Consider the following 115,343-nt stretch of genomic DNA (forward strand, 5'->3'; position numbering starts at 1 on the left):
TGGAATTGGAGATCCGCAAAACTGCGGCCCCAACCAGCGGCGGCCTGATCATGCAGCGCAATAAGGTGCATCACGTCTACACCGTGAACGTGTCGCCAGGGACCTCGGCGTCAGCGAAGCGCTCATCCAGGAACTGACCCTCGGTCTCGAGCCCGAGGACGGCGTCATCTGGGTGTACGGCGCCAATGATGACGACGGGATCTTGGCATTCACCGATGAAGGCATCGAGGAGGTCAAACTCCTCCTCGAAGAATATCATCGCGTCTCCCCATCGAAAGCTTGACCCCAGCACCGCTGTGCTCAGGTGCTCATGGCCGCCGGATACGCACGTCTGCGATCTTCACCGGATGCGTACGTCCAATGCGACATCCTTATCTCGCAGTTTCGGCAAAAAGCCTCATTGGATGGACACGATATTGGTCGCCAGCATACCGGCAGGTTCATGAGAAATCTTATAGCATCGGTTTGGCGCCGCACAATTGAGATTGTCTTTGCAGCGCTGGTGATACCCAGCTCGGATGCTCTCTCTGATCAGGACTTGTGAGAGCATCCAGTGTCCGAATGGGACCTGTTGCAGACTGCGGTTACAAGCGTTGTTCCTTGAACAACCATAAAGTCTGATTTAACGTTAAACATTTCGACGATCGCCGGATGACGTCCTTTTCCAACGTGGACAGGGACGTCCTGTGATTCCTTAGTGTCAACAGAGGACAGCGACCACTATGAAATGGAAGTTAGGTCCTTTCACCGAGGAAGATATCGCGCGATCGGAATTGCGTGAGGCTCTCGGGAGAAAACGCGATATAGACGCCGAGGTCGCGGAAATAACATGCAGACTAGAGTCCATCTGGTCCAAGCCCAGTGCAGCCAGTAGGCCGCATACAAACAACAGCTGGAGATGGCTGCCGTCGTTCTATCCGCCGCGTTACTAGTTCGTCAAGATGCATCTCGAATTTGCCCCTTGCTGAGGGCCGCAGCGGTTAATTCAAGGACGACACATCGGTCCGTGGCAACCATTCGCATCAACGGCGCTAATCGTCAGACCAGTTTCTTCGACAACCCCAACCGCCCGACCAACTTCTTGAGCGCGGCTGATATGCGGATGGTGGAACCGCTGTTCCTAATCGCTGCGCTTATAGCGCGTCGTCCAACTCCTCTTGCGAGCACTGGCACGGCCATGCTTGAGCAGCACTCACTTGCTGGCGACTCGCAGTGTCTCGACTGCAGCTGCAAGCGTGCCGGACGACCCCGCATCGCTTCGTGCCTCATGGGAACCCGAACCGCCCTTTAGCTTCGACCGCGCAGCAAGCGCGGCAAAAGATAAGGTGTCTCGGCGGTTCGTCTTCACGCGATGCTTCACCCCCCGGCCCGCGCCTTCTACCCATCGACGAGCTTCCCTGCACGGTTCACTGGCTGCAGACGTGGAATCCTGGCAATTACTCCAGCCTTCGGCCAGTTATCGCAACTTCGAAATTTGTTGTTGCGAAAGCCACCATTGAGTTAAGTACCTCTAAGCCTCACCCGGCGAAATGACTTTACAAATACGACCAAGCGTAATCGCAGCCTGGTTTCGCCTGCGGAAACCGAATCCACGCAGGTCGCCGCCTTGTAGTGCATAAATCAGTTCTCGGACGTCTGACGAGAGCAGTTCCACTTCTTCTCCCCAATCAAGTTTCGGGACGCAGCTCAGCCATATTCTACCAATCTCACAGTAGAGGTTTTCTGTGACTTCCCGAGCCCGTGCGTTAGAAATTGCCCCTGAAAGAGCTTTTTCGACATCGCGGTGTATGCGGCCAAGCAGATGGATGTCTTTTTTGTGTTTCAGCTGCTCCGCCTCTTCAGCCAAGCTCTGCAGGGTTTCAATTGTGCGGGCCGGTATCGGTAAATCAATGAACCTGTAAAGGTTCTCAGCCAGAACCATTCTTACCTCATATATCTGGCTGAGAGTTTTTGCGTCCACCTCCGTTACGGTCGTATAGGAACCCTGGGACCTGACCAAAAGGTGTTCAAATTCGAGGCGATGAAGGACCTTCCGAAGGGGTGTTCGGCTGATCCCAAACTCAGCTGCTAGTGTGTTCTCGGACAACTTTGTTCCCGGAGAATACTCTAACAGAGCAATGCGGTTCCGCAGAATCTCATAAATGTCTGATACTGAATTGGGGGATTGGAAAGTCTCTACAACGTTCACTGTTTCCACGGCTCCTGTATGCAAGGCGGCGAGCGCAATCTGCGCTCGCCGACGCTGTTAGACCTCCGCCAGATCGCGTGACATATTTGTCAGGAACACCCCACCGGACTTTCCGACCAACACACAGTCCGACAGGAAATTATCATTGCCAACGTCATCCGTGATCCATGTGATGAGATGGAATACCATTCCCTCTCGTATTTGAACATTACTCGCCCCGTGCAGGCTGTTTATGCCGGGGCCACCAGTCCATGTCGGTGGAAATGATATCCCGACCGTGTAACCGCAGTGCTTGAGTCGTGCAAACACTTTAGACGCATTAAGATGAGCCTGCCACGCAGTATGCACATCCGACGCAAGAACACCTGGCTTGAGCGCATTCAAAGCCTTGATGTGTGCCTGGTTGCTGATTTCAGCAAGCTTCCTTGCTGGCGCCGAAGCTGGACCGATAGAGCCTGTCCGAGCCATCGGAGCGTGATATCTGTCGATACACCCCGAGAGCTCCAGCAGGAACGAGTCGCCCGTCTTGAGTTCCCGTGAGGTCCAAGTGGTGTGGGGCTCGCAAATCCTATCCACGGACCTGATGAATGGCGGGAAACCAGGGGACTGTCCTCCCGCGGAGATCATGGCTCTGTAGACTTCGGCTGCGACAGTGTTTTCGGTCACGCCATGGCCAGCGGCGTCAGCTCCCGCCGCAACCATGATCTCGGAGATCCGCGCCGCGCGTTTAATCTGTTCGATTTCTAAGGGGGACTTGATCATGCGCATTTCTTCGACAATGCCCGATGAGTCAAGAAACTCCGCGTTGGGCAAAGCTGCCCGAAGAGGAGCGTCAATTGCGGCATTGAAGGCGCTGCTCCTTTGCAACGCCAAACGCGGGCTCTCTCCGGCCATCGCGACCAGTTGTGTCGCGATTGCCGCTGCGACATCGTCATTGTCCCCATAGCCAACATAGCGGACATCTTTCGCCTGCCGTAGGATGGTTGGCGCTTCGAGGCTCCTCGCGAAGAGCACTGGCTCGCCGTCAGCGGGGACCAGGAGCGCGTGAAGGCAGAAGTATCCTTCATAATCGAGACCGGCCAAGTAATAAATGTTCTCTGGACTGGTAAAGATCGCCACGTCCACATTGCGCTCGCGGCATCGTTCTTGTACTGCCATGACGCGCTCACGTCGTTGAGCGCGACCTCCGTCGATTACTTGATCCATTTCCATTTCCTTTACAGGTGCTAGCGAGGTTCTATCCAAGTTGATACCTATGAGGGGCGGCGAAGGCTTCCGGTGAGCTCGACGCCCAGTGCTGTCGGAAGCTAATGCGACGCGTTCTTGAAACGCGCGCTACGTCTGTTCAGTTGATCAACCAGCAACATCAAAATGATTGCCATGACGATCAACAGTGTGGCCACCGCTGTGATCGTAGGATTAAAGCTTTCCCTTACACCACTCCACATCCTGATGGGGACAGTATGTTGCGGCGGAGCAGCGAGAAAAAGCGTTACGACGACTTCGTCCCATGACCAGACAAAAGCGAAGATTGCACCTGAGATCACCCCGGGTGAAATCAATGGCAAAGTCACTTCAAAGAAGGCGCGGCCAGGAGATGCTCCGTGTACCGCCGCCGCTCGAAGGAGTGTTTGGTTGAATCCCTTAAGGGTTGCGGAGACCGTTATGACAACAAAGGGAGCGCCGAGCGCCGCGTGGGCCAATATTATGCTCCAGAACGTGCCAACGAGTTTCAATTTTGCGAAGACATAAAAGAAGCCGAGTCCGGCTACGATTACCGGCACCACCAAGGGCGACACAAGGACAGCGAATATGAAGTTCTTATGTCGCCAATTGCTCTGACTAAGACCCAATGCGGCCAACGTCCCTAGAATGGTCGCTAAGACAGTTGACGACATGCCGATTATGAAGCTGTTTTGAATCCCCCTTTGCCACATAAGCGAAGCGGATGAGCCACCAAAAATCTCAGCGTACCATCGCAGTGAAACCCCTGGCATCGGATATGTGAAATAGGGCGCCGAATTAAATGACAGGGGTACAACTACAACGATCGGCACAATGAGGAACCCCATTATAAGGGAACAGACAACCCACAGTGCTATCCTGTCAAAGCGGAATAAGCGTTTCGAAAACAATGAAGCCACTTTACGCCTCCCGCCTGTTGGCAATTAAGCCAAGTCTGCCGCACACAAAGATGACAACTCCAACGATGGCAAGCAGGAGCACGCTAAGTGCCGCCGCAAGCCCCACATTTCCGAGGTTGCTAGCGTTCTGAGCGATGTAGTAGCTCAACATTTGGTCAGCCGGCCCACCAAGAAGAGCAGGCGTGATATAGAATCCGAGACTAACGATAAAGACAAGCAATATACCCGCACCAAGCCCTGGAAAGCTAAGTGGGAGGTACACTTCCCTGAAGGCTCGGAACGGGGGTGCTCCGAGAGTGGCTGCAGCGTTCATGTAAGTTTTCGGTATCTTAAGCATGACGCTGTACAACGGAAGCACCATGAATGGAAGCATTACGTGGGTCATAGCTACGTATACCGAAAATCTGTTGTAGATCAGGTCCAGCGGCTTAGACCATAGTCCTAAGTAAATTCCGACGTCATTTACAACTCCATGCTTCTGCAACAATACGAACCAGGCTACGGTCCGGACGAGTAGAGACGTCCAGAACGGGAGGAGGACGAACAGGATCAATATATTCCGCCAAGCCGGCGAAATAGTCGCTAGGAAATAAGCCAACGGATATCCCAAGACGACGCAACCAGTCGTGACTACCAGCGTCATCCAGAGCGTTCGGAAGAGAACATCGAGGTAAAACCCCTGCCCGTCGCCAGCCGGGCCCTGTTTGGATAACCCGAAGGCAGAGTTGAAGTAGAACAGTGAATATTTATTGGCGGCATCGCGAATTGCCAACCAATAGCGATTCTCTGTCCAGCGTTGATCGATCTCGCTCAACGCCACGAGAGCACCGCCTGGCTGGGACTCTGGTAGCTTTTCTGCCGTCTTCATCAGCAACGATTGGAAGCCGGGTATCGCGTAGTTCAAGCGCATGCCCGCCTGGCCGAGCGTCCTATCCGTCGCTGCGTGCTTGATGTCGATAGCGAGGGCTGCGATTACCTCCTCGCTTGGCAGGCCGGCCCCGTCCCAGCGCTGGATTAGATTTGCCGTATTCGGCAGAGCAGCGGATACTTCAGGATCTTCGATGCCCCTGAGCAACATCCACCCAATAGGGATGACAAATATTAGAGAGAGGAATACCAAAAGAGGTGCGACAAGTGCGAACAGTCGCACCTCCTTCCTAAGAGAAGCACGAAGAAAGCTGCTGGCGGCCAACTCATCCAGTTCGGTAGATATAGCTTTCGCGCTCATTTCATTACTCCAGCAACGTTCCAAGCCGGTACTGTCAATGCTTCGTTGGCAGCTCGGAGATTGATATAGCTATTGCTGAGCAACCCAGTAATTAAAACGTTGCGTTAGATCGTCCTGATGATCAGCCCAGAATTGAACGTCCATTGGAAAGCCATTTTTGATGTTCTCCGAACTTGTCGGCAACTCGGACCTGAGTTCAGGTTTTATGTATTTTTCCGCCGCAGCAATCGCCGGGCTATAAGTCAGATGTTTTGTGATTGCCGCGTTCACTTCTGGCTGACTAGAAAACTTAAGGAACTCGTAGGCAGCATCAGCATTCGGAGCGCCTTTTGGCATAATCCACATTGATGTCTCCCAACGAAACTGATTCCAAACGGTCTTGATCTGTTTCTGCCCTTCAGTGTGCGCGGCGCCATACAGTCGGCCATTCCAGCCGACGGTCATCGCTACCTCTTTGTCCGCGAGTAGCTGAATCGATTGAGCGCCGGTCTCCCACCAGACGATGTTGGGCTTCAGCTTCGATAAGCTGGCGAATGCCCGGTCGACACCCTCCGGTGTCCCCAGAACTTCGTAGACCTTACCCATTGGCACGCCATCAGCTAGCAAAGCAAACTCAAGGGTTCCGTTGGGCGACTTCCGCATTGCGCGTTTGCCGGGCCACTTTTCCACATTCCAGAAGTCGGCCCAGGACTTGGGACCAGGTTCTGCCACTTGGTTTGTGTCGTATGCAAAATTGACTGAGTAGATGACGTCTGGGATCCCGCAGTCGAGCAAGCTTCCAGGAACAAAATCATCTTTCGTCAGTTTGAGCCGGCTGAGATCGAACCGTTCCAGGAAATCCTGCTGGCAGCCGATTGCGGCAATTACTGACTCACTATCGGCTAGTTGCCAATTGTATGTCCCTGTGGTCGACATCGCTCGGACCTTTCCGACGTCGCCCGTGAACGCATCGGTCAGGATATTGATCCCTGTGGCCTTGGTGAAGGGCTCGTACCACTCTTTACGATAAGCGTCTTCGGTTGCGCCGCCGTACGACGCGATGGTGAGATCCTCAGCTTTAGCCGCGGCGGTGGCTCCCGCAAGCAATCCCATTGCAGTGACAGCCACGTAAAGCTTTTCTGACATGTTGATCATGCACTTCCCCTTTTCTGCTGGTTTAGTATGTTGACACTGGCTTCTTGTTACCCCGCAGCGCCATCGATCCAGCAAGAGCTAGGGCCGATAGGCAGTCTGCTTTGTGACTTACTGCTATACCTCCAGAATCCTGCAGTCCTTGGCCTTCCATCCGACGACTAGTTCTTGCCCGATTTGAAACCCGGGTATGCCGCTGATCCTGGGGACTTTGACGAGAATTTCGTTATCACCGGCGATGTCCAGCCTGAGCCTGGTCTGGTCGCCTAGTTCGATAACCTCCTTTATCTTGGCCCCATATCTGTTGCTGCAATCGTCCGTCGGAGACACTACCACCCGCTCGGGACGAACGACCAAAACAGCGCCCGCGCCTGGCAACAGGCGGCTTGGGCTGACTCCTTCAGCTTTGGTGCCATCACAAAGCGCCACCTCACAGAGTTCGCCTTGGGATCGGACAACTTTGGCTTGAAATTTGTTATTCTCGCCAACGAATGAGGCGACAAAAGCTGTCTCCGGCTCGTCGTAGAGTCGCATGGGCGAGGCAATTTGCTGGATCCTACCCTTGTCAAACACCGCCACGCGGTCGGCCATCGTGAGCGCTTCGCTTTGATCATGCGTGACGAAGATCATTGTGACGCCGAGACGCTTATGAAGCTGGCGCAGTTCAAGTTGCATTTGCTCGCGTAGCCTTTTGTCTAGGGCACCGAGCGGTTCATCAAATAAAATGACAAGCGGCTTGAAGACGAGTGCGCGGGCGAGAGCGATGCGCTGCTGTTGCCCTCCCGAAAGCTGATCAGGTCGTCTTTTTCCCATCCCGGGATCTCGCAGATCGACCAACTCAAGCGCTGATTGCCCAAGCTTGTAGGCATCCGCCCTCGACATTCCCTGCATTCGAAGGGGGAAAATGATGTTCTCCATGACCGTCATGTGAGGGAAAAGCGAATAATTCTGGAAGACCATTCCAAACTTGCGCTTATGGGTTGGCGTGTCTTCAAGCGATCTACCACCCAAGGTGATACTGCCGCTAGATGGATGCTCGAAGCCAGCGAGCATTCCAAGAGTTGTACTTTTTCCCGATCCTGATGGGCCCAGCAACGCAAGAAACTCGCCCTTGTAAATTTCTAGGCAGAGGTCGCTCACAACAAAAGTCTTTCCATCGTAGGTCTTGTTAACCTTATGGAATTTGATGAGCGGATTTTGAACGTTGTCGTACCCAGGCATGCAATTCCCCTTCGAGAGCTTATTACTCTCGGATCTATCTTGAGATCAGTTATTGTTGTCTTGAGTAGCCAAGCCGTGCCCAGTGCTTGCCCCTCTCTCCTCACATAGCACGGTTTACAGCTTGTGTACAAGATAATTTTGCTGCTTGCGTATCCCCTTTCAGCTGTCTCTTCGATTGGGCTGTTCTGAATGGATAAGCGACGCGTTCTGGCCGGAATGCGACAACCGCGCCGACGGACGAAGAACCCTTGGACACAAGTTATTTTTGGCTGCTCAACCCATTCTCATTGGGGGTGGAGTACTCCACCCCCTGCTGGCGCCTAAGGCGCGGCAGGGAAGCGCATCAGACTCGGGACCGTGATTGGCAGCGATGCGTCCTTGAACCCGCAGATCACCGGGCACGATTGAGATGCTCAACCAGGAAGCCAGACACGGATCCACCAAACGTGGTCGGAATTAGAACATCGAACTCATCGCCTCCAAATCGGTCAACGAGCACGCTAACATGGTGAATCGCAGTTTGCGCGAACGTTCCCACGGGAAAGCCCACCTCTGACAGATCAATTGCGATAACGCGACTTAGCAGGCTTGCCGCACCAGGGCCCTCGAGTCGCACGCACACCCGCGAATGCGATAGTTCCAACGCCACGAGTGGCTCTACTGCTTCAAAGCTCATAGCTGTGTCGGAGCGCACTAGCACGCGATCGGGCGCAATGCGCCATACCGTGGTCAATCCTCGTCGAAACGAAAAGCGGCAGTCTTGGGGAAGTGAAAGGGATTTCTTTCGAAGTATGCCACCAGCTAGCTTGTCAAAGTTATCCCATCCGGCAAGTTGCGTCAGGCTCCCCAGCTCCACTTCGCTGATTGTGACTGGTTGGCCATCGCTCGTCATGCCGCGGATAGGCATCGGATGTTTCTTAGCCATTCTGACGATGTCCTTCCGGATCGAAGAAATGATGCGAGACGACTTTTGCCTGCCATGATTGATTGCCGACAAAGTCCACCACCTGGATTGTCTCACCAAATCGCTGGGGGCCACGCGACAGAAGTGCCAGCGCAATATTCTTCTTCAGCGCCGGAGAGTACGTCGTGGCAGATACCCATCCTTCACCATGGCCCTTGGTGGGAGCATTCAGGGCGTATAGAAGGGACCCCGCTCTCGCGCCAGCATCGCCCATAATCTCCAGCCCTACCAAACAAGGCCGTAGCGGGTCTTCAAGTAGTGACCGCTTGCGCAGCACGGAGCCGACAAACGGTTTCTTGCTCGAAGCAAAACCTTCCAGACCCAGATCCTTCATGGTTGTGCGACCTTCGATTTCCGAGCCGGCAATATGCCCTTTCTCGATGCGAAGGGCGCCCATTGCCTCAAGGCCGTACGGCTTGAGATTATATGGGACACCGATTGCAATTAGAGCTTCCCAAATCTCGCGGCCCCGTTTGGCCGGAACGTAAAGCTCATAGGCAAGTTCACCCGAAAAGCTCATGCGATGGAGGCGGCAAGGCACATCGTCGATCGTGACGAGGGTGAAGTGGTTGTTGGGCAGAGCCTCCCTGCTCAGGTCTGCACCCGTAATATCCATCAATACGCGCCCGGATTTCGGCCCGGCAATTGCGATCGCAGCCCACTGGTCGGTGACGGACGTGACATGCACCTTGAGATCGCGCCAGGCGGTCTGAAGGAGGTGTTCGGCCCATGCGAGCACCTTGGCGGCATTGGCCGTGGTGGTCGACATAAAAAACTCGTTCTCGCCGATCCTGGCGGTCGCGCCATCGTCGAAGACAAAGCCGTCTTCTCGTAGCATAATGCCATAGCGCAGCCGGCCGACAGGAAGGGTCTTGAAGCCATTCACATAGACCCGATTTAGGAATTCGGCGGCGTCAGGTCCCTGCACCGCGATCTTGCCGAGCGTAGAGACATCGACGATGCCGGCATGTTCGCGAACATGGGCAGCCTCGCGAACATAGGCCTCGTTGAGGCTTTCACCGTTCACTGGATAATACCAGGGTCGCAGCCAAACGCCGGCGTCCATCATTTCGGCACCGTTTTCCTTGTGCCAATCGTGGATGGTGGAAAGCCGGGTCGGGCGAAGATGAAGGCCGTGGTCGTGGCCGACAATGGCGCCGATCGCCACCGGGGTATAGGGTGGACGAAACGTCGTCGTACCAACGTTGGGAATTGTCAGGCCGCGCAATTCGGCCATCCGGGCAAGCGCATTTAGATTCGAAGTCTTGCCCTGGTCGGCTGCCATGCCGGAGGTTGTATAGCGCTTGAGATGTTCGACCGATACGTAGCCTTCAAGATGGGCCTGATCAATATCGGCAAGCTTCACGTCGTGCTGGAAATCCACGAATGCCTTGCCGGGAGTACTGCCATCGGCCCTGGTGATGACTGCCACCGGCAGAAGGTTGCGGCCCCAGAAATCAGCGTGCCCAAATAGCGCTGGTTCTTTCCCGGTGCCTCCACCAGCTTTGTGGCCCTGCAAGAGAGAATCCCTGAGCGATGGGGAGCCGACAAGCGAGCCAACGCATGTGAAGGCTCCTTTTTCCACCGACGGCAGAAAGGTGTCCAATTCCTTGTCATAATGTGGCTTTCCAAATCGCTGGCTCCACAAATGCAGCGTCGGAACCCAACCACCGGATGCGGCGACAAGATCGCAAGAAATCCGGACCCTTCTGCCCATCGCTTTACCTTCTGGGGTAACGGGAACAAGGTATGCAGCCTTTACGCTTTTGCCACCCACCACTTTCAGGACTGCTTGGCCGGGCCGCAAGTCAATGCCCGCATTCTTAGCATTTGCGCCGAGGTGTGCCGGGATTTCCCTACGCAGGTCGCAGATTGTCACCTTGGCACCCGAATTTGCGAGTTCGATGGCCGCGGTGTAGGCGCTGTCATTGTTTGTTGCCACGACGATCCGCTCGCCGGCAAGGACAGCATATCGGTTCAGATAACTACGAACAGCTGAGATGAGCATAACCCCGGGCACGTCATTGCCGGCGAATACCATGGGTCGTTCGATCGCTCCGGTCGCCAGGACGGCCCGTTTGGTCCGCACAACCCAATAGCGCTGCCTCGGTTTTCCCTCGTCAGGCGCAAGGACGTGGTCCTGCACCCGCTCCACGAGGCCGAACACCTCACAGTCATATGCACCAAAAGCCGTGGTACGCGTCAGAACACGAACATTGGGGAGATCGTCAAGCTCCGCAAGGGCCTGGGTAAGCCAACCATCGGAGGTCGAACCGAAGGGTTCGCTGAGGAGCGATCCGCCAAGATCACGGTCCTGCTCCACTAGTATGACGTTGTCGCCCCTGCGGCCTGCCGCGAGGGCTGCGGCAATCCCCGCCGGACCAGCGCCAACGATCAGGACATCACAGAATGCATTGATCTTCTCATAGTGATCGGGATCAGGGAAAGTCGTTGCCCGGCCCATGCCGGCCGCCCTACGGATGAAACCCTCGCAGAACATCCAGAACTTCGTCCCGCTGAAGGGGCCGATGAACGTTTTGTAGTAAAAGCCAGCTCCGAAGAAGCGGGACAGCAGCCCGTTAATCGCTCCAACATCGAATTGGAGACTCGGCCAGACGTTTTGGGACGTCGACGTCAGACCGTCGAAGACCTCGACCATTGTGGCCTGCGCATTGGGTTCGTGGCGATCACCCTCACGAAGATGGACGAGAGCGTTTGTCTCTTCGACACCAGCCGCCACCAGACCACGCGGTCGGTGATATTTAAAGCTGCGCCCAACAATCTGCTGACCGTTAGCAAGGAGCGCGGATGCTAAAGTGTCCCCGGGATGTGCCCGATATGGCCGCCCGTCGAATTGAACGGTGAAGCTCAGAGAGCGATTAATCCGTCCGCCGGTCGCGAGCCGCCGCGCGGTCATACTGCCGCCTCACGCGCCAGGACGGAGCCAAACATTTCGTGGGTCAATGTATCGCGTTCAACGACGATCCACTGCCTGCATCCGACGACGTGATGCCAGTATTCTTTATGCGGACCGCGAGGGTTCTCGCGGATGAACACGTAGTCGTGCCAAATCTTGGGATCGGTTTCGTTCATATCGGGCCGGCGAATGGTTGCATCTTCGCCGTACGTGAACTCAGTTTCGTCCCGCAGTCCGCAGACCGGGCAATGAATTCTTAGCATGATTGAACCTCAATGCGCCTTGGGATACGGGCCGGAGCCCGACTCGTCGATCTGGTATCCGCGTTCGAAACGGTCCAGGGTAAATTTTGCATTGTCTGGGTGAGGCTCGCCCTTTGCGATAGTCCACGCAAAGCAGTAGCCGGATGCGGGTGTCGCCTTGAAGCCGCCGTAGCACCAGCCGCCGTTCAGCCAGAGCCCCTCGATAGGCATTTTTGCAATGATCGGCGAGCCGTCCATCGTCATATCCATTGCCCCAGCCCAATGGCGAAGCAGACGCAGACGCGACAGCGAGGGCATGAGGGCTATGGCGCTTTGGAGCGTGTGTTCGACGACTGGCAGTCCGCCGCGCTGGGCATATGAGTTAAACCCATCGAGATCGCCGCCGAGCACCAAGCCGCCTTTATCGGACTGGCTGATATAGAAATGCGCTCCCCCGTAGACGATCACATGGTCAACGAGTGGTTTCACCGGCTCCGTAACAAACGCCTGGAGAACGTGGGTTTCGATGGGCAAACGAAGTCCCGCCTTGGACGCCAAATGGCTGGTATGGCCGGCAACCGCCAGCGCTACCTTGTTCGCCCGGATCGGACCACGTGTTGTCTCGACTCCGATTATTTTGTCCTTGTCCCAGATGTAGCCCACCACCTCGCACTGCTGGATGATGTCGACCCCTTGCTGGTTGGCCCCACGCGCGAACCCCCATGCGACCGCGTCGTGGCGCGCTGTACCGGCGCGGCCTTGTAAGAATGCTCCGTGGATCGGAAACCGCGCAGTCGCTGAGTAGTCGAGGTGAGGGAGCCGCTTCATGATCTCCACTCGATCGAAGAATTCTGCATCGATACCGTTAGATCGCATCACGTTGGCGCGGCGCCGTAGGGCTTCCCCTTGTCCCGGCGAATGGAAAACATAGTAGTAACCACGCTGTGACATCATCACATTGTAGTTGAGTTCCTGGCTGAGGTTTTCCCAAAGCTGCAACGAGCGCTCATAGAACTGTGTATTGCCGGGCATCATGTAGGTCGAGCGGACAATGGTCGTGTTGCGTCCCGTATTGCCACCCCCAAGCCAGCCCTTCTCAAGAACTGCGACGTTTCGTATCCCATGCTCTTTGGCAAGGTAGTATGCGGTAGCAAGACCATGACCACCACCACCCACGATGACTACGTCGTAACTTGGCTTTGGAGCAGGGTCGCGCCATGCACGAGACCACTCTTTGTTCCCCGACAGTCCATTGCGTAAAATCGACAAGGCAGAATAGTGGCTCATGCAAATTCCTCGCGACAATCAGTAGTCTCATCGGCTCTAGAAAAGTCCGCCGTAGCTTTGGACTGGTGGTTCAATGTTGTGCCAAGATAGAGTTGTGCCAAGATAGATACTTCCGAGATAAAGCGTGGGACCGAGGCGACAGCCGTCGAGGTTCATCTTGCTCGCGCCCTCCCTTTCGGGATGGCACCAGGATGGAGTTGCCCTGAGCCCTGTATCCGACAGAACCTGCTTCTTAACGAGGTCCAGTTGGTCTGCGGAGAGAGCTTACGACCAGCCAGTCCGAAGAGATTCAACGTAGGGTGTCAGCATTCATGTCCTCCCAAACCGCTATTGTGATGATCATAACGTTGCGCGGCGCGTAACGTAAAGCTAACTTTCGTCCACTAAATGCTAGGAAATTCGATCATTTTGCTATACATCAAGGGACACTCTGTTAGGCGATGGATACAAATGGACGATTTTGACAGGCGGCTCATTGCCCTCCTAAGGCTAGATGGACGAATGCCAGTGGCGGTACTTGCGGATAAGCTGCAGGTCTCAAGAGGGACGATACAGAAGCGCCTTGACCGTTTGATCTCGTCCGGCGCGATACGAGGGTTTACCGTTCGCACTCGACAAGAGGCTGATGAAACGGTTTTGCGGGCTGTGATGGGTGTGAAGACGTCCGGTAAGAGACCCACAGTGTTCATCGAAGCCCTTAATGGGATTCCTGAAGTCGCCGCGCTTTATACGACAAACGGAGTGTGGGATTATATAGCCGAGCTTCGTGCCAAAAACCTCGTAGATCTTGATCGCGCACTACGCGCAATTCGAACCATCGATGGCGTTACCTCAACAGAAACCAGCATTTTGCTTAACGTGGCGTGATGCCCGGCTCGAAGCGCGGCAGTCCTAACAGTCGCGGGCGCACGGCATCGCTGAAGCCTGCGCGCGCCCATGCCCTCGCCGACGAAACTGCTGCGTCCGCCCGCCGTGCGGCGGAGCCCTAAGTCGTCAAGCGGAGCCCCGCCGTCGATCTCGGGTCCGGCGATGTGCCTCGTTCACACCGGCGTTCCACCTCACTACTAGGGCGAGAATCAGGCGAGTCCGAACGCGAATTTTCATCGCGGCGCGCCGAGGAACTTGATCAGCTGATTGAACGTCTCGCCCGGACAATGTCGGCGAAAAGGTCTCCCGAAGGTCGTGAGCCTGACCGATCGTTCAAATGCGGGATCGGGCTGTCAAACGAATCCAGGAATTGACCCCCTTTGAGTGAGGCGAACGAGATGCAGAGACTATTAAGTGGTTGATCAGCGCCGTCCGCGATGCCGGCGAGCCAGCCTCGATCGACATACCCCGCCAAGTGCGATTCATCGTGAAGCTGCCGGGACCACCGGTGGTCTACCATTCCTCGCCAGAGGTGGCGAACGGCCGCATGTGCGCCGTATCCACCGAACGCTTGCTATTTCGATCCCACCTCTAATGCTGCAGCATGGCCCGTCCCACCTCTGTCTCGCCTTGGGAAATCAGCTTTTCCCCCGCACCGCGAATGTCCCGCGGTTCCTTGTTCTGGTTGAGCTTGGTCTTGCCGAACAGGCGGGTGATTTCGATCCCCAGGGCGACGATGGCCTTGACCATGGAGTCGATGGAATCTCTCGGCGCGTCACCCATCTTCCAGCGGTCAAGCTGGCCCGCTTCGTGTTTGTGCGTCGCCTTCGCGACGTTGCGGCGGACGTATCGCTGCGTCGTCGTGGATTGTGATCCGCCCATGGACATGGGCGACACGGTAGTTCCAGGTCGGAACTGTGCTGTGGAAACTCGTATTTGCTGTGTCGAAGGCCGGCAATCCGCGATTGCGAACGACGATGATCCAGCTTGCCTGGCTGTGGCTGCGTCACCAGCCACACTCGGCGCTCGCCCGCTGGTTCCACGAGCGCGTCGAGTGCAATGGTGGCCGCCAGCGCAAGACGACGATCATGGCGCTTGCCCGCAAATTGCTGGTCGCGCTGTGGAAATATGTGCACCGGCGTCGTGATCGAAGGCACCATTCTGAGCAACGTCGGAGGGAAAGCCGCCTGACGATACCCATTGAACCAATCCTGTAATCCGTCAGGACCCGATCAGTCCTGACCGATCCAGGTGGACGAACCTACCAGAACCATGGCTTGAAAAATGCCGTTCGAGAGAATGGTCTCGTCTTCCTGAGCCCTCACCCGCCTCGATACGCCGCTCTCCTCAAACCGTCATCACCCAGTTTCCGCCATAGCTCCTTTAAAGGAACATGCGATGCTAAATGCCCCACCAATTGCCCGCAGACTGGGAGTGCGTTGAGGTAATATTGCACGTCACCAAATTGCACGGCCGGCTCATCCCAGCCTGTATGAAGGCCACGCGGATCTTGGCGGAGACCAAGACCCGCGCATTTCAGTACGGCCTCTTTTCTGGTCCACAGCTTCAAGAACTTTCGCACAGTCAGCTCGCTCGGAATGTCTTCAAAAACCCTTGCCTCTTGGTCGGTCATGACTTGGCAAGCCAACTGCCGGCAATTTGCCAGGGGGCGCCAAACCTCAATATCTATCCCAACGAAGCCCAAGGTTGATATGGCGACGGCCGACCAATCGTGGCTATGAGCTTGGCTCACTTCAATATCGTGCGCCGGCAATCGGGGCTTGCCGAAGCGCGAAACGGTCATCTGGAGATCTCTCAGCGGAACATGCAAGTGCGCAGAAAGGATGATCCGAAAAGCGCACTTTGCCTGAAGATACGAAAGGCGCATATCCATGTGACGAATTTTCTCAGCCCGTCTCCGCTCAGTTGGGCTCAGAATTTCGCGCATACGCAACGTAGGGATCGTCAGCCGAGAATGCCGAAAAACCCAAACGTCGATGGTGCCCGTCTGCCTATTCGAATGCATGCATCAAAGCTTGCTCCACCACACGCTGTTGCCTGATCAGCACAAACGGTTTTCTCGCTTTGGCCGTTCAGATCCTTCAGCTGCTTTAGGTGGCTCGGTTGCTGTCTAGGAGACGCTTCTACATTGCCGAAGGCCCGCGATGTGTAAAGATATATGAAGCCTTTTAACGATCGTGAAACAACTTTATACCTCTCGATCTTTCTTTTTATCTTTCTTTTTATCTTTCTTTAAAACTTATATCTCCGGGCATCGGCAATTCAAATTATTAAGATATGTATTTTTTAATACAATAGGTTCACATGAATGAAATAATAATTCTCTAAAAATTCAGACCGCCCCCAAGAGAAGACGGGTAGTGTTCTCCGCACAACTATGTGGCTGGAGAAAGCAATGGATCATGTTACGCGCCCGCTGTCGCATGGTCAGATGGGCCTTTGGATACATCATCAAAAACGACCGACCGGTAGCGAATACAATCTGCCAGTCGAGCTGCGCATAAAGGCACCGTTCGACATTGATGCCTTGCGGCGCGCGCTCCAGTCTTTGATTGACCGCCATGAAATGCTGCGCACGACCTTTCACCAGGAAGGCGAGCAGATCCATCAGCGCATTCATGAGACTGCCCTTCTGAGTTTTCATGTCGTTCGGCTACAAGGTCTCGAAGAGGCGGACTTCGATCATTCCATCGCAGCGGAAGCTCGCTCGCCTTTCAAGCTGGAACATGGGCCATTGTTTCGCGCTCACCTTTTCGTCAGCAGTGCCACGGAAGAGGTTCTCCTCCTCAATTTCCACCACATCATATCCGACGCCTACAGCATTCGCACCTTCCTGCACGAGTTCGGCAGGCTCTACCAAGCGTTTTGCGGCGACACGGATATGGCGGACCTGACCACGGCGGCTCCTTACGGGGACTTCGTAGCCTGGCAGGACCGACTCCTTGCCGGCGACGACGGGGAGCGTATGTGGGCGTACTGGCGCACCCAATTTGTCGATCATGAGCCCGACCTGGCCTTTCCGACCGACAAACCACGGACTGCGCCCGCAACGCACACAGGGTCAGTGTTCTCCCTGGATATCGACAAGCCCGTGGTCGAGCGCTTGGAACGACTGGCGCACCAGGAAAAAGTGACGCTCGCCACCGTACTGCTTGCTTCGTATTACGTCCTGCTCCATCGGTATTGCGACCAGGACGACATCACACTTTACGTGCCACGCCTCGGTCGCCCGGCAGCAGATTTTTCGGGGACCCTCGGCTACTTTGTGACCCTGGCCGCCCTGCGGCAGAATTTTTCCGGAAATCCCACCTTCCTCGACCATTTGCAGCGGGTGCGTCAGCTCATGCGCTGCGCGCGCAGCCACGAGTATTTTCCTCTTCCCCTGCTGCTGGAGAAGCTCAAGCTCCCTCCTGCTGCTGATCGGAATCCGCTTGCGCAAGCAGTTTTCAACTTCATACCGGCGGCGGTGAGTTCTCTTGGCTTCACGCCATGCGACGTCAACCTCTCCGGCTTGCCTGCGCAAATCCGACTTTGCGAGACCGACATCTGGATCGATCTTGATTTTCGAATCCTGGCCGGCAAGGAAAGTGTCCGCCTTGACGTCGTGTATAAAGCGGATTTGTGGGATGCTACCACCATAGAGCGGCTTGCGAAGCACTATCATTTGTTGCTTGAGGCGATTGCAGATGCGCCAGCGCGACGGATAGGCGATTATAGTCTTCTGATGTCAGAAGAGGAACACCAGCTCCTTCACGATTTTAACGAGACAGCTGAACCGTTTCCGTCCACTATTTGCTTACACAACCTGATCGAAGCGCAGGCTGCCACTTACCCAGACAATATCGCTGTCAGCTGCCCAGTGGAGGCACTCAGCTATGCTGTACTTGAGCAAAGGGCAAACAAGCTTGCGCGTCATCTGATTTCAAAAGGAGTCCGTCTTGGAGACGTGGTCGGCATTCTCGTTGAGCGCTCTTGCGATCTCATTGTCGGGTTTTTAGCGGTCCTGAAGGCGGGGGCCGTCTATCTTCCTCTCGATCCGCGACTGCCACCCCAGCGCCTGCGTTTCATGTTACGGGATGCTGGTGCCACTGCGCTCATCAGCAAATCGGAGCTCAGAGAACAGACTTTCGGGGATGCCCTGTCAGGGCGAAACATTGAAGGTGCGAATGAATGCGCAGTCGTTCTCCTAGATAAAGACCACACCGAAATTGCTCTGCATGAAATCACGCCTCCGCACTGCCCCGCCGGCCCCTCCGACTTGGCTTACGTTATTTATACGTCCGGCTCCACAGGTCAGCCGAAAGGCGTGATGATCGAACATCGCAGCGCCTGCAACATGGCGGAGGATCTAAGACGCACTTATCAGCTGGGGCCGGATAGCCGAGTATTGCAGTTCGCTTCCTGCGGATTTGATGCATCGCTATTCGATTTTATCCTGGCTTTGTCCTCGGGTGGCCGATTGTGCCTTGCGCCCCCATCAGCATCGCTGCCCGGAGCAGAGCTTGTCGAGTTCATGCGGCGTGAGCGCATCACCGCTGCCGGTCTTACACCGACAGCTTGGACCTCCTTGCCGTCGACTGATCTTCCTGATCTCACCGTGATCAAGTCGGGTGGAGAGCCCTTACCATCGAGCCTCATCGAGCGATGGGGTGAGAAGCGCCGCATCTTCAATTCCTATGGGCCCACCGAAACGACCGTCTATTGCATAAGGACCGAGGTGAAAGCCGACGGGCGGAAGCCACCCATTGGGCGCCCCGCAATCAATAGCAAGGCTTACATCCTCGATCGCTATGGTAATCCGACACCGGTCGGCGCAATCGGTGAACTCTACATCGGGGGCGTCGGCATAGCCCGAGGATACATCAATCGCGATGACCTCACGCGCGAGGTTTTCCGGCCTAACCCGTTCGATGATGATCCGCAATCCAGGCTCTACAGAACTGGGGATCTGGCCCGGTATCGGTCAGATGGCACGATTGAGTTCTTGGGCCGAAAGGACGAACAGGTCAAAATCCGCGGCATGCGGGTTGAACTTGCCGAAATCGAGCAGTGTCTGATGGAGCACGAAAACGTCAAAGCATGCTGTGTCACGCTGACAGATCGTCTCGGCGAAAATGCGAGCCTGACAGCTTATGTGGTGAGTCGGGAAGGTTCGGAGGACACCGATGGACTGCAGTCTTTTCTGCGCGCCGCGCTGCCTGGCTACATGATTCCCTCACAGTTCGTGTTCCTTCCACAGCTACCGACCAATCGCAGCGGCAAGATCGATCGGTGCGCTCTTCCCGAGACGAGGAGAAGCGCCTCGACATTAAAGGCCGCAACTTTTCCGACCGGCAGGTTGCAGACGGAAGTGGCTGACATCTGGAAGGACGTGCTCAAATTGGACTCCGTTGGCGGTGAAGACAGTTTCTTCGATGTTGGCGGACATTCCCTGGCCATTGTTCAGGTGCAAGCGCGTATTCACGACCGTCTGGGCATTGATTGCAAGATTCTGGATTTGTTCGAGCACCCCACTATAAGAACGCTCGCTGCGCACTTGGCCACAATTTCAGACGCCCCTCGCCTCACTCAGTATCTTAAGAAACCAATTGGCCTGGCCGCAGGCGAAAGGAAGGTCGAACAGAACGGCAATGCAGTCGCGATCATCGGCATGGCAGGCAGGTTCCCGGGAGCGGAAAACGTTGATCAATTCTGGAGCAATCTGGTCGATGGCATTGAGTCCATCGCAGACTTGGATGAACAGACATTGCGAGAAGCTGGCGTTGATCCTGGCACGTTTGGCAAGCCTAATTATGTGAGGCGCGAAGCCGTTATCAGCGGAGTTGATCTGTTTGACGCAGCGTTCTTCGGCATCTCGCCTAAGGAAGCAGCGTGGATGGACCCGCAACAGCGGATCCTGCTGGAAACGGCGTATCAGGCGCTCGACCATGCGGGATACGGATCGCGCGAGAACGGAGAAGGCCGAGTCGGTGTCTTTGCCGGCGTGGGGGCCAACCACTATCTCGCTGAACGGGAAGCAGGCCGCGACCTGCTGGATTCAGAGAAGTTGCAGATCCGCATTCTTAACGGCCAGGATTTCACGGCGACGCGCATTGCCTACAAGCTCAATTTGACCGGGCCCTGCGTGTCAGTTCAGACGGCATGCTCTACTTCGCTGGTTGCTGTCCATCTCGCTTGCCAGGGCTTGCGCAGTAACGAGTGCGATATGGCACTGGCGGGCGGTGCGTCGATTTCCCTGCCCCATGGGAAAGGCTATCTCCATCAACAAGGCCATATCTTGTCCCCTGACGGCCACTGCCGTGCGTTCGATGCTAAAGCACAAGGGACGGTGAGAGGCAGCGGAGCAGCGGTGGTCGTGCTCAAACGGCTGAGTGATGCCTGTAGAGATGGCGACTATATCTGGGCAGTCATAAAGGGAACCGCCATCAACAATGATGGCGCCGCCAAGGTAGGGTTCACTGCCCCCAGTGCTGATGGGCAGGCTGCCGTGGTCCAAGCTGCCCTAACCGATGCTGAGGTCTCTGCGGACACCATTGGTTATGTGGAGGCTCATGGTACGGGAACCTATCTTGGAGACCCGATCGAAATCGCCGGCCTGACCAAGGCTTTCGGTTCCCACACAGCAAAGAAACAATTCTGCGCAATAGGTTCGGTCAAGACAAATATCGGCCATCTCGACGCAGCAGCGGGTGTAACGGGATTGATAAAGCTCGCAACAATGCTGAACAGGGGCGTCATTGCCGCAAGCCTGCATTTCGAAAAACCAAACCCAAATATAGACTTTCAGGAGAGCCCGTTGTTCGTAAACAAGACCTGCACCGCTTGGCCCAACGGTAGTCGGCCGCGGCGCGGCGGGGTCAGCTCATTTGGCATTGGTGGCACGAACGCGCACGCGATCCTCGAGGAGGCTCCGCCGCGAACTGGTGCGCAGGCCAGTCGCAGGCCGCACGTCTTTCCGGTATCGGCGGCGAGCAGATCGGCAATGACCGAGATACTCCGGCAACTGGCCGGCTTTATGCGCCGAAGCGATATTCAGCACAGCGCAGCCAATATCGCATACACCCTGCAAACCGGTCGAGCAGCTCTCAGCCATCGCACAAGTTTCGTGGGATCCGATTTGGTGGAACTAGCCGACCAATTCGATCAGGCGGCACTGAATGCGGGCACGTCTCGAGAGGCGTCAGGCAGTGAACACCGCATCGTGTTCATGTTCTCCGGCCAGGGCGGGCAGCAAATCGGAATGGGTCGGGAGCTTTATGAAGAAGAGCCGGTATTCCGCAACGCCATCGACGAATGCGCAAACTGGCTTGACGAGCTCGCACATATTGATTTCCGCCCCCTGCTCTACTGCGAAGGCAAATCTGATGGCGAGCTTGAGCCTCAGCTGGAAGCCGTCATACAGCCTGTCATCTTTGCTACGCAATATGCAATGACGAAGCTCTTCATGTCGTGGGGCATTATCCCTGCAGCTGTGATCGGCCACAGCATCGGCGAATATGCAGCCGCTCATTTTGCGGGCATTATCTCGTTACCTGATGCTATTCGACTGACGCTGATAAGAGGACAGTTAACGTCGCGTGTGCCTGCCGGCGGGATTGTTGCAGTCAGCCTGTCGCCGGAAGAGCTCCAGCCCTATTGGAACGAACGCCTTTCATTGGCGGCAATAAATGACCCACGTCAGTGCGTCGTTTCGGGGGCCGCATCCGAGATCGAAGCGTTTCATGAGCGACTGCAGGCGAAATCTATTGCGAGCAAACGAATACGTGGAAGCCATGCCGTGCATTCATCTCTACTCGATCCGATCTTGTCGGAGTTTAGGATTTATGCAGGACAAGTCGAGTTGCACGCGCCGCAAGTACCTTTCATGTCAACGGTACTCGGTGACTGGCTGGAGGCAGACGTGCCGCCTGATGGCAGCTACTGGGTCCGCAATCTGCGAGAGACGGTGCAGTTCCATAAGGCCATCGATCGGCTGGTGCAATCGGGCCACGAATTGTTCATTGAGATGGGGCCTGGCGCTGCCCTGACAGGACATTCCAAGCGGTTCAACTCAAAGATCAACCCTCGCAGTCCCCTCGCCTTTTCGGCCTTGCCGCGCGGCGATCACGAGCAAGGCGATCGCCTGAGACTGTTACAGACACTGGGCAAGCTTTGGACCTGCGGCGTTCGCATTGATTGGTCTGGCCTGCACGATCATAAGCCCCCGCTGCGAACTCCCCTCCCGCCTTATCCTTTTGATCGCAAGCGTTACTGGCTCGATGCGGTCGCCACTAGGGAGCAGGTACAAAATGCCAATTTGAACCAGCCTAACACTGGCGCAGCATCCGTCGATCATCCGACTGGGAGCGAATGGGTGCGCAGTCCGATTGTGGTTGAGGTGTCTGCTGAGGGAGCTTTGGACCGTCAAATAGCGGCGGTCTATCGGGACATTTTGGGCTTGGATGACGTTGGCCTGACCGACAGCTTCTTTGATGTTGGTGGCGATTCGTTGAGCGCCTTAAGCGTGATCGATCGCATCGAGCAGCTAACGGGAGAGAGATTGGCTGTCTCCCTGCTGCTGGAACATCAGACACCAAGCGGGCTCGCGGTAGCCCTCTCGAAGACCCCCGCAAGCGCGCGTCCGAGCGCATTGGTGCCGATACAAACCGGCGGATCGCGAGTGCCTCTGTTTTGCCCCCACCCCTTTGGCGGACATGTACTCTTATACACGCCTCTTGCTAAAGCATTAGGTGCAGACCAGCCGCTCTTCGGGTTACAGGCGCGAGGCCTGAATGGTGAGGCAAAACCTCACCTGAGCATTGCCGAGATGGCAGGGGAATATGTTGAGGCCATCATGAGCGTACAACCACGCGGCCCTTATCAGCTCGCCGGCTTGTCTATGGGCGGTAGCATTGCTTGGGAAATGGGCTGCCAATTGCGCGATGCTGGTGACGAGGTAGCAATAGTTGGGCTGCTCGATGCCAAAGCGCTTCACAAGGATGAAGAGCACACAAGCAGCCGGTACCACCGCTTGCTCGGCACCCGCCGTATTCCTGACTGGCTTAGCGAGCAAGCGGTCACATTGAGTGTCCTTTTTCCAGCGCTGAAGAAACATTGGCGAAGCCTGAACTCCATCAAACGTGAGTGTCAGGTCACGGCATTGCTGGATTTCGGAATGCAAGCAGGCAACGTACCCGACATGGGCGAAACGCAGCTCAATAATATCCTGGCAGTCGCCGAGGCAAATAGAATTGCGCTGCGCGAATATACGCCTCGGCCCAACGACAGCCGGTCCGTTCTTTTTGCAGCCAAGAAGGGGCTGCGCACATCCACTAATGAACCTGATGGCGATCTTGGGTGGAAGCAATTCGCACGGGGAGGCCTGGATATTCACGAGGTGCCAGGTAACCATTACACGATGGTCGCTCCGCCTCATGTACGTGTCCTAGCAACGAAGCTCAAAGAGTATCTCAATCGAAACGACTAAGCGACGGCACCAGCAGCGAATCGCAAAAGCCGGACACGGGCCGGTGACTAACCTGTTGCAACAAATCCTTAAAGTAAGTTTACAGAATCTTTGCGACCGCAAATCGCTGACAATGGTACGTTCACTACAAGGTCTGAGATCAGGCACGGCTGAAAAAGATTTTGCCGATGTACGCTCGGACCGCCGCACAGCACGCAACGTCGGAGACAACGGCCAATGGCAAGAAGAGCGCTCATCCTGCTTGAAGGTTCAAGGTATAATGGTCCGCTTTACGTCCAAGCGGCTCGGCATCTTGGTCTTCATCCAATTGTCCTGTCGGCTGATCCAGCTCAATACGACTATCTTGGGGTCGAAGGAATTGAGGCAATCCGTGTCGATACAGCCGATCTCGATGCGCTGATCCGCGAATGCTCCCGGCTGCATGCAACCTATGACATTGCTGGCATTACGTCCGTCGGGGACTCGTTCTATGCGACAGTTGGCAAGCTCTGCCGCCATTTCGATCTGCCGGGACCAAACCCCACATCCATCGAACAATGCTGCGACAAATTCAAGCAACGTCAGCTTCTCGAGGAAGCCGGCGTTCCGATACCTGCCTATCGCTTGGCAACGAATGCGACGGACGTAGAAACCGCTGCCGAGGAGATCGGCCTGCCGGTGATTCTTAAACCAGCCGTAGGTGCCGGCAGCAAAGGTGTCCGATTATGCCGCAACGTCGATGAGTTAGCCGAACATACTGCGTATCTGTTGGGCGGCAAGCACATATGGCAGCCCCCGCCGAAAATACTGGTCGAAGAATTCGCACAAGGTCCCCATTATTGCTCTGATATAATGGGAAACGAGGTCATCGGTATTGCCTCCGCGTACTTCGGCCCCCAACCTCATTTCGTCTTTCGTGAATTCATCTATCCGGCCCCGCTGACTGATGACAAGCATGAGCGTATCGCCCATGTTTCGCTGAGTTGTTTGCGAGCTCTCGGCCTTGGCTGGGGGCCAACAGGCGTTGAATTCCGGTGGACGAAGCGTGGCCCAGTCGTCATTGAAGTCAATCCGCGGCTTCATGGCGCGCCCACTCCCCAACTGACTCAGCTGGCCTACGGTGTCGATCTCGTCACTGAGCACGTCAAGCTTGTCATCGGCGACGAATGGGATTTGCGCAGAAGCCATTCGCACACTGCGGCCGCGCGGTTCCTGGTTCCTGATCGCGAAGGTACCCTTGATTGGATCGGAGGCGACAGGCGGGCGGCTGCCATACCGGGTGTAGCCGAGGTCAAATTCTATGTTGAAGCCAAGATGCCAATCGTCAGGAAAGGCGATCTCCGAGACTGGATCGGGTATGTCATCGCCGCTTCCCCCAGCCGTGCTCAGACAGAGGCGATACTTCAGCGTGCCGTCGACTTAATCGATTGGTCGATTACACCATTTTCGACCCCCGGCGAACAGGAGCGGCCTGCGGCCCCTTAAGAACTCACGCACTTGTCCCCCGGCGCACCCTGTTCCGGGTCACCACCCGCCGGTCCATCCGCACCGTGAACTTGAAACCCCAGAATAAAACGCAGCAATACGTCGGCGCACGCTGCCCCAGTAGGTAGCCGCGAAGTCCCTGGCGATCAAACCCTGACATTCAGGAGACAATTTAATATTATGCGCATAGCAGTCGGACGCCTGTTTCATGAATCGCACGGATATGCACCTGCGACAGCGGCGGCAGATATCACGGTCGTTCGCGGCGAGACTTTGATCGAGGCGGCCAAGGGAAATGGCACGACGCTCGGCGGGATTGTCGACGCTTTGATTGGACGCGCTGATATTGAAATCCTTCCCGTTTCAGATTCGATGGTCGCCCCGAGCGGCGCCATCGATCACGGTTTCTACATTGAGCAACGCCAGTTCTGGGGCGAGGAACTCAAGAAGCTCGCGCCCGATGCGGTTGTGCTCGACCTGCATGGGTCGATGTCCACGACTGAGTTCGAAGACGCGGAAGGTGATTTCCTCTCCAACATTCGCGGCGCCGTCGGCGGAAACACAGTCATCGGAGTAGGCCTCGACCTTCATGCCAATATCACGCCACAGATGTTGAAGGCAGCCGACATCTGCATCGCCTGCAAGAACAATCCCCATGACGATTACTACGACAATGGCAAGAAGGTCATCAGGTTGGTTTTCGATGTCCTGGAAGGCCGTCTGCGCCCGGTCTATACCTTCGCGAAAACCCGAATGATTGCCCCAGGCAGGCTCGAAACTCATCTCAGCCCACTTAGGGAAATGCACGCACGTGCCCGTGCGCTCGAGGACTCAGAAGCGCCAGTGGTGGACCTTAGCATCTACAACGCTTATCGCTTTGCGGATCTAACGGACATGGGTCAGGCCACTGTGATACTGAGCAATGGGCCATATGCGCAAGCCAAGGCGATCGTGGAGGATTACGCGCAGGAGTTCTGGGATCTGCGCGAGTGCTTCAAGGATGAAACCGTGACGATCGCACAGGCCCTGGATGCCACTGCGAAGGACAAGAGCGGCATCACCAAGGCGCTTGCCGATCTTGGTGACCGGACGCTGGCCGGCGCGCCAGGCGACAGCACCTTGATCCTGCAGGCCGCACTGAAGCACACTGTGAAGCTCCAGGGCGCGATGACGGTCAATGATCCGGAAACCGTCGCTCAGGCACATGCAGCCGGCGTCGGCGCAAAAATTAAGATGCGTCTCGGCGGCAAGGTGACCCCGCTTTATCTGCCCTTCGAGGTCGAAGGCGTGGTTAGGCTTCTCAACAACATGGATATCAAACTCATCGGACCCAATTTTGCCAACGAATCCGCTGCCATGGGAAAGACGGCCCTCATCGAGATTTACAACCGTTTCCTTGTGATTGCCACTTCAAAGCCAGGGTTCATCGTTGATCGCGCCATTTTCGAATCCCACGGCGTCAATATCAGGGAGCAGGACTTTATCGTGATGAAGTCGCAGTTTCACTTCAATCGCAATTTCGAGGGCGTTGCAGCGACTATCTATGTTGCAAGCGCGGGCCTCTCCTATTTCTTCCCAGGTGCTTTTCCCAAAAAGCGCGCACGGGTCTGGCCGGACACCAATGTGGGCGACGCGCCCATTGTCGCGGCTCAAGTCGTGGAGCGTCTAACCATATAACACCGGCATTCTCGCCGTACGCGGGCCCCGCTTACCTTGGTCTTCTGCGACTCGCCTAGTTCCTAGAGACCAGCTCTACCTTTGTCGCGCAGGTCTCTTCCAGATCGACGCGCTGTAGCTGGCCCCGCCATGGGGGAACGGGCGCGTAACCTCGATCGCTGTTCGCGCACGAACCTGCCTCACAAGCTGCAGTTCTGAAATTGAAAGAAAGCGAACGTCGAGGCGGCGGTGCGGGTAGTCGAGCGGTGGCTGGTACCGACGAAGGACAGGTACAGCAACCCTTGTCGAGCTCCGCATCCGTGTTTCAGTTTCTCCGCCTTAAGAAAACTTTCGATCTCCCTGGTATCTCCGAGGTCATCAGATTTTCGATATGACGAAACTCAGCCGTTCTCGGAATTCTCCACAATCCTGACCTGTTGGCCCTCACAGCTATTGATCGATCGCTCAGTAAATGTCCGAGTTGCGTACGGCCTTTATAACGTTTCCTCTCAAGCATCTTGAGGGATCAGGACGACGACATTTGGGCTTGCGACCTGACCGGGACAACTTTGAGCCCGAAGCGCAGCAGTTTGCTGAGCATCACTGAGGCGGACGACGCAATTCCAAGAACTGATAGTTTATTCCATCAAAGACAACCGGCCCAAGGCAAGTAAAGCCCTGTCGGGTTCTCGCTCTGAGAGATCGTATGTTCGTCGGGCGTATGAAAGAGACCAAACGATCGATAGGTTGGGTTGCGAAGGCAAATTCGATCACTGGCTTAGCGCTTTCCGGCCCAATCCCCTGACCGCACCGGGCTCCGAACAAGTAGCATCCGACCTCAATCGCGGTGTCATCGAAGCGGCGCAGCCCGGACCGCCCCACGAAGCGCAAGTCGCCATTGTCCTCTCGTTCATAGACCGTCCAGAATCCATACCCGTAGGTTTCCCACTCATGAAGATAGAGGGACAGCCGCGCATCAGACATTTCCCGCGTTGGCGGAATTCCCCCCATCGTCGATTCGACTACTAGCGGATCACAGTGCAGGCGATGCATGGCATCGGCGTCCCAAGGACGTATCGGGCGCATGAATAAACGTTCTGTTTCCAGATTCATGTGAAATTCCATTCTTCGTTTCATCATAGGGGTTACTGGCGACATGAGTTCGGTCGGCAGCTCTCGCGGCCTCACACCGAAGGATTTCAAAACCCATGCCAACTTGGCTGATTGGACCGAGAAAAATATTGTGATTTCTTTTTAGCTATTTAGCCTTAAACACTTAGACAAGCCTTTGCCGCGAACGCGACAAACCCGACCCGAAGCCATCGCCATCGCCTCGATTCCGTTCGCATCAGGCCGTGAAGCGGCGCAGTACGTTGGCGGTGATGCGAGAGACGACGTCGTCGACGGGGAGCGCGGCCGGATAGGTAATGGAGCCCACTGAGAAAACCTGCCCGCCGCTCATATCTGCGCCCGTGTTGCCGGGGTTTGTGCCCTTGGCAAGGAGCGTGGTCCCCGCTGGCGAGCTCTTGGTCATTTCGTCCATCTCGTGACCGGACGCACCCCCGGTGCCCGGGTGGAAAGGGTGCGCTCGACCGAAGAGGTCGCCGTTTGCTATGGCCTCCTTGATGAGGGGAACGGCTGACCCTCCTGCACCAGGCGTGGTGAACTGGATGCCATTGCCGGTAAGCACGGTATGGATCTTGTAGGGGACGGCCGCGATCAGGCGCAGCAGAAAGTCTCTGGAGACGGCGGTGGTAGCCTTCTCGTGCAGTTCGACGAAGGCGAACTTCGAGGTGCGGTCGATAGCGACGAACATGTGCAGCTTGCCTTGCTCGTGCGTACCTCGGCAACGTCGATGTGGACGAAGCCGATCGGGTAGCTCCTGAACTTCTTCTTCGCCGGCCTGTCGCCCTCGACATCGGGCAGACGGCCAATGCCATGGCGCTGCAGGCAGCGGTGCAATGAAGATCGCGTCAGGTTCGGAATCGTCGGCTGCAGAGCATAGGGGCAGTGTCGAGCGGCAGCAGCGTGTGGCGCCGGAACGCGACGATGACCGCCTCCTCCTCGACCGAAAGAACCGTCGACCGCGGCTCTTTCGGCCCCGTCGGAAGGTCAGCCGTTGAGGTCCGCTCCCGCCACTTCGCGACCGTCTTCTGGTTGATCCGTAGCGCTTGGCCAGGGCTCTCAGGCTCTCTTAATGCTCGCTCGACGGACCGCCTCTGTCGTCGTGGCGCTCCCATGAAGAACCTGGCCCATAGCGCATTCTTTGATTCGGAAGGTAAGGATGCCCCATCAAAGATCCCATGACCGGTGGTGGATAGCGACCTGCGCTCTGGCAGAGTGGGGTTGCTGACCCACACCTCTGTGGAGGCCAATCATGCGTGTTGTAGCCGATCGATCTGCGGCGCGCCTGCCGCTATCCGCACCGATCTTGGCGCGATCTTCGTTTCTTTGGAACCAGTAAATCGACCTGGTTGATCACTTCGGGTTCCACGAACGCGTGATGCGCAATCAGGGGCGCCTCAAAAAGACAACCATCGTCGCCCTTGCAAGGAAGCTGCTCGTGGCGCTGTGGAAATACGTGACCGCGGGCGTCGTCATCGAAGGTGCCGTCATGAAGGCCGTCTGACGAGATCACACTCATCCCTCGAGGCCTGATCAGTCTCGGCGGATCCACGAGGCGAACCGAGATCAGCTGGCTAGAATGCCGTATCAAAGACGGGTCTCGCCTTCAGGGCCCCTGCCGCCGCAAGCGGGATATTGGTGCAGCCGTCTCAAGCGGCGACCGTATGTGAGTTTGATTAGGCTCGATTGACCAAGCCGTGTCACGCAATCGGGCCCAGCTCTGGATTCCGCCACCAATTGGAGCAACACGATGCCGCCCTAACACACCTCTTGACCTCGGCATCACATGTGTGTTCGCCACGCGTCGCGGCCGGATACCCGAGGAAGTCGAACACGACATTCGGGTATTCCCCCCTGCGCCTTTGGTCTTTGCAATAGACGATCTTGGTCTTTGTCGGATGCATTTGAAGCCCGCATGCTGCCAGTCGAGCACGAAGCTCCGCCTGGAGGGCTTCTGCCTGCTGCTCGTTCCGGCAATACACATGACCATCGTCCGCATATCGACACCATGGAAGGTCAGGATGCGTCCGGGTCATCCACAGATCAAATGCATAGTGCATGAAGAGATTCGACAAGATCGGGCTGACAACGCCACCTTGCGGGGTACCGCGTGTGCGCTCGACGACTTCCCCGTTCTTCTCCATCGGCGCAGAGCCCACTTGCACGTGACGTGCTTTCCTGACCGCCTTCAGCAGGAGATCGTGCGGAAGATTGTCAAACAGCCCTTTGACGTCGAATTCCAGAACCCAGTCATGTTTCCAGCATCGCTGACGCGTGACGCCAACTGCATCCAGAGCCGATTTCCCGGCCTGTAGCCGTAGGAGTCTGGAAGAAAGAGGGTATCCAAATCCGGCTCAACCATCTGCTCGACCACCATCTGTGCGATCCGATCGCTGACGGTGGGCACACCCAAAATCCTTTCGCCCCCACTCTTCTTCGGAATGGAGACAGCGCGAACCGGCGGCGGGAAATACGTCCCTGAGGACATCCGATTCCAGACCTTGTAGAGGTTTCCTGCAAGGTCCTTCTCGAACAGGCTTGTCTGTCGTATCTTCCGTCCTGTTTCCAGTTGTTCCAAACAATACGACCACCTGATCCGGCCCCTTTGCTCCGGCCCCATTACAGGGCTTTCAACGCTCATACGGGCCGGTCTGCGCATTTCGCAAAAGGCGGACAGGGGTTCCGCTAATTCCCGGACAGTGGTTTCGCTAATGTCGGGACAGTTTGGCGGCGACGGTCCTCGGGTGCCTTGTTGCGTTCATGGATGATTGATTTCGCCGTTTTCGGTGCCGGTCAAGAGGGGCGCGGCCCCTTTCTTTCGCATGCTGTCGCCCTGGGGCACTATGCGGTGGGCGTTGTGCACGATCCGGTCGAGAATGGCGTCGGCGACGGGTCTGCGATCAGTTCATGCCATCTGGCCACCGGTACCTGGGCGGTGATTAGGGTGGATTTGCGGCGATAGCGTTCCTCGACGATTTCGAACAGATGGAAGCGCTGGTGATCGGTGAGGCTGTGGGTTCCGAAGTCATCGAGGATGAGCAGTTGCGCGCGGGTGAGTTTGTCGATGACGCGTGGGAAGCGGCCATCGAGACGGGCGAGCGCCAGACGCTCGAACAGGCGCGGCACGCGCACATACAGCACGGAATGATCGAGCCGTGCCGCTTGCCGGCCGAAGGCGCAGGCCAACCACGACTTGCCGGTGCCGGTCTGGCCGGTGACGATCAGGTTGTCATGCGCCTTCAGCCATTCGCCCTGGGCGAGCGTCATGGTGCTGCGCCGGTCGAGCCCGCGCGGCGCGGCAAAGTTGATGTCCTCGACGCAGGCTTCGGGAAAGCGCAGCTTGGCTGAGGCGAGCCGGTTCCTGACGCGCTTGTCGGCCCGTATGGCGACCTCGCGGTCGAGCATCAGGCCGAGCCACTCGTCACGGCTGAGCTCGTTGGCGTTGTTCCGTTCGGCCAGTTCGCTGCAGGCGGCAGCCATGCCGGCCAGACCGAGGGCCTGCATCTGGTCGAGGGTGGGGTTCGTCAGCATTCTTTCTTCCTTTCCTTCACTGGTAATAGGTGGAGCCGCGGATGTTGGCGTGCTGGGGTGCCGGCTTTGCCGGTTCTGCGGAGCTGGCTCGGCCGAGGCCGGCTTTGAGGATCGCGGTGACGGAGGAGTAGGCGATCGCGTTGATCAGCAGCGCCCGCTCGCAGGCGGCATCGAGACGCTCCGGCCATAGCGCGGCGCCAGCGATAGGATGCCCATGGCCGAGCGGTATCCCTGCTCCGGATGTGGCCGGTCGCGCATCATGCGCTCGTGGTGGCGTTGCGGCCGATCCTGGCCGCCCGGCTGATCAGGCTGGCCGGCGTGGTGTTGGCGTAGCGCTGGTGGGCCTTGGGCATGTGTTCGTTGACGGTGACATGGCCGGAACGCTGCGAGCGGCGGACATGGCTGGCGACACGCTGGTGATCGTGGAAGATCTCGACCACTCGATGAGTGAGCCGCACCTCGACGGTGCGCCCGATCAGCCGGTGCGGCACCGAGTAGAAGGTCTTGTCGACCTCGACATGGTAGTCAGGATGGACCTTCGCCGACTTCCACTCGGCGTATTCGAAGGGTGCCGCCGGCAGCGGCTTCAAGGCAGCCCGCTCGCTCTCCTCGAACAGTTCGCGGCGGCTTTGGCCGACATGGCGCATCGGCCGATTGTTCAGCTCCTCGAGCAGTTCGGCGATCGCCGCGTTGAGCTCGGCGATCGAGAAGAAGGACCGATTCCTGAGCCGTGCCAGAATCCAACGCTCGACGATCAGCACCGCGCCCTCGACCTTGCCCTTGTCGCGCGGCTTGCGGCTGCGGGCCGGCAGGATGGTGGTGTCGTAATGCTCGGCCATAGCGGCATAGGTCGCGTTCAGCATCGGCTCGAACCACAGCGCCTTGACGACACCGGCCTTCAAATTGTCGCAGACGATCGCCTTGGTGATCCCGCCGAAGAAGGCGAGCGCTCGCACCTGGCCCTCGATCCAGTCCGGCAGCTTTTGGCTGGAGCTGGCAAAGGAGATTGGAGGCGCCCAGCACCGCGACAAAAATCTGCGCCGGGTAAAATGGCGCCGGTCGCCGGATCGATCGCCGGCACCGTCTGCCCAGCACAGTCCGTCTGCATCACCGCGCCCACCGCATGCCGGTTGCGGAATGTCGCGCTCGTCCGGCGCTCGAAAGCGGCGAAGTGCTCGCAGAACCAGGTGTAGCCGTAGCCGTCGGGATGGGCGGCGCCATACTCCTGGACAGGAGCGTCAGCGTCACCCCCTTGCGCTTCAACTCCCTGGCGATCAGCGCAAAGTCCGGTTCGCTCAGGTCTTGCAGCGGACGACCGGCACGGCCGAACAGTAGCCGCTCAAGCGTCGCGTCGTCCTGGCCCGGCGGCAGCGGCCAGCATGACAGCCCGGCCTCCGCGCCCGCAGCAAATAGGTCGATACTGTCGTCTTACTGATCTTCAGCCATTCCGACACCTCACGCACCGAAAGACCCTGCTCAAGGGTTCAAGCGCAAGATCGCTTGGATATCCCTCACGCTCGTTCGTCTCGCTTGCTTCCGTCTCGGCATGGCCCCTCTCAACATCATCGTGAGAGGCCGAACTGCCAGAACGGCGCAGCCGAGAACCGACCGCTAAATCCGCTCCCGAAAACTGTCCGGGATTTAGCGGAATCGCTGTCCGCGAATTACTGAAATCACTGTCCGGGATTTAGCGAAAAGGGTGTCCAGGAATTACCGAAACACGCACCGGTCCGCCCCAGTCTCCTGCATCGGTACTCTCGCCTTGCGGTTTGGCCCGCTTGAGCTTCTCCCTTTGCATCAGGAGCCTGGTTCCTGCAGTTCCGCGCGAATGCCTGTGTCCGACTCACGCCCCATCAACGCCGGTCGCCGCCCGCCCAGTCATCAGGTACCAGGCGGGCTTGTCCCAGGATGACGAGACGGTCCTGGTTTCGGCGACACTTACGTTCATAACGACGCGTCTTCGAAGGGTTCACTTTCGTTCGTCTTTCGGACACCCACCTGCTCGGATCTCGTCCGAACTTTTCATCCAACGCTCACCACCACGGCTCTTTACCGCAGCAGCTTGGACTGGTTTGAGACCTGATCCTGAAAGCCCATCCCGGAGGGCCGTCCCCCATCATTCACGCAGCTTTACGCTACGGGTCTTAGTTCATGTTGAACTCCTTCCGCTGCTCTGCAGTACACTCTCATCGATGAACACGAGCTTCGCCGGATCGAGATCGAGCTGGCCGTCGAACCAGTCCCGGCGCCGCTTCAGGATGTCGGGGCGATCCTGCTCCAGTCCGTGCGCGGACTTATAGAATGGCCCGCCCTTTTCCCCCAGCATCCAGAAAGAGGAACGAGCCAATGTCTATTGTGATCCTCGGGGTTGATCTGGGCGAGAACTCTTGCAGCATAGTTGGCGTCGATGCGGTCGGTGCGGTGGTCGTTCGTCGAACAATGCGCCGGCAGACGCTGATCGACTATGTTACGAAGCTTCCGGCCTGTGTGGTCGCAATGGAAGCGTGCTGCGGCGCGCATCATCTGGGGCGCCTGTTTGCGGCGCAAGGTCACCAGATCCGGTTGCTGTCACCGGAATACGTTCGCCCATATATCAAGGCGCAGAAGAACGATGGCCGCGATGCCGAGGGGATCGCCGAGGCCGCCTCACGACCGACAATGCGCCAGACGCTGCATCGAGTGCGTTCGCGCCTCGTAGCCGAACGAACCAACCTCCTCAACCAGTTGCGAGCGATCTTGCTGGAACGTGGGGTGATCTACCCGGCTGGCAGGCGAAAGTTCGAGCTTGATTTGGATGGCATGCTTGCCGAGGGCAATGAGACCTTGTCGCCCCGCATACGTCAGCTGATTGACGGGCTGCGAGCCGAATAGAAGGAGCTCGACGCGAAGATTGGGGCGCTGAACGACGAGTTTGTCCAACTGGCGCGCAACGATGCCGCCACACGCAGGTTGACCTCGATCCCCGGCATTGGGGTGCCCAACGCGACGGCTTGGTGGCGGCAGTAGGTAATGCAAGCAACTTTGCCAAGGCCCGAGACCTTGGCTCCTGGCTCGGGTTGGTTCCGAGACAATGCAGAACGGGCGGCAAGTCTCGGCTGCTTGGGATATCCAAGCTCGGCAACACCGATCTGCGCACTTTGCTCATCCATGGCAGCCGCGCGGCATTGCCATCGCTTTCAAAGAGCGACACGCCTAGGGACGATGGCTGAAGGCAATGATCGAGAGAGGTGTGCATAGCCGTGGTAGTGGCTTTGGCCAGCAAGCTGGCGCGTATCGCCTGGGCCGCTTTACACAGGAGACACGCTTTGAACCCGGCTACTTGGTAGGCGGCAGAATCGGGTCGCCTACGTGCCAATCGCGCACGTAGTCCAATGAGGTTTGCAGGAAGGATCGTGAGGATGGCCTGACAGTTGACCGGCGTTTGGAAAGCCCGATCAAAAAAATGGCACGTGGTGCCGACGGACTTATTGGGCTCTGAACGCGCGGATATCCATCTTGGCCATGGGGCTAACCCATGAGACCGTATACGTTGACGCAGACTGATCAGAACACCGTAAAATCCTCTTGCAGACGGGCGGGCCATACGTTTTTTTTGAATGTCCAGCCGTGACCGCGAAGCCAGGCGCTCAAGGCGCTGCGGCTGATCCGCACCGACTGCTCGGCGATGAGCCGCTCCACCATTTCGTTCAGCGTGATGTCCTTGCGCTCCTCGATCAGCCCGACGATGAAGGCTTCATGGGGACGGGCATTCGCTTCTCGCCGAGGTCGGACGCTTACAGGCAATCGCCTCCTCCTGTGCAATCAGTGTGTGCGGCCGAGGATCTCCGGATCGGCGCTCTTCTTCTCGAGGAGCTCAGATATTTCTGCAATATAACCTTAAAACAAACTTAAAGAATATTTATGCACCTAGCTCCCTGTAGACTGTATGGTGCCTCTCGTCCTTGGACTATCTGGCGGCAACGGGATTGAGGCGATCCGTGTCAACAAACAAAGACGATGAGCTCGATGTCTTGGTGGTCGGGCCGGCCACGACCCATCCGCGCTCGCCAGAAGGAGCGCTCCGCCGTCGCCAAATCACGGTGCCCAGCGAGCTAGAACTTGCCCCTCTCGGCGGGTTCGAGAGCGCCGCCCAGCAGCTCGCCAGTCGTGCCGTCGGCGCCCATAATCAGCCGGCGTTCTTGCGTGCCCTCAGGCTGACCGCGGGCGGGGGATTCTCGCTTGCGGGATTCGCAAGCGTCCTCGCCTTGGGCGTTCGGGGAACAACTCGTGGGCGTCGTAACAAGTGCACGGGCCGTGCGTGCGGAGGCGGTTGTCTATCTTCCTTGGGCGGCTTTCGCGGCACCGAGCGGCGTGCTGGTCTTCCAGATGAACGGGGTCTTCATCGGCGCCAATTGGTCGCGCGACATGCGCAACGTGATGCTCATATCTTTCGCGGTCTTTATCGCCGCGTTGTTCGCCTTCGGACAGATGTTCGGCAAGCAGGGGCTCTGGGCCGCCTTTCACATTTTTCTGCTCGTGCGGGGGGTAAGCCTGCTGTCGATCATGGGTCGCGGTGTTCGCACCGCCCTTCGTGGAATGATCGTCGATTGGCTAACTCTCCAGTCAGGGCTAAAGGGGAGCAACTGCTTGGAGCGAGTGTGTAAAGCAGCGGATTGGCTGGTGCTGCACAGGGCCGTCAGCATTCTCATGCAGCTTTTAAACTCGGGTGAAATGGAAGGGTCAACGATGCAGCAGTCCGCTGAAACCAGGCTTACGATCGACGACGCTGTTACGCATGAGCAGCGCGTCTATGAGAGCTCAAACCCGACGAGCAGACAGAAATTTGAGGCCGCCAAAGAGGTCTTGCCTGGCGGCAACACTCGCGGTTCGCTGTATTTCGATCCCTTCCCGCTCTTCTTCGAATCTGCACGATCCAGCAAGGTGATCGATGCGGACGGCCACGAATATTCGGATTTCGGAAATGACCTGACCGCCGCCTTCTTCGGCCATTCGAATGAAGCGATCGTGTCAGCGCTCAAGGCGGGGCTGGACAACGGAGTGAGTTATGGGGGCACACACGATCATGAGGTGGCGTTTGCCCGCGAGATCTGCCGTCGCTTTCTATCTATCGAGAGGGTCCGCTTCCTGACGTCGGGGACGGAAGCAAATCTAGCGGCCATTCAACTTGCCAAGGCCGGAACAGGACGACGATTGGTGCTGGGCTTCTTCGGCGGCTACCACGGCAATATCTTGAACTGGCTTGAGCCCGAGAGTGAGATGAATGTCGATCGTGCGGACGTCCGCCTCGCGCGATTCAATCACATCGACACCGTCGAGCAGATCGTCCGGAAGGAGGGCAAGGACATCGCGGCCATTCTTGTCGAGCCGATCATGGGCAGCGCTGGCGGCTTTATGGCCGACACGGCTTTCCTGAGCCGACTGCGTTCGATTTGCGATGAGTTCGGCGCGATGCTGATATTTGACGAGGTGCAAACCGCAAGGTTCGCCGTCGGCGGTTATCAATCGGTAATCGGTGTCTATCCAGACCTGACCACGCTCGGCAAGTTCTTCGGCGGCGGTCTCAACTTCGGGGCTTTGTGCGGGCCCGCGCGACATATGGACAGGCTGGGACCCGGTCATGAAAGAACGCTCTCGTACGGCGGCACTTTTAGCAACAACGTTCTGACCATGATCGCGGGGCATGCTGCTCTGAAAAAGGTCTTTGTTCAGGAAAACGTCGACCGGTTGAATGCCCGCTCCAACGAACTGCGGTTTGCTTTACTACGTCAAGCGAATAGCCGAGGAGTGCCACTGCAATTAGGCAGTTTTGGTTCCCTCATCTCGACACATTTCCAAGCGGACATGCCGCGCGGCCCTGAGGACGTCAAGACCCCGCCGATCTTTCGAAAGCTGTTACAGCTTTTCATGATCAACAACGGCATCTTTATCACGAGGCGTGGCCAGTTTACCGTATCCATGGCCAATACCGACGACGAGTTCTCGGCGTTGGAGAATGCTTTTGCCATCTTTTTGGACCGATATGGCGAACTGACCGATCACTTCGACTGACGGCCCGCACGCCAATATCGAGGCGGCTGTCAGCCGGTCAAGGCGAGGACATTGGTGTGAATGCGCGAACAATTCTGCCTTTTAGTCATGTCTCGTAAAAGATCAGGTCGAACATCCACAGACGACGACCCTATCCGACCGGGTATACGGCGTGGTGCGTGAAAGCCTCAGATGTGGCGTGTATAAGGCCGGCGAGAAGATCACGCATCGCTCCATAGACTCTCAGCTGGGGGTCAGCGTGACGCCCGTCCGTGATTCGATCACGCGCCTCGTGTCCGAGAAAAGCCTGTCAATGCCAGGTCCAAAGACCATTATCGCCCCAAGCCTCGGGCAGTCAGATTTGGAGGAAATCACGAAGATCCGCGTCAACCTTGAAGGATGGGCAGCGCAACTTGCGGCGGAAAATGCCTCGGCGACCTTCATTCGCGAGTTGGAGCATCATCATCGGGTCTATTGCACGCATCGGAGGTCTCACGACACCAAAGCGAAGATTGCGGCAAACGCCAAGTTCCATTTCGCTCTATATGCCCAATCGGAAAGCGCCCAGGCTCTGGCGATCATCGACAATCTTTGGGTGACGATCGGCCCCACGTTGGGTCTTCTCGCAAATCGGAGATTCGAAGGCAACGACGGCGAGAGATTTCACGACGCCGATCGACGTCGGCATGGAGCTCACGAGGTACGTGTCGAGCCAGTCGATCAACGCGGCGCTCGACGTCCTCGTTGTGAAGATCGAAACCGATGGCGGTCTCGTCGGCTGGGGCGAAGTTTCCTCAGCGCCCCTTACTATCTGCCGGAACTCTCGACAGGCGCCCGCGAGGGCATCCGAAATTTCCCCGGTGATGCTGGGGCGCGATCCGCGACAGGTCGCGGCCATCCTGAGGGACGTGTCCGCAGCCCTCAGAGGGCATGGCAACGCCAAGACAGCGCTGGAGATGGTGCGTGGGATCTCGCGGCGAAGGCACACGGCCTGCCGCTCATCGACCTATGGGGCGGACGTGTATCGGATTCCGTGCCGGTGCTAACCGTGATCCAATCGGAACACGCGACCGGACGCTTGCCGCCTTCCACAACGAGCGTAAGAGGGGGATACTCGCGCTCCAGATCAAAGTCGGGGCAGGCGAGGTACATGAAGATATCGAGACCATCCGGATGGTTGAAGAGATGGCGCTCCTCATGGTCGCATCTGGTACGACCCAACCGCGGCTGGCTCGTCGATGACGCGATCCGCGTGATCAAGGCGCTGCGCGAAACCGATGATCGAGAATCCCTGCGACACCTACGAGGAGTGCCGGACGGTCGCCCAGCGCACCGGTGTGCGGACCATGCTCGACAAGGTGCTCGACAGACCGCGGCGCTTCCTCGAGGCGGTCGAGAACCGGTTCTTGACGTCGCCTCGCTGAAGACCTCCTGCATCGACGGCATCGAGGCCACCCGGCAGGCGATGTCGCTTGCCAGAATCCTCGGCGTGCCTGTCCGGATCGAGGACTACTATGGGTCGGGAATCCTGCTCGCTGCAGTGAGGCACCGGGCACACACGCTGCCACGCAATCTCGTCTTCGGCCTGTATGACTACGCCAACGAGGACCTTCCCCTCGTGAAGAACCCGCTTCGTGTCATCAACGGAGAAATCCGGCTTCCCAACTACTGCGGACCGGGGCTTGGCGTCGAAGTGGACGAGGCGATCCTTGGTGATCCCGTCGCAGTCCTGGGGCCAGCCTGACTGCGAGGCATCACGGGACGGCTGTCGGGAGGGGATCATCCGGCAGCTGTCCAATCCGATTCCGGGAGTCATTCATGATCCTACTGTCGATACCAGTTCAAAACCCCCCAGAAGCATCTTGGGGAGATGAGGACGACAACATTTTGGCTTGGCGGCCTGATACTTACAACTTTGAGCCCGAAGTGCAGCAGTTTGCTGAGAGCATCACTGAGGCGGACGGCGTAATTCAAAGACCTCATAGTTCGTTCCATCAACCGGCCCAAGGCAGGTAAAGCCCAGTTTGGTTGTCACTCTCTGAGATCGTATATTCGTCGGGCGTATCAAAGAGACCAACCGATCGACAGGTTGGGTTGCGAAGGCAAATTCGATCACGGGGCGTAGGCTTTCCGGCGCAATCCCTTGACCGCACCGGTTTCCGAACAAGGCATATCCGATTTCGATGTCGTTGTCATCGACGCGGCGCAGCCCGGACCGCCCCACGAAGCGCAAGTCGCCATTGTCCTCTCGTTCATAGACCATCCAGAATCCATACCCGTAGGTTTCCCACTCATGAAGATAGAGGGACAGCCGCGCATCAGACATTTCCCGCGTTGGCGGAATTCCCCCCATCGTCGATTCGACTACTAGCGGATCACAGTGCAGGCGATGCATGGCATCGGCGTCCCAAGGACGTATCGGGCGCATGAATAAACGTTCTGTTTCCAGATTCATGTGAAATTCCATTCTTCGTTCCATCATAGGGGTTACCGGCGACATGAGTTCGGTCGGCAGCTCTCGCGGCCTCACACCGAAGGGTTTCAAAACCCATGCCAACTTGGCTGATTGGACCGAGAAAAATATTGTGATTTCTTTTTAGCTATTTAGCCTTAAACACTTAGACAAGCCTTTGCCGCGAACGCGACAAACCCGACCCGAAGCCATCGCCATCGCCTCGATTCCGTTCGCATCAGGCCGTGAAGCGGCGCAGTACGTTGGCGGTGATGCGAGAGACGGCGTCGTCGACGGGGAGCGCGGCCGGATAGGTAATGGATCCCACTGAGAAGACCTGTCCGCCGCTCGCTGTCTGATGGTAGACCATATCTGCGCCCGCGTTGCCGGGGTTTGTGCCCTTGGCAAGGAGCGTGGTCCCCGCTGGCGAGCTCTTGGTCATTTCGTCCATCTCGTGACCGGACGCACCCCCCGGTGCCCGGGTGGAAAGGGTGCGCTGGCCGAAAAGGGCGCCGTCGGCCAGCCCGGTGCCCTCAAAGACCCAGTGCGCTGCGTTCATGACTCGATACGGCGCGCCGGTGAGGAAGGCGTCCAGACACGTCCTGACGCCCAGCAAGCTCTCCTCCCGGATTTGACTGACGCCGAAGAACCGACTCGACTGTGCGTCTTTGGTCTCGAACGTCCGGCTATCGCCGTTCCGCACGATCATCGTGTGCTCGTCTGTGAGTTCGACCTCACACTCGACACCGTTGCCTCCGAGATAGACGAGGCGGCCGCCGCGTTCGGTGACCCAAGCCAGCACCCGATCGTACATCTTTCTGGACCAGTATTCCGGATGCGTGTTGAGCACGAGAACACGGTAAGCGTCGAGGTCGAGCACACCAGTGTGCAGTTGCACGTCGGAATACGTGTCGGCGGCGAAGCCCTCGCGCTCCAGCCAACCCAGCAGCCGCCACTCAGCGGCACCAAGCCCGCTCGAGTCACGTCCCACGATCGGATCGGTGATGTGTGCATCGACGGGCACGATGTTGGCCGGCTCCGGTCGATCAAACGACAGGGGCGGGTAGTCGTTCACAATCCATTCGCGAGCGATCGTCCCGAACGCGGCGTCGTCGTAGCCGCCGGTCGTCTTTTCCTTCATTGGGCTGTGGTACCGCACGAGGTCCTGGCGCCGGTTGACCGACGGGCGAGCGGGTAGTGCGACGGGGTGCATGTAGTTGCTGCGGCCGCCGAAATGGTTGTAGGCGTTCCAGGTCAATGACGACGTCAGTACTGCAATCGGTGCGGTGGGGACGGCGGGCGCGACGACGAGCGGGAACGTTGTTGTCTCGCCTGATCCCGTGTGCACATGAAAGAAATACAGGCCTGACTCCGACGGCGCGGTGGTGCGCATCGGGTCGCGCCAGCCGACGCCGGTTCGCACGTAGTCGCCGTCCGGGACGATATTGCGGGATGAGTCAAGGAAGTGGCGACCGTAGCCGAGCTCCCGGACGAGCTGCTTCTCCCAACCGTATCGCCACAGTTCGACACGGTATTCGGACCGGGAGTGCACTCGCACCTCGACCTCTTCGCCCGCGCGAACCCACTTTGGCCACGCGTAGCCGAGAACAGTGTCCCGCAGTAATCGAAGCTGGACCGGACGGTCGGGTGCTACGTCGATCTCGCTGTGTTTGCTGCCGTATCCAGGACAGCTCAGGTACACCGTGTAACGCCCAGGCGGGACGTCCGCGTGGACGGCGCCAGACGCTCGCGATCGCGTCGCGACCGACTCACCGGCGCCGACTAGTTCCACAGTTACGTCACTGAGCGCGACGAAATTCTCGTCGCTCACGTACGAGATCAGCATTTTTGTCATCCCTTGGATTCAAGCACGGCCATCACCCGCTAAGCAGCCAGATGGTTCACCAGGAGTAGATATCACATGTAGAGAATTTTACAATCACAAATTATCACTTATGTGCTGATAACAAATAGAAACTGCATCACGAGTTCATGGATACTGTAGAGCGGTCGGCGAATGCGCTCAACGGTCGCCAGGCTGGTCCCCTCTGCCCGGCCAGTTGGCGGCCGATTATCCAGGGACGAAACGCGGGGTGCGGTAATGTCTGCGCAGGCGGAGGCGTGGAAGTGAGGGTAACCGCTCGCTGCGCGTGGCCGCGCATGACGATCCGGGAGCTATGCACTGCGGTGGAAGGCGCCGCGAATTGGCTCAAGCCGTTCGTTGAGAAGCTTGGTCACAAGAAGCGGCGGCAGCCCGGACTACATTTCGGGGCTCATACCATCCCGTTTGGCTCGGGCCGCAATACGCGTCGATGCTTGGCAAACACGCCAATTGCTAGACACTCAAAGAGCAGTTCGAAGCAATCGCACCTGAAATCCGTCATGAGGTAAGGAAGTGCGTTCGCTTAAACATTTGCAACACAACCGTCTACCGTTCCCTCGGCACCGTCCTTCTTGATTTGGCGGCAGGTATCACGCACGCTTCGTTCCCCGCAAGACTGGACATTCGAAGGTGCCACCTAAAGGCTATAATTCAACCGGACGAGGTGATCCGCCATGTGCCGTCGAACAAGTTCGACTGAGGCACGGCCCGTATGTGATATGCCGGCAACTCCGGGTCAAAGAGTGGATTCAACTGCGAGATAACGCTCGAAGACCAGAGCGACTTTTTCCAAGTCGCCCTCAGACATCGCTGTGGAAAGACATGCGGTTCCGGCTGCGGGAAAAATGATGCCCTCGCCGGCAAAGAAACGGCCCATCGCTCTGATCGATGCCGCTTCGCCAGGCTGCGTATATGCCTCACGATAGTCGCGCGGCATTCGACGTTTAGGATGAATCCGGAAGAGTGAAGCCGCGCCAGTGACGACATAAGGAGCCTGGCGCATCTCGATGGACGCGGTGAGCTTTCCGCGGAGCCAGTCTCCCATGCGTTCGAGGCGCTCGAATGCAGCTTCTGTCAAATTCTCCATGCTGACCCGGCCTGCAACCATGGAAACCGGATTGGCGGAGAAAGTACCTCCCTGCTGCACCTTGGCCGGGCCGCTGGAGCCATCGAACACTTCCATCACGTGGCGCGATCCGCCGATGGCACCTATAGGAAATCCGCCGCCTATGATTTTGCCGGCGACAAGGAGGTCGGGCTGGATGCCATAGCGGACGGAAGCCCCCCGATAGCCTTGGCGAAGGTTCAGAACTTCGTCGCTGACGACAAGAATGCCGTACCGGCGAGCGGTCGTAACGACGGCCTCGATAAAGTCGGCCTCCGGCGTTATCAGACCGCCTCGGCTTGGCATCGGATCGAGGAGGATGCACGCAAGACGGCGCGCGGAGGCCGCGATCTGCTCGCGGGCGCCACGGGCGTCGTTGAAACGAAGAACAATAACGTCTTCCGCCACTGTCTCGGGCGTACCCGTATACGACGGCAAGGCTATAGGAGCGCTGGCTAGACCCCATGTGGCGGGGGTCCCCACCTGGCCGGCCTCGGCCCAGTCGTAGGCACCATGATAGGCGCCTTCAATCTTTGCAATTGCGGGACGTCCGGTGAACGCGCGGGCCGCCTTGATCGCGAACATCACGGCTTCAGTACCGGTGTTGACGAAACGGATCTGTTCGATCGCCGGAATACGGCCGACCAACAGCTCTGCAAGGTCAATTTCGTGGGCGGTGGGGTTGGCGAAGCAAGTCCCGTCGTGAAGCTGACGCGCGACGGCCTCAGTTACGGGCCCAAATCCGTGTCCGTGAATGAGGGTGGTGAAATTGTTGTGCAGGTCCAGGAAACGTTGTCCATCGACATCGATGAGATATGCACCCTCACCCTTCACGACGTATCGCGGCATGGGGTCTCTTTCGACGGTCGCGCGCGTCGTGCCGTCTGGAAACACTTTTCGGGCACGTGAAAATAGTTCATGGGAACGTATCCCGAGCTGCTTCGGGGCCGACACAGATTCCTTCCTCATGTTTATTCTCTTACCTCTAAAGGCTCGCGAAGCCATAATTTACATTGATACATTAGTCGTCACCTCTCCGTTGCCACGGAATTGGTCGGCTCACCAGAGTTCGACATAGAAATCAGACGCTCCATTGCCGGGCTCCGAGGAGGGGCTTGTAGGCGGCGCATGCGGTGAGCGAGTTGAACATTGCTCCCGATGTCGTCGGGCGCTGTTATTGGAAATCATCTAGGGGCCAGATTGGCCGTCGGACCCGTTCATACGGAATGGAAGCATAGTTTGCGGTGCAGCTTTTGCCGCTGTCGACGAAAACCAAGGCCTGGGAGAGGGGTTCAAGGTCTGCGCGGAAATGGTTCATTCCCTTACAAACCACCAGTTTCTCGCTTTCAAAATGCACGCCGAACAACTTAAACTGCTCTCGTTCCTCGGTCTGAGTTGCTAAAGAAGTCAACGCTACCTTGATCCCCTGAATCAAGACGAGACAGCTTGCCCCCAAGTTTCCGATAGTATTGCGAAAATACGCACCCCTGCGCAAATAGTCGCCTGGCGTCAGCGCCTTAACATGGCCGGTCACCTTTAGGTCACGATCGCACCCCAGCGTGAGCGTAACCTCCCTATTGAGACCGGCTGAGAAACACGATTCGACAGCCTCAGGTGCCCATAAGCTGAAGAAGAAGGCGTCACGGGTGCCTCGTTCAAGCATGGCCTTGAGAATCGAGACATCGTCGCCTGCCGCACCGCCTCCCGGATTATCCGCGTAATCCACCACAACGACAGGCCGTTCGCAGCGCGCGAGGCTTTCCGCGATCTGCAATCCTTCGCCGACAGAGTGAAACGTCACGGTGCGTTCGGCGCGCGTTCTCCACATCTCCCGCGCCAATGCATTGCTTTCCTTGTGGTAATCATCCGTGGCCCTACAGCACGTGATTGCCGCGCTGGGCCCGATGTCGGCAACGTCCCCGTACGAGAACCCGGCTTGGACACTGATATGTCGGACGGCCGGATTTTCCACGGTCAAGCGCTCGGCAAGAGCCAGAATCCGCGGCATTGGACCGTCGTTGCTGGTTGTTCTAGCGCTATCAAGGCCGGCCAGCAGAGGGGGCTTTACCAACTTCACCTGCGTTATGCTCCCCCCCTCAATCATTTCACTTAGCAACTGACACGCGAGCTGTGTGGTTTGGACCTGATCCACGTGTGGCGTCGTCTTGTATGCGACAATGGCGTTCGCCATATCGGCCATACGGTGGGAAACGTTCGCATGGGGATCCAAGGTCAGGACAACAGGCACATCCCATCCGACCAGCTTCCGGACACGCCACAGGATCTCCCCTTCACAGTCCTGAATCCTCTCCGAGACCATGGAGCCGTGCAGCATCAGCAGGATACCATCGACCGAGCACGGTTCACGAAGCGGCTCAAGCAGGATGTTAGCCAGTTCCTCGAAAGTTGACTCCGTCAGCGCACCGCTCGGTCCGGCATTTGCATGGAGCGGCGTCACAAGCTCCCAGTTCTTGCTCTGGGCAGTTTCGAGCAGCGCTCCCCAGTCTGTGTCGGTGCCACGGAAGCGGTGAGCGATGTCTTCTCCGAACATGAGCGCGCCGTGCCGGAACCGCTGCAGAGTTGTAAGGTGCGGATTGAACGTGTTGGTCTCTTGCTGCCAAAACGCCGCCATCACACGCATTGCTGTTTCCTATTGCCCGTCGCGGATCCCGAAACTATGCGTTCGAACATGTGATGTCAATCGACAATAACTGATATACCAAATTGGCCAGACAAACTCACGACTTTTCTGTTGGCGGCGCACGGTTTAGAAGAGAACACAAGGACGAAGCAAAGGATGAATTTCTTGAAATCACCAACCTCAGATATGTTGCGAGATCAGGTGTATGAGCGGCTGGGCGAACTGATCCGGAGCGGCCAGTTCGCCCCGGGCGAAAAGATCACGATCAGGAATCTGGCCAGGGACTTCGAGATGAGCCCCACGCCAGTTCGCGAGGTCCTCTATCGGCTTATATCCGAGGGTGTGCTGCAGGGGGAGGCAAACCGGTCCGCGCTGATTCCGTTGCTGACCCGTGAACAAATTTGCGAACTGCGCGATATCCGGCTCCACGTCGAATGCTTCGCCGCGGAGCGGGCGGCGCAAAGAGGGACGCCCGAGTTCGCCGTCAGACTGCGCGCAATATCCACCAAGCTTAAGAAGGCGCGGGCCGAGCGCGATCGGCGGGCTGACTTGATCCTTGTGTATAGGTTTCAGTTCGAACTCTATGGCGAGTGCCGAATGCCGAACCTTCTCAAGATCATCAATTCCCTTTGGCTCAAGTCTGGACCGTACCTGAACCTCTTGTTTCCCCACTATGTCTCTTCGATATCCACGGCCCGAGGAGACTGGAGGGAGAGGATCGCCATCGGAGTGGAGAACCAGGATGCTGCAATGGTTGCGGAGGAGATAAGACAGGACATCGACCAGTCGCTGACTTACATCGCTGATATTATTGATGCTGCCGCCATCTTGAGGCCGCTTCGGGGGTAAGACCCACGACGAGGTTGCTTACTCGCGGGTTTAGCCTGAGCCGTAGTTTCCGATAAGGGAATGGTCGAAGCTCTTTTCGCCCACATTCAGCTGTTCGACGATCTCTTGTAGGTCTGATAAGTACTCATCTATGACCTCGGCGAAAGCTAGGCTCAGAATTCCCAAGTTGATGGCAGGGGGATGCCGAGAAGGAGCTACGGTATACCAGCCCCTTGCTGACAAGCCCGCCGCAATGTCGGAGACATCAAGCGCTTTTGAGCCGTAACTCATAACAGTAAGTTCAGGCTTACCGCATATGAACAATCCGTCGATGCCGTGGATGCCCTCGATGAGTCGATCGCGCGTCTGCCAAATCCGCTCGGAAATCCTGCAGTATCCTTCATTGCCAAGGAAACGCATTACGGCCCAAGCTGCCGCGATGTTTGCGCCTGAACGTGTTCCTGCGAAAGTCGAGGTCACATAACGTCCGCGGGACCAGTTGTCGAAGTCGAAAACCTGATATTTCCGATTGGCGACGTCCGAGAGGGCGACGATCGAGGCCCCTTTCGGCGCAAACCCGTATTTGTGCAAGTCCGCGGAAATTGACCGCACCCCCTTTACCCGGAAATCCCATAGAGGGATGGCGTGTCCGTTCTGCTCCGCAAAGGGTGATAGGAATCCGCCCACACAAGCGTCGGTGTGAAACCAGATATTCCGCGACATGGCGATGGAGGCCAATTCCTCGATCTGGTCGAACACGCCTATCGTGAATTGCGGTGCCGAACCGGCTATCAATATGGTCCGATCGTCAAGCGCAGCCACGAATGCGCCCATGTCGACTTTGAAGTCATCGCGGGGCGCAATCCGCTCGACGTCAATGCTCAGGTACTTGGCCGCCTTGTCGAAGGCGGGGTGTGCGCTGTGAGAGATTACCATCTTGGGTCTTGTCACTTCGGGGCGGTTGCTTCTCGCCCACTCCCTCGCCGTCTTCATTGCAATGAAGATGCTTTCTGTTCCGCCGGACGTGATGCTGGCGGTTCCGCCATCGGCATGCATCAGCGACAGTGACCAGTCTGCGACTTCCCTCTCGAAGTGCTTGATCGAAGGAAACGCATCGCCGCCCAGCGCATTGGTGGCATGGAACATCTCAAGAGCTTGCTTGCCAATGCGATCGACCTCGTCGTCGGCGAAATGCACGTAGAAGCCCGGCAAGCGACCTCCCCGCCAGTCCACGTCACCTCGCCGCGCGTTTTCCATAGCCTCCAAAATGGCTGACTCTTCGAGCCCTTGAGCGGGGAGCCGCTGGTCGTAACGCATTCTACTCTTCTCCTGTGTGATCTTTCAGTATCCTAATGATATGCCATTTTCAACCATAATATATCACATCCCAAATCGCCGCGTGGGTGGGGAACGCTTTGCCTGGTGCGGGCTTAGTAGGCACGCCAGGGCCTTTGCCGCAACACCTCCGGCGAGGGGACCTTCCTCCGGTGTTCGCGGGCCGTTCGGCCCGGGTTCGCTCATCGAATCAAGCGCTGCCCAGGTCCTGTTGACATGCAGGAGTGTTAACGATAGTATGCCAGATGCTAAATAACGAGATCACATTCATGGCGACCCGCGCGCTGGTGGGAGATTTTGAGTTGCTTGAGGGTACCGTAAGCATAGGCGTTGACGCTCGTGCAGTACGGCTTGTGTGGCCTCGCGGTATTGCAGAACCAGGACGTGGTGTTGGCAATCGGCGGCGGCGCTTATGAAAGGGTGATCCGCGAATACTGGCTCGACCCACTTGAGGAAGCCACCGGCATCAAAGTCGTCGGGGTACCGGTCAGTAGTGGCGCCGATTCGCGTGCTCGAGTGCAGGCAATGGTCGACTTGGGATGTCTTCTACGAAGGGGAAATAGAGGCCGAAACGCCGGACCAAGCCATTCTGCGCGGTTCCAAGATCGTACCGACTTGTTACCCGGTGCTTGCAAGGCAGCAAGGGTGCTCTTCGGCCGCGGCGCGACTTTGATCACTTATAACAAAACAGAATATGGGAAGAACCACGGTGAAAAACAACGATCTCACTTCGCTCTGTGCATCTCATTCGCGGGCGAACGCAAAAGATGCGGTTGTCAATACGCCTCTGGGGACTGTCGTAGGGGAAGAGATGGAAGTCGAAGGCAATCGCCTTTCGGTGTTTCGCGGAATACCTTATGCGGTTCCCCCCGTGGGAGAGCGGCGCTGGAAGCCGGCAGAAGTTTGGTCCCTCCCGTGGAAGGGCGTACGCGGGGCGAAGGTTTTTTCGCCAATCGGCATGCAGCCTCTCTCGGGGGCCGGTCCTTATTATGATCGGCTGCGTGCCCTGCAAATGAGTGAAGACTGTCTGTATCTGAATGTATGGACGCCGGCGGACCTTTCGGGGGATGATCTGGGGTCGCTGCCGGTTATGGTCTGGATGCACGGCGGCAGTCTCGTCAACGGCGCTGCGTCCGACCCGCGATTTGACGGCGCCGAATTGGCCCGTAAGGGAGTTGTTGTCGTTAGCATCAATTACAGGTTGGGCGTTTTTGGTTACTTTGCTCATCCAGAACTGACGGCGGAATCGCCTCACCATGCATCGGGAAATTACGGCGTCACCGATCAGATAGCGGCGCTCCAATGGGTTCAAAAGAATATCCCCGCCTTTGGCGGCGATCCGGGCAATGTTACGGTCTTTGGTCAATCGGCTGGAGCCTACAGCGCCATTTATCTTGCGGCATCCCCCCTTGCAAAGGGGCTCTTCCATAAAGCTATTGTTCAAAGTGGATATTTGAAATTCCTGCAACCGCTGAAGCGCGCGGGATACGGTATGCCCGCAGCTGAAGAGTCAGGCGTCAAATTCGCTCGCTCTGTCGGTGCTGGCACGCTTAGAGAACTGCGCGCCATGCCGGCGGGTAAGATCATGGAGGTGGTGAACCAAGCCGAGGTAGCAGACTCCAGCGGCTATAGTACGATCCCCAATCTGGTTCTCGATGGGTGGGTGTTTCCAGCTCAGCTTTATGAGATTTACGAGCGCGGCGAACAGAATGATGTGCCATTCATCATCGGTTTAACTAGCAATGAAGGTCATCAGATGACCGAAACCACTGACTGGAAAGCTCATCTTCCCAGCGATGCGCAAGATTATGCAAAGATGGCCCGCGCGCGTTACGGTGATTTGGCCGATGAGTATCTGTCGCTCTACCCGGCCGGCGATCCGACTACGATTGACGATCCTGCCTGGATCGCGCCATATAGGGACGCCTTTTGTACGTGGTCTCATCAGAAGGTGGTGCGCGAAAGCCGTCATGTCTCGTCAAATGTTTATCTCTATTACTTCGACCAGCGATCTCCCTGGCAAGGACGGGGAGGCGCTGCCCACAGCACCGACCTTCCGTATGTGTTTAATAACTGGCTCGGCATTCATCCCACTCAGGCTGACGTCCGTTTAGGGGACATTATTCGAAATTACTGGGTCTCCTTTGCAAAAACGGGCGCGCCGGAGTTTGCAGGAGGACCTCAATGGCGACCCCATAAGGACAAGGATCGCGCGTACATGGCCTTTCGAGACGGAAAAGCCGTGCCGGGAAAGAACCTTCTTCCTGGCGCCTTTGAATTCTGGGAACGGATCTTCGATGAGCGCCGCAAATCCGGCGACTTGCCGTGGACCTTCATCTCGATCGGTGTCCATGCGCCAGAGAAGCGCCAGTGATCGGGGCCGGTTTTTGCCGATCTCGACGTGGCTGCGCATGACGATCAGTGCGTTCAAGCGGTGAACCCCGGTTCATGATTTTGCGCAGGGAGTTCTCGACGCTTTCCCGAGTGCAGGTCCGACCGGTGGGATTGACATTCAGTCCCAGGCCTCCAGTTGGCGCCAGTATTCACGGCAACGACGATTGCCCCGAACACGGGCCTGGAATTCACGTGTCGGCTTGCTAGCGCCCCCGCGGTACGGCATGCCAATTATTGATCTGACTTCGCCATCCGGCGGGTTCATGACAACAACTGTAGAAGCAGGCGGCATTAAATAAAGAAAGGGGACTTTGAACATGACAATCACCCGACGCAGCTTGATCAAGGCAGGCATGGCCGCCGGAACGGCGTTATCAATGCCGTCAATCCTTCGGGCGCAGACATCATCAGATGACGCCCGGACGGTCCGGATGGTGATGGCAGACCTCACGGTCTACGATCCGCTTCTATCCACGGCTGACATCACAAGCATGCATGGCATTACGATTTACGATACGCTGTTCGCGCTTGACTCCAAGCTTATGCCGCAGCCGCAAATGGTGGCGAATTGGAAGGTTTCCGAGGACAAGAAGACCTATACTTTCGAGCTACGGGATGGCCTGGGCTTTCATGATGGCACCCCCGTCACGGCAGCGGACTGTGTGGCCTCGCTCCGCCGCTGGGGCCAGGCGAAGGCTGGTGGAAAACTGATGATGGCCAGGGCCAAGGATATCTCGAAAAAGGATGACAAGACCTTCACGATCGCGCTCAAGGAGCCGCTGGCGATTCTAGTTGATACGCTGGCGGAGGGGGGGCTACCTATCATGCGGGAGAAAGATGCAGATCGTCCCGCCACCGAGCAGGTGACCTCGAATATCGGATCCGGGCCGTTCAAGTTCAATGAGGCGCTAGCCAAGCCTGGCGCGAGCTTCACCTACGACCGCAATGAAAATTATGTACCCCGCAAGGAGGCGCCCGACGGATTCGCCGGCGGGAAGGTCGTCAAGGTGGATCGAGCAGTCTGGCAAGTTATTTCCGATCAACAAACTGCCTTAGCAGCCTTGCAGGCAGGGGAGACTGATTTCGTCTGGTCACCACCCGCCGATCTTTACCCGGTGATTGATAGCGATCCCAATCTTGAACTGCACGTTCTATCGAAGCAGGGCACTACAAATTGCTTGCGGATGAATTTCTTACAGCCGCCATTCGACAATGTGAAGGCGCGCCAGGCGATGCTTCACCTGATTGACCAGGAGGCCTTTTTGCGCGTCATGTATCCCGACCCAAGATTCACCCAAACCGTGACTTCAATATTTGGAAACAGTCCCCTCTATTCCAATGACGAGAACACGGGATGGTACAAGAAAGGCGGTGACCCGGAAAGAGCCAAACAGCTTTTCCAGGAAGCCGGATATGCGGGCGAGAAGCTTCTTATATTCCAAACGACGGACTGGCCGGAGGCGAGCAATGCCTCGCAGCTTCTGGCGGACACGCTGCGCAAGATCGGGGTCAATGCTGAGCTCGCGCCGATGTCCTTTGGTGAGTTTACCACGCGCCGACAGAACAAGGGCCCCGTCGAGAATGGTGGCTGGAACATCTTCATCTCTGACTACGCTGGATCCAACCCAATGAGCACTCCCTTCTTGCTCGCAAATGGCGAACAAGCGTGGTGGGGCTGGCCAAAAAACGACGAATACGAAGCGCTCCGCGCCAAATGGGTAGATGTCGACACGCTGGAAGCGCGCCAGGCGCTGGCCCGTAAAATGCAAGGGATATGGTGGGATTTCGTCGGCGGCGTTCTGCTCGGGCGCGTTGTCCTACCAACAGCGCACCGAAAGGCGCTTACCGGCCTTCTCGAGGTGGTCTCCGGCGGGACGGAATTCCCGATGTGGAACATGCAGAAAGCCTCCGCCTGATGACCGGTTACATTCTGCGCAGAATGTTCTCGACCATCGCTGTCATGGCGATGGTCGGGATCTTCGTCTTCCTGATCCTCAGGCTGGCGCCGGGCGATCCGGCGGCGATGATCGCCGGCAAGTCGGCAACGGCTGAAATGATCGCCGGCATCCGCGAAAAGCTGGGTCTGAACGATCCGGTGCCAGTTCAGTTCATACGGTGGGTTTGGGACATGCTCGGCGGCGATTTCGGAACCTCGATTTTCACGGGACGACCGGTTCTGAAGCTGATCTCGCAGCGGCTTGAACCTACCCTTTCCCTGTCAATCCTCACGATGATGCTTTCGGTGACGGTCGGGGTCTCTTTCGGCATCCTTGCCGCGTGGCGAACCGGGGGTCTCGTTGACCGCCTCCTCGCGGCCTTTTCGGCACTTGGCTATTCCGTCCCGGTCTTTGTCATCGGCTATTTTCTCATATACTTGTTTGCTATCAGGATGCACTGGCTGCCAGTCCAGGGATATGTGCCGATCAATGGTGGTCTCTGGCCTTGGTTCGTGCACCTGATCCTTCCCACCGTGGCTCTAAGTGTTGGCTACATTGCGTTCATCGCGCGGGTCACGCGGGCGAGTATACTTGAGGTGCTGTCGGAAGACTATATGCGAACGGCCGCTGCCAAGGGCGCTTCGTCTTATGCCATGCTTTTCCACCATGCGTTGAAAAATGCCGGCGTGCCGATCCTGACCGTCATAGGCATAAGCTTCGCCTATATGATCGGCGGGGTCGTCCTCACGGAAACGGTGTTCAACTTACCCGGGATCGGGCGTCTGGTCGTCGATGCGATAAACAACCGCGACTATCCCATCATTCAGAGCGTGCTCATCCTGACGTCAGGTCTGTATGTCCTTATCAATCTCACGGTCGATCTGGCGTATACGCTGATCGATCCCCGCATCCGGTACTGATATGACCCTCCTCTCCGCACCAGTTGAAGCTGTGCCGATGGGTCGTTTGCAGCTATCCGATCTTCCGCGTCTCGCAAGGCGGCACCCGCTGGTCCTGGTCGGCGGCGGCCTGTTGGCGCTCCTGATCATCCTGGCGGTCGCCGCCCCGCTTTACGCCGGTGATCCAGTGAACATGGATCCGTTCAAGCGCCTCCAGCCGTCTTCCCCCGAGATGTGGTTCGGAACCGATAATCTCGGCCGTGACGTGTTTGCCAGAACGATCTTCGGCGCCCGCATCTCCCTTATGGTTGGATTGCTGTCAGCGGCATGCGCGGCTCTTGCCGGGCTTCTGATCGGTGTTATCGCAGGTTTTAGCCGCGGCTTCGACAACATCATCATGCGGGTCATGGATGGCCTGATGTCGCTACCGACGATTCTGTTGGCCATTGCGCTCATCTCCCTGACAGGACCCGGAATCGGCATCCTCATCGTCGCCATCGCAATCCCCGAGACGCCGGCGGTCGCGCGGCTGGTTCGTTCAGTGGTTCTGAGTGTTCGCGAGCGTCCCTATGTGGAGGCCGCGCTCTGCGGCGGCGCGCGCCTGCCCAAGGTATTGTGGCGGCATATCCTGCCGAGCACCATTCCGCCGCTCATGGTCCAGGCCGCCACTGTCTGCGCCAGCGCGATCCTGACGGAGGCGGGGCTGAGCTTCCTCGGCGTGGGCGTGCCGCCCGAGATTCCGAGCTGGGGCAACATGATCGCCAGTTCGCGCCTATATCTCGCCATCGCCCCATTGACGATCTTCGCGCCCGGTATCTGCCTTGCCGTCACAGTCCTTGCCGTCAACCTACTCGGCGATGGCCTGCGCGACATGTTCGATCCCCGCTCAAAGCGGAGACGCTGACATGCTGATGCGAGAATCTGAAGAGGATGATGTGCTTCTCGACGTTCGCGACCTTGAGACGCACTTTTACGGCGAAGAAAGCGTCACCCGCGCCCTAGGCGGCGTCAGTTTCCAGGTGAAGAAAGGCGAAACGCTCGGCGTCGTCGGCGAATCCGGATGCGGGAAGAGCGTCACCGCTCTCTCCATTCTTCGCCTGCTGCCGAAGTTGACCGCCAGGACTGTCGGTGGCGAGGTCCGCTTCCACGGGCGCGACCTGCTTGAGCTGTCCGATCGGGAGATGCGCAAGATCCGCGGTGACCAGATCGCCATGATCTTTCAGGAGCCGATGACGAGCCTGAATCCGGTCTATACGGTCGGCCACCAGATCGCCGAAGCGGTGCAGATCCACACGAAAGCGTCCCGTTCCGTTGCCATGGCAAAGGCCGAGGAAATGCTCCGTCTCGTCCGCATCGCGGACCCCGAGCGCCGCGTCAGCAACTATCCGCACGAAATGTCGGGCGGCATGCGCCAGCGCGCCATGATCGCCATGGCTCTTGCCTGCTCACCGGAACTGTTGATTGCCGATGAGCCGACGACTGCGCTCGATGTCACAATCCAGGCGCAGATCCTGCGGCTGATTGTCGACCTGAAAGAGCGCACGGGAACGGCCGTCATGTTCATCACACATGATCTGGGCGTTGTAGCCGAGACATGCCAACGCGTGATCGTCATGTACGCTGGCCGGATCGTAGAACAAGCAAACGTCATAGATCTGTTTGCGCGTCCTGCGCATCCCTACACCCAAGGCCTCATGCGATCGGTGCCTGATCCGCGGCGAGGCCGTCAGCGCCGCCTTCCGGAAATTCCCGGCATTGTCCCAAGTCTTCGCGAGCCCATCGTGGGCTGCAGCTTTGCGCCACGGTGCCCGTTCGTTATCGATATTTGTCGCGAGAAGATGCCCGCCCTGCGTGATGTCGGGTCGAGCCACGCCGCAGCTTGCTGGCGCGCCGAAGAGGTGATGGGCGCATGAGTGGTCCTTTGCTGAAAGTCGAGAATCTGACCAAGCACTATCCGCTTGGCTCGGGAATCTTCAAGAAAAGCATTCCGGTGATCCGGGCGGTGGAGGATGTGTCTTTTTCCGTCGAGGCGGGCGAGACGCTTTGCATCGTCGGCGAATCCGGCTGTGGCAAGTCCACCGTGGCGCGCCTCTTGATGCGGCTCGTGCCGCCGACTAGCGGGCGCGTAATGATCGACGGGGCCGACATTGCGGGCCTCAAAAAGGACGCGCTCCACGCCTGGCGCCGTCGGATGCAGATGGTCTTTCAGGATCCTTACTCGTCGCTAAATCCGCGCCTCACGGCCGGGCAAATTATCACCGAACCCGTAGAGAATTTTGAGCGCCTCAGCCGGAAGCAGCGTCAGGCACTCGCCGCGGACCTGCTCCGAAAGGTCGGAATGTCGCCGGACATGATGCACAGGCTCCCGTCCGAATTGTCGGGCGGTCAGCGCCAGCGGCTCGGCATTGCACGGGCCCTGTCGCTCAACCCCTCTCTCATCATCGCCGACGAAGCGGTGTCAGCCCTTGATGTTTCAGTGCAGGCACAGATCTTGAACCTGCTTCTGGATCTCCAGCAACAGATGGGCATCGCTTTCGTCTTCATCTCGCATGACCTCAGCGTCGTGGAGCATATCGGGCATCGCGTTGCGGTCATGTATTTGGGGCGGATCGTGGAACTGGCCCCGTGTGAGGCACTTTTCGCCAAACCGGTCCATCCCTACACCGAGGCGCTGATCGCGGCGGCACCGGTGCCGGATCCCACAGGGGTTCGGCTGGAGGCACCCGTTGAGGGCGAGGTCCCAAGCCCGATCAACCCCCCCAGCGGGTGCGCGTTTCATCCACGTTGCCCGCTCGCGGTCGAGCGTTGCCGCATCGATGTGCCGCCCTTGGTGCCGACGGCAGACGGGCGAGTCGTCGCCTGTCATGTACGCGCACCACTAGAGCGCCCCGGCTTTCGCGGCATGAGTTCGAACGGATCTAGAAAAGCTGGCAATACTGCTTTGTCGATGATCCAATCACGGGAGGGAACATGAACACCCGGCATTCCGCTTGCGATCCCGCCGCGCCATCTCCAACAATGGCCTTGGCGCAGTTAGTATCAGAAGCTAGCTTTGACGTCGTGCCGGACTCGGTCGTAGATGCGACAAAGTTGCTCATCCTGGACAATGTCGGGTGCGCAATCGTCCGCCTCGCCTCAACGCGATCGAACCAATCAAAGCGCACCTGCCGGACTACGGCAGCATATCGCCGCAATCAGCAGAGACGGCCAGATAAAATGGCAGGCAACGGCTACGGCAAACGCTCGTCGGTCGAGACAGCAATTGGGGCGACCCGCGCTACCGGTTACATAATCAAACACCGCCGCAAATAACTATTTCTGGATTTTCGCTGATCTGTTTTCCATGCGATCCATAGATAGCCTGGCAGTGATCCAGTTAACCTGCCCAACAGATCGCTTTCGGGTGGTGTGGTGTGAGGTGATAGGCAACAGCCGTTGCAGGTACTATCCAACCCCAGCGCTCGCCGTTGGCGAATTCGGCACGGATCGAGCGCGCGTTCAATACCCGATCGGCACGTCTTAGAATGGGCCGTGAGCCAGTCGTTAGCCGGTCAATGGAATTGTCGAGCTTGATCACGCAGGGAATCAAGCGGACTCTTACGCGGCAGGGGAGCCACACATGACAAAATCATTTGATTTTGGAAATGAGCCTCGCCAGGACGACGAGCTTTCAAGCTTCGTTGCACAGGAGGTCAAGCGCGTTCTGGCTCAGCATGAGGGGGTTATGAACGAAAGGAGTTCAATCTCATCGCACATGGGGACTGGCAATATCGCTGCCGCCGAATTACTTTGCAACGCCCGACAAACCATTCATGACGATTTGACTGCCCTGGCCTCTGAATTTGTTCGCAGGCTCGCAGCCGAAGCAGTGCGTCGCTCCAACGGAAGCGCCGGTGAGGCGGCTCCGCTCAGGGTTCGAACCGAGGGCGCGCGCGCGGGCGCAATCCTAAAAGCGCGAGATCAGCAAAGCGATTGCCTGCGCATTGAAGACTGGGCGGGCGCAGTTGCAGGGCCCACCTATCTGGAAGAACACTTCGGCATACCGCGATCGACATTGCATTGGTGGCAACGGCACAATGATGTAATTGCGTTGCGGAAAGGCGCGCGCAAGCACGTATTCCCGTTGGCTCAGTTCATCGACGGCAGGCCTGCGCCGGGGATACGACAAGTGCTCTCCTTGATCGCCAATCCCAGACCGGCGTGGCTTTGGCTGACCTCCCCTTCACCTCGGCTTGATGGCCAAATTCCCATAGAGATGCTCCGACAAGATCTGGCTGCAGAAGTCATCTGGGCAGCACGAGACTTTTCCTCGACATGAAGCCCAGCTGACGAAACCAACTGCAAATCCGTACACCGGCAGTCGGTTGGTCGTTGTGAGCCTGTGAAAGGCCCTATTGAGGGTCGCACGCTCCACTACGCACTGTTTACGCAATTTACAATATCGTGCGAACTGTCCACTTGTGTTATATGTATAGTTCAGCTATTTGTGCAGTATATATTCTATTTTTGTGACATAATCGCAATGTTGTTTTATATATCTCCGCTTCCCGCACCATTATCTTGCATTATTCAATATCGCGGATAGCGTCAAACTGCGGGGAAAGAAGCGCGACGCGCATCTTTTTTCGATCACGGGAATGGAGAGGGACGCTGTCTTTCAGCAAAGAAGCTGCCCTGGCCCTTTTTTAATCCTTTGAGTGGAGATCCAAATGAACATCAAGAGCCTTCTTCTCGGCTCAGCTGCGGCCATGGTCGTAGTTTCCGGTGCTCGCGCCGCCGATGCGGTGACGATCGCCGAGCCGGAACCAGCCGAATACGTCAGGATCTGCGACGTATATGGCGCCGGATACTTTTACATTCCTGGCGCTGAAACATGCCTGCGCATCGGCGGCTACGTCCGGTATACCATCGGCATGGGCGACGTCGGCTCGTTCGACGGGGCGAGAACCGCGGACGTTCGGACCGGGAGCGGACCAGGGCACATGGAAAAAGAGTTCTCGTTTCGATTTGAAAACCTGGACCGGGCAGGAAACTGAGCTCGGTAGGTTGAAGACTTATACCGAGACCCGTTTCAACTTCGGCAATCGCAACGCCTATTCGGGCCCCGACAGTCCTCAGAACTCTGCCGACAACCGAGCCCTCACACTGAATTTCGCGTGGATTCAGCTCGGTGGCCTGCGGGTTGGTAAGGACGAGTCGGCTTTCGATACGTTCATCGGCTATGCTGGCGACGTCTTCAATGACACGATCGTTCCGTACGGCGGCTTCGACACCAATGTCGTCCAGTACTATTTCGACGCGGCAACGGTTTCTCGGCCGTGGTCTCGCTCGAAGAAGGCTCTGGTACTGTCGGCACGATCGACAGCTATGTTCCGCACGTCGTCGGCGCCGTGAAGTACACGCAAGGCTGGGGCGCGGTCGCGGGCGTTGTCGCTTACGACAGCAACTATGAATCCGTTGCCGGCAAGATCCGCGTCGACTTCAACGTCACAACCGAACTGTCGCTATTTGGCATGTTCGGCTACGGCTCTAATGGCAACCTCAACGATGACTCCGCGAACGTCATCGACGCCAACGGTCGCGGCTTCTACAGCAGTGGGGCGGCAACTGGGCTTTCTGGGCCGGCGGCACCTACAAGTTCAACGAGAAGACCGCGTTCAACATTCAGGTCTCAGGTGATGAGCTCAAGAACTACGCCCGCGCCTTGGCGCAGATCATGCGCACCGGCTGGTACCGACAGGTGCATGTGAAGAGTCAGCAGTGTCGGCTCTGGCGGTCCCTCCTCGTCGCACGACGCACGGTCCTCAATGAAATGCGGACGATCGAGAACGTAGTCAGGTCGATTCTGCGGGAGGCCGGCATCAAGCTTGGCACGCCAAGCCGTGCAGCCTTCGCCGATCGCGTGCGCGAACTGATTGGCGCAGATACGGTCGTCATGGCGCTTGCCGAGCCGCTTCTGGCGATCGTGGCCACCATGCTGCGCGAGTTCGGGCGACTGACAAGGCAGGTCCTCATTATCGCCCGCCAGGAGCAAGTCTGCCGGGGACTGATGAGCGTTCCAGGTGTGGGACCCATCACCGCGCTCGCCTTTCGTGCCACGATCGATCAGCCGGACCGCTTTCGTCGCTCGAGGGATGTCGGCGCGTATCTGGGTCTGACCCCGGCACGTTACCAATCTGGTGAGACGGACATTCAGGGCAAGGTCAGCCGATGCGGTGACGAATTCGCCCGCACGGCTCTCTATGAGGCAGCTCATTCGCTGCTCGCGCTCAGCAAGAAATGGTCGAGCCTCAGAGCAGGGGGCATGAACGTCGCCAAACGCGGCGCGGTATGGGGCGCGAGCCCGAGTTGCTGTTGCCCGCAAGCTCGCTGTCATTCTGCATCGCATGTGGAGTGATGCGTCCGAGTTCCGCTTCGGTGAGGAAGCCGGTCCGGCATTGGCATGAAATAGACAAACGGACAAACGAAGAGGAAAAACGGTGGTTCGCCCGAAAGGGTGATCCGGATCGTTCCCGTGAGGCCGATGGGCAAGGCGATCTCGTTGGCAGGCTATAGATCCTGGGACAGACAATCCCAAGGTCGCTCAACAGATTGAGACGCCTTGCTGTCCTGACCCCATCATGCGGCGGCCCAGCGCCGACCGCGAGGAGAAGCGAGTGACTCGCGGGGCGACATGGTCCGGAAAAAAGAAGCAGGAGAAGCTTGACCTCACCAACCCCATCAGAGAAGCCTGCTAGACTCGCCGCCCAGCCCGGCATTGGGTAAGCGGGATACCCAAAAAGGGCTCATCGGCGGCTCCTTCCTAGACCACATGTTCGCCTGAGGTAGGGCGACCCGTCTCACATTATGCAGGTTACCGATGGTTCCGCTGGATATCCCGGCGCCGAGCCTCATGCATAGGAGACGGGCCATGGACGAGCATATCACCTACGTCGGTTTGGACGTTCCCAAAGAGACGATTTTGGTCGCTCTGGCAGTTGGAGGCAGGCGCGGAGAGGTTCGCGAACACGTACTGTCGGAACAGACCCTCCGCATAGAGGATGGCGGCGAACTCGGGACCGATCCCTTTGATCTCAAAAAGCATCGTGGCTGGTGGCGCTGGCTTGTCCGCCGCCTTCTCGGTGCAAATTCCGAGGGATGTCGCCCCCCGATTCCGAAATGATCTCGCCCCCTCGTTCCGAGAATTAACCGCCCCCTGATTCCGAAATGATGCCGCCCCCTTGGAGGGGTGCATGGGGCGTCGTGCTCTGCTGGTGAAATGTTCCTTCTTTTGGGTTGTCCAGGAGAAGGAATGAAATGCCTGCGGAGAGATTGGCGATGCGGCGCGTCCGCGAGATTTTGAGATATCGATTTGAAGAGGGCCTTGGCCACAAGGCGATCTCGTACAGGGTCGGGGCTGCGCCCTCGACTGTGCGCGAAACGCTTCGCCGGGCGGAGGCTGCCGAACTGGCCTGGCCTTTAGGGGACGAGATCACCGACGCGGTCCTGGAGGCTGCGCTCTACAAGGCAAACGGGACGAAGACAGGGCACCGTCGCAGTGTGGAGCCGGACTGGGCTTGCGTGCATCGCGAGCTGAAGCGCAAGCATGTGACGCTGCAGATCCTGTGGGACGAATACATCGCTCGCGACCCCGATGGTTACCGCTATAGCCGCTTTTGTGACCTATACAGAGGCTGGGGGATCCAACCTGCTAGTAACGAAGCGGCAGAACCATGTCGCCGGCGACAAGCTCTTCGCGATTATGCCGGCGATACGGTGACGGTGATCGTCGACCGGCTGAGGGGCAAGACGCGCCAGGCGCATCGGTTCGTGGCCGTGTTGGGCGCTTCGAGCCTATCATATGCGGAAACGCGCTGGAGTGAGACACTTCCGGACTGGCTGGGTTGTCACGTCAATGCACTGGAAGCGTTCGGCGGCGCGCCGGCTCTGTTGGTTCCCGACAATGCCAAGGTCGCCATCATCAAGGCCTGCCGCTACGACCCGCAGGTAAACCGCACCTATGCCGGCATGGCCGAGCATTATGGCAGTTCGGTGCTGCCGACCCGCCTGCGGCGACCACGCGACAAGGCAATTGTTTCATCACGCGACAAGGCAATTGTTTCATAATGAGTGCTGTTCGGTTGATGGCACGGTATTGATGCATGGCGGGCGGAACGGCGTTTCGGCCCGGGCGGCCTTTGATGATCTCGAGGTCGTGAGGAATGTCCCACAGACCCCGGTTGAGATTATCGCTGTAGACTTTGGTGATGAGGCCCTGACGCCCCCATTGATGCACGGTGGTCTCGGCGATAGCGAAGTGTTCGGCCACTTCCTGCGTGGTGAGCAGGCCACGATCGCGCAGTCGCTGCCGCCGACTGGGCAGGGTTGTAGGCTGCCCGAATGAAGGCGATCTTCTTGAGATTGAACGGCTTGCCTTCCCAGCTCCGCAGGCCGCGTTCATTGAGGATATCGGCGATCTCGCGATCGCAATGACGGTCGAGCAAGCGGTCGACCTGGGCGACGAGCTCAGGCTTGAACTTGCGGATCTGGGCGATCGGCAAAGGCCGCTCCAGCGTCAAGGTGCGGGTCGCCCCGCCGGATAGTCGCACGTTTGCGGTAATCACTCGGCCTTGACCAGGGTGACGTCGGCGACCAGCAGCCGCAGGATGCGCTTGCGCTCGCGGACGTCGATGCGGGCATCGCTCCAGATCCGCGGGAACTGCTCGGCAAGATCGCGGACGCGTTGCTGCGTCTCGGCATCGAGGGCAGCGGCTTCCTCGGGCGCGCGGCGTTCGTAGTTCTCGACGACGTCGGTGTGAAGCCGCAGCTTCTCGTTCCACTCGGCCTCGAGAGTGTCGACAACGAGCGATTGTCGGGATCGACCTTCATGTAGCGGCGCCGGGCGAGCTCGGCGTCATGACGCTTCCGCTCGATGTGTTGTCGGCGCAACCTGTCCATCTCGGCGGCGCGTGCCTCAAGCTCGCGCTGCACCGCCAGGGTGACCTCAAGGGTCATCGGCGTCATCAGCTCGACAAGCAATGCACCCACCGCCGGGTCGACGACTTTGCCGGGCACGGAATGGCAGACCTTGCCGCCTTGGCGGGTGGCAGTCGGCTGGCAGATATAGGTCGGGACAGGCTGACCACGCTCCTGGCTGTAATGGACGCCCATGCGCCCGCCACACAGGCCGCAGAGAACTCTGCCCTGGAACAAGGCGGATCCTTCGCGAACCGGTCCGGCGTGGCGCTGCATTCCGTAGGCCTACGCATTGTCGGCGAGACGCTGCTGGTTGGCCTTGAAGCGCTCCCAGTCGATATAGCCCGGGTGCATGTCGGGGATCACGAACCGCCACTCGGCCATACCAACCTTGATCTGCGAGACGCCGCCGCCCGGCCGCGGCCGACCACGCGTTCGACCGTAGACGAAGGCGCCGGCATATCTCGGATTATGCAGGACCTGGAGGACGCGGATATGCCGCGGCGGCGCCCGCATCAGCTCGCCTTTGTGCGGTCCCTTGCGTAATCGCCGCGGGAACAGAATACCTTCGTCGAGGAAAAACTTGACGGTTCTGGTTGCGCTGCCCAGGCGCTCGAAGGTCGTGAACACCATGCGAAGCGCGGCCTGCACCTCGGCGCCCGGGTCGAGCGCGATGATGCTGTCGGACAAGTAGACCAGGCCGACGGGCGGCCCTATCTTCAGATCGCCGCGACTTGCCTTGTTGAGTTGGCCGCCGCGCATGCGCGCCTTGAGGAAGTGCAACTCTGCCTCAGACATGGTTCCCTTCAAACCAACAGCAGCCTGTCGTTGAAGCTGGCCGGGTCGTAGATGCCGTCCTCGTCGAGGATGAGGGTGCTGGTCAGGGCGCACAGCTCAAGCAGCCGGTGCCAGTCGGCGGAGTTGCGGGCCAGGCGCGAGACCTCCAGCCCCATGACGACGCCGGCCTTGGCGAGGGCCACTTCGCTGACCAGTTCCTGGAAGCCGTCGCGGGCAACGGCGCTGGATCCCGATTTGCCCAGGTCGCAGTCGATAACGTGGATGCGTTCGGCCGGCCAACCCGCGGAGCCAGCCCATGCCTGACCTCAAAGTCGCCGATCACATGCGGCGCGACGCTTACCTCTACATCCGTCAGTCTAGCTTCGACAGGTCGCCGAGAACGGCGAGAGCACGCAGCGACAGTGTGGGCTGCGCCACCGCGCCATTGCCGCCGGTTGCGTGACATCAAACTGGCAAGGATGAGGGTGAGCTCGCTGGTGGCGAACGCGTCTGCCGACGAAGGGCGATGTACCGGGCAAGGCGGCGTAAGATTGGGTGTTGTCGAATGCGGTCTTGATCCAGGCGACCATGCCCTGACGGCGCAGCGCGAGCAGCCCTGATCCAGTAATCAGCTGGGCGCTGAGCACCGCGGCGCGCAGTTGTTCGTATGTGCCGACGAGGCTGGTCGCGCGGACGGTTAGGGCAGATCGCGTCGTTTTTTTTGGGCGCCACGGCCCGCTCCAGACTTCGCCGGTGCACCCTGACGCCAAAGCGTGTGGCGATCGTGTCGACATATTGTGGCACGGTGAGGTCGGGCCGCGTCGCCCTGAGTTGGTCGATGTAGGCCAGGACCTCGGCAGAGATCTTGTGGCCGCGCTTTGGCCCTCGCTGCTGGGGCAGCAGCCCGGCGAGGCCGTGCTCGGCCAAGGCGCTCTGCGCTTTTTAGAAGGTCGGCCGCGACACCCCGAAGGCGCTGGCGACGCCGCTGATCGGCACGCGATCGGCGCGATGGCGGCGCACCATCTCGTAGCGGATCTGCACAAGATCCCTGGCATCGAAGAAGGGATTGCCAGCGAACAGCGTGTCGCGCACGGCCTCGGGGTGGGGGTTTGAGCGCGCCGTCGCGGGCCAAGGCCTCGGCCTTTGGGTCGCGCCGTCTTGGCTTTGGCTTCGCCATGACCATCGTCCAAACTGATTCGTAAATATAAATACGCCTTACTTGATGAGACGCCAAACAAGGCCGTTCCACCGCACCTGAGGATCAACCCCGCGATTCTGGGCATAACTCCGGTATCCGACCAAGCGATATGCGGCGTAATTTGCCTTACATAAGCGGCGTATTTAACCTTACGCATCGTCCGCCTCCGCCGGCGCAGAGATCCGATCCAGCAGCGTGAGCAGATCCAATAGGTCGGATGTCCGGAAGGCCGCGCGCCCGGCGGCGACGCGCCGGAATGCGTCAGGCTTCTCCATGTCCGTCATTGCGGCGGCAATCGTGGGTAAGCTCCCGTCCGCCGCCCGGTAAATCACCCGGTGCTCGCCCAATGCGGGCTGCGGCTGATCATCTCGAAGCTCTGGCCTTTAAGCGGGTGGAATGGGTGAGTAATGCGGACCGTGAGGCCGGTCGTCCCCGCAGGGGCTGCAGTTGACGGCTTTATCGAAAGCCAAGGTCGAGGCGGCGGTGCGGATTGTCGAGCGCTGGCTTCTTGGTCGCCTGCGCCATCGTGTCTTTTACAGCCTGGCCGAGGTCAACGCGGCGATCGGCGAGTTGCTTGCCGATCTGAACGATCGCCGGGTGCTGCGTCGTGTCAATCGTACGCGACGGCAATTGTTCGAAGAGATCGACCGGCCCGTGTGCTCAAGCCGCTGCCGGTTGAGCGCTACGTCTTTGCTGAATGGCGCATTCGGCGCGCCGGCCTCGACTACCATGTCGAGATCGATCGGCACTATTACTCGGTGCCATACCGCTTTGCGCGGGAGCAGATGGAGGCGCACATCACGGCGACCACCATCGAGCTGTTCCGCAAGGGCGAGAGGATCGCCGCCCATCTGCGCTCCAGCGGCAATGGACGGCACACGACGGTGTCGGATCACATGCCTTATCGCACCGCCGCTTTGCCGACTGGACGATCGAGAGGATCACCCGGGAAGCTTCCGCGATCGGCCCCGATGCGGCCTTGCTGTGCCAGAAGATACTGGCGGATCGGCCGCATCCCGAACAAGGCTTCCGCGCCTGTCTTGGCGTCATCCGGCTCGTCAAGGGCTTCGGCCGCGAGCGCGTCAACGCCGCCTGCGGCGGGGCGCTGGAGATCAACGCCCGGACTTATGGCTCAGTCCGCTCAATCATCGACAATCACCTCGACCGGGCATCGTCGCGCCAGGCGACGGCTCGCGAGCCCATCGACCACCCCAATATCCGCGGTTCCCGCTATTACCACTGAAGGAGAATGACATGCTTGCACATCCCACTCTCGACCGGCTCAACGCCATGGGCCTGACCGGAATGGCCAAAGCGTTCAATGAACTGGCCGCCAGTGTCGAGGCCGAACAGCTATCGCATGGCGAATGCTGGCGCTGTTGCTCGACCGGGAATGGAGCTGGCCCTACGATCGCAAGCTCGGCGCCCGCCTGCGCTTTGCCAAGCTGCGCCATCAGGCCGCCCCCGAGGATGTGGACTATCGTGGCGATCGCGGCCTCGATCGAGCCTTGTTCCTCAAGCTCATCGCGGGCGACTGGATCGATGCCCACGACAATCTGGCCATCTGCGGCCCATCAGGGGTCGGCAAGAGTTGGCTGGCCTGCGCACTCCGGCATAAGGCCTGCCGGGACGATCTGTATCAGCGTGTCCCACGCCTGTTCGCCAACCTGGCGCTCGCCAGAGGCGATGGTCGCTACGCACGCCTGCAACGCACGCTCGCCCGTGTCCAATCGCTGATCCTTAATGATTGGGGCCTTGAACCACTCGACGATCAGGCCGGGCACGATCTCCTCGAATCCTCGAGGATCGCTACGGCCGCCGCTCCCCATCACACCAGCCAACTGCCCGTGTCAGCATGGCGTCATCGGAAATCCGACTTATGCCGACGCCATCCTGGATCGCCTCGTTCACAACGCTCATCCCATCGATCTGACGGGCGAAAGCCTGCGGCGAAAGCAGCCGCAAAAAGCTTGACACATGACGCATACGAAATGACAACAATCAGCGCCAGCAGAGCCCTAGCCCCAGGGGGCGAGATCATCTCGGAATCCGGGGGCGCAATCATATCGGAACAAAGGGGCGGCTTCGTCGGAATCGGCATTCTCGGCCACGAGCACGTCGCGCTCGGCCTCCACCGCCTTGATCTGCTCCAGCAGCAGTTCGAGCGTTCGAGCTGATCGAGTTCGCGGGTGATCTGTGCCTTCAAATGCGGCGGTAGCGAACGATCGTCGCCGGTTCTAAGCTCCTCAAGGCGTCCTACGGCGGTCGGTGCGCAGCGGCCCGTAAGCCGGTGACGCCCTGCGTAAACAGCAACGCCTTGATATGGTTGATATGAATTGTGCGTTCGCAAACCAGTGTCTTGCGCTCCCGGCAGATCCGGCGCTGATCCTCCTCCTTGGGAGTCGGCACCCTGACCATCGAACAGACGCGAGGCTCTCGCCGTTTGTAGGTCAGCAGCGTCCGCACCAGCGTCTCGCCGTCAATACAGTCGGCGCGAGGCGCAGAAGCGTGGGCGCTTTTTAAAAAGGATGCGACCTTCGGCCGCACCGGTTTCGGCTGTGGCCGTCGCCCAAGCCCGATCCGGCGTTCGACAGCAAATGCGCTGACATCTGCGCCGTTACCGGGCCGCCGCCGAGGGCGCGCCGGACGCGGTGCGCACGGTGCACGAGAGGCGCCGTCGTCATTCGGCGTCCATGTGGTCGTGTTCAGCCGTGTCCGGTGGAAGACGTCTATGTCTGGAACCCGACACGCTGGGGCGCAAGGACCGAAGTCGCGGTGCGAAACACGTGGTTTTGCCCCTCTTGTTCGCACAACCTCTTCGGTGGCACGCCGATTGCCTGGGACACGGTGGGCGCGCGGGGTCCAGACGAGCTGTTCCCCATAAGCAACCAAATCCGAGCGAATGAATGTGACAGCAGGCAAAAATCCAAGGAGAAAGCTTATGCGGGTAGCCGTCGTGTGGAACTATGATCATGCGGGCGTGATTAACCGGTTCGGTCAGCCTAGTCCGGAGTACGACGATCGCGAGATGGTCGAAAGCATGGTGGCGGCATTGCAAGAGGGCGGCCATGAGACGCTGCTGTGCGAAGGCGATAAAGGACTGCTCAGTACGCTAGAGCAATTCATGCCCCCCGATCCGCAAGGCCGCCCCTCCGGAATGGTCTTCAACTGGTCGGGCGGAATTCAGGGGGAGTTCCGTTACACCCACGTTCCGGCCATGCTCGAGATGGCCGGCGTTCCGTACACCGGATCGGGCCCGCTCGCGTTTGGGCTGGGCGCCGACAAGGTCGTCACCAAGATGCTCATCCGCGATCGCGGGGTGCCGACGCCGAACTTTCGTGTGATGCGTCGCGGCACCGAGAGTGCCGGTGACCTGCGATTCCCAGTCGTAGTGAAGCCGCGTTACGAAAGCGACAGCTTGGGATTGCAGCTCGTAAATGAGCCCGCTCAGTTGAAGCAGGCCGTGGAAGTGATCGTCACGCAGTATGCGCAGGATGCGCTCGTGGAAGAATACATCGATGGGCGGGAAATCACCGTCGCGTTGCTGGGAAACGGAGAGCCGGAGGTGTTGCCTCTGGTGGAGCAGGACTTCGGCGATCGCGAAACGCGTCTTATGACTTGGGATGCGAAATACGTGGCGGCCGCGGCGGTGCCGAAGATTTGCCCGGCGCAAATCGAGAGCGGGCTGGCGACGGTGCTGCGGGATATTTCCATTGCGACCTTCCGTGCCTGCCAGTCGCGGGACTATGCCCGCGTCGACCTCAGGCTCGACCGCTCCGGCCAGCCCTTTGTCCTGGAGATCAACTCGCCGGCGCTCAGTATGAGCTCCTCTTATTTCCTAGCCGCGATGACTGCCGGACACAGCTTCTCGAGCTTGGTCAATCGCATCCTCAATGTCGCCCACACGCGTTATTTCGGAATCGGCATCCCCTAGATGCCGTTGTCTAATCGCGCGATTTCGGTCAAGCCCTTTTGACACTATTTATTTGACCGCTGACCGCCGATCGACCGGACGACGCGTTAAGATGCAGAACATGATGCGAAGCGCTATTTCGTATTGCGTGGCTGATTGACGTTTGCCGAGAGCACGGTTGTCTGCGCGGTCGATACCCGATCGCCGCATGATGGGTTTTCGCGGGAGGAATCTTCCAAGTAATGGACGCAGTGTGTACGTGGTTCACGTTCACCTGTAACGGCATCAGCGGAATGACCCGACCTACGTCCCGGCAGGGACGTTTCAACGCATAAGATAAGGCGGACGCAATTCAGAACTCTGGCGATCTACGTTATCGCTACTCTTCTAACTATGTTCCGGGGGTCTCAGGCAATCATGCCGGCGGACCGGTAAAAGGTTTCGCCGGTTGTCAACATTCCGGTATATTCTATGCTTGGGACTGGCCCAGCGCCATGATTCCGTTTTTCCGTCTTGTCGGGGAACAACCACCTTGGCTACGTCTCGGAAATGTCCGTTCAGCAGCCAGTAGGGCACCGCTCCCGCGATTACCCCATGTAGTGGGCCGGCGCTCCTAAATAGCCAGGAAGGCGGCTGTCCCTCAGAGTGATGATGTTGAACGGGGTCCGATTGTCTCGGCCCCAAGCATCAAACGAGGGACAACCATGGACTATTATGCAGGAATTGATGTGTCGCTGGAACTGAGCAGCGTTTGCGTGGTGGATTCATCGGGCAAGATCGTGCGAGAGACGAAGGTGGCGAGCGAGCCAGAGGCGCTGTTGCAGCATTTTGCCGATCTGGGATTGCCGGTGATCCGCGTCGGCCTTGAGGCGGGCCCACTGTCGCAGTGGTTGCGCGAGGGTCTGGTCGACGCCGGCTTTGAGGTGGTGTTGTTGGAGACACGGCGTGTGAAGGCGGCACTGTCGGCCGGTGAAGACGGATCGCAAGGATGCCCGCGGGATCGCGCAGTTGCTGCTCATGGGCTGGTACCGTCCTGTGCACGCCAAGTCTGCAGATGCCCAGGAGGTGCGGGCACTGCTGGTCGGCCGCAAGCTGTTGCAGGCCAAGTTGCTCGACGTCGAGCTCAGCATACGCGGAATCCTACGCGGTTACGGGCTCAAGGTTGGCGAGGTGAGCCGGGGACGTTTCGAGGCGCGCATTCGCGAACTCATCGAAGGCCATGACATGCTTGCGACGGTGATCGGCGCGATGCTGCAGGCCCGGGCCGTATTGTGGAACGAGTTTACCGGGCTGCACCGCGCGATGCTGAAGATCGCCCGTGTCGATCCTGTCTGCCAGCGGCTGATGAGCGCGCCCGGTGTCGGGGCTCTGGTGGCGCTCACCTATCGTTCGGCGGTCCGGACCGGTTTGCAAAATCCCGAACGGTCGGTGCGTACTTCGGACTGACGCCCAAGAAATATCAATCCGGCGAGACCGACATCGACGGCGGCATCAGCAAGGTCGGCGATGGAATGGTGCGAACCGCGCTCTATGAAGCGGCGCACAACATGCTGACGCGCGCCACGCGGTTCTCCGCGCTGAAGCGCTGGGCGATGGACGTGGCGAAGCGGCGCCCATGAAACGGGCAAAGGTGGCGCTGGCCCGCAAGCTCGCCACCGTCCTCCATCGCATGTGGGCTGATGCCAGTCAGTTCCGTTGGGGCAAGGACACCGTCACCGCGTAAAGGAGGAACAAGGCAGCGAGGCAGGCCGCCGGAGGCACTGCTTCTTCGAGGTCCCGTCGCTCGGACGAGGGCTTGGCAAAGTCGGGAGTAGTGCTGTGAAAGCTTCGGCAAATCACGCGTCCTAGATTGACCTGCCGGCTTAAGGATCTGATGGCCTGATGTGGCAGTCTTGGTGCTGACCACGGACTGAAGCAGGATCCCAGCGGCGCGGTGATCACGAAGGGACTTGACGAGTAAGGGCCCATTACAGAAGTACTACAGTTGCGCATTTAGACTGACTGTGACTCCCTACCTCGGAAAGCGAGAAGGGATTCGATGTCGGTTGCGCAGTGGTCGGGATCGCTGTCTCCTCTAGAAGTTTCAGCGGATCGAGGTCGGCGGCGATCTCGCGCAGCTTCGTCCAATTTTGCACGCCGATTTGCCGGTCAGCACGCGTCGGTCGTCAACCCGCGTCACGCCTCTTCGCGGCCGCCGCGATTGAGGCGAAGGTTGGCCGCTCCAACAGAAAGGTCTCAAGCACGCTGACCTCAGCCTGACCCAGTACATCGATCGCTGTACGGAAGGCCATCATGTCGTGCTCGATCCCTGAAACCATATTGAGCACCACATGCCGCCTAGTTCGGTCATTCAAACCGCCATCGAATTTGCTCGAGCGGCCTCAACCGCTTCGCTCAGTATGCGTTTGGCGCCCTGGGGATCTAACCATGCCGCCTGCGCATCTGGAGAGAGAGACTGCACAGGATCCGGATATGTGAACAGCTGGTCCGGCCGAACAGAAGGAGCCCGGTACACAGCAAGCCCTGTTTGTCTGTCATAATGCTCGAAGCTGTGGACGTCGCGCTTTCCACCGCCTCCCGGCGTGTCGACAACGAACAACGGAGTGTTATACCCAGCCGTGATCCCACGTAAGGCCTTTTCTATCTCACATGCTAGTCTTACCGAGCACCGCATGTGCTCGATTCCGTCGACAAGATCACAAGTATACACGTAGTACGGCTGGATATGTAGGTCTGAGAGTTTTTTGACGAGCTGTTTCATAACCGCGGGATCGTCATTGACACCAGCCAGCAGAACCGACTGATTGCGCATCCTTATCCCCCGCTTGAAAAGAAGCTCTGCAGCCGCAATCGTGTAGTCGGTGATTTCTCCAGGATGGTTGAAGTGAGTGTGAAATGAAATTTCTACGCCCTGATTCCGGCCAGCATCGCTAATGTTGACAAGAGCATCAGTCCATTCATGATCGCTTGTGACTTTCATAGGCAGTACAGCAAGGCCTTTCGTCGCGAAACGGATGCGGCGAATTGAGGGGGTGGACAGAAGGCCCATGCCGACCGCCAAAAGTCGGGAAGGTTTTAGGCGAAAGCAATCTCCTCCCGACACTACTACATCAACGATGACGGGGGTCGCACGAAGATATGCCAGGATAGTATCCCAGCGCATCTGGAATGGCGACGCCCTTTTCTTCGAAACCGATTGCGTGTCTAGACCTACGCTGTAACTGCGGGTGCAAAAACGACAATAAACCGGGCAGCGATCCGTTGCGAGTAAAAGTGCTTTGTCCGGATAGCGATGCACCAGTCCATCTACAGGTGAACTTTCTCGTTCATGCAACGAATCCATTTTTAGTAACGGGTGAGATGGCAGAATTTCGCTTCCAACGGGAATGAATTGCTTTCGGATTGGGTCTTGAAGGAAGTTCGACCAGTCAATCAAGTTCAGCACATAAGGTGTGATCCGCATCGCCATCGGCGCACGCGCGAGGCCGTGCTCGATGTCTCGCATCAGGCTAGCGTCGATGTCGAACCCCATCCATTCGCGCAACTGGTCAACGCGAGTAACGACATGGCGCTCTTGCCATGCAGCGTCAGCGAACTCGCGTCTCATCTCATGCGTCATACGGCTCATCGGAACTTCGCTCAAGCTGAAAAGAGGAAAGATGCTGACCTCGTGAGTGCCGCCGTCAATCTGCAGCTTTTCGCGATGTCCTCCGACTTGACGGCGGCAACAGCATAGTCGGTGAGTGTGGTCATGAACGATTCTCCGCAGACGCGTTTGCGGATTTGCATGAACCGTGCCAAAGGAGACAATCCTTCTACAACAACATGATAGCGCTATTACTGCTATGCGCATGTCCGACTTGGTCGGACATGCGACAACGAGATGCGTTGACTAACGCGGGCATTCCCCGTCATCCGGAGGGGATCCTATCCGCCATGGGCGAGGAAACGCGACCTTCCGCGTCTTTGTCAATCGGCGTGTGACCGAACACAGCGCTCGCGCCGGCCATTTCGCGGCGACCGCGGCGCCGAATCTATCTACAGCCGCGCACAGCCGGGCAAATCGGCTTCACCAACACCATCAACGCCGGGCGCTACAAGGCTGGGCAGCCCAACGTGCTGACCTTGGGCGATGGCGCTGATGCCCCGAGCTCGAGGAGTCGGTCGAACAGCCGGCGCAACGCGCGATCGCTCATGCCGGTCTTGTTGTCACTGCGCGAGGCGACGCCGCCGTCATCGCCGAGAAGCGTCTCGATCATCGCGTCCGCACCTTTTCCCCCGCAATTTCGGCGCGACGGCAATGAGCCGCTCGGCGCGGCGGTCGAGCTCGGCTGCAAGATCCACCGCCTGCAGCGCCGCCCGCGCATAGGCGGCAAAAATGCGTTGGCTGGATACCGGCTGTGCTTGCCGGCCATCCGCTGGCGACAATCGATCGCTGGCTGTTGGCGGTGGAGGGTAGGCGCCGAGTACAAGGACCGCGCGCGGCCACCCGAGCCGGCCGGCGACAGTGGCGTCGGCCAGCCATGGCCCAAGGTCACGCGCGGCGCTGACCGTGGCGCTCGAGCATGGCGATGACGTCGGCGGCCGCGCCGACCGCATTCCCGTGTGTGTTAGCAAGATTCTTGATCCCGTCGCCGAGACGCCCTGCCGCCTCCTTATCGAGAAAACTCCCCAGATCCGCGGCCACCTCGCCTAGCGCCGCTTCGCCGACCAAAGTCGCGACCGGACGCGAAGCCAGCCTGCGCCAGACCAGCAGCATGCGGCCGGCTGGCCCGACGTTGTCGCCGGGACGGGTGAGCAGCAGCGTGTCGCGCAGCGCCGCTGCGTCTTCGACCCGGCCGGCACGTTTGGCCGTTGCCGCGGCCGCGGCGAGTGCCAGCCGCTGCCGCCAGGCGCCGGCCCATTTTTCTTCCCGGCGCACGAGCGCGTCGAGGGCGGTCAGTGCTGCGGCAGCGGCAAAGGCAGCATCTTCAAGCGACTGCGGAGCGGCCGCCGCCGCGCGCAGCCAAGCCGGTACGGCGCGGCCGGCACAACCGGGCCTGAGCAGACGATGGCCAGCGGGGCCGTGGTGGATCAATTTCGGGCGGAGAATCATCGTTGAGGAGCATGAATCGGCGCGGCGCTTTTGGCAACGTTTTTGTCAGAAACCGCCGCGCCTGTCGTATGCAGATAACGATTGATAACTTGCCTTATCGCACGTAGCGGCAAAACGCCTAGCGCAGCACCTCCAGTCCGCGCTTCTGCACCACGGACAGCAGTTTCAGCGCCATCCCGCTCGGCCGCTTGCCGCCAGTCTCCCACTTCTGCACCGTCGATTCCGACGTGTTCAGATAGCGCGCGAACACCGGCTCGCTGACATGGCTCTTCTCACGCAGCGCCTTGATTTCGTCCGGCGCGAATTCTTGCGGCAGCGTTAGGCAACTGTCGTCGAAGCTGCGCAGCGTCGCCTTGTTGATCGTTCCGGCCCGGTACATGCCGTCCACGGCGCTGTGGATCGCCTCGAAGGCTTCGCTCTTGAACTTTGGCTAGTCGTTGGCCCGGTCCTGATGGCTTAAGGATTACAACACAACCCGACCCCATAGCGCGATCGGCACTAAGCCGCCGGTATCGCTCATGAAACGCTCATCGGCGGCCGTGCCGCCCTGAGCCATTACCCCCGGAAGTTCCGGCCCGGGGCGACCCAAAGACGGGGAGCACCTCAAAAGTGAACAGGGCTAACTTATAGACGCGGACAAAACGGGGAGCACGTCAGCTCTGATCTTGTCAACGCGGCTCAACGCAGCAGCGATATGCCGCCCATCGGAACGAACTGGGGCACATCTGAAGATTCATTTCTCACCTCATTATAGTCTGGCGGCTGATATCCAGCTTCCTTATAGTCTGGCGGCTGACATCCAACTTCCTTGGAACTGTCGAAATGCTCAGCCCTTTGGCCAGCTCGGCTAATGCAGCCAGACCGCCAGATCAGAAAGAGCACGCTCGCGAAATACGCCAGCTGAAGGAGCAGCGAACAAGCCAGCGTCGTGACGACTACTGTGCCGATGGAATGAGAAGCGAAGTAGACAGTCAGTGCGGTGCTGCACAGCACCAGCCCCAGGACGCGACAAAAGGTTTTTAAGGGCAACGCGGTTCTCCTGGTTTTGTCTCCTCAGATCGTGCTGCGACCTGGTCGGCCGCAACATGGGTCTGGCAGTTCTTCGGGCAGACGCGGGCGCAGGCTCCGCAGCCAATGCAGCGGCCAGCATGATCGACAACCATGATCATGCGATTGAGCTCGCCATCGAAATCGTCATCCTCGTCGTCGCAGGCGCCGAGGATTTCACCCGCGTCATCGACGCCGTAAAGATGCATGACCTCGCGCGAGCAGACTTTGAAACATCGGCCGCAGCCGATGCAGGTCGTGCCGTCTATAGCGGTGAGATATTCCGGCACCCATCCGGAGCCGTCGCGGGTGGTAAATGTGCTCGTCATCGTAACTTCTTCATTGCAGCGAGCTCTCTCTTGGCACCATCCAACTCGGCAAAAACGGCCGACGTTTCCTCGGCAACTTCCTCTATCTCCGTCCATTTTCCCGGGAGATTCCCTGCAAGGTCGCGCAATTTCATCTTGGCAACTGCCGCGCGCAGCTGAAGCTTTCGGACTTTCTTCCCCATCTCATTTAGCTTTGACATAAATCCTTCCTCGAAACGGATTCTTCACGCCCGTGCCACGTCGGGATAGGCTTGGATGGCTGCAGTCGCATCGTCGACCAGTTTCGTACCGGCCTCGGCGAGCTTCCTGAACGTCTCGAAGCCGAACCGGTGGATGTCTCGACAGAGCGACCAACCGCCCGGCCGTGAAACGCAATCGTCCGAAGCCCCCATGGGTTTCATCTTTGTCATTGGCGATGTCATCAGGCCGGAGCGCTCCTCGATCGCGAGCCCGACGGCGGTGTAGAACATGTCGAGCCTCCACAGCACGTCCGGCTCGGGATTGCCGATGACAGGCATCGCACGGCGCTGTTTTCTGGTGACGATGAAGTTGGCCAGCAGTTCGGCGTCTGATTTGCCTTCCCACGAGCCGTAGGAGTCTTGAGCACGGATCAGCGCACGAGGCATCTGACGAACGGTGTGGCAAGGGCCGCCTCGTCCTCGTTGACGGCAGGGCTGATTGCGGTGTCAGACATTTCGCCTTCTCCTCATTTCAGTCCTCTTCCTCGAAGCACGATGTCTGTTTTCGGGGACGCCAGCTTCGGGCACACTTGTGCAGCGGACGTCCGGCTTGGCCGGGCCGATTCCACGCAAGTGATGTCCCTGTGGCCGACCTTGAACACGTCCTGGACCGTGACGTCTTCCACGACTGGCCGAATTCGCGTCGAACATCACGTCCGCAGGCATTCGGCCGGAGGTTATTACAAGATTTGAACTCCAACCTGCGGCAAGCGATGCGCCCTATGCTGCAATGGACATACTTACTGCGGGCTCGCCGCAGACAATGGGCGAATTGGCCAGGGTTCAATTCCAATTGTCATCCCTTTGCGATCTTTGATCATGAGGCGACTGCGGTTTGATTTTCAGGAGCCTTGTTTTGCGGAACCACGCAAAGATCCGCGTAACAGGCGTTCTCACCCGTGTAATTGGCCAGGGCTTGGAGCAATGGGGTAAGGTAGTGCTGTTTGATGTGGTCCGGCATTCCCTCCTGATCACCCAGCGATTTCAGCGCCACCTCGATCAACTCGATCGCGCGATCCTTGTTGCCGCTCTCGTAATAATACTGAGCGAGCGGGACGTACCAAAGGAATTTAAGGGGCCCGTCCCCTTGTGGAGGATTAAGTGTCAGGATCTGTTCCGAGAGCTTGTCGCCCATCGCAAAGCGCTCAACATGGGGGAGATGGGAGTTGTCCATTTTGGGATCGAAGAGTTCGTTCAGGACCATACCCATCCAAGCCACGGCCTCGAACTTCTTGTCGATCGCGTCCTCGACCAACTGTTGCAGGACTGGCAAGCCGGCCGCATGTCGCGCAGCTTGTGAAGCAGTAGATTCGCATGAATGCACCGGAACTCCATATTGTCCGGCAACAAGGCAATGCCCTCTTCGATCGCCGAGAGCGCCGTCTTCCAATCCTCTGTCTTCATCGCCGGCTGAAGTTTGGCGTATATCGGCCCGGTGAGCTTTCCTTCGCGCGCTTCGCGTTGGGACCTGGCAATCCGCTCCTTATCAGCAGCTTTCGCTTCATCGCTGGTGCGCCAGCTGCCGTTAAGCACTTTCGGCAAAATCTGATCAAGGTGCATCGGATGACCGATAAAAGCGATGTGGCCGTCTCGGTCGACCACGAACGAGGTCGGAATCCCGAGAGAAAAGCTGGGTTCCATCCAAAGCCTGTTCATTTCGCCTGTGGAGTCGAACGCGATCCGAAAGTTTAGATTCGAGCCCTTTTCGGTCAACCACGCGTCCAATCTGGTTCGGGCCTCGACGGCCGTTGGAGCGTTTTCATCAGCCGCGATCCCGACGACCTCAAGTCCGCTGTCCTTGTATTTCTCCTGCAGCTGCATCAGACGGGGCATCGCCGACACACATGGTCCGCACCAAGTTGCCCAAAATTCGACGATATACACTTTGCCGGGCTGGAAGTTCGTGACGGGCTCGCCACGCAGCCAGTTCTCCACTTTGATCGAAGGAGCCGGTGACTCCATTTGCAATACCATGTTGTTCTCCAAAGCTATGCCCAAAGGTTGCGCGACCTTAGGCGCGAGCTTGTTTGCCTCTTAGAGAGGGGCACACGGGTTCAAGGAGAGGAGAGCATCGCTCGTCTCGCGCGTTTGCGTGCAGCCAGCCTTCCCTCAGTGTTGCCGCATCTCAATTTGCAAAGGCCGTGCCAGCGCGCTCAGCGCGCGTAACCCATGATTTCGCGTTCAAAAGCCTCGATCTGCCAAGATGGCCGGTTGTATTGAACCCGACATGTTTTCTGCCGCTGTCAGTTTTTGGACACGCATCACCGCTTCGCGCCGGCAGAAAGCGTGGCCCGGACGACTCAATATGCATTCGGGCCGAGGGACGAGGCCGTGGACATCATGACTGCGTTGGCTACCGCCGGACTCGTCATCATGGTCCGCTTCACGCCACCAGGCTTGAGAGTCTTGTCGTTCCGGTCCGGAGGCGTTAGCGGATCTCGCCATTTGCGATTGCAAGGAGCCGCTCCATCCGAGCGCCGCCTGCGCCCTGCCCTCATCCGCCTTGCGATTGAATTCCTGGCTGCGGTCATGGAGTTCTTCACGGACGAAGCCGGTCCAGCTGCAGCTCGCCAATACCGCATCGTCAGATTGACGATGTTGATCGTGGCGAAAAAGGCCAGGATGAGTGCCGGAATGTGCGGCCGGTGAGCTCTCCGGGGTTCCTGCTTTGTGCCGATATTTTCTGTGTTCCCTGTGCTCAGGCGCTACAGGAACCGCCTGGTGCGAATGTGAGCGTTGTCGGAATTTGACCAGCCTCAAGGCCGCTCGGTCGCCACGCGGTGGGCCGGGCAGACTGAAAACGCTGAAGATGCGGCCTCCCTCGCCGCTGACCCGGCTACCATCCCAGGCGATGACAAGGAGATTGATGCCATCGTTCGCGCCGAGGCCGGCAAGAGCCCGACCGTCGGACTTGAGGTCGGCTCCTTGCCCGCTGCACGGTCGTTGCGGTGTTCAGCTCCCGGCCAGTGGTGAGGGAAATCGTGATAACGCCAATACGATGCGGCTACGGTCCGAACGCGGCCTGCTGCGCTGAAACGACTCTCTTTCTCGACCTGACGCCGACCCAAGCATCGGTGTTTTGAAGCGCATTGAGGACGCCTGGGCCTCTACCCGGTCGTTACTCTGCGCGTTACGGATTGTCTCGGCGAGCAGACCCCGAGCGCGCGTTAGAGCCGTCCGGGGAATGTTCTTCGCGACGACGCTTGCAAGTTGCTCGAGAAGCTTCGCGAAACCTGCGCGTTTGCCGCGACCTTTCTCCGACTTCGCATCAGGGTTGGTGACCAGGGGAGTAGAGCCTTGAACAGCATCGGCGCTACTTCCAGACCCGTCAGCGAGCCAAAAACAGCGGCAATGGCGGCTTGCCAACTATCCATCTCGTCACGCCACCGAAGAGCCGTTCGGGCAGCCGCCGGCTGCCATAGGCACCCATGACAATCATGTCGGCAGACGTGTCGATTGCGTGCTGCGCGAGCACCGTGGCCACCGGTTTGCCGGCGCTCGGCAGCCGGTCGACCAACACCCGAGCACCATGCCGAGTGAGATAGGCAGCGATGTCGGCTCCCGGCTCGGCGCCGCTTCCGGTGCAGGTTGCCTCAGGATCGACGAGGGCGACACGAACTTCCTCAGCACCGGATAGCATATCCAGCGCTTCCCGAACCGCACCGGACGCCTCGACGCGCGAATCCCATCCGACCAGCACGCGCCGTGGCGACAGAGTCGCCTCAGCGCCCTTCGGCACGACAAGCACCGGCTTTCCCGTATCGAACAAGCTGCCGTTGATAACAAGAGGTCCGAGACTAGTGTCGTTGAGAAGTGCGGGGCCGATGATTGTCAGGTCGGTGTAGAGCGCCCGCTGTCGCACCGCGTCACCGACGCCAGCCTTGTCGCAGTGTTCGGTATCGACATCATAGCAGCGCCACGTGCCTCTCAGCAGTTTGTGAATTTCCCTGGATGTCTTTTCCAGGTTGGCCATGTCCTGTGAAAATCTCTCGATTTGCCTATATCGTTTTTCCAGTGCGGCAATGGCGTGTGCGCGATGTCAAGGCCACTCGGGGATGCCATCGCCCAGCGGCGGAGGCGACATAAGGAGCGGCGGAGGCGACATAATCAGTACGGAAAGATAAGCGCCGACCTCGGCGCACAAGCCGGCAGCTATTCTGACGTCCTGATCGGAGTGGTCAGCTCCCGTCACACTGAGTATTTTCTTGAAGGCCATCTGACTGCTTCTTTTTAGAGTATGTCGTAGCTGTAGGCGCGTTTCGAAGCCGCAAGACTTGCCCTCAGCACCGCGAAAATGCGGAGTGGCACCACATCGGTTATCTATTCAGCCGTCCGGCCACTCGAGCGAGTAGCCGGCCGACCTGACGGTACGAATGACGCTGGAGGGGGAGGCCGCCTTCAGCGCCTTTCTGAGCCGGCTGATATGGACATCCACGGTGCGCACACCGACATGGATATTGGCCGGCCAGGCCGCGCTGATCAGCTCGTCTCTGGTGAAGACCTTGCCGGGAGTCTCAAGCAAAAGCCGCAGCAGGTTGAACTCGATCGGCCCAAGGTGGACTTCGTGGCCATTACCCCGAACCCGGTGGGCATCGAGCCTTATCTCAAGGTCGCCACAGGAGATCCAGCCGCCGTTTTCCATCCCGTTCGAACCCGGCTTTGGCAGCGCCAGCTTCATCCGTAGACAGTCAAGCAGCTTGGCCGGCGCGAAGGGCCGCACAAAGCTCTCGTCAATGCCTGCCTTCCAGAGATCGAGGTGCTGGTTCTCGGCGCCGGGCGCGATCAGGGCAATAACGGGCAGGCCGCCGGTCCGGGGCTCCCCCTTGAGCCGGGCGCAGATTGTGGAGCCTGTGGCGCTTGTTGGCTGGCAGTCCAGCACCACGGCCTTCGGCTCCCGTTCACTGGCCAATGCAAGCGCCTCCTCCACGCCGCCGGCCAGTTGAATCGTGAAGCCATCCACCTCCAGAATGTGGCTGTGGACCAGATAGAACTCCGGATCCTGCGAACAGATCAGGACCAGTGGCTTCATCAGCGCTGCCCCAAGAACCACATCGGCCTCGATCGCCTCGATTGAGAGGGCTGGCCATCGCATGTCCTCAAGGCCTGACATGATCCCCTTGCTCGAAAATCGGTTCCATCACGCCCGCGCCACCTCGGGATGAGCCTCAATGGCTGCGGTCGCATCGCCGGCCAGTTTGGTACCGGCCGCGGCGAGTTTCCAGAACGTCTCGAAGCCGAACCGGTGGACGTCGCGCAGGGTCCTCGACAGAACGACCAACCGCCCGGCCGTGAGAAGCACGCGCCCAAAGCCCTCATGGCTCATCTCCATCATCGGCGATGCCATCAGGCCGGAGCGCTCCTCGATCGCAAGCCCGACGGCGGTGTAAAACATCTCGAGCCTCCACAGCACGTCCGGATCGGGATCGCCGATGATCGGGATCGCACGGCGCTGTTCCCTGGTGATGATGAAGTCGCCCAGCAGTTCGGCGTCCGATTTGCCTTCCCGAGACCCGTGGGAATCATGAGCCCGGACCAGCCGCACGAGACATTTGACGAACGGGGTGGCAAGGGCCGCCTCGTCTTCGGCGACAGCAGGGCTAACCACGGCGTCAGACATTTCGCTCACTCCTCATTTCAGTCCTCGTCCTCGAAGGACGGCTTGTGTTCGGCGACACCTGCCTGCGCCAGCACCTTGCGCAGCCAAGGGGGAGGACACGTCCTGAGCATCATCTGCGTGCGCAACAGCACCTCTTGGATGGTTTGGGGGTGCGGCACTTTGATCGGATGAATTTTTGCCGAAACAACCTTGGCTGCCGAAGGCCCCCCGATAGCCAGACAAAACAGGAGATGACAGCCCTTCAGCGCCTCCACCTTCGGGGTGATGCGGTCGTCGCCCTCAGTCCGATGCTTCCCGCTCTCGTCGGAAACGTCATCGAAGGCCACGGCTTCCACGAGATTCCACTCCTCGCGTCCCACGTCGTAGACAGCAAAGCGCCTGGCCGACCCGAAATGGGCGTTGAGGTTCTTCATGTCCTGCGTGGCGATCGCCACGCGCAATGCGCCGGCTTGGCGTTCCGGCGTCGGTGCGTGAACCTCGTCAGTGACGAGCGAGAGGCGACGAACGGAGCTCATCTGGCATTTCTCGCTTACGGAGTGGATCAAGCGCCTCAGGCGTCGGCGCGTGCCGGTTGGCTTCAAAGATGTTGGCAACCTCGAAGATCAGGTCGCGGGTCCCTTGGTAGAGGATTGTGAGCTTGTGCTGGCTGCCGAGCCGGTCGAAGATCGGGAAGCCGACCCGCATGAGCGGAATGCCGAGGCGCTGCGCAGCCTGGCGGCCATGGGAATGGGTGACGAGAAGATCAGCGCCGGCGCCAAGAGCTTCCAAATCGCCGAGATCGCCGATCTGAACCGACTGCGCCGGTACTTCCTCCAAAATTTTGGACATGTCGGTCGTGGTGACCGCCGCCGCGATTTCGGAGCCCATTCCGATGAAGAAGCTCGCGAGTTGGTAGAGTTGGTCTGGTTCAGCAGCGATCGCAATTTTCTTGCCTCCAAAGTGGAAATGTCCGTCGAGCAACGCGTCCTGCAACTGCGCCCGGCGACGGCGCACCCCAGCCGGCGCCGCCGCGCCCGAAACCGCGGACAGCAGCGAGACCAACCGGTCGGCGTCCTTCAATCCAGTCAGCGACCGGAACAGCACGTAAGGCACGCCGGTCAACCTCTGCAGCAGCTCGGCCGGGCGGCGCATATGCTCACCGATGACGATGCATTGCTCGGCCGTGCCAAGCTCACGGATATCCTCGACATTGGTGCCGCCATAGGTGGTCGTGACCCAGCGGTCGGGCACCGTACCGTCGAGCGAGCCGGAGACGTCCGGCAGAATCACCGGCTTGAGTCCAAAGCTTTCAATCATCTCACGTAAATGCTCGATATCAGCCACAGTGACGTTCCAGCCAGGCAGGATCACGATCTTCTTCGACTGCCGCGCCTGCTGGCCGGGCCGTGTAATCCTTTCGATCATCGCGATGACAGCCTTGGCCCAGCCCTCTTCGATCCCGCCGTCGAAATCCGGTGTGTTGGCTAGCACCACCTCCGTACCCGCGAGTTCTTCCGTGTGCTTCAGCCTGATATTGGCGATATCGCCTGCGCAGTCTTCGCCCCGGGTTTCCACCAGCGCGGTCGTGCAGACCCCGATCAGCGTTGGCTTTGTGCGGGTCTTGAGGTTGAGGATCGCCTCTTCCAGATGCTCTGCCCCGCCGAGGATCGTCGCCACCTCGTCCATCGCCGTTGTCTGCAAGGGGATGGCTTCCTTGAAATGTCGCACGAACAGCACGAGCGCAAAGCTGGTGCACCCCTGGCTGCCGTGGAACAACGGCATCGCGCCGTCGACGCCAAGAAAGGCCAAGGCGGCACCCAGCGGCTGCGATGACTTCAGCGGATTGACCGCCGCCGCTTTGGTCTGGGGAAGGATGCGGACCATCGGCTTTCCTCAACACTCGCCGAAATCGTCGGCCGTCGTGCCGGCGAATTCCTGGACAGCATTCAAGGTCGCGGTCTCGCTTTTCCTGCTCGGCAGTTCCTCCCTCACCGCAGGCTGGCAATCCCATGGTGCCGGCTCCAGCACCTGGCGCCAGATCGGGTTATGAATGGCGAGGTCGATCTGGCGTACGAGTTCCACCATGCCGTCATAGCCGGCGTAAGGATGTTGGCGCTCCTGGTTGATATCGAGCCAGGGTGTCTTGGCCTTCAGCGCGATGAACTGCGTGCGCCCGCCCGACAGCATGATATCGGCCTTGTGTTCTGAGAGCATGGCGTAAAGCTCGCGCGGCGCCATCTGCTCGAATATGTGGTTGTCGTCCTTGAGTATCTGCGTGATGCGCTGCTTGTCTTCGACGGTCGACTTCTTGACAGAGGTGCCGACGATCTCGATGCCGATCTCCATCAGCGCATGGACGACCGACCAGGACTTCACACCGCCGGTGTTGAGCAGCACGCGCTTGCCTTCGAGCCTGGGCCGGTAGGCCGCGAGCTTCTTCCAGGCGATCGCCTCCTCCTCTGCAATCAATGCCTCGGTGCGGCCGAGGATCTCCGGATCGGCACCCTTGTTCACGAGCAGCCGAGAGATTTGTCGGAGCGCTTCCGAGGTGTCGGTGATGCCGTAGAAGGAGCCCTCGAAAAAGGGGATGTCCCACCGCTGGTCCATCTTGCGGGCGAGATTGATGAGCGCGGTCGAGCACACCATCATAGCCGCCCGCGCGCGGTGCGCGGAAGCAATGTGGAGGTAACGCGCGTCTCCCGGAATGCAGGCCCGCACCCGGATCCCGAGCCGGTCAAGGAGCGGTTTCACCAGCCAGAATTCACCCGAGAGGTTGAATTCGCCAAGGATATTGATGTCGTAAGGACCGACATCGTCGGGCTCCACGGTGCCGATGACATGATCGAGCAACGCCTCGCCGGCAAGCTTGTTGCCAAGATTCTTGGAGCCGACGAAGCCCGGCGCATTGACCGGCACCACCGGCAGGCTGAACTTTTCCGCCGCGCGCTTGCAGACAGCCTCGATGTCGTCGCCGATCAGCGCCGTAACACAGGTCGGATAGACGAAGATCGCCGGCGGCCCATACGCTTCCTTGATCTCGCGGATCGCTTTGAAAAGCTTCCGCTCGCCCTGCCCCATCACCACATCGAGTTCGGTGAGGTCGGTCGTGAAGCTTGTGCGCCACAGCGTTGGCCCGGACGAAGCCGCACCGCGGTTGTCCCAGGAATTACCCTCGCAGGCAAGCGGCGCATGGATCAGGTGCGCAACGTCGGTGATCGGCTGTAGCACGATCTTGGCGCCGTCGAAGGCGCAGCCGCCGGCAGCCGCTCCGGGGGTCAGCGGCTTCGAACAGCCCTCTTTGCGCGTCTTGGCATCCCTGCCGCGGTTCTTCTCGCAGGCGGGCTCGTTGAAGACATCCTGGATTTTGGCTCTGAGCGAGGACATTGCGTCGGTCTCCAAAGTCCCTCGGGAAGACGACCGGCCTCACGATGAGCCGGCCAGCACCCTTAGCGGGTGAGGTCATACGAATAGTCCGTCACGCCCGTCTCGCTTGTCTCGCGATCGAGCTTGTCGAAGATCTTGTCGAGGATCGTCGTCAGTACGCGCAACCCGCCTTGGTAGCCCATGAGCGCAAAGCGATGGTGATGGTGGCGATCGAAGATCGGAAACGTCAGCCGGATCAGCGGCGTGCCGGTGTCGCGCTCCAGATACTTGCCATAGGAGTTGCCGATCAGCAGGTCCACCGGCTCGGTGAAGAGCAGCGAGCGCATCGCCCAGAGGTCCTTGCCCGCCCAGACTTGAGCATCCTTGCCGAAGGGCGATGATGCAAGCAGTTCCTTCAACTCCGCTTCCCATGCCGAGGTGCCGTTGGTGGCGAGGCAATGGGTCGGCTCGCCGCCCGTCTCCATGATGAAGCGGGCCATGGCGTAGACAAAGTCCGGATCGCCGTAGATGGCGTATTTCTTACCGTGCAGCCAGGATTGGCTGTCCGCCATGGCGTCAACAAGTCGGCCGCGCTCCACGCGGATTGCCTCGGGGATTTGCTTCCCGGAAATCGCGGAGACCTCCATCAGGAAGTCGTCGGTCGCCTGGACTCCGAGCGGGTAATGAAACGAGGCAGTCGCCTGCCCTACCCCCTCGCAATACTCCAGTGTTTTTCGGGTGTTGTAATGCTGTAGCGAAAGTGTCGCCTCGGCGTTGAGTGCTTTCCTCACGTCTTCGATCTTCGTGCCGCCGTCGTACATGCGGTATTCGCCGTCCGACGGCGTGTCGAACTGGTCAGAGGCGTCTTGGATGAAGGTATATGACACGCCCAGCAGATCGAGCAGGCGCTTGAGTTCCCGGTTGTTGCCCACGCAAAAGCCGTCGAAACCCGGAATGATGTTGATGGTTCCCTCGGCTTCCGTTCGCTCCTCGCCTTTCCAGAAGTGCTCCAAAATGCCCTTGACCGTAACGTCGTAGCCGTCGACATGGCTGCCGACGAAGGCTGGCGTGTGGGCGAAGGGCACGTCGAAGTCGCGCGGGACGGAGCCTTCGTCCTTGGCGTTCTCGATGAAGCTGTGCAGGTCGTCGCCTATGACCTCCGCCATACAAGTGGTCGAGACGGCGATCATCTTCGGGTCGTAGAGTTGGTACGTGTTGGCGAGCCCGTCGACCATGTTCTTCAGGCCGCCGAACACTGCCGCATCCTCGGTCATCGAGGAGGAAACCGCCGAAGCAGGCTCCTTGAAATGGCGCGACAGGTGCGAGCGGTAATAGGCCACGCAGCCCTGGCTGCCGTGGACAAAGGACATGGTTCGCTCGAAGCCCGCGGCCGCGAACACCGCGCCGAGCGGCTGGCAGGCCTTGGCGGGGTTCACGACAAGCGCTTCGCGAGCAAGGTTCTTTTCGCGGTATTCCCACGTCTTGGTGAATTCGCGTTGGTCGGTAACGACCTGGTCTGGGTGCGGACATTCGAAATTCAGCCTCTTCTCGGCGAGCATCCGCCTGTATTCCGACTCGCGGAACAGGGGCGCGTGGTCGAGAACTTTTTCAGCCGACTGCGGCATGGGTGGTTACCTCTTCTCCATCTGGCCGCGCCATACGGCGGCACAGGGACGTCAAAACGTTTCAGGTCTCCCGCGGACAAAGGGCCACAGGCGTTCAACGGCCTCCCGGCTTCCGGGAGGCCAGGTTTTTCATTCGGCTGCGATCGCCGCCGACGGCTCGGCTTTTTTCTTCCAGGGAGCGTCGTAGAGGCCCCAGACCGGGTTGTTGATGGCCAGATCCATGTCGCGGGCGAAGATGGCGAAGCCGTCGTAGCCGTGATACGGGCCGGAATAATCCCAGGAATGCATTTGACGGAACGGTATGCCCATCTTCTGGACCGGGTACTTCTCTTTGATGCCGGAGCCCACGAGATCAGGACGGATCCCCTCGATGAACTTCTCCAGCTCGTAACCAGTCACGTCGTCATAGATCAGCGTGCCCTTCTTCACGTAATGGCCGGTGCGCTGATAATCGTCGTTGTGGCCAAATTCGTAGCCAGTGCCGACAATAACCATGCCCAGGTCCTCATATGCCGTGACAACGTGACGGGGGCGCAGCCCGCCGACATAGAGCATCACCGTCCTGCCTTCGAGGCGCGGCCGGTACTTGGCTATGACCGCATCGACCAGGGGCCGGTATTTGGCGATGACCGCCTCGGCCTTAGCCTCGATTTCCGGTCCGAAATGCTTGGCTATCTTGCGCAGAGAGGCTTCAGTCTGGGAGGGGCCGAAGAAATTGTACTCCATCCAGGCGATGCCATACTTTTCCTCCATATGCCGGCAGATGTAGTTCATCGACCTGTAGCAATGGATGAGATTGAGCTTGGCCTTTGGCGCTCGCTCTATTTCGGCCAGCGTAGCGTCGCCCGACCAGTTGCCGACCACGCGCAGGCCCATCTCCTCGAGCAGGATGCGCGAAGCCCAGGCGTCGCCACCGATATTGTAGTCGCCGATCACATTGACATCGTACGGGCTGGCCTCGAACTCGACCTCCTTCTTCTCGAACACCCAGTCGCGGATCGCGTCGTTGGCGATGTGGTGGCCGAGTGATTGCGAGACGCCGCGGAAGCCCTCGCAGCGCACCGGCACGATCGTCTTTTCGTGCTCCTTGGCCTTGTTGCGGGACACCGCTTCGGTGTCGTCGCCAATCAGGCCGATCGGGCATTCGGATTGCACACTCATGCCCTTGTTCAGCGGAAACAGTTCCTCGATCTCATCGATGATCCGTTCCAGCTTCTTGTCGCCGCCGAAAACAATGTCCTTCTCCTGGAAATCGGAGGTGAACTGCATCGTGACGAACGTGTCGATGCCGGTCGTGCCGACGTAGTAGTTGCGGCGTTGCGACCAGGAATATTGCCCGCAGCCGACCGGGCCGTGCGAGATATGGACCATATCCTTGACTGGACCCCAGACCACGCCTTTCGAGCCGGCATAGGCGCAGCCGCGAATCGTCATCACTCCGGGGATGGACTTGATATTCGATTTGACCTCGCATTCGGAAAGGACCTCGCTTTCCTCGCCAGCCTCGTCGCCGCTCTTTGCGACGCTGAGGTGCTTTTTGCGGCGCTTCGCCGCCTTGTCAGGATATTGCGACAGCACCTCCTCGATAAGTTTCGTATGGAGGGCGCCGTCATTCTCGTATTCCAGGCTCATGAGACCCCTTTCAAGGTTCAGGGTGACGCCTCACCAACGAGGCGCCGTTCTTTGAAAGGCGCGCCACGTCAGGCCGCGCCACCAGTCAGTAGCGGTCGTTACCGTGCGGCCGCCTTCGCCGCTTCCTTGACCTGAAGCTCGGCAAGCATCTGCTCGTCCGTCTTCATGATGCCGAAGTCGAGCAGCATGTCCTCGAGCTCCTCCATGGTGATCGGGGTGGGGATGGTGCCCTGGCCCGAATTGTTATGGATCTTCTCGGCCAGCGCCCTGTATTCCCCGGCCTGCTTGGAGTCCGGCGCATACTGGATCACAGACATCTTCCTGAGCTCGGCGTGCTGGACGATGTTGTCGCGCGGCACGAAGTGGATGAGCTTGGAATTGAGCCTGGAAGCCAGCGCTTCGGCGAGGTCGAGCTCGCGGTCGGTTTGGCGCTCGTTGCAGATCAGGCCGCCGAGCCGCACGCCACCCGAATGAGCGTATTTCAGGATACCCTTGGCAATGTTGTTGGCGGCATAGAGCGCCATCATCTCGCCGGACATGACGATGTAGATTTCCTGAGCCTTGTTCTCGCGGATCGGCATCGCGAAACCGCCGCACACTACATCCCCGAGCACGTCGTAGGAGACATAATCGACATCGTCATAGGCGCCGTTCTCCTCGAGGAAGTTGATCGAGGTGATCACGCCGCGACCGGCGCAGCCGACACCCGGCTCGGGGCCGCCCGACTCCACGCATTTGATGCCTTTGTAGCCGACCTTGAGCACATCCTGGAGTTCGAGGTCTTCCACCGAACCTTCCTCTGCCGCGAGGTGCAGGACCGTATCCTGCGCCTTCGCGTTCAGGATCAGGCGGGTGGAGTCGGCTTTGGGGTCGCAGCCGACGATGAGGATTCTCTGCCCGAGGTCGACAAGGGCGGCGAGGGTATTTTGGGAGGTGGTGGACTTGCCGATGCCGCCCTTGCCGTAAAAGGCGATCTGACGCAAACCTGACATGTAGCTTTCCTTCCTTCGTTCCATTCATCGCGGCTGCCGCGACACGAATGCCGGTCGGGCAGCTGTCGCCGCCTCGCACCCAAGGTTTCAAGACTCGTGCCAATTTGGCTCGTCGAATCGAAGAATAATTTTGTGGTTGTTTTTCAGTTATTTAGCTTGAAGCCGCAGAAAGGATCGTCGGAACAAGCCGTGTAGCGGACCCGACAATGGCGACACAAAGCGTCGGATCGCGATCCTCAGTCACGCATTCGTTCGGACCGCATCGTTGTGTTGAGGTGGGCGAACAGCATCTCGACCCTCTTGCGTTTTTGCGGGATGCTGCGAACTCTCCTGTTCCGGCGAGCTGACGTGCTTGGTCTCGCGTGCCCTCATCGACACTGCGCGGAATCTTGCGCCACGCTGGCATACCTGCGAGCCACCGCCAGCAATTCGGGGCTGCGGGCGATCATCCGCAATATCATCAACCCAAGAGGCTCGGCTCACTTATCGGCGCAGGAGTTCAGTATCGGCGTCATCGCCTTCACATGTTCGTCGATCGCTCGAGCACTTTCGCCGCGACAACGTCGCGCTCAGGCAGATGCCACCAGTGCTCGTTGACGAGTTCGACGGTCTCGACCACTGCCTTCAGGACTGCCGGCTCCGGAAGCCTTGCACTGTTCGCGAATGCTTTCCATCGCGGTGCTGCTAGCGCCTTGAACGAGCGCTCCCCTCCAAGCGAAAGCGCCATGGCGTCGGCGGGAATATATGGCACGGTCGACAGAACGTCGTAGATTGGTGCAAGCACCGGCTTGTCGCCGTTGCCGGGATAAATCAAAGACCAGTTCTTCAGGTGCATGTCGCCATGGCCGGTGATGACCGTCAGCACCAGGCGGCGGACGAATTCGAGAGCCGCCGTAGGCGAGACGGCTACGCCAAGGGCCAAGGCGATGTCGTGATAAGCGGCCCCCTCATTTTTGCGCGAGGGATAGACACCGAAGACCTGAGCGAAATCCTCGATGTGTATCCTCTCGCCATCGGCGCCGCGATCGAAGCGTTTGACGAGAAGGACCTTGCCCTCCGACAGCGTGTTGAATTCTTCGGGAACGCCCTCAAAATCGGACTTCTCGACCAGTTCGCATTCAGGAACCTCCATGCCGATCGCTGCAGCCAGCGCCAGGTTGGCGAATTCGTTCTCGGAAACGCCCGGAAACGCCGCCGAAGGGAACTTGGCGATGTACCGGCCCTGCTCGTCGTCCATCGGCAAGGTAAGGCCACCGCCTTTTCCAGTGTTCTTCATGACCGACAGCTTCATCTGCACGCCGGCAAGTGAGAACCGTGCCTTGGGCTTATCTTTTGAAGCATCCTGCGAAACCGCTATCGCGCCGTCACTGGGCAACGCCCGTACGGCTCCCGGCAGATCGGCGCCCAGCGCCGCTAAAAGATCGAAATCATTGCCTGGCCGGACAATGCCTTCGTGGTGCTTTTCCATCGCTCGCGCAATTTCTCCTCCGGCAGGAGGTTCGCGAAGAAAGCGGGCAAGGCGCCCGCCAGAGGCTTCGGATCTTTCCGCAATCCTCCCGTCGCTGCCCGGAACGACAGGCTGAAAACCGGAAAGCCGCCCGTCGCGCGGTAGGCCTCATCGAAGTTGAATGCATTGAAATCGCCCGGCGTCCTAACGATTGTGCCGACCTTCAGTGCGTTCAAGAGCACGTCCAGCGACGGGATCGTCTTAGCGGCGCGAAAAACTGGAGCCATGATCGTCATCGTCAGGTTGAGGAACAAAAGCGGGTCGATCGTCATCATCATTCGGACGCAATAGAGCCTGGACAGCCGGCACCATGACTTGCGGAACCATCATCATTTCCAGACCGAGTGCGCGAGCGATATTCATGAGCGTCGTCGCACGCGCCGCTGCGGCTCCCTTTTCGATGTCGCGATAGCGGGGACGGGATATACCCGCCAAATCAGCGACCTGCTCCTGCGTCATGGCAGCGGCCAGCCTCGCCTACCTGAAAAGCCGACCGATTTCGCGCAGAATTTCCGATTCAGATGCCATCATGATACCTATACGATCTATTCCAATGCGCGATGATACGCAAAGGTATCTCATTGCTCCGGTGAGTGCGATATGAGCCCAAGGAACCGGTGCGACCTGGGAGAGCAACTCGGCGGGAATATCGATGCCCTGGCTGCGGACATAATCGACAGCGCAGCTGAGATAGACGGTAAAGCGCGTAGGCTATTGGCGGCCCGTTCAGTTCTGGCTGTCGGAAAGGCGCCCGAAGCCGGTTGCGAAGTTCGCCGTTGATCTCCGCCGCCCGGAGCTGCACGAGCATATGCGCACCGTGAAGTGACCAGCGCATCTGCTGCTTCTTGACCATACGTTTCCCGACGACTGAGTTCACCGCCGACTCGGCGAGAGTGGTGGCGACGGCGAAGCCCAGCCCGGTAGCGCTTTCCATCCTTTCTGACTCAGTAAGACTAGGCGCCCGCCGCCACGTGCGGGCGACGCTGGCATCAACCGGCGGGCAGATGCGCCGAGGGCAACAAGCGCGCCTGACGCAACGCCGCCAGATCAGCCGAGCCGGTGCAGAAGCAGGCGACGGCCAACTGGCGGATGACGATCTCGAAATGCGCCACAACCGCCTCGGTGGATACCGTAGCCGCTCGCAGCACGCCGGCCGCCTGCCCGGCGATGTCCGCGCCCAGGCGGATGGCCTTGGCCACGTCGACGCCGTCGCGGATCCCGCCCGACGCGATCAGCTTCACCTTTGGCAGCGCCCGACGTACCGCCTGCACGCTGGCCGGGGTCGGAATCCCCCAATCGGCGAACGCCATCGCCACTGCACGGTCGGCGGCATCGCGGGCGCGCTCGCCCTCCACCGCGGCCCAACTGGTGCCGCCGGCGCCGGCGACATCGATCACCGCCACGCCCGCCTCGACGAGCGCACAGGCCACCGGGGCGGATAGGCCCGACCCCACTTCCTTGGCCACGATCGGCACGCCCACGCTGCGCGCGGCGCGAGCGATCTGCGCCAGGACGCCGCGCCAGTCGCGGTCGCCCTCCGGCTGTACCGCTTCCTGCAGCGGATTGAGATGGACGATGAGTCCATCGGCCTCCAGCGCATCCACCGCCCGGCGCGCCAGGTCCAGGCCGTCGGCCTCGCGCAGTTGCGCGGCGCCGATATTGGCCAGCAAGGGAATGTCTGGGGCCAGGCGGCGCAGCGTGCGCGTCAGCCCCTGGGAGTTGCGGGATTGCAGGCTCACGCGCTGCGAACCGACGCACATGGCGATCCCCAAGGCTTGCGCTGCCTCGCTCAGATGCCGGTTGATGGCCTCGGCGCGTGGCATGCCGCCGGTCATGGAGCTGACCAGCAGCGGCGCGCGCATGGTCTTGCCCAGCAGCGAGGCGCGCAGGTCGATCTGCGTCAGGTCCAACTCGGGCAATGCGCAGTGTTCGAAACGGATGTACTCCCAGCCGGCGGCGACCGTGGCCGGCGCCGTTCGCTGATCCAGCACGATGTCCAGATGGTCGTCCTTGCGCCGGCTCAGGGCGGTGTCGCTCATGCTCGCTCCATCCGTCTCATCGGGCGACGGCGTTGCGTCGGATCGGACCGACGGCAGCGCGCGCACGCCGCCGCCTCCCGCGCGTTCAGGCCGGCGCACGCTGGCCTCCCCCCGCAGCGTCGCTGCGGTAGCGGCTGTTCGAGGTCTGGTAGTACTGCGCGCGGATGGCCGCCATGGCCTCGATCAACGGTCCCCACGGCGCGGGAAAGCGTTCTTCCGCCATCACCCGGTGCAGCATGCGCGTATGGCCGGCCAGCTCGTCGTTGAGGAACTCCACCACAGGCATAGCCGGATAGCGCTGCAGCAGCAGGATCGCCGCGTTGTCGGCCTCGCCGGCCGACCTGTCCTTGTCGCGGCCATGCAGATCGTTCTGCAGGCGCCCTATCGCGGAGATGAGCCGCAGGACCTGGCGAAACGCCGGACGCGCGCGCAAGGTCGCCATGTCCAGCCCCCACAGCAACGACAGGCAACAGAACACGTTCGTGTAGGCGATCGAATCGATGCCGTTGTGCAGGTACTCGGCGTAGGACCAGCGTTCCGCCCCTGCCGCCTGCGCGCGTCCGGCGCGCAGCGCCACGCAGTAGCACCGGGTATCGTCGAGAAGCTGAGCATAGTCGCGACGATCGTAGGCGAGCGCGGCCAGCGAAGCGAGCAGCACAGTGCAGCCCTCGAATCCGGGAAGCGCGCACGGCACGCCCTGCCCCAGCGCCTGCTCCACCGCCGCGAGCTGCTCCGGCGCGATCAGGCCAAGGTCGTTGCAATCGTCGAGCCAGAACAGCAGCGCCAGTTCGCGATAGAACGCCACGATCAGCGTTTCGTCCTGCGGATCGCGGGCGGTGCGGGCGCTGGTGTCGCGCAGGCTCGGGTGGATGCGCTGCAGGATGTACTGGCCGCCCCTGACCGCTTCCACGGCATGCTCGTCGGCGAACCCGGTCAGGGAACGCCCCCACTCCAGCACCTGCTGCAGCGCGCGTTCGGTCTGGATCATGGCGCCGCTCCTGCTCCCTCGGCCAGGACCCGCCGCCCCCAACGAAGCGCCAGCCACAACCCGGCGAGTTCGGCCACGCGCACCACCCGGGTGGGGCAATACAGTTCCTTGCCGATCCACAGCGGCGTCTGCGGCAGTGCATGCGCCGCGTGGCGGGCGAGCATCCACTCCAGCGCATGCGCCACCGCCTGCGCGATGCGCCGGCGCCCTGTCGGCTCTTCGCTCCCGTCCATCACGTGCAACGCGAACAGCGCATAGGCGGTTTCCTCGAATGTGGACGCGCGACCGGCGCCCCAGCCGCCGTCGTCGCGCTGCGCCTGCAGCAGAGCCGCCAGCGCGCGCTCGTCGCGCCACTGGGGCTTGCCTTGCGCCAGCGCAGCGACCGCATGCGCGGTGGGATACAGCCACGAAACGTGCCATTTTTCGTTGTCCCATAGACCGTGCGGGTTGCGCTTGGCCTCGACGTAGGCGCTGGTGCCGGCGGCGGGCTTTCCCAACATTCGCAACGCATGCAGGGCGTGGATGTTGGTCGACACCGAGGCATTGCGCTCGCCGGGGAAGGTGACAAACAGCTCGCCGATTTCGAAGTGGCGCAACGCATCGACCGCCGGATCGCGGCCTGCAAGGCGCAGGACGCACAACGCAACGGCTGTGTCGTCCGCATCGGCCGCGAAGTGCAAGGCCGGGCCCAGACCGCGCACGCCCAGGCGGGCGTCGAGCTGCGCGACGATCACTTGCACCGCCTCGGCGAGCGCGGGATGCGCGAACAGACCGGCCAGATGCAGGGTGTACAGCGACCAGCATGGCTCGAACACATTGATCGGCCAGACATTGGGAACGACACCTTCGATGCCGCTGCGCGTCGCCCGCGATGCCGCCTGCAGATACGCGTCGGCGCGCCTGACCTGCGGCGTGCTCCCCTGTGTCACGGCGTGCGCACGCCACGCGGCGGTGGCGGCCGGACTGATGCCGATGCTCCCGTCGTCATCTGGGCATGCGGTGGTCGGCGACGTCCCCCAGGCTTCCCAGGAGTGCAGCAACGGATGGCCGCTCGGCAACGTCGCCGCCCCCAGCTTGACCAGGCACGCTTGCCGCAACGGCAACAGCGCCGGGTGGCGCGGAAACGCCACGCCGCCCAGCAAGGATGCGGCCTCGCCGCACAACTGCGGCAGGATCAGCTCCGCGCCGATCGGCGCATCTTCCGGCACCGCATGCGCGTAGGGATCGGGCTGGCGCTCGAGGAACCGGGTTGCAGCCTGGACTGCGTCGGCAGCGCCGGGAAGAGGATCGGCACGCTGCAATGCCAGCAACGCCGCCCACGTGGGCGCATGGCGGAACAGCGGGAAGTCCGCACTTCCCCATCCGCCATCGGCCTGTTGCTGCGCGATGAGCCACGCGTATGCGTCCTGCCGACCGGTGACGTTGCCGTGGAACTGCAGAGCTCGCGCCGTGTCGTAGACGGAGGGACCGACGCTGCCGCCGTCGCTCATCTCGCTCAGCAGGTGGCGCAATTCGGAAAGAATCTGTTCGGACAGCGCGTTCACGCGGGATGTTCCTTCTGCAGACGGTTGACAGAACCAGGATCGGGCAGACGCCTCGCACGTCGCCGCGGACTCGGACACAGTGCACCATGCACCGCTGCCGCCGGCCGATCGCAGCGGCACAGGGGCGACTCCATGCGGACGGGCGCGCTCACGCGCATGGCGCGAGATACGCGTTGGCCCGCTGCAGCATCTGCGCCAACCGTTCCGCACGCGGCCCCAGCGGGGCGATGGCCTCCCCGGCGTCGCGCAACAAATCCAGCGCGAACTGGCGCGCTGCCTGCAGCCCCATGATCGACGCGCAGGTCGGCTTCTGCGCCGCCGCGTCCTTGCCGGGGGTCTTGCCCAGCGTCGCGGTATCCGCTGTCGCGTCGAGAATGTCGTCGACCACCTGCAACGCCAGGCCGAAACAGGCGGTGTAGCGATCGAGCGCACAGTACAGCGCAGCGTGCGCGGCATCCTCCGCGATAGCGCATAGCGTGCCCATGCGAACGGACGCGCGCACTAGCGCTCCGCTCTTCATCCGGTGCATCGCCACGATCCTGTCCAGCTCGACGTGCTTTCCGACCAGCGACAGATCCATGGCCTGCCCGCCTGCGGCACCCTCGGCGGACACGGCCTGCGCCAGTTCGCGCACGAGCGCGATACGGTTGTCGCCCGGCGCATCCAGGCTCGCCAGGGTAAGGAAGGCGTGCGCCTGCAGCGCATCGCCGACCAGGATCGCAGTGGCTTCGCCGAACTTGACGTGCACGGTCGGAAGGCCGCGGCGAAGCACGTCGTCGTCCATCGCGGGCAGGTCATCGTGGACCAGGGTACAGGCGTGCATCATCTCGATGGCGGCGCCGACCTCGTCGAGTATGTGCGCCGGCGTGTCGGCCAGTGCGCCGGCAGCCAGACAGAGCAAGGCGCGGGTGCGCTTCCCGCCATGCAAGGTGGCGTAGCGCATCGCCGCCATCAGCTCGGTCTCACCGTCGTTTTCGGCGCAGAGAAGACGCGCCAGCGCCTGTTCGACCCGCTTTGCGCCGTCCTGCATCCAGATCTCCGGCAGCAGCCTGCCGGATGCGCCGCGCGCCTGCGCGCCCAATCCGCCGAGCGCGGAAACGCCAGTTCCGTGGTCGTGTAGCGTGGAACCGGTCTGCATGTTGTTCATGTCCTTGTACCTGACAGCAGACGGCCACGGCGAGCGGCGAGCCGATGCAGTGTTGCCGGCGTCGCACCGAGCGCGCGCGCCGAGTGCAGCAATGCCGCGCGTCGCCGGCGCCGCTGCCTCGCCACACGGGGTATGCGATGCCAGCTCATGAGAATTCGATGCGGATTTTCATGGACGGATGTGCGGTCGGGTAATAGCGCCGGCCTTTTTCGACGCCGCTCACCAACCGCGGCCGTACCCCGGCCTTGTGCATGGTCAGCGCCAAGGCGATGCAGAACTGCACCATTTCCAGCCATACCAGGTGGTAGCCGATGCAGACGTGTGGGCCGGTACCGAACTGCAGCATGTCCACCGGCCGGATCGGCTCCGTGCGTTGCAGCCACCGCGCCAGGCGGAACTGATCAGGCGCCTCGTGCAGCAGCGCCGAGGTCGAGAAATGCAGCAGCGGGATGCACAGATGGGTACCCGCGGGAATGCGCCGTTGGCCGAGTTGCAATTCCTGCAGCGCGCGACGCGGCAGGAGCGTGGTCGCCGGATGCAGACGCAGTGTCTCGCGGAACAGCGCCTCGGCGACCGGACACTGCGCCAGGTCCGCGTGCCGGGTCGGCACCGCGCCCACGCGTTGCGCCTCCTCGACGACGGCGTCCCACAGCACAGGCTGCCGCGCCAGCTCGATCACCATCCAGGCCATCGTCGAAGCAGTGGTGTCGTGACCGGCAAGCAGCAGCAACCGGATATTGGCGACCAGGACGTAGTCGGAGAGCGCATCGTCGCTGCGATCGAAGGCGCTCACCATGTCGTTGATCAACCCGGTGCGCGCGGCATGCGCGCGCGCGTCGCGGACGAACTAGCGCAACTGCGCGTCGATCCAGTCGCGGGCGGCGCGGCCGCGCCGCAAGGGCAGTCCGGGCAGGTCGACGGGGGGCGCGACGATCAACTGCAGCAGTTGCCGGTACTTGCGATGCCATCCCGGCAGGTCATGCGCGGGGATTCCCATGAGGCTGAAGATGAGCTTGAGCATCAGGTCGCCGGTTTCGCGCAGGATGGTTACCTCGCCGAGGTCGCGCCACGCCTGCACCCGCGCCCGGATGACGGGCGCGAACAGGTCGCCGATGCCGGCCTGGGTCAGCCCCTTGGGCAGGAACGCCGCCTTGATCGCATCGCGCGCCTGCCGGTGCGCGCCGCCGTCCTGGGCAACCAACGTTCCGCCAAGCAATTCGGGCGCGATCTCTTCGATCAGCGCCGAGGACACGTCCTTGTGCCGGAGCAGTCGAAACGCATCCGGATGCACGCAGGTCATCAGGTGTCCAGCAGGGCCGAAATCCAGCCAGAAGTGGCTGCCCAGCGTCCGTTCCGCGCGCCGCAGCAGGCGCGGCAGGTCGCAGACGATGGCGGGAAGATGCCCGACCAGGGGGAAAGCGCCGGGCATGACCGGGATGTCGTATCGCAGCCGGAGCCGACGGTTGAGCGGGTTGAGCAGCATGTCCATCAGCAGCGCGCCGCCGCGGCCGCTTCGGCGGTGTCGCCGGCAGGCCGCGCGGCGCAGCTGTTGCCACCGTCGGCGTACGTCGGCACATGCGCCAGCATGCCGCCGTCGATGCACACGACCTGGCCAGTGATGAACGCAGCATCGTCGGAGAGCAGGAACGCCACGAGCGCGGCCACGTCCTCGGGGCGGCCGACGCGCTGCAGGAGCTGGTGCCGGCGCAGATGCCGTTGCATGCACTCGTCCAGCTTGGTGAGGAGACGCTCGGTCATGACGAGACCCGGCGCAACGGCGTTGCAGCGGATCTGCGCATGACCGTACTGGGTGGCGAGCGAGGCCGACAGCATGTTCATCGCCGCCTTCGACGCGGCGTAGGACGTCTGCGCCGTGTCACCGCTGAGTCCCTGGCACGACGACATGTTGACGATCGCGCCACCGCCGCGGGCGATCATCCGTGGGATGGCCTGCCGGCAGCAGAGCAGCGTGCCGCGCAGATTGGTCGCCATGGTCTGATCCCAGACCGCCAGGTCCAGGTCGAGGATCGCGCGGTCGCGTGAGGTCAGATGCATGGCGCTCGCATTGTTCACTAGCAGGTCGACCCCACCGAAGTGCCGCTCCGCCGTCTCGAACAGCGCTGCCACCGCCTGCGCATCGGCGATATCCATGGCTAGGGGCAGCGCGTGGCCTGCTTCGGCCGAGATCTGCGCGGTGCAGGCGATGGCCGCCGAGCCATCAATGTCGGCCACCACCACCCTGCCGCCCCCGCGCGCGATGGCGAGAGCGCATGCCTTGCCGATGCCGGCGCCGGCGCCGGTCACCACGGCCACCTTGCCTTCAAACCGTCCCATCGTGTCTCCTGGATTGCATTGGTCTTTCGCGGCATGCCGCTCGGCCTCCGCCGGAGAAGGCGCAGGGTCGGCGCTGGCGCGCTCGCCATCGCCAGCGTCGCTTTCGATGACCCGAATGGCGGCGACCGGGCACTGGCTGGCCGCGAGCCGCACGGCGGCGTGCAGCGCCTGCGGGACCGTCGCCACGCACACTTCGGCCACGCCGTCCGGTTCGCGCTGGCGAAAGGTGCCCGGCAGCGTCAGCACGCACTGCCCGGTAGTTCCGCACAGATCCTGATCGACCAGGACGCGCATCTCAGCCCCCTGCCCATGCAGCCGCACCGGCAGCGCGCAGAACGTCCTAAGGAACGCGGAGGGCTCCCGGGTCGGCTGTTCGGCCAATGCCAACGTGGGGAAGCGCGCCTGGATCCGCGGCAGGCTCTCGGCCAACTGCACCCGGGCCAGTTGCGCACCGAGGCAGAAGTGGATGCCGTGGCCGAAGCTCAGCATAATCTTCCCGTCGGTCGACATGCCAGGACTGGTGCCGTAGAACCGCGCGGGATCGAAGCGGTCGGGATCGGCGAAGGCGTCCGGGTCGCGATTGCCGGCCGCGATCAGCACGCGCACGTCCGCGTTCTTCGGGATCACCACGCCGCCCAGTTCGATGTCGCGCTGGGCGATACGCGGAATGGAGCTGAACATGGCGGGCGCGTCGCAGCGCAGGACTTCTTCGACGAATGCCTTCACCCCCACGGCATCTCCCTGCAGCCAGTGCCGCTGTTCGGGATACGCCAGCATCGCCAGGACCGCATGGTCGATGGCCGCAGCAGTGGTGGCGAAGCCGCCCAGCAGCATGCCCCACAGCATGCTGATCAACTCCGCATCCGACAGCATGTCGGCATCGTCGTCGTGTGCGCCGACCAGCATTGACACGATGTCGTGGCGGGAATCGGTGCGCTTGCGCTGTATGAGGTCGCCGAAGTAGGCCTGCACCCTGGCGCTGGCCGCGTCCGCCGCGGCGAGCTGGGGATCGCTGGCGTGCGGGCTCAGTCCTTCCAGAATGGCGCTGATGCCGGCGACGAGCCCGAACATGTCGTCTTGGGGCATGCCGAACAGTTCGCCGAAAACCAGCATGGGCAAGGCCAGTGCGAATTCCCGATGCAGGTCCACCGCCTCCCCGCGCTCCAGCGCGGGCGCCATGCCGTCCAGGCGCGCTGCGACGATGCGAGCGATGGTCGGCCTCAGGTTGTCGATCTGGCCCATGGTGAAATCGCGCGAGATCAGCCGGCGCAGACGCGTATGCGTCGGTGGTTCCTTCATCGCTAGCGTGGACGCCAGCAGATTGAGTGACAGGCTGGTCGCCGCACGCGGGAAATAGCGCGCCAGTTCGCCCGGCGCCGGTCCCCGAAACGCATCGCCCGTGGCCTTGAGCGCCCAGTAGATGTCGGCGTGGCGGCTCAACAGAAAGAGACCCGACGCCGAGCGATGCACCGGATCGTGCTCGCGCAACCACCGCATGAACGGATACGGGTCGTGGATGCACGCTGGCGACGCCAGTTCGGCGAAGGCGTCCCGGCATGTTGCCGTGGTTTCTTGCACGTCCATCTTGGTTACCTGTTGGCTGGCTGATCGGACCGGCGCGCCAGGCGCGCCGGCAAATTGCGGAGAAGACCGCGAGTCCCGGCGTCCGCGCATCACCAGAGCACCGGGAACTCCTCGAACCCGCCAGTGATGATCTCCTTGCGCAACTTCAGTTCTTCGGGCGTCACGGCCAGGCGCAGCGCGGGAAAGCGCTGGAAGATCGAACCGAACACCACCTTGAGTTCCAGTCTGGCCAGCGCCGCGCCGATGCAGTAGTGCGGCCCATGGGAGAACGCCAGGTGCGGGTTTTCGTCGCGTCCGATGTCGAAGATTTCCGGGTCGTCGAAATGGCGCGGATCGAACGACGTCGCCGGCAGGCCGACCAGCACCTTGCTCTCCGCGGGAATATGCACGCCCGCGATGGTCACGTCGGTCCTCGGATAGCGCATGATGCCGTCCCAACCCGCGCCCGGCGGGTACATGCGCAGGATTTCCTCTACCGCCTTGTCCACCAGAGATGGATCGCCGACCAGGCGTTCGCGCTGTTGCGGATGGCGGAACATGGCGAGCAGGCCGAATTCGATCTGCGCGACGGTGCTCTCGTGCCCCGCCACCAGCATTCCCGCCGCCAGGCCGATCGCCTCTTCCTCGGTCGCCTTGCCTTGGTCGACCGCCGCGAGCAGATCCGTCAGCAGGTTGTCGCCCGGATCCTGGCGCTTGTCCCGCATTTTGCCGCGAATGTAGGCGCGCAGTTCTTCCCAGGCCAGGCGCGACGCGCTGCGCGGGCCGCTTTCATGCTGGTGCGTCATCACCTCGTCGGACAGCCCGGCGAAAAAGGCGTGATCCTCATAGAGCACGCCCATCAGCGCGCTGATGACCATGGCCGGAAGCGGAAAGGAGAGGTGGCGCCGCAGGTCGGCGGGCTGGGGCTGGGCCGCCAGCGTCTCGAACAACTGCGCGGCGATCACCTCGACCTGCTGCTCGAGCAGCTTCACCCTGCGGTTGCTGAAGGCCGGCGCCACGATCGTGCGTAACCGGGCATGCTCGCCCCCCTCGTGCGAGACCAGCCACCCCGGCGAACCGAGAATCACCGAATCCGGGGTGAATGCCGCCGGCGGCATTCCCGCGGGCCGGAACGCCGCGTCGGACAGCGCCGCCTTGGCCTCGTCGTAGCCTGTCACCCACCAGCCTTCGTGCCCGGACGGGAAGCGCACGCGGTGGATCGGACCGTTGGCGCGTAGCGCCAACATCTCGGGCGAGGGCTCGATGTGATCGACGCGCCACATCGGCAGCGTCGGCACGGGTTGTTCGGACATGGTGGGCACTTCACTCTAAGCGATGGAAGGGCGGAAGGTGACCGGCAGGCGCTGCGGGCAGCGAATGACGTAGGACGGCATATAGACGGCGTCCTCCGCGGCGTAGCCCGACGATTATCAAGATCGGCCAACGTGTAACTGCCTAGGCATACCGCGCGGCGAGATGCAGAACGTTATCCTGCGCCTTCGAGTTCAGGATAAGACGAGTTTGGCAGGTCTTTGAGTGGCAGCCGGCCATCAAGATTTCCTGCGCAAGGGTCGACAAGGGCGGTGAGCCTGTTTGGTAGGGGCGGTTTCGCCGAGGTCCCCTTCCCATAGAATGCTATCTGATGCGGATTTGACATTTTGCTTTTCTCTCTTCGTTCGATCGCTCGCGGTGTCATCCACGAAATGAAGGTCGGTCGGCGGCTCCCGGCCCGCAACGAAGGAGCATCAAAACTCGTGCCAACTTGGCCGACCCAGCAGAAGCCGCGCCTTTGCGACCTTTCGGTCGGGCCTGCGACATTCTTGTCCAGTTTCGAACATAAGAGGGTTGCGAATGGGACACGCTTGGAGAATTCGATCCTCACGGAATCAGGGCGCTTGCCGAAGAGCGCGCGCTCATGGTTGCTGCGACAGGCGCGTGTTCGCGATAGCCGTGCCTGCGCACGCAAGAACACGCTAGCGGCACACGCTACGCAATCGCTGCAGTCCCCGCCGGTGTGAGGTAGTGCATCGGCTCGGCTTCCGGTTCGTCTTTGCCCAGCCGGTGCGGAAGCGCCGAATCTCCGCACCATACAGCACCGTCGTCAAGTGTGGTGACGAGGCAGTTATAGCGCGCGCCCGATCTCGGCGAAGACACGGCCTCCCAGAGAAAGGGGGTGGTCCAAAAGCATCTCTATTTGAAATGGCACGCCGCTTGCTGCTCCTGGTTAGAGCCCACCAAATCACGATGAAAGCGACTTGCGCCATGCCCGACACGCGAAGCTCTAGACCGTGGCCTGAGGAGACGGTGCCCGTTCCCGCTGAACATCGGGACATCGTCTCCTCCGGAGGTCCGTGCTCGGTAGCCGCTTTGCGCGTGGCTGGTCCGGCACGCCAACACGTGGCGCTCGCGCAATTGCCGTTTACCGGTTCTGTTCAGCGTGTGAGTGCCCAAGAACCCCATCAAAGGGTCACCCAAGCCAAGGTCGGCGGGTCACTGCCACATATCGACAACACGCTGAACCAGTCCAGTGACGCGGGTCTGTTGGGTGAAGTCACATTTGAGGCCCCCACATGCTTCCGATATTGGCTACTTCCGGCCGCTATCACTTTTCCCCGGGCACGAGCGCGAGCGATCGATCCCGCTTCCGGCGCCATAGCCGTGGAAAGTTGCCCAAGCGGCTCGACGGTGTCCAGCTCGCTCAGATCGATTGCGTTCGGGTGGCGAAGACAAGCAGCCAAGACGTTCCCATACATCGGGATGGAAAAAGGAGGTTGCGAGCCGCGAGGTCCTCATTCCGTGCCCGGCATACGAGCCTTTGCTCGGTATTGCGCCAGCCTCCGACAGAATCCAGCGCGCCAGTTTTTTTCTTTAGGAGCAACTTGATGACCGTTCAAAAGAAAGTTCCCTTCGTCACCTTTCTCACGCGTGTTCGCGATGAGTCAGTCCAGGGGCCAAATCCATATCGCTGGGAAGAAAAGACATCTGACGACTACTTTGCCGGCAAGCGCGTCATCCTGTTCTCACTGCCTGGCGCCTTCACCCCGACCTGCTCGACCTACCAACTGCCCAAGTTCGAAGAGCTCTATGATGAGTTTGAGAAGGAGGGAATTGACGCGATTTACTGCGTCTCCGTCAACGATGCCTTCGTCATGAATGCGTGGGGGAAGTCCTTGGGCCTGCAGAAGGTCGAGCTCATCCCCGATGGCTCAGGCGAGTTCACACGCAAGATGGGCATGCTGGTCGCCAAGGACAATCTCGGCTTCGGGATGCGGTCCTGGCGCTACGCCGCCCTGATCAACAATGGCGTGGTGGAGCAGTGGTTCGAGGAGGAAGGTTTCTCCGACAACTGCGAGGCCGACCCCTATGGCGTCTCATCCCCGCAAAACGTTCTCGAAACGCTGAAAGCCGCCGCATGACCTAGAAAACGTCTCACTGGTGCCATTGCCCGCCCCAAGAGGCTCCTCGACAGGACCATCGCGCTCACCATGCAATCCTCAGCAAGCCTGCTTCAGCGCCAGAAGCAATCCATGGTCGCATCGCCTCAACTCATTGAGTCGATTCGCTTGCTGCAACTGGCGCATACTGAACTGCATCAGTTCGTGGAGCGGGAAATCGAGAAGAACCCAATCTTGGAATCTGCGTCAAACGATGGCGGGCCTTTTGACGATGTTTCGATTTCGGGAGCGGATCAACCTGTCGGCCCACGCGCAAACGCCGTTGACGGACCGACCGGGGCCGAGTCGCCTGAACGGCTCGGGCAATGGAAATCACTTCGCAACACGACCAACAACCCGCCGGGTAATGGCCCTTCCCTCGACGAGTTTGCCAGCCTCGCCGAGACATTGCACGACCATGTCGCTCGTCAGATCGCCCTCACTGCGTTCACACCACAGGAGCGGCTGATCGCTGGCCAGCTTGCCGCCGATCTGGAAGACACTGGCTATCTTCGGGCAAACCTTTTGGAGCTGGCCGAGAGCCTGAATGTCCGGGAGGCTGATGTGGAACGGGTTCTCGGAACCTTGCAGCACTTTGATCCACCGGGAATTTTTGCGCGAACTCTCGGAGAATGCCTCGAAATCCAGTTGCGCCAGCGAGACCGGTTCGACCCGGCAATGGCAGCTTTGGTTGCCAATCTTGAAATGCTTGCGCGACGCGATTTTCAGGCACTGAGGCAGCATTGCGGCGTCGATGAAGAAGACCTTCTCGACATGATGCATGAGATTCGGGCGCTCGATCCCAAGCCTGGAAACCGATTCCAATCTGGTGCGTCTGAATCAATCATACCCGACGTCTGGGTCACGCCCTCGCCGGAAGGCGGGTGGCAGATCGAACTTGATCCGGCCACACTGCCCAAGCTGCTGATCAACCAAACCTACTATGCCGAAGTCTCGCGTCAAACTGTCCAAAATTCGAAAGATCAAGCATTTCTCGACGAATGCTTGCAAAAGGCGAACTGGCTAATCCGCAGCCTCGATCAGCGCGCCAAGACGATTGTTAAGGTTGCGGCTGAAATCGTGCGCCAGCAGGATGCCTTTTTGGAACATGGCGTCGCCCACCTGCGGCCTCTCAATCTCAGAACCGTCGCTGACGCGATCGGCGTGCACGAGTCGACGGTAAGCCGGGTGACCTCGAACAAGTACATGCTTACCCCGCGCGGAGTCTTTGAACTGAAGTATTTTTTCACCGTCGCGATCGCGTCCTGCCAAGGCGGCGATGCGCACTCCGCCGAAGCTGTCCGCCATCGGATCAAAGCGATGATTGCCGCAGAATCTCCCGGCGACGTGCTTTCCGATGAGGACATCGCTGTCCGGCTGAAGGAAACCGGCATCCATGTTGCGCGCCGCACCGTCACAAAATATCGCGAAGCAATGAACATCCCCTCCTCCGTGCAACGCCGCCGGGAAATGCGCTTGTGTTTTTAAATTTGGGTCAAGGCAGCCAACATCATGTTGCATTGCATCCAAAGTGGAGACTTCGTTCATGACCCAATCCGCGGCAGGCGTCGTGGACGCTGTTCTGCACGACTCAGAAAAGCCCGTCCAACCGTCTGGTCCCGCATGGGGTGCGGTCATTTCGCTTTCCTTGGGCACCTTCGGGCTGGTGACGGCAGAGTTTCTGCCTGTCAGCCTGCTCACGCCGCTCGCGCATGATCTCGGTATCACCGAGGGTGCGGCTGGACAGGCGATGACGGCGACCGCTATCGTGGGGGCGATCTCGGCGCCGACGGTGGCCATCATCACAAAGCGCCTGGACCGCAGGATCGTCATCTGGGCGATGACGCTGCTGCTGATCCTGTCGGACGTTCTGGCGGCCGGCGCGTGGTCGCTGGTGGTTCTCCTGACTGCACGCGTCGTGCTCGGCATAGCGCTCGGAGGCTTCTGGTCGATGTCGGCAGCACTGGCCATGCGGCTCGTTCCAAGCCACCTCCTGCCGCGCGCCATGTCGGTCATCCTCACCGGCGTTTCCGTCGCTACCGTTTGCGCAGCTCCAATCGGCGCTTATGTCGGCGATATCTGGGGATGGCGAAGCGCCTTCATGCTCGCCGCAGTCGTCGGCGCCGCAGCACTGCTGGTGCAACTCATGACCATTCCGAGGCTGCCTCCGGTTGGAGTGGCTAGCTTCCGCAGCCTGCTGGATGTGGCCAAGATTCCGATGATCAAGGTCGCGCTTTTGGTCGTCCTGCTGGCCGCTTCCGGTCATTTCGCCGGCGTCACGTATATCCGCGCCTTCCTCGAGAAGGTTCCCGCGCTCGATGTCGAGACGATCTCGCTAGTGTTGCTTGCTTTTGGCATCGGCGGCTTCTTCGGCAATTTAGCCGGCGGGCTTCTGGCCGTGTACAGTCTCAAGGCAGTCGCGGCCCTTGCACCGCTGCTCATAGCGATAGCCGCTGTTTCGCTGCTGACGGCGGGAGCATCGGCCTCGGCCTCGGCGATTGCGGTTGCCGCGTGGGGCTTTGCTTTCGGCGCGGTGCCGGTGGGATTGCAGACGTGGATGGTGCGGCGCGCCGCTCCCGAGCAGGCCGAAAGCGCCGGTGTGCTGATGGTCGTAGCGTTCCAAGTGGCAATCGCAGCCGGCGCGATTTTCGGCGGACTTTTGGTGGACAATGCCGGGATTACCAGTGCCATTGCCTACAGTGCTGTTGCCACGTTCCTCGCCGCCCTGACAGTGTTCCTGCTCGGCCCGAAGCGCGAAACCTAGACCGCCTGACAGAAGAGGCCTCAGCAGCGCAGCGGGACGAGAGATGCAATCGCATGCACGCCGCGCGCGATCCTCCGCATGATTACTTTGGCGGTTGCAGCTTCGTTTCGCCGAGCGTATAGGCCGACTGGATCGCCGCCGCGGCAGCCTGTTCCGTGTCGGCCTCCGATCTCGCATGGACCAGCGCCAGCGCCTCGCCGGCTTCACCTCCGGGCCATGGCGACCTTCGCCGCCAGACAGGCGAACCTCGCCGGCACCGGTTTCCATTTGGCGACGATGAGCGCTGCCAGTACGATGGAACCCTTGCTGGCGGTCCTCACGAAGCCGGCATTCTGGGGGAGCGACAGCTACGCGCCGGCCATGCCCGTCAGAACGCCGATGAAGATGCCGCACGATAGCGCAGCCAGGTCACTGAAATGCCAGTGGTATCAACGGCGCCCGGATTTTCGCCGACCGCGCGAAGCCCTAGGCCGAAGCGGGTGCTAAACAGCACCAACCAGGTAGATGGCACCATCAGGGACGCGACATAGACCAGCAGCGAATGGTCGGATAGACCGGCCCGAGCACCGGCACGCCGCGCACCGCTTCGGCGCTGGGCACAACGATGTCGCGAGTCTTTCAGAGAGTGCCGGCACGCGCCCTGCCGGGAACCAGGCCTGGCCGAGAATGATGGTGGAGCGCGGCAGCGATGAAACTGATGGCGACGCCGAAGACGATCTGGTCGCCGCGATGAGTGATCGAGGCGAAACCGTGAACCAGCGCGAAAAACACGGCGGTGGCTACGGCGGCGCCCAGGCCGAGCCGAGCCGGTAACCGCGGCCGCCGAGGCGCCGGCAAAGGTGCCGGCCAGCATCTTGCCCTCGAGCCCGGTGTCGAAGACGCCGGCCCGCTCCGAATAGAGCCCGGCCAGGCAGGCGAGCAGCAACGGCACGGAGAACACCAGTTGCTCGGCGGCGATGGTGCGGGTCGGGTCCTGCTCCGCCATGATGACGGCGACCGCCGAAGCGAGCATAGGCGCAACCGGACAGCAGCACAGCATTCAAATCCTCGAAGGCGAAAGTTCGACGTTCGACAAGAGACATATAGTGCGGCGCGAGCCCTGGCGCTTGTACGACTGACGAAAGCGGCTCTTAATCCAAGGCCATGCCGTTCTTGATCCGTGTGAGGCGGCTTTCGCCTTCCTCCGGGCCGAAACAGCTTTCGAAATCATTGCATTCCCGGCAACTGGGCGCGCTGCACAGCGAAAAACCTTCGGCCTCGCAGAGCTTGCGGTAAAAGTACTTCTTCCATTTCATGTTTTGGGTGTTGCCGGCCGCCAGCGTCGGAAAATGCGAGGCGAGCAGGCGGCCGAGCTCGGTCCGATTAAAAAGGCCGAGGTCCTGCCAGAGATGGTCATTGCGCATGGCACGCCGGGCGATGATCTTGGCGAAGCGGGCGCTCGCCTTGTCGCCCGGCCGGGCATGCTCCAGCAGCAGTCCACACAGAAGTTCTTCCTCCAGATCCGGCTCGGGCTCGCTCACCTCTTCCAAGGCAAACGCGTTGATTGGAATAGCAGGGAAACTGCGGGCCAGGACATCGCGCAGCTCGGCGCGCGAAAGGCCGGTTGCCTCCGTCGCCGTCGCCTCGCCGGCCTCGATCTCCTCGAGCGCACTTGAAAGCACACAGGCAAGCACATGCTGGTCGAACCTCCTCTCCAGCTCGATCTGCGGCCATTGGCCAGTGCTGAGCCGGGCATAGTGTTGGGCAAACATGGTGCCGTTCTCCTGGTTTGTCCTATCAAGTCATGCAGCGACCGGGCGGCCGCAACATGGGTCGGGCAGTTCTTCGGGCAGAAGCGAGCGCCACGCTCCGCAGCGGTGATTGCAGGCGCGCCCGGAAGGTTTGGAACTGCTTCGACCCGAAAACCATGCGGCTGACAAGCTGAAATCATGGCGCGCCTTGGACATCGGTGACGGCCTCGTGCTAGCAGGCTGTTGAAGAAGGATCACGTTTGGCCTTGAGGATAGCCTCGTCGCCGTTGTGATAGGCGACGGTGATCTCGATCGTGCCGTCGTCGAGCAATTCAGCGGAGCCGTCGCCGGTGACTTCGTCCATCTCATCGAAGCCGGCCCATGTGAAGAAGACCATTGAGGGGCTGTACCCGAGATCAGGCCGGCTTGCAGGGCGCCAAGGCGATCTCACCGTGGTTGTCGGCCCCGATGGTGATCGTGGCGGGTCCGCCGAGGTCGAGATAGCCGCGATCCCACTGGTCAGCTTCGATGATCCGCCAGCGGCCGATCTGTCGACAGCCAGCAGACGCGGTCATGTCGGCACCGTCAGCAGCTTCGCTAGCCGCACGAGATTGTAGGCGGCGGCGCTGAAGGTGAAGGCCCATCCGACGCGATCGCGACCGCGCAACTTCGTCTTCGCCTGTCCGGCAACCGTCTTGATCCATCCGAACCGCCTCCTCAATGCGCTTGCGGATGCGCTGGCTGACCGCATAGTCGCTGTGCCGCGTCGTGCGACCGTCGATCGCCGAACGGCGCCCGTTGGTGTTCTGCGCCACGTGCAGCGTCGCCTTCATCAAGCGTAACTCGTGAAGTCCTGCGCATCGTAGGCCTTGTCGGTGGCACTGGACGTGGCGCCCACCCTGCTGGCGCGACTCCCCATCAGGTCGTCGGGGTTTCGCTGGCGAAAAAACTTCCGCGTGTTTCTGCCCGATCCATCCCGCTTGCGCGTGTTGCCTAGTGAACCAAAAAACTGACCATCTGCAGGATCAGGATCAGCAAAAAAAAGCCAAAGGCAGACGCCAAAACAGCTGCCAGCAGGACGGTGCGTTGTTTCTTACCCACAGTTCCCCCGGGAGAGAGTCTGATGATAACCGTTAAAAAAGGGCGCCCGGGAACAGGGCGCCCTTCTCATCGACGAAATGCTCGGATTGGAGGTCCGTGATCAAGCAATTCGCCGAAAACCTCTACAAGCCTCACCACAATGGTTCAGCCGCAAATTGAAGGCTCGCAGTTACCGCTTCGAACGCGGCAACGGGCTCTTCAATCCTCAGAACGAGCGCTGGAAGCGGAGCTGGCCGCCGAAGTTGTCGTCGTCATCGGCACCGGTCCAGTTGCTGACCGTCTCATCACCAAGATGGAAGTAGCTGGCTTCGGCCGTGATCGTCAGGCCGGGGACGATATCGTAGGCGATGTTCGCCACGACGCCGAGATTCTCGCCCTCGTCATACGAGATCTGGGTGTTGAACGAGGTCTTCTCGTTGATGGTGTAGGTGCCACCGCCCCAGAGTGCCCAATTGCCGCTCCACAGCTTGTACATGCCGCGGCCGCCGGCGGGGAGTGCGTAGCCGCCATCCGTGAGGTTGTCGTCCGTGCCGTAGCCGGCCATGATGAACAGGGACAGGTTCTCCATCGGGGTGACGTCGAGGCGAACCTTGCCGGCCACTTCTTCATAGTTGCTGTCGTAAGCGATGACGCCGGTGATGGCGCCCCAGCCCTGCGTCCACTTTACACCGCCGACTATATGCGGAACATAGCTGTCGATCGTGAAGTCGCCATAACCTTGTTCGAGCGAGACCACGGCCGAGAAGCCGTTGCCGGCGTCGAAGTAGTACTGAACGACGTTGGTGTCGAAGCCGCCGTAGGGAACCAGCGTATCCTGGATGACGTTGCCGGCGTAGCCGCTGAACGTATCGAACGCCGATTCGTCTTTACCGACGCGCAGGCCACCGAGCTGGATCCAGGCGAAGTTCAGCGTAACGCCCGTGTTGCCGGCCTCGTTGAGGAACGGAGATGTATCGCCTTGGGTGTTGCGGAAGTTGAAGTTGGTCTGGGTGTACGTCTTCAAGGTGCCGAGCTCGGTTTCCTGGCCGGTCCAGGTCTTCAGCGAGAAGCGAGCACGCTTCCAGTAGGTATCCTGCTCGTCGCCGTCCTCGACGTCGACGGTCCCCGCACCAGTGTATGTGCCGATGTCGCCGACGCCGATGTCGTAGCGGACATAGCCGCCGATGCGCAGGCAGGTTTCGGTGCCGGGGATGTAGAAGTAGCCGGCGCCGTAGACGTCGCAGATCTTGACGTATTCAGCGGGTTCCGGCTCGGCAACGACGACGGCGTCGGCGGCGTGCGCACCGGAAACTGCGACCAGTGCCGCAGCGGAGCCGAGAAGAAGGCTCTTGATGTTCATTTTGATCTCCTTGAATGATTTGAAAAGGGCGAGGACGTCGATGGACGAACCGCTCCCTGTCCCCACGATCGAAAAAGATGCGCATCGCGATGCATCCTTCCCGGCTCGAACGCTATTCACCGGGCGAATTAGTGCAAGTTCAAATGCCGTTTGCCAGCCGTATGCGCAGTATCCGTGGCATTTTTACCACTAAATCCTCAATATTACTTGCACAAATTGGACAACTATACATTTGCACAAATCGCACAATTGGTACAGTTGGTGTTTACGCACGTATAGAATGTGCGCGAGCAGCCACCGGCGTCCGGCCAATCGTCAGATAGGTTCAATCAGAGAAATAGCCTGGGCGGCCGATGAAACAACTTCTGTGTTCATACCTTCTTTGAGCAATTCGATAGGGACGCGACCCTTGAGAAGAGGCGAGGGGCTGATCAGCCACAGCCAAGCCAATCTGGGATCGGAGATCGAGGAAAGGACCTGCCTGATTCCGGGCATAGGCCTGCCGTCGATGAACTGAGCTAGGGGAAATACATGCTTACGGGAGCCTCTCCGAAAGGCAACCACATCATTGTGTTGCTGCCACCAATACAAAGTGGACCGCGGTATTCCAAAACGTCTCTCGAGATGCGTCGACCCCGCAACTGGACCGGCCCATTCTGCAATGCGCGCGCCTTCTCTCGGGCAATCTTTCAGAACCGGATGCCCGAGCGGATGATCGGCTGGCCGGGGTCGCGAAGCGATCTCACCCGCCTGGGCGTTTAGCCGTCGCGCTGCTTCGGCCTCGAGCCTACCAAGAAATTCGGCGGCCACCGCGGTCAATTCGTTGGAAGGAGAACCCGAAGGCGCAACAGCAGCCTTGTCACCCTGCTTCGCCTCATCGCATTTGGCAAGAATGCGCTGCACCTCCCTCATGACAAAGCTTGAAAGCTCGGTCTGGCGCTTTTCATCCCCAAGATCACTCGACGCGGACATATGTGGCTTTCCCAATAGCATTCCCTCAGCAAGCCGCAGAAAGAGCGTTGAAGACAAGAAGTTTGGAGGACGGCGATGTATTGAGTCTTCGTATGATCGCGACCTAGCAACCCTCTTGCGGTTTCAACTAGCACCTCTCAATAAAAAGGGAAGAATCAATGGACGACCGTCTTGCCCCCCCACGATCGAAACAGATGCACATTGCAGTGCATCTTGAGCAGCGTGACTATTCGCAACGCTCGTTTGTGCAAGTCATTTTATATTGCCAGCGTATAATTTAGACGTTGCTGTTTGTGAAACTACTTTCCGAGTGTTACTTGCACAAACTGTAGACTCGACCACGACTTCGACGCTCGCATTTACTGTCGACATACATGCTTCACCATTGCCGCACCGCATTGACCAGGTGCACGGCACCTCCTTCATGACAAAGCTTGAAAGCCCGTCCTCCGGAGGTTTCATTTGCAAGATCACTCGAACTACTCATACTGGCTTCCCGGCAGGGAGAGCAGGGTTTATCCGGTGCCTCAGCGGACTATCTGCAGCCGAAGGACCAGGCGCCGCGTCCTCGTCACCACCGACTAGTAGGCCCCCTGATCACGCCCGTGGTATCGAGATCGAAGGAAGGTGTGGTATTTCGCTCATTGTAGGCACCCGAGGATATCTCTACAGGCCGCATGGGCGTTTGTCCTGCTAGCTGCAAGTATGCGCGACGTGGTGTTCAGTTCGCCAATATAATATTCCGGACGATACCATCGCGTTTGCAGATGGCCGCGCCCCATGGGGAACTGCGGCTGCTTCGACGCTCGCAAGGACGTCCGGAATGAAGCACTCCGCCGCGTAGCGAGTACGACGGACCCGATCGTCTTGCGTTTAAAGTGGTGCGACTTGATCTGCTTGATCAGATCTGGTGCGCCTCTTCTGGACGGCCGCGGCCAGGATATCGTCCTCGGTCCCCGACGACATATGCGCGCCGCTTCTGGATAAGCGCGTACCCCTTCGCTGAAGTCGCAGAATAGTCTAGCTGCAGGGTACCCGAGCATCCAGTTGGTTGCTGGAACAGACCCGGAGACTGATCTTCTTGGAAGGCAAACCGCATCGGCGCCTTTACGCAATTGCTACCCTGGCGGCACTGCGCGACGCTTGCACTCCGGTGACGTCTGTCTAGACCTATCGGCAAAGACGAGCACCTGATGCCCCGAGCCGACCCAGTGCGTTGTTCTAGGCTAACGGCCAGTTGCAGGCCCATATGGGCTGTTCGTGGGTTCCGGCAGCGGTCCAACTCTCGATTTGACAGCCGAAGCTGGTGAGGGATCCGCCGAGGACAGGCGCTTGCCCCGAGCGGCTCTGCGGAGGTCCCGCAAATCGATGCACACCAGCGTCGTCGGCGGGCTCGTGGCGACAGAGAAGAACGCTGTCACCGTCACGCCGTCGCCGGGAGAAAAGGGCACTCCTATCGGTTGCATCCTCACCGGGCAGGCTTTCGCCGGGATCGCTGTGGCATTGCAAAGTTGTTGTACTCTGTTGTCCCCACTGCCGATGCGGCCTCCCACTCGAAACCTCTGAAGGCATCAGGGCGAGAAGGAATGCGACGCTTCTTAAGCGTGTAAACCGGATCGTGCGGATGCGGTGCTCCAATAGGCTGTCGCGGGCCGAACCGTTCTGCTTCAAGGACCGCTGGTGGGATCTGCTCCTCGAGCCAATCGTAGACCACTGTCCGTTCGGCAATCCGCCACTCCCCCTCCCTCTTGTGAAACAGATCGCAGTATCGGCCGCAGAGGAGCGCCTGGCGTACTTCTCCGTCGTTGTCCGGTCCGCGTTGCAGCGCGGTGAAATAGCTCTCGACCGCAGCCTCTGCCGAGCTGATGAATTCGATCAGGACGTTCGTGATCTGATGGATGTTGCGGGGTCCGCTCTTGAAGACGCTGAGCGCAAACCGGATGAAGCCCTCTGCCGAGCCGCAATTGGCCCGGTGATTGTCATGCGCATCGGGCCAGTACGCGCTGCGGAGCGCCGCTTCATCCGCGCGGTCTATTCCGCGGCAGTACCGATAGAGGCAGTCGCGGATCGCCTCACGGTCAAGTAGTTCGGCAATTTTCGCCTGGTCCATCGGCTCTGTCGCAATTGTGTGATTGGAAGAGGTGTTTCGGCAACCCGCGCCCTACAGTTTGCGCATCAGAGCACCTCAACGCCGGAGATGCGCCCCCTGCGCAGTTGGACGAGGACGGTGCCGGGACAGGGATTGCGCGCCGTCCTTTTCCCAGTGTGCGGCCACATGGTCGATCCCATTCAAGCCCGCCAGACTCTCGACTTGATGACGTCCTATTCAACCCGCGCAGCCGGTGTACGGTCGAGTTTCAGCGCCCGTTCGGGGCAGGATCGCGCGCCTCGCGATGCAGACAGCTCCTCCCCTTCCGCAACTTCAATGTCACCAGGCAGGATGTAACCCTCGTCATCAAGCTTGAAGATCTCCGGCGCTTGCGCCGCGCATCGCGCGTGACCCTGGCATTTGGCATTTTGGACGATGATGCGCATGGCGCTGCCTCCATTGTCTGTGCCCCGGCTCGGGGCGGGCCTAGGACCAGTCCAGGATCAAATTTTCGATCCCGAACACATGGCCGCCAGAGGTTATGGGCGCCGTACCCTGCTTGATCCTGAAAGCCGGGATGCGCGCCAGCCACTCCTCCAGGCCAATGACAATCTCGCGCCGGGCAAGGTGTGAGCCAAGGCAACGGTGGGGACCATAGCCAAAGGCTGCGTGGCGGTTGTCCTCCCGCTCCAAATCGATCGTGTTGGGGCATTCGAATTCCGCCGGGTCACGATTGGCAATCATCGTGGCGCAGGAAACATAGTCCCCCTTCCGGATCGGCGCGCCTTCGAAGTCGATATCTTTCGTAGCCACGCGGATCAACTGAATGGGCGGATAGGCCCGCAGCAATTCTTCGGTTGCGAGCGGGATGCGGTCCGGTTCGCTCCGCAGCAATTGCTGATCTTTGAGGTTGCGCGCGAGGAATGCCAAGTCAAAGCCTATAGCTGCCGCGACCGTGTCGAGCCCAGCGACGAAGACAAGCACGCCGATGCCGCGGACTTGGGTGTCCGTCAGCCGGCGGCCCTCGACCTGTGCCTGCACGATAAAGGTCATGAAATCGTCAACCGCCTCCTCGCGGCGCATGGCTGCAAGTTCGTCGATGAATGCCACGATCGTCCGGGCAGCCACAGGTCGTTCCGCATCGTCGCCGTGGAGCAGATCTTTCCCCCAGCCGACAAATGTATCGAGTCGGTCATCCGACAACCCCAGAAAGCGAAGAAAGGTGCTCACCGCGAAAGGAAAGGCAAAATCCTTCATCGCGTCGCAGCTTGTGCCCGATGCGACAATCCTATCGATCAGCATGATCGCTTGCTCGCGGACAGCCGGCTCCAACACCCTCACCCGCTTTGGCGAAAGCAGCGGACTGAGCAGTGAGCGAAAGACGCCATGGGCCGGTGGATCGAGCTCAAGCGGGATCGTCGGCCAGGTTTCACCCAGTATGGAGGAGAAGATGCTGCGATGGCTGGAAAAAGTCTCAGCGTCCTGCAGCACCTTGCGCTGGTCCGCGACACGGGTGATGACCCAGGTACCCCGGCCATCTTGCGTGTTGTAGCGGGAATAAAAGATCGGAGGCCCGTCATGGGCGCAAGCGACAGCTGCGTGTGGATCCCCGTTGGGCGTCGGTGACATCCCTGGTGACGTAAACAGGCTGAAGTCCCTCACCATTTCGGGCGGGACATGATCTGGAACGGGTTTGGTTGCCATTTTGCTTTCTCTACATTGGCGTTCATGGCTCGATTGAGATTGCACCGCTATTCATAAAGTCGATGTCCAGCATGGGTACGTCTCTTGTCGGGCCCCTTCTACATTCTGTCGCCCGATACAGCCCACCTGCACCAGCGCGGATAGATCGGTTGCGAAGTCAATCAGAAGGGGCATCTCCGCCGCGCTGCGGTCATGAAGCAAAGCCGCCGCTTATCCCCGTTAGGGTTGAGAGGCTGGTCAATGACCGCTGAGCTCCGTGACGCACTGCTGATGCCCTGCTGATCAAATTGTCGAAGCAAGTCGCGTGCCGGATAGGCGTACCCATGGCGCTGCACCAAGCGATGCCAGCCTGCACTGGGCCCGCCGCCGCTAAGTTGATGGTCACCTGTCCATCATTCTTAGGACAACGTCCGACAACCGACATCCACGGTCGGTTTTGTCGAGTCCGCGACATCGGGCTGTTCGGCCTGGCTGCTGCTGCACCGCCTTCCGGTCGACGAGCGAGAAGATCGCTCGCACGGCCCGGATTGAGCAACGACGCGATCCAGCGCAAGGATCGGGTGCGGTCCGACAAGACTCAGCGGCGCTTGCGCGCGATGATCGAAATTATCAACAAGGTCGAGCCGCGCTTCGGTTCGGCGCTGATGGCGTATGCGTTGTATCGCTCGCAGCCGCAGCAAGGCTTTCCGGTTAGACGGCGATGCACTCGTGCCCAGCGGTCCGCCCGGCGACGAGCTTGACTGTATCGATGCGGTCAATTCCGGCGTGCACACCTGACCGTCCGTATGCGCTACGACCTCGCAGCCGCTGTCGCAACGTGGTGCCGAGTCCTATGGCAGCCGGTTCAACCCGAGGCCTGTCGGCACTCTAAACATCCCTGTCGGTCGGACCGGGAACGCGTGGCAGACTCTCGGCCAGAAACCGCCAGTCGCTGCGCTCGCGTTCGCCTTCCTTGCGCGTGCCGAAGAACTGGATGATCATCTTGCCGTCGGCGCCATAGGCTTCAATGGACGTGACGTGACCATCCCTCGTCGGCTTGCGCACGGCCCAGACCTCGCGGATGTGATGGGTCCTAAGATGCAGATGGAAGGTCTCGTCGAGCACATTGATCCGCGGCCCGATCTGCTTGACCGACTTGATCGGGCCGGAATGGATCTGGATGCAACCACGATTGCCGACAAAGCACATGATCGGCATCTCGTCTTCGGCAGCCTGTTGGAACAGGGCGCCAACGGCATCATTGTCGAGCAGCCAGGCGTAATCCTCGTCGGCCATACGCATCGCCTGACAGCGGCTGAGCTTCAGTGTCTTCAACATATGGTAGAACTGATGCACGTCGCTCAGCCGGCTCCAGTGCTCGCGTAGGTCGTCGACC

At 59.7% G+C, this 115,343-nt stretch carries 82 protein-coding genes and 32 pseudogenes (1 of these 114 running past the window's edge); 35 read left to right on the forward strand and 79 right to left on the reverse strand.

Annotated elements, in window-relative coordinates; translation table 11 throughout:
* Positions 1-76 precede the first annotated feature (76 nt).
* From NKH36_RS13795 to NKH36_RS13850, 12 genes and pseudogenes are all read right to left on the reverse strand, one after another.
* The gene (locus tag NKH36_RS13795; RefSeq protein ID WP_352962656.1) at positions 77-259 is read right to left on the reverse strand and encodes a hypothetical protein; all 183 of its coding nucleotides are present in this window, start codon (positions 257-259) and stop codon (positions 77-79) included.
* A gap of 1,251 nt (positions 260-1,510) precedes the next feature.
* Positions 1,511-1,921 (reverse strand): hypothetical protein, encoded by a 411-nt coding sequence (locus NKH36_RS13800; protein WP_352962877.1) that lies wholly within the window; start codon positions 1,919-1,921, stop codon positions 1,511-1,513.
* A gap of 57 nt (positions 1,922-1,978) precedes the next feature.
* Positions 1,979-2,197: pseudogene (locus NKH36_RS13805) on the reverse strand (GntR family transcriptional regulator); the annotation flags it as partial.
* A gap of 48 nt (positions 2,198-2,245) precedes the next feature.
* Complete coding sequence (locus NKH36_RS13810; protein ID WP_352962659.1) at positions 2,246-3,394, reverse strand: M24 family metallopeptidase; 1,149 nt, start codon at positions 3,392-3,394, stop codon at positions 2,246-2,248.
* Between the two features lie 101 nt (positions 3,395-3,495).
* The gene (locus NKH36_RS13815; protein WP_502912037.1) at positions 3,496-4,332 is read right to left on the reverse strand and encodes an ABC transporter permease; all 837 of its coding nucleotides are present in this window, start codon (positions 4,330-4,332) and stop codon (positions 3,496-3,498) included.
* 1 nt (position 4,333) lies between these two features.
* Entirely contained in the window at positions 4,334-5,560 is a 1,227-nt protein-coding gene (locus tag NKH36_RS13820; RefSeq protein ID WP_352962661.1) for an ABC transporter permease, read from the reverse strand.
* Between the two features lie 69 nt (positions 5,561-5,629).
* On the reverse strand, positions 5,630-6,694 hold the full coding sequence (locus NKH36_RS13825) for an ABC transporter substrate-binding protein (RefSeq protein WP_352962664.1): 1,065 nt from the start codon (positions 6,692-6,694) through the stop codon (positions 5,630-5,632).
* Positions 6,695-6,808: 114 nt separating this feature from the next.
* Positions 6,809-7,912, reverse strand: a complete 1,104-nt coding sequence (locus tag NKH36_RS13830; protein WP_352962667.1) for an ABC transporter ATP-binding protein — start codon at positions 7,910-7,912, stop codon at positions 6,809-6,811.
* Between the two features lie 391 nt (positions 7,913-8,303).
* Positions 8,304-8,837: a sarcosine oxidase subunit gamma gene (locus tag NKH36_RS13835; RefSeq protein WP_352962670.1), complete on the reverse strand. Its 534-nt coding sequence runs from the start codon at positions 8,835-8,837 to the stop codon at positions 8,304-8,306.
* Positions 8,830-11,793, reverse strand: coding sequence for a sarcosine oxidase subunit alpha family protein (locus NKH36_RS13840; protein ID WP_352962673.1), 2,964 nt, complete (start codon positions 11,791-11,793; stop codon positions 8,830-8,832). Before NKH36_RS13840 ends, NKH36_RS13835 begins: the two co-directional genes overlap by 8 nt.
* Positions 11,790-12,056, reverse strand: coding sequence for a sarcosine oxidase subunit delta (locus NKH36_RS13845; protein WP_287241565.1), 267 nt, complete (start codon positions 12,054-12,056; stop codon positions 11,790-11,792). The genes NKH36_RS13840 and NKH36_RS13845 overlap by 4 nt, the downstream gene beginning before the upstream one ends.
* Before the next feature lie 9 nt (positions 12,057-12,065).
* Positions 12,066-13,322: a sarcosine oxidase subunit beta family protein gene (locus NKH36_RS13850; RefSeq protein ID WP_352962676.1), complete on the reverse strand. Its 1,257-nt coding sequence runs from the start codon at positions 13,320-13,322 to the stop codon at positions 12,066-12,068.
* Positions 13,323-13,772: 450 nt separating this feature from the next.
* Here NKH36_RS13850 and NKH36_RS13855 point away from each other — a divergent pair, with 450 nt between their 5' ends.
* Positions 13,773-14,189: an Lrp/AsnC family transcriptional regulator gene (locus tag NKH36_RS13855; protein WP_352962679.1), complete on the forward strand. Its 417-nt coding sequence runs from the start codon at positions 13,773-13,775 to the stop codon at positions 14,187-14,189.
* Positions 14,190-14,780: 591 nt separating this feature from the next.
* On the opposite strand, the gene NKH36_RS13860 is transcribed toward NKH36_RS13855, so the two are convergent.
* Positions 14,781-15,077 (reverse strand): FMN-binding negative transcriptional regulator, encoded by a 297-nt coding sequence (locus tag NKH36_RS13860; RefSeq protein ID WP_352962682.1) that lies wholly within the window; start codon positions 15,075-15,077, stop codon positions 14,781-14,783.
* Between the two features lie 7 nt (positions 15,078-15,084).
* Positions 15,085-15,147, reverse strand: a pseudogene (locus tag NKH36_RS13865) (hypothetical protein); the annotation flags it as partial.
* Between NKH36_RS13865 and NKH36_RS13870 the strand changes: the two are divergent.
* Positions 15,131-15,380: pseudogene (locus NKH36_RS13870) on the forward strand (IS110 family transposase); the annotation flags it as partial. The pseudogenes NKH36_RS13865 and NKH36_RS13870 sit on opposite strands and share 17 nt — an antisense overlap.
* 130 nt (positions 15,381-15,510) lie before the next feature.
* Here the strand turns inward: NKH36_RS13870 and NKH36_RS13875 are convergent.
* Positions 15,511-16,083, reverse strand: a complete 573-nt coding sequence (locus NKH36_RS13875) for a 4'-phosphopantetheinyl transferase family protein (RefSeq protein ID WP_352962685.1) — start codon at positions 16,081-16,083, stop codon at positions 15,511-15,513.
* Positions 16,084-16,605: 522 nt separating this feature from the next.
* On the opposite strand from NKH36_RS13875, the gene NKH36_RS13880 reads away from it, so the two are divergent.
* From NKH36_RS13880 to NKH36_RS13890, 3 genes are all read left to right on the forward strand, one after another.
* Positions 16,606-23,676: a hybrid non-ribosomal peptide synthetase/type I polyketide synthase gene (locus NKH36_RS13880; RefSeq protein WP_352962688.1), complete on the forward strand. Its 7,071-nt coding sequence runs from the start codon at positions 16,606-16,608 to the stop codon at positions 23,674-23,676.
* 216 nt (positions 23,677-23,892) lie between these two features.
* The gene (locus tag NKH36_RS13885) at positions 23,893-25,140 is read left to right on the forward strand and encodes an ATP-grasp domain-containing protein (RefSeq protein WP_352962691.1); all 1,248 of its coding nucleotides are present in this window, start codon (positions 23,893-23,895) and stop codon (positions 25,138-25,140) included.
* A gap of 180 nt (positions 25,141-25,320) precedes the next feature.
* Positions 25,321-26,817 carry a M81 family metallopeptidase gene (locus NKH36_RS13890; protein ID WP_352962694.1) on the forward strand — a complete coding sequence of 499 codons (1,497 nt, stop codon included), beginning with the start codon at positions 25,321-25,323 and terminating at the stop codon, positions 26,815-26,817.
* Between the two features lie 579 nt (positions 26,818-27,396).
* Here the strand turns inward: NKH36_RS13890 and NKH36_RS13895 are convergent.
* Positions 27,397-27,909, reverse strand: coding sequence for a GNAT family N-acetyltransferase (locus tag NKH36_RS13895; RefSeq protein WP_352962697.1), 513 nt, complete (start codon positions 27,907-27,909; stop codon positions 27,397-27,399).
* A gap of 547 nt (positions 27,910-28,456) precedes the next feature.
* Positions 28,457-29,052: pseudogene (locus tag NKH36_RS13900) on the reverse strand (DDE-type integrase/transposase/recombinase); the annotation flags it as partial.
* 232 nt (positions 29,053-29,284) lie between these two features.
* Between NKH36_RS13900 and NKH36_RS13905 the strand changes: the two are divergent.
* Positions 29,285-29,425 (forward strand): annotated as a pseudogene (locus NKH36_RS13905) (IS110 family transposase); the annotation flags it as partial.
* 285 nt (positions 29,426-29,710) lie between these two features.
* Here NKH36_RS13905 and NKH36_RS13910 read toward each other — a convergent pair.
* From NKH36_RS13910 to NKH36_RS13925, 4 pseudogenes are all read right to left on the reverse strand, one after another.
* A pseudogene (locus NKH36_RS13910) lies at positions 29,711-30,457 on the reverse strand (reverse transcriptase domain-containing protein); the annotation flags it as partial.
* 222 nt (positions 30,458-30,679) lie between these two features.
* Positions 30,680-31,452 (reverse strand): annotated as a pseudogene (istB, locus tag NKH36_RS13915) (IS21-like element helper ATPase IstB).
* 16 nt (positions 31,453-31,468) lie between these two features.
* A pseudogene (istA, locus tag NKH36_RS13920) lies at positions 31,469-33,000 on the reverse strand (IS21 family transposase).
* Between the two features lie 634 nt (positions 33,001-33,634).
* Positions 33,635-33,748 (reverse strand): annotated as a pseudogene (locus tag NKH36_RS13925) (IS630 family transposase); the annotation flags it as partial.
* A 50-nt stretch (positions 33,749-33,798) separates the two neighbouring features.
* Here NKH36_RS13925 and NKH36_RS13930 point away from each other — a divergent pair.
* Positions 33,799-34,778, forward strand: a pseudogene (locus NKH36_RS13930) (IS110 family RNA-guided transposase).
* A gap of 268 nt (positions 34,779-35,046) precedes the next feature.
* Here the strand turns inward: NKH36_RS13930 and NKH36_RS13935 are convergent.
* Positions 35,047-35,190, reverse strand: a pseudogene (locus NKH36_RS13935) (IS630 family transposase); the annotation flags it as partial.
* Between the two features lie 528 nt (positions 35,191-35,718).
* Between NKH36_RS13935 and NKH36_RS13940 the strand changes: the two are divergent.
* From NKH36_RS13940 to NKH36_RS13955, 4 genes and pseudogenes are all read left to right on the forward strand, one after another.
* Positions 35,719-37,500, forward strand: coding sequence for an aminotransferase class III-fold pyridoxal phosphate-dependent enzyme (locus tag NKH36_RS13940; protein WP_352962700.1), 1,782 nt, complete (start codon positions 35,719-35,721; stop codon positions 37,498-37,500).
* Between the two features lie 142 nt (positions 37,501-37,642).
* Positions 37,643-38,086: pseudogene (locus tag NKH36_RS13945) on the forward strand (GntR family transcriptional regulator); the annotation flags it as partial.
* A gap of 79 nt (positions 38,087-38,165) precedes the next feature.
* Positions 38,166-38,525: a hypothetical protein gene (locus NKH36_RS13950; RefSeq protein WP_352962703.1), complete on the forward strand. Its 360-nt coding sequence runs from the start codon at positions 38,166-38,168 to the stop codon at positions 38,523-38,525.
* 230 nt (positions 38,526-38,755) lie between these two features.
* A pseudogene (locus NKH36_RS13955) lies at positions 38,756-39,223 on the forward strand (enolase C-terminal domain-like protein); the annotation flags it as partial.
* A gap of 204 nt (positions 39,224-39,427) precedes the next feature.
* Here the strand turns inward: NKH36_RS13955 and NKH36_RS13960 are convergent.
* The 4 genes from NKH36_RS13960 to NKH36_RS13975 form a co-directional block, all read right to left on the reverse strand.
* On the reverse strand, positions 39,428-39,934 hold the full coding sequence (locus NKH36_RS13960; protein ID WP_352962706.1) for a GNAT family N-acetyltransferase: 507 nt from the start codon (positions 39,932-39,934) through the stop codon (positions 39,428-39,430).
* Between the two features lie 235 nt (positions 39,935-40,169).
* The gene (locus tag NKH36_RS13965) at positions 40,170-41,777 is read right to left on the reverse strand and encodes a N,N-dimethylformamidase beta subunit family domain-containing protein (protein ID WP_352962709.1); all 1,608 of its coding nucleotides are present in this window, start codon (positions 41,775-41,777) and stop codon (positions 40,170-40,172) included.
* A gap of 772 nt (positions 41,778-42,549) precedes the next feature.
* Entirely contained in the window at positions 42,550-43,887 is a 1,338-nt protein-coding gene (locus NKH36_RS13970) for an aspartate aminotransferase family protein (protein ID WP_352962712.1), read from the reverse strand.
* Between the two features lie 205 nt (positions 43,888-44,092).
* A complete protein-coding gene (locus NKH36_RS13975) occupies positions 44,093-45,559 on the reverse strand; it encodes a M81 family metallopeptidase (protein WP_352962715.1) in 1,467 nt (488 codons plus the stop codon).
* 165 nt (positions 45,560-45,724) lie between these two features.
* Here NKH36_RS13975 and NKH36_RS13980 point away from each other — a divergent pair, with 165 nt between their 5' ends.
* Entirely contained in the window at positions 45,725-46,408 is a 684-nt protein-coding gene (locus tag NKH36_RS13980; protein ID WP_502912038.1) for a GntR family transcriptional regulator, read from the forward strand.
* A gap of 30 nt (positions 46,409-46,438) precedes the next feature.
* Here NKH36_RS13980 and NKH36_RS13985 read toward each other — a convergent pair whose 3' ends face one another.
* Positions 46,439-47,704 (reverse strand): aminotransferase class V-fold PLP-dependent enzyme, encoded by a 1,266-nt coding sequence (locus NKH36_RS13985; RefSeq protein ID WP_352962721.1) that lies wholly within the window; start codon positions 47,702-47,704, stop codon positions 46,439-46,441.
* Positions 47,705-48,431: 727 nt separating this feature from the next.
* On the opposite strand from NKH36_RS13985, the gene NKH36_RS13990 reads away from it, so the two are divergent.
* The 11 genes and pseudogenes from NKH36_RS13990 to istA (NKH36_RS14040) all read left to right on the forward strand — a co-directional run bounded on the left by NKH36_RS13990 (position 48,432) and on the right by istA (NKH36_RS14040) (position 61,058).
* Positions 48,432-50,096 (forward strand): carboxylesterase/lipase family protein, encoded by a 1,665-nt coding sequence (locus NKH36_RS13990; RefSeq protein WP_352962724.1) that lies wholly within the window; start codon positions 48,432-48,434, stop codon positions 50,094-50,096.
* Between the two features lie 337 nt (positions 50,097-50,433).
* A complete protein-coding gene (locus NKH36_RS13995; protein WP_352962727.1) occupies positions 50,434-52,032 on the forward strand; it encodes an ABC transporter substrate-binding protein in 1,599 nt (532 codons plus the stop codon).
* Entirely contained in the window at positions 52,032-52,973 is a 942-nt protein-coding gene (locus tag NKH36_RS14000) for an ABC transporter permease (protein WP_352962730.1), read from the forward strand. The genes NKH36_RS13995 and NKH36_RS14000 overlap by 1 nt, the downstream gene beginning before the upstream one ends.
* Position 52,974: 1 nt before the next feature.
* The gene (locus NKH36_RS14005; protein WP_352962733.1) at positions 52,975-53,856 is read left to right on the forward strand and encodes an ABC transporter permease; all 882 of its coding nucleotides are present in this window, start codon (positions 52,975-52,977) and stop codon (positions 53,854-53,856) included.
* A gap of 7 nt (positions 53,857-53,863) precedes the next feature.
* A complete protein-coding gene (locus NKH36_RS14010; protein ID WP_502912040.1) occupies positions 53,864-54,865 on the forward strand; it encodes an ABC transporter ATP-binding protein in 1,002 nt (333 codons plus the stop codon).
* Entirely contained in the window at positions 54,862-55,926 is a 1,065-nt protein-coding gene (locus tag NKH36_RS14015; protein ID WP_352962739.1) for an ABC transporter ATP-binding protein, read from the forward strand. Before NKH36_RS14010 ends, NKH36_RS14015 begins: the two co-directional genes overlap by 4 nt.
* A 645-nt stretch (positions 55,927-56,571) precedes the next feature.
* Positions 56,572-57,270 (forward strand): antitoxin Xre/MbcA/ParS-like domain-containing protein, encoded by a 699-nt coding sequence (locus NKH36_RS14020; protein WP_352962742.1) that lies wholly within the window; start codon positions 56,572-56,574, stop codon positions 57,268-57,270.
* A 391-nt stretch (positions 57,271-57,661) separates the two neighbouring features.
* Positions 57,662-58,656, forward strand: a pseudogene (locus NKH36_RS14025) (porin); the annotation flags it as partial.
* Positions 58,639-59,398, forward strand: a pseudogene (locus NKH36_RS14030) (IS110 family RNA-guided transposase); the annotation flags it as partial. The pseudogenes NKH36_RS14025 and NKH36_RS14030, both read left to right, overlap by 18 nt.
* 464 nt (positions 59,399-59,862) lie before the next feature.
* Positions 59,863-60,114, forward strand: a complete 252-nt coding sequence (locus tag NKH36_RS14035) for a hypothetical protein (protein WP_352962880.1) — start codon at positions 59,863-59,865, stop codon at positions 60,112-60,114.
* Positions 60,115-60,248: 134 nt separating this feature from the next.
* Complete coding sequence (gene istA / locus NKH36_RS14040; RefSeq protein WP_352962745.1) at positions 60,249-61,058, forward strand: IS21 family transposase; 810 nt, start codon at positions 60,249-60,251, stop codon at positions 61,056-61,058.
* Positions 61,059-61,177: 119 nt separating this feature from the next.
* Here istA (NKH36_RS14040) and NKH36_RS14045 read toward each other — a convergent pair whose 3' ends face one another.
* A complete protein-coding gene (locus NKH36_RS14045; protein ID WP_352962883.1) occupies positions 61,178-61,510 on the reverse strand; it encodes a hypothetical protein in 333 nt (110 codons plus the stop codon).
* 164 nt (positions 61,511-61,674) lie between these two features.
* Between NKH36_RS14045 and NKH36_RS14050 the strand changes: the two genes are divergently transcribed.
* Entirely contained in the window at positions 61,675-61,824 is a 150-nt protein-coding gene (locus NKH36_RS14050; protein WP_352962887.1) for a hypothetical protein, read from the forward strand.
* Between the two features lie 212 nt (positions 61,825-62,036).
* On the opposite strand, the pseudogene NKH36_RS14055 reads toward NKH36_RS14050, so the two are convergent.
* The 3 genes and pseudogenes from NKH36_RS14055 to NKH36_RS14065 form a co-directional block, all read right to left on the reverse strand.
* Positions 62,037-62,183: pseudogene (locus NKH36_RS14055) on the reverse strand (recombinase zinc ribbon domain-containing protein); the annotation flags it as partial.
* Positions 62,184-62,192: 9 nt separating this feature from the next.
* Entirely contained in the window at positions 62,193-62,690 is a 498-nt protein-coding gene (locus NKH36_RS14060) for a recombinase family protein (protein WP_352962748.1), read from the reverse strand.
* A 23-nt stretch (positions 62,691-62,713) separates the two neighbouring features.
* Positions 62,714-62,968, reverse strand: a complete 255-nt coding sequence (locus NKH36_RS14065; protein WP_352962867.1) for a recombinase family protein — start codon at positions 62,966-62,968, stop codon at positions 62,714-62,716.
* A gap of 32 nt (positions 62,969-63,000) precedes the next feature.
* On the opposite strand from NKH36_RS14065, the gene NKH36_RS14070 reads away from it, so the two are divergent.
* Entirely contained in the window at positions 63,001-63,147 is a 147-nt protein-coding gene (locus NKH36_RS14070; RefSeq protein ID WP_352962751.1) for a hypothetical protein, read from the forward strand.
* Between the two features lie 2 nt (positions 63,148-63,149).
* On the opposite strand, the gene NKH36_RS14075 is transcribed toward NKH36_RS14070, so the two are convergent.
* The 3 genes and pseudogenes from NKH36_RS14075 to NKH36_RS14085 all read right to left on the reverse strand — a co-directional run bounded on the left by NKH36_RS14075 (position 63,150) and on the right by NKH36_RS14085 (position 64,249).
* Entirely contained in the window at positions 63,150-63,611 is a 462-nt protein-coding gene (locus NKH36_RS14075) for a helix-turn-helix domain-containing protein (RefSeq protein WP_352962754.1), read from the reverse strand.
* 15 nt (positions 63,612-63,626) lie between these two features.
* Complete coding sequence (locus NKH36_RS14080; protein ID WP_352962756.1) at positions 63,627-63,776, reverse strand: hypothetical protein; 150 nt, start codon at positions 63,774-63,776, stop codon at positions 63,627-63,629.
* A gap of 255 nt (positions 63,777-64,031) precedes the next feature.
* Positions 64,032-64,249, reverse strand: a pseudogene (locus NKH36_RS14085) (DUF5372 family protein).
* Positions 64,250-64,344: 95 nt separating this feature from the next.
* Here NKH36_RS14085 and NKH36_RS14090 point away from each other — a divergent pair.
* Together NKH36_RS14090 and NKH36_RS14095 are read left to right on the forward strand one after the other, a co-directional pair.
* Positions 64,345-65,125: pseudogene (locus tag NKH36_RS14090) on the forward strand (Mu transposase domain-containing protein); the annotation flags it as partial.
* Between the two features lie 124 nt (positions 65,126-65,249).
* Positions 65,250-65,687: pseudogene (locus tag NKH36_RS14095) on the forward strand (ATP-binding protein); the annotation flags it as partial.
* 300 nt (positions 65,688-65,987) lie between these two features.
* On the opposite strand, the pseudogene NKH36_RS14100 reads toward NKH36_RS14095, so the two are convergent.
* Positions 65,988-66,372, reverse strand: a pseudogene (locus tag NKH36_RS14100) (IS110 family transposase); the annotation flags it as partial.
* Between the two features lie 451 nt (positions 66,373-66,823).
* Between NKH36_RS14100 and NKH36_RS14105 the strand changes: the two are divergent.
* Both NKH36_RS14105 and NKH36_RS14110 read left to right on the forward strand, forming a co-directional pair.
* Complete coding sequence (locus NKH36_RS14105) at positions 66,824-67,816, forward strand: D-alanine--D-alanine ligase family protein (RefSeq protein ID WP_352962759.1); 993 nt, start codon at positions 66,824-66,826, stop codon at positions 67,814-67,816.
* 683 nt (positions 67,817-68,499) lie between these two features.
* Positions 68,500-69,518, forward strand: a pseudogene (locus NKH36_RS14110) (IS110 family RNA-guided transposase).
* A gap of 442 nt (positions 69,519-69,960) precedes the next feature.
* Here the strand turns inward: NKH36_RS14110 and NKH36_RS14115 are convergent.
* The 6 genes from NKH36_RS14115 to NKH36_RS14140 form a co-directional block, all read right to left on the reverse strand.
* Positions 69,961-70,122: a hypothetical protein gene (locus NKH36_RS14115; protein ID WP_352962762.1), complete on the reverse strand. Its 162-nt coding sequence runs from the start codon at positions 70,120-70,122 to the stop codon at positions 69,961-69,963.
* Positions 70,123-70,145: 23 nt separating this feature from the next.
* A complete protein-coding gene (locus tag NKH36_RS14120) occupies positions 70,146-71,423 on the reverse strand; it encodes a KamA family radical SAM protein (RefSeq protein WP_352962765.1) in 1,278 nt (425 codons plus the stop codon).
* 466 nt (positions 71,424-71,889) lie between these two features.
* Positions 71,890-72,054 (reverse strand): hypothetical protein, encoded by a 165-nt coding sequence (locus tag NKH36_RS14125; protein ID WP_352962768.1) that lies wholly within the window; start codon positions 72,052-72,054, stop codon positions 71,890-71,892.
* The gene (locus NKH36_RS14130; RefSeq protein ID WP_352962771.1) at positions 72,029-72,394 is read right to left on the reverse strand and encodes a DUF1403 family protein; all 366 of its coding nucleotides are present in this window, start codon (positions 72,392-72,394) and stop codon (positions 72,029-72,031) included. The genes NKH36_RS14125 and NKH36_RS14130 overlap by 26 nt, the downstream gene beginning before the upstream one ends.
* Complete coding sequence (locus NKH36_RS14135) at positions 72,330-72,890, reverse strand: DUF1403 family protein (protein WP_352962774.1); 561 nt, start codon at positions 72,888-72,890, stop codon at positions 72,330-72,332. Before NKH36_RS14135 ends, NKH36_RS14130 begins: the two co-directional genes overlap by 65 nt.
* A gap of 118 nt (positions 72,891-73,008) precedes the next feature.
* Positions 73,009-73,278, reverse strand: a complete 270-nt coding sequence (locus NKH36_RS14140; RefSeq protein WP_352962777.1) for a helix-turn-helix domain-containing protein — start codon at positions 73,276-73,278, stop codon at positions 73,009-73,011.
* Between the two features lie 64 nt (positions 73,279-73,342).
* On the opposite strand from NKH36_RS14140, the pseudogene NKH36_RS14145 reads away from it, so the two are divergent.
* Positions 73,343-73,441: pseudogene (locus NKH36_RS14145) on the forward strand (integrase core domain-containing protein); the annotation flags it as partial.
* A 127-nt stretch (positions 73,442-73,568) separates the two neighbouring features.
* Here NKH36_RS14145 and NKH36_RS14150 read toward each other — a convergent pair.
* The 5 genes and pseudogenes from NKH36_RS14150 to NKH36_RS14170 form a co-directional block, all read right to left on the reverse strand.
* Complete coding sequence (locus tag NKH36_RS14150) at positions 73,569-73,919, reverse strand: exopolysaccharide production repressor protein (protein ID WP_352962779.1); 351 nt, start codon at positions 73,917-73,919, stop codon at positions 73,569-73,571.
* Entirely contained in the window at positions 73,910-74,266 is a 357-nt protein-coding gene (gene fdxB / locus NKH36_RS14155) for a ferredoxin III, nif-specific (RefSeq protein WP_352962782.1), read from the reverse strand. The genes NKH36_RS14150 and fdxB overlap by 10 nt, the downstream gene beginning before the upstream one ends.
* Positions 74,263-74,466: a CCE_0567 family metalloprotein gene (locus NKH36_RS14160; protein ID WP_352962784.1), complete on the reverse strand. Its 204-nt coding sequence runs from the start codon at positions 74,464-74,466 to the stop codon at positions 74,263-74,265. The genes fdxB and NKH36_RS14160 overlap by 4 nt, the downstream gene beginning before the upstream one ends.
* A gap of 24 nt (positions 74,467-74,490) precedes the next feature.
* Complete coding sequence (locus tag NKH36_RS14165) at positions 74,491-74,892, reverse strand: NifX-associated nitrogen fixation protein (protein ID WP_352962787.1); 402 nt, start codon at positions 74,890-74,892, stop codon at positions 74,491-74,493.
* A gap of 430 nt (positions 74,893-75,322) precedes the next feature.
* A pseudogene (locus tag NKH36_RS14170) lies at positions 75,323-76,479 on the reverse strand (redoxin family protein).
* A gap of 357 nt (positions 76,480-76,836) precedes the next feature.
* Between NKH36_RS14170 and NKH36_RS14175 the strand changes: the two are divergent.
* Positions 76,837-77,154 (forward strand): hypothetical protein, encoded by a 318-nt coding sequence (locus tag NKH36_RS14175; RefSeq protein ID WP_352962790.1) that lies wholly within the window; start codon positions 76,837-76,839, stop codon positions 77,152-77,154.
* A gap of 679 nt (positions 77,155-77,833) precedes the next feature.
* On the opposite strand, the gene NKH36_RS14180 is transcribed toward NKH36_RS14175, so the two are convergent.
* The 22 genes and pseudogenes from NKH36_RS14180 to nifH (NKH36_RS14280) all read right to left on the reverse strand — a co-directional run.
* Entirely contained in the window at positions 77,834-78,478 is a 645-nt protein-coding gene (locus NKH36_RS14180) for a universal stress protein (RefSeq protein WP_352962793.1), read from the reverse strand.
* A gap of 351 nt (positions 78,479-78,829) precedes the next feature.
* Complete coding sequence (locus tag NKH36_RS14185; protein ID WP_502912039.1) at positions 78,830-79,534, reverse strand: response regulator transcription factor; 705 nt, start codon at positions 79,532-79,534, stop codon at positions 78,830-78,832.
* Between the two features lie 108 nt (positions 79,535-79,642).
* Complete coding sequence (locus NKH36_RS14190; protein WP_352962799.1) at positions 79,643-80,122, reverse strand: NifX-associated nitrogen fixation protein; 480 nt, start codon at positions 80,120-80,122, stop codon at positions 79,643-79,645.
* Between the two features lie 17 nt (positions 80,123-80,139).
* Positions 80,140-80,637, reverse strand: coding sequence for a nitrogen fixation protein NifX (gene nifX, locus NKH36_RS14195; protein ID WP_352962802.1), 498 nt, complete (start codon positions 80,635-80,637; stop codon positions 80,140-80,142).
* Entirely contained in the window at positions 80,603-81,985 is a 1,383-nt protein-coding gene (gene nifN / locus NKH36_RS14200; protein ID WP_352962805.1) for a nitrogenase iron-molybdenum cofactor biosynthesis protein NifN, read from the reverse strand. The genes nifX and nifN overlap by 35 nt, the downstream gene beginning before the upstream one ends.
* Positions 81,986-81,994: 9 nt before the next feature.
* Positions 81,995-83,485 carry a nitrogenase iron-molybdenum cofactor biosynthesis protein NifE gene (gene nifE / locus NKH36_RS14205; protein WP_352962808.1) on the reverse strand — a complete coding sequence of 497 codons (1,491 nt, stop codon included), beginning with the start codon at positions 83,483-83,485 and terminating at the stop codon, positions 81,995-81,997.
* Between the two features lie 62 nt (positions 83,486-83,547).
* Positions 83,548-85,089 carry a nitrogenase molybdenum-iron protein subunit beta gene (nifK, locus tag NKH36_RS14210; RefSeq protein ID WP_352962811.1) on the reverse strand — a complete coding sequence of 514 codons (1,542 nt, stop codon included), beginning with the start codon at positions 85,087-85,089 and terminating at the stop codon, positions 83,548-83,550.
* A gap of 129 nt (positions 85,090-85,218) precedes the next feature.
* Positions 85,219-86,721: a nitrogenase molybdenum-iron protein alpha chain gene (nifD, locus tag NKH36_RS14215; RefSeq protein ID WP_352962814.1), complete on the reverse strand. Its 1,503-nt coding sequence runs from the start codon at positions 86,719-86,721 to the stop codon at positions 85,219-85,221.
* Between the two features lie 98 nt (positions 86,722-86,819).
* Positions 86,820-87,713, reverse strand: a complete 894-nt coding sequence (gene nifH / locus NKH36_RS14220) for a nitrogenase iron protein (RefSeq protein WP_352706820.1) — start codon at positions 87,711-87,713, stop codon at positions 86,820-86,822.
* A 479-nt stretch (positions 87,714-88,192) separates the two neighbouring features.
* Positions 88,193-89,447: pseudogene (locus NKH36_RS14225) on the reverse strand (type II toxin-antitoxin system HipA family toxin).
* The gene (locus NKH36_RS14230; RefSeq protein ID WP_352962870.1) at positions 89,422-89,691 is read right to left on the reverse strand and encodes a helix-turn-helix domain-containing protein; all 270 of its coding nucleotides are present in this window, start codon (positions 89,689-89,691) and stop codon (positions 89,422-89,424) included. The pseudogene NKH36_RS14225 and the gene NKH36_RS14230 overlap by 26 nt, the downstream one beginning before the upstream one ends.
* A 46-nt stretch (positions 89,692-89,737) precedes the next feature.
* Positions 89,738-90,152, reverse strand: a pseudogene (locus NKH36_RS34825) (hypothetical protein); the annotation flags it as partial.
* 57 nt (positions 90,153-90,209) lie between these two features.
* Positions 90,210-91,259, reverse strand: a complete 1,050-nt coding sequence (gene fni, locus NKH36_RS14235) for a type 2 isopentenyl-diphosphate Delta-isomerase (protein WP_352646372.1) — start codon at positions 91,257-91,259, stop codon at positions 90,210-90,212.
* Between the two features lie 85 nt (positions 91,260-91,344).
* The gene (locus NKH36_RS14240; RefSeq protein ID WP_352962817.1) at positions 91,345-92,247 is read right to left on the reverse strand and encodes a terpene synthase family protein; all 903 of its coding nucleotides are present in this window, start codon (positions 92,245-92,247) and stop codon (positions 91,345-91,347) included.
* Entirely contained in the window at positions 92,244-93,791 is a 1,548-nt protein-coding gene (locus NKH36_RS14245) for a hypothetical protein (RefSeq protein WP_352962820.1), read from the reverse strand. The genes NKH36_RS14240 and NKH36_RS14245 overlap by 4 nt, the downstream gene beginning before the upstream one ends.
* A gap of 148 nt (positions 93,792-93,939) precedes the next feature.
* Positions 93,940-94,929, reverse strand: a complete 990-nt coding sequence (locus NKH36_RS14250) for a polyprenyl synthetase family protein (RefSeq protein WP_352959326.1) — start codon at positions 94,927-94,929, stop codon at positions 93,940-93,942.
* 154 nt (positions 94,930-95,083) lie between these two features.
* A pseudogene (locus NKH36_RS14255) lies at positions 95,084-96,427 on the reverse strand (cytochrome P450).
* On the reverse strand, positions 96,427-97,272 hold the full coding sequence (locus NKH36_RS14260) for an SDR family oxidoreductase (RefSeq protein WP_352959327.1): 846 nt from the start codon (positions 97,270-97,272) through the stop codon (positions 96,427-96,429). The pseudogene NKH36_RS14255 and the gene NKH36_RS14260 overlap by 1 nt, the downstream one beginning before the upstream one ends.
* 168 nt (positions 97,273-97,440) lie before the next feature.
* A pseudogene (locus NKH36_RS14265) lies at positions 97,441-97,566 on the reverse strand (ferredoxin); the annotation flags it as partial.
* A 6-nt stretch (positions 97,567-97,572) separates the two neighbouring features.
* Positions 97,573-98,856 (reverse strand): annotated as a pseudogene (locus NKH36_RS14270) (cytochrome P450); the annotation flags it as partial.
* An 89-nt stretch (positions 98,857-98,945) separates the two neighbouring features.
* Positions 98,946-100,148 (reverse strand): cytochrome P450, encoded by a 1,203-nt coding sequence (locus NKH36_RS14275; protein ID WP_352959206.1) that lies wholly within the window; start codon positions 100,146-100,148, stop codon positions 98,946-98,948.
* Positions 100,149-100,299: 151 nt separating this feature from the next.
* Positions 100,300-100,492: pseudogene (gene nifH / locus NKH36_RS14280) on the reverse strand (nitrogenase reductase); the annotation flags it as partial.
* A 1,225-nt stretch (positions 100,493-101,717) separates the two neighbouring features.
* On the opposite strand from nifH (NKH36_RS14280), the gene NKH36_RS14285 reads away from it, so the two are divergent.
* From NKH36_RS14285 to NKH36_RS14295, 3 genes are all read left to right on the forward strand, one after another.
* Positions 101,718-102,251: a peroxiredoxin gene (locus NKH36_RS14285; protein ID WP_023801984.1), complete on the forward strand. Its 534-nt coding sequence runs from the start codon at positions 101,718-101,720 to the stop codon at positions 102,249-102,251.
* Positions 102,252-102,320: 69 nt separating this feature from the next.
* Complete coding sequence (gene rpoN, locus NKH36_RS14290; protein WP_352959207.1) at positions 102,321-103,757, forward strand: RNA polymerase factor sigma-54; 1,437 nt, start codon at positions 102,321-102,323, stop codon at positions 103,755-103,757.
* A 58-nt stretch (positions 103,758-103,815) separates the two neighbouring features.
* A complete protein-coding gene (locus NKH36_RS14295; RefSeq protein ID WP_352959208.1) occupies positions 103,816-105,033 on the forward strand; it encodes an MFS transporter in 1,218 nt (405 codons plus the stop codon).
* A gap of 233 nt (positions 105,034-105,266) precedes the next feature.
* Here the strand turns inward: NKH36_RS14295 and NKH36_RS14300 are convergent.
* The 10 genes and pseudogenes from NKH36_RS14300 to NKH36_RS14345 all read right to left on the reverse strand — a co-directional run.
* Positions 105,267-106,018, reverse strand: a pseudogene (locus tag NKH36_RS14300) (ABC transporter permease); the annotation flags it as partial.
* A 145-nt stretch (positions 106,019-106,163) separates the two neighbouring features.
* A complete protein-coding gene (locus NKH36_RS14305; RefSeq protein ID WP_352959209.1) occupies positions 106,164-106,784 on the reverse strand; it encodes a nitrogen fixation protein NifQ in 621 nt (206 codons plus the stop codon).
* 211 nt (positions 106,785-106,995) lie between these two features.
* On the reverse strand, positions 106,996-107,160 hold the full coding sequence (locus NKH36_RS14310; protein WP_352959211.1) for a hypothetical protein: 165 nt from the start codon (positions 107,158-107,160) through the stop codon (positions 106,996-106,998).
* A gap of 19 nt (positions 107,161-107,179) precedes the next feature.
* Positions 107,180-107,338, reverse strand: coding sequence for a hypothetical protein (locus NKH36_RS14315; protein ID WP_352959212.1), 159 nt, complete (start codon positions 107,336-107,338; stop codon positions 107,180-107,182).
* A pseudogene (locus NKH36_RS14320) lies at positions 107,335-107,673 on the reverse strand (transposase); the annotation flags it as partial. The pseudogene NKH36_RS14320 and the gene NKH36_RS14315, both read right to left, overlap by 4 nt.
* A 396-nt stretch (positions 107,674-108,069) precedes the next feature.
* On the reverse strand, positions 108,070-109,203 hold the full coding sequence (locus NKH36_RS14325; protein WP_352959213.1) for a porin: 1,134 nt from the start codon (positions 109,201-109,203) through the stop codon (positions 108,070-108,072).
* 315 nt (positions 109,204-109,518) lie between these two features.
* Entirely contained in the window at positions 109,519-110,175 is a 657-nt protein-coding gene (locus NKH36_RS14330) for an antitoxin Xre/MbcA/ParS-like domain-containing protein (protein ID WP_352959215.1), read from the reverse strand.
* 1,468 nt (positions 110,176-111,643) lie between these two features.
* The gene (locus tag NKH36_RS14335) at positions 111,644-112,285 is read right to left on the reverse strand and encodes a nuclear transport factor 2 family protein (protein WP_352959216.1); all 642 of its coding nucleotides are present in this window, start codon (positions 112,283-112,285) and stop codon (positions 111,644-111,646) included.
* Positions 112,286-112,497: 212 nt separating this feature from the next.
* Positions 112,498-112,710 (reverse strand): ferredoxin, encoded by a 213-nt coding sequence (locus tag NKH36_RS14340; RefSeq protein ID WP_352959217.1) that lies wholly within the window; start codon positions 112,708-112,710, stop codon positions 112,498-112,500.
* Positions 112,711-112,750: 40 nt separating this feature from the next.
* On the reverse strand, positions 112,751-113,968 hold the full coding sequence (locus NKH36_RS14345; protein WP_352959329.1) for a cytochrome P450: 1,218 nt from the start codon (positions 113,966-113,968) through the stop codon (positions 112,751-112,753).
* Between the two features lie 436 nt (positions 113,969-114,404).
* Between NKH36_RS14345 and NKH36_RS14350 the strand changes: the two are divergent.
* A pseudogene (locus tag NKH36_RS14350) lies at positions 114,405-114,745 on the forward strand (hypothetical protein).
* A gap of 90 nt (positions 114,746-114,835) precedes the next feature.
* On the opposite strand, the gene NKH36_RS14355 reads toward NKH36_RS14350, so the two are convergent.
* Positions 114,836-115,343, reverse strand: the 3' end of a protein-coding gene (locus NKH36_RS14355) for a hemin-degrading factor (protein WP_352959219.1). The gene runs 560 nt beyond the window's last position; 508 of the gene's 1,068 nt are visible here — the last part of the coding sequence; its start codon lies off the right edge, out of view; the stop codon is at positions 114,836-114,838.

This window comes from Mesorhizobium sp. M1312, from assembly GCF_040318115.1.
Lineage (GTDB): Bacteria > Pseudomonadota > Alphaproteobacteria > Rhizobiales > Rhizobiaceae > Mesorhizobium.

What these genes read in the sequence shown, in the direction of transcription:
- NKH36_RS14295 (WP_352959208.1), top strand. Translation starts at nt 103,816, where the DNA reads ATGACCCAATCCGCGGCAGGCGTCGTGGACGCTGTTCTGCACGACTCA.
- NKH36_RS13810 (WP_352962659.1), bottom strand. Translation starts at nt 3,394, where the DNA reads ATGGATCAAGTAATCGACGGAGGTCGCGCTCAACGACGTGAGCGCGTC.
- NKH36_RS13830 (WP_352962667.1), bottom strand. Translation starts at nt 7,912, where the DNA reads ATGCCTGGGTACGACAACGTTCAAAATCCGCTCATCAAATTCCATAAG.
- NKH36_RS14185 (WP_502912039.1), bottom strand. Translation starts at nt 79,534, where the DNA reads ATGAAGCCACTGGTCCTGATCTGTTCGCAGGATCCGGAGTTCTATCTG.
- NKH36_RS13975 (WP_352962715.1), bottom strand. Translation starts at nt 45,559, where the DNA reads ATGCGTGTGATGGCGGCGTTTTGGCAGCAAGAGACCAACACGTTCAAT.
- NKH36_RS14340 (WP_352959217.1), bottom strand. Translation starts at nt 112,710, where the DNA reads ATGCGCATCATCGTCCAAAATGCCAAATGCCAGGGTCACGCGCGATGC.
- rpoN (WP_352959207.1), top strand. Translation starts at nt 102,321, where the DNA reads ATGCAATCCTCAGCAAGCCTGCTTCAGCGCCAGAAGCAATCCATGGTC.
- NKH36_RS13995 (WP_352962727.1), top strand. Translation starts at nt 50,434, where the DNA reads ATGACAATCACCCGACGCAGCTTGATCAAGGCAGGCATGGCCGCCGGA.
- NKH36_RS14000 (WP_352962730.1), top strand. Translation starts at nt 52,032, where the DNA reads ATGACCGGTTACATTCTGCGCAGAATGTTCTCGACCATCGCTGTCATG.
- NKH36_RS13880 (WP_352962688.1), top strand. Translation starts at nt 16,606, where the DNA reads ATGGATCATGTTACGCGCCCGCTGTCGCATGGTCAGATGGGCCTTTGG.
- NKH36_RS13860 (WP_352962682.1), bottom strand. Translation starts at nt 15,077, where the DNA reads ATGTCCATGGGCGGATCACAATCCACGACGACGCAGCGATACGTCCGC.
- NKH36_RS14070 (WP_352962751.1), top strand. Translation starts at nt 63,001, where the DNA reads ATGCCTGACCTCAAAGTCGCCGATCACATGCGGCGCGACGCTTACCTC.
- NKH36_RS14015 (WP_352962739.1), top strand. Translation starts at nt 54,862, where the DNA reads ATGAGTGGTCCTTTGCTGAAAGTCGAGAATCTGACCAAGCACTATCCG.
- nifK (WP_352962811.1), bottom strand. Translation starts at nt 85,089, where the DNA reads ATGCCGCAGTCGGCTGAAAAAGTTCTCGACCACGCGCCCCTGTTCCGC.
- NKH36_RS14250 (WP_352959326.1), bottom strand. Translation starts at nt 94,929, where the DNA reads ATGCAGACCGGTTCCACGCTACACGACCACGGAACTGGCGTTTCCGCG.
- nifN (WP_352962805.1), bottom strand. Translation starts at nt 81,985, where the DNA reads ATGGTCCGCATCCTTCCCCAGACCAAAGCGGCGGCGGTCAATCCGCTG.
- NKH36_RS14120 (WP_352962765.1), bottom strand. Translation starts at nt 71,423, where the DNA reads ATGAGCCGTATGACGCATGAGATGAGACGCGAGTTCGCTGACGCTGCA.
- NKH36_RS14310 (WP_352959211.1), bottom strand. Translation starts at nt 107,160, where the DNA reads ATGGTCTTCTTCACATGGGCCGGCTTCGATGAGATGGACGAAGTCACC.
- NKH36_RS14330 (WP_352959215.1), bottom strand. Translation starts at nt 110,175, where the DNA reads ATGTCCGCGTCGAGTGATCTTGGGGATGAAAAGCGCCAGACCGAGCTT.
- NKH36_RS13855 (WP_352962679.1), top strand. Translation starts at nt 13,773, where the DNA reads ATGGACGATTTTGACAGGCGGCTCATTGCCCTCCTAAGGCTAGATGGA.
- NKH36_RS14010 (WP_502912040.1), top strand. Translation starts at nt 53,864, where the DNA reads ATGCGAGAATCTGAAGAGGATGATGTGCTTCTCGACGTTCGCGACCTT.
- NKH36_RS14020 (WP_352962742.1), top strand. Translation starts at nt 56,572, where the DNA reads ATGACAAAATCATTTGATTTTGGAAATGAGCCTCGCCAGGACGACGAG.
- NKH36_RS14345 (WP_352959329.1), bottom strand. Translation starts at nt 113,968, where the DNA reads ATGGCAACCAAACCCGTTCCAGATCATGTCCCGCCCGAAATGGTGAGG.
- NKH36_RS13890 (WP_352962694.1), top strand. Translation starts at nt 25,321, where the DNA reads ATGCGCATAGCAGTCGGACGCCTGTTTCATGAATCGCACGGATATGCA.
- NKH36_RS13885 (WP_352962691.1), top strand. Translation starts at nt 23,893, where the DNA reads ATGGCAAGAAGAGCGCTCATCCTGCTTGAAGGTTCAAGGTATAATGGT.
- NKH36_RS13840 (WP_352962673.1), bottom strand. Translation starts at nt 11,793, where the DNA reads ATGACCGCGCGGCGGCTCGCGACCGGCGGACGGATTAATCGCTCTCTG.
- fni (WP_352646372.1), bottom strand. Translation starts at nt 91,259, where the DNA reads ATGAGCGACACCGCCCTGAGCCGGCGCAAGGACGACCATCTGGACATC.
- NKH36_RS13835 (WP_352962670.1), bottom strand. Translation starts at nt 8,837, where the DNA reads ATGGCTAAGAAACATCCGATGCCTATCCGCGGCATGACGAGCGATGGC.
- NKH36_RS14325 (WP_352959213.1), bottom strand. Translation starts at nt 109,203, where the DNA reads ATGAACATCAAGAGCCTTCTTCTCGGCTCCGCTGCGGCACTGGTCGCA.
- NKH36_RS14315 (WP_352959212.1), bottom strand. Translation starts at nt 107,338, where the DNA reads ATGACCGCGTCTGCTGGCTGTCGACAGATCGGCCGCTGGCGGATCATC.
- nifE (WP_352962808.1), bottom strand. Translation starts at nt 83,485, where the DNA reads ATGTCCTCGCTCAGAGCCAAAATCCAGGATGTCTTCAACGAGCCCGCC.
- NKH36_RS14035 (WP_352962880.1), top strand. Translation starts at nt 59,863, where the DNA reads ATGGACGAGCATATCACCTACGTCGGTTTGGACGTTCCCAAAGAGACG.
- NKH36_RS13845 (WP_287241565.1), bottom strand. Translation starts at nt 12,056, where the DNA reads ATGCTAAGAATTCATTGCCCGGTCTGCGGACTGCGGGACGAAACTGAG.
- NKH36_RS14005 (WP_352962733.1), top strand. Translation starts at nt 52,975, where the DNA reads ATGACCCTCCTCTCCGCACCAGTTGAAGCTGTGCCGATGGGTCGTTTG.
- NKH36_RS13820 (WP_352962661.1), bottom strand. Translation starts at nt 5,560, where the DNA reads ATGAGCGCGAAAGCTATATCTACCGAACTGGATGAGTTGGCCGCCAGC.
- NKH36_RS14130 (WP_352962771.1), bottom strand. Translation starts at nt 72,394, where the DNA reads ATGCGGTCGGCGCGGCCGCCGACGTCATCGCCATGCTCGAGCGCCACG.
- NKH36_RS14135 (WP_352962774.1), bottom strand. Translation starts at nt 72,890, where the DNA reads ATGATTCTCCGCCCGAAATTGATCCACCACGGCCCCGCTGGCCATCGT.
- NKH36_RS14335 (WP_352959216.1), bottom strand. Translation starts at nt 112,285, where the DNA reads ATGGACCAGGCGAAAATTGCCGAACTACTTGACCGTGAGGCGATCCGC.
- NKH36_RS13795 (WP_352962656.1), bottom strand. Translation starts at nt 259, where the DNA reads ATGATATTCTTCGAGGAGGAGTTTGACCTCCTCGATGCCTTCATCGGT.
- NKH36_RS13850 (WP_352962676.1), bottom strand. Translation starts at nt 13,322, where the DNA reads ATGAGCCACTATTCTGCCTTGTCGATTTTACGCAATGGACTGTCGGGG.
- NKH36_RS14285 (WP_023801984.1), top strand. Translation starts at nt 101,718, where the DNA reads ATGACCGTTCAAAAGAAAGTTCCCTTCGTCACCTTTCTCACGCGTGTT.
- nifX (WP_352962802.1), bottom strand. Translation starts at nt 80,637, where the DNA reads ATGAGCTCCGTTCGTCGCCTCTCGCTCGTCACTGACGAGGTTCACGCA.
- NKH36_RS13875 (WP_352962685.1), bottom strand. Translation starts at nt 16,083, where the DNA reads ATGGATATGCGCCTTTCGTATCTTCAGGCAAAGTGCGCTTTTCGGATC.
- NKH36_RS13970 (WP_352962712.1), bottom strand. Translation starts at nt 43,887, where the DNA reads ATGAGGAAGGAATCTGTGTCGGCCCCGAAGCAGCTCGGGATACGTTCC.
- NKH36_RS14240 (WP_352962817.1), bottom strand. Translation starts at nt 92,247, where the DNA reads ATGATCCAGACCGAACGCGCGCTGCAGCAGGTGCTGGAGTGGGGGCGT.
- NKH36_RS14125 (WP_352962768.1), bottom strand. Translation starts at nt 72,054, where the DNA reads ATGATCGAGACGCTTCTCGGCGATGACGGCGGCGTCGCCTCGCGCAGT.
- nifH (WP_352706820.1), bottom strand. Translation starts at nt 87,713, where the DNA reads ATGTCAGGTTTGCGTCAGATCGCCTTTTACGGCAAGGGCGGCATCGGC.
- istA (WP_352962745.1), top strand. Translation starts at nt 60,249, where the DNA reads ATGCCTGCGGAGAGATTGGCGATGCGGCGCGTCCGCGAGATTTTGAGA.
- NKH36_RS14105 (WP_352962759.1), top strand. Translation starts at nt 66,824, where the DNA reads ATGCGGGTAGCCGTCGTGTGGAACTATGATCATGCGGGCGTGATTAAC.
- NKH36_RS14160 (WP_352962784.1), bottom strand. Translation starts at nt 74,466, where the DNA reads ATGTCAAAGCTAAATGAGATGGGGAAGAAAGTCCGAAAGCTTCAGCTG.
- NKH36_RS13825 (WP_352962664.1), bottom strand. Translation starts at nt 6,694, where the DNA reads ATGATCAACATGTCAGAAAAGCTTTACGTGGCTGTCACTGCAATGGGA.
- NKH36_RS13960 (WP_352962706.1), bottom strand. Translation starts at nt 39,934, where the DNA reads ATGAATCTGGAAACAGAACGTTTATTCATGCGCCCGATACGTCCTTGG.
- NKH36_RS13950 (WP_352962703.1), top strand. Translation starts at nt 38,166, where the DNA reads ATGGAGCTCACGAGGTACGTGTCGAGCCAGTCGATCAACGCGGCGCTC.
- NKH36_RS14275 (WP_352959206.1), bottom strand. Translation starts at nt 100,148, where the DNA reads ATGTCCGAACAACCCGTGCCGACGCTGCCGATGTGGCGCGTCGATCAC.
- NKH36_RS14260 (WP_352959327.1), bottom strand. Translation starts at nt 97,272, where the DNA reads ATGGGACGGTTTGAAGGCAAGGTGGCCGTGGTGACCGGCGCCGGCGCC.
- NKH36_RS13800 (WP_352962877.1), bottom strand. Translation starts at nt 1,921, where the DNA reads ATGGTTCTGGCTGAGAACCTTTACAGGTTCATTGATTTACCGATACCG.
- NKH36_RS13965 (WP_352962709.1), bottom strand. Translation starts at nt 41,777, where the DNA reads ATGCTGATCTCGTACGTGAGCGACGAGAATTTCGTCGCGCTCAGTGAC.
- NKH36_RS14165 (WP_352962787.1), bottom strand. Translation starts at nt 74,892, where the DNA reads ATGCCTCGTGCGCTGATCCGTGCTCAAGACTCCTACGGCTCGTGGGAA.
- NKH36_RS14305 (WP_352959209.1), bottom strand. Translation starts at nt 106,784, where the DNA reads ATGTTTGCCCAACACTATGCCCGGCTCAGCACTGGCCAATGGCCGCAG.
- NKH36_RS14180 (WP_352962793.1), bottom strand. Translation starts at nt 78,478, where the DNA reads ATGGCCAACCTGGAAAAGACATCCAGGGAAATTCACAAACTGCTGAGA.
- NKH36_RS14190 (WP_352962799.1), bottom strand. Translation starts at nt 80,122, where the DNA reads ATGTCTGACGCCGTGGTTAGCCCTGCTGTCGCCGAAGACGAGGCGGCC.
- nifD (WP_352962814.1), bottom strand. Translation starts at nt 86,721, where the DNA reads ATGAGCCTGGAATACGAGAATGACGGCGCCCTCCATACGAAACTTATC.
- fdxB (WP_352962782.1), bottom strand. Translation starts at nt 74,266, where the DNA reads ATGACGAGCACATTTACCACCCGCGACGGCTCCGGATGGGTGCCGGAA.
- NKH36_RS13985 (WP_352962721.1), bottom strand. Translation starts at nt 47,704, where the DNA reads ATGCGTTACGACCAGCGGCTCCCCGCTCAAGGGCTCGAAGAGTCAGCC.
- NKH36_RS13895 (WP_352962697.1), bottom strand. Translation starts at nt 27,909, where the DNA reads ATGAATCTGGAAACAGAACGTTTATTCATGCGCCCGATACGTCCTTGG.